The following is an 88538-nucleotide window of genomic DNA, read 5'->3' as shown; positions in this document are numbered from 1 at the left end:
AGCTCCGGAAACAAATCCCCGACGCCCATATCATCGAGCGTCTGAGCCGAGGGGGTCCTCCTCACATGTCATCTTTCCGCTAATCACTTCGGATTTCGTTAGTCGGTTTCGGCCGACCGTGGTCGATCAGCACTGTGACAGAAATAAACTTCTGTGGCAGAAGTAAAGTATCTGGCTTTCGCACGGTTGCCACGCAAGGAATTTCACAGTCCGCAACCATGACGTGACCGTGTCGTTATGACGAGAACTTTCGTGTCGCCTTTTGACTTGGCGTTTGACGCCGTCAAGGCCCGAGAACGAAACCACCTCCCGCTGAATGGGATTGAACCGGCACAATGCCGAACTCCAAAGAGAAGCCGCCGATGAGCGGTCTTTTGCTCGTTGAGCGTAGAAATGCAAGCATAAGGCCTTGACGAGGCGGCGAAGCCCGGGCAGCATGGCTTATGCGTGCAATTTTATTCATAAGGAGCGAAATGGCTGGCCCGAGGCGCAGGCGACTGGGTCCTGATCCGACTATGCCTGAAATTGCACGCATAGGCCGGGCGTTCGCCGATCGCCGGATCGCGTTACGTCTTACCCAGCAGACGCTGGCCGACCTCGCTGGCGTGTCCCGTTCGACCGTCCAAGCGTTAGAGCGGGGGCGCGGCTCGGTCAAATTTGCCTCAGTCATCGAAATTGCCGAAGCGTTGGGGATGCGTATCGAAATCGGTGTCGCGTCCTTATGAGCGCGTCAGGACAGCTTGACCTACGCCAGGTCGCCGAAGCCGACGTGTATCTCGGTGACGATCTCGTGGCCCACTTGGCGCGCGGGCAACGCGACACGATCAGCTTCGACTACGTTCCCGATACGCGCTCAGCCGATGCGAGCGTGCGTGACCGATCGGTGTCGTGGTCACTGCTTCGCACCGAGCGCTACCCCGTGGTCACTACGGGTGGCGCGGTTCCGGCGTTCTTCGCTGGCCTACTTCCCGAGGGTGTCCGGCTTGGTGTGGTGACCTCATCGACAAAGACCTCAGCCGACGATCACCTGACGCTGCTGTTGGCGATTGGCGCGGACACGGTCGGCAATGTCGGGGTGGTGCCGTCCGGCGCGGACCGTGTTACGCCGCTGCCGATGTTCGACCCAGAGCGCGACACCGACTTTAGGGCCGTGTTCAACAAACTCGTCGGCTCAGTTGATGCAGATCCCGTCGGATTGGCGGGAGTCCAGCCGAAGGTGAGTGCTGCGATGATTTCGGCGCCGACGCTGACTCGCTCCGGGCCGGCGATCCTCAAGCTCAATCCCGTGGAGTACCCGCTGTTGGTTGAGAATGAGCACTTCTTTATGTCGATGGCCGCTGCGTGTGGATTACGCGTCGCCGCAACGTCTTTGCTACACGATACCGCCGGTCGGAGCGCATTGCTGGTGAAACGATTCGACCGCGACGGCCTGATACGTATCGCGCAGGAAGACGCGTGCCAAGTCGCTGGTATCTACCCGGCTTCCAAATACCGCATCAAAGCCGAGACTGCCATCGGCACGCTTGCAGATGCCTGTGCCCGCGGCGGCGGATCTAGGGCGGCGGCCGCCCTGGAATTGCTCAAAACCGTTGTGTTCTCCTGGCTTATCGGCAACGGAGATTTGCACGGCAAGAATCTATCGATCTACAGTCCCGACGGCGTATGGCAGCCGACACCTGCTTACGACCTGCTGTGCACCCAGCCTTACATGCGGTGGCGTGATCCGATGGCGCTCACTCTGTATGGGCGTGCGAATCGGCTTACCCGTGCTCACTTCGTCGATGCCGGCGAACGGCTCGGCCTACGAACACGCGCTACGTCCCGCATGATCGATTCGATCGTCGACGCCGCGCAGGATTGGCCTGATCGGTGCGGCGACATCGGATTCGACGATCGGCAAACCGAGCTTCTCCAGAAGATACTGCGCAAGAGAATCGGCAGCCTTCAATAGCGGCGTAGCCGAGCTGCGCTTACGGCTGTGTTAGCGGCGGCCGATCGAGTTCGTCGAATCGTGCGAGTGCAGCATCGACGTCCTCCTCGTCGTACATCTCGCATCGGTTGATTAGGTCGCCATCGACGGTCAGAAGAATGGTTTCTCGCCACGTGGCGTCAAAGCCCTTTTGGGAGGTTCCACGCATTGTGTGCGTGGTAACCGCTCCAACATCGCTCAGCCGATGCACAGCCTCGATGTGGCCCTTGATATCCGACGCGACGTCAACGGTGGCACGCATGTACTCGACAAAGTCCCCGGGCGCAAAAGCGATCCCACGCCGGTGGTCGATGTTCACCCAATCCTTCGTCGTCGGGGGCATCTCGTGCTGGTTAAGCGCGGCGTAGCCACGGGCGATGGCCGACCACGTACGCGCGTAGACGGCCGCTTCGCCGGCGAGATACCGGGCCTCGAGCTCCTCGAAGGCGGCGTCGAGGTCGTCGATGTCGAACATGATGTGCGCCGCGAGCCGCCCCTCGGTGTCGATCTCGACGATGCTGAGCATTTCGACGCCGAAATCGCCTTGCCGCTTGTCGCGGTTCGGGGCACAGATACGGCTCAGGGCGAGGCGGTCCCCGCGGATTGCAATGGCGGTCGACGTTACGTCCACCACCGCATCGGCTAGAGCTTGAAGATTCGTCATCACGCCATCGCGTCCGTCCCAGACGCCGATGTTCACCACGCGACGGCGATCGTCGACAAAGCTGTTGTCGGCCAGTATCTCGGCCGCCGCTGGCCAATTGCGGGCCCGGCTGAGGGCAAAGAACCGATCATCTGCCCGGCTTGCCGCGTTTTCTAGACGTGTCACGTGCGCTTGCAGTTCCTCAAGACGGGCGAGGGCGGTGTCAAGCTCTGTCTCGTCGTAGACTTCGACGCGGCTCAATAGGTCGCCTTCGACTGTGACGAGGTTAATCGTCCGCCACTCGGCGTCAAAACCCTGTTGCGAGGTTCCGCGGGCAGCATGGGTGACGACGGCTCCGCGGTGGCTCAGCCGATGCACCGCCTCGATGTGGACGCGGATGTCCGGCATGACGTCCCAGATGGCGGGAAGATATGCGGCCAGATCTTCCGCCTCGGTCGTTATGGTCGTCCGATGGTCGACGAAAACCGAATCCGTTGTCATGCCGGGAAGTTCGCGCCGGTTCGACGCTGAATAGGACCGCGCGATGACCGACCACGTCTGCGCGTGGGCGGCAGCTTCGCCGGCGATGTACCGGGTTTCGAGTTCCTCGAACGCGGCATCGATGTCGTCGGGATCGTATGCGACCCGTGATTGGATCCGTTTGTCGGCGGTGGTCTCGACGACAATGAGCAGTTCGATACCAAATCCCCCAGCTTGGTGGTCTTCGGTCGAGATACACGTCCGGCAGAGGACAAGGTGTTCGCCTCGAGTCGCGATGACTGTCGCCGTACTTCTGGTGGCCCCAATCTCGGCGAAGGCTCGCATGTTCGCGATTTCGACATCCCGACCGCGCCGGATTTCGGCATTCACGACTCGTCGATGGTCATCGACGGTCGTATCGGCGGTCAGTAGCTCCGCCATGGCGGCCCAGTCGCGGGCGGCGAAATACCTCCGAAAACGCTCGTACGCTCGGCTTGCCGCGTTTTCTAGTTTTCGCGCCCGGGCTTGCAGTTGGTCAAATCGGACGAGTGCCGTGTCGAGCTCTGTCTCGTCGAATAGTTCGGAGCGGTTGATCTTGTCGCCTTCGAACGTTACCAGAACGGTCGTGCGCCACTCGGCGTCAAAACCTTGTTGTGAGGTCCCATTCACGATGTGACTGACGACGGCGCCAGAAATACTCAACCGGTGTACGGTTTCGACATAGATGCTGGATTGCGGCGAGAGCTCCCACGTCGCACGAAGGTATGCGTGGAGATCACCGTCCGCGATTGGCGCGAGTCGCCGATGATCGGTATTTATCCAGTCGAGCGTGGTCTGTGGGAGTTCGTGTCTGTTGAGCGCTTCATACGCGCGAGTGACGCGTGTCCACGTATCTGCGTACGCGCCAGCTTCGCCTGCGATGTACCGAGTTTCGAGTTCTTGGAAGGCAGCGTCGATGTCGTCGGGATCGAACACGACGATCACTGCGATCTTGTTGACGTCGTTGATCTCGACGACGCAAAGTACCTCCACGAGGGCCAGCTCGGGGCCCTGATCGCGGGTCGAGCAGGAAGCACGCGCGAGTATGAGTCGTCGTCCGCGGGTTGCAATCACGGTCGGCGTCACGTTCGTAAACCCGAGCTCGGCAGCCGCACGCATATTTGCCATCTGGCCATCGCGATCGCGTGGACCTTCTTCACCCACCACTCGACGACGATCGTCGATCGAAAAGTCCTCGGCCATGAGCTTCGCCATCGCATCCCAGTCGCGGGCAAAGTACGAATTGAGACGGTCGTACGCTTGACTGGCTGCGTTTTCCAGCCGCGGTGCCGGCCGGCTCAGCTGTTCGAACCTCGCAAGCGCCGCGTCGGTGTCTGCCTCGTCGAATACCTCAGTGCGATTGATCATGTCGCCTTCGACAATGAGAACCGCGATCCCGCGCCACTCAGCTTCGAAGCCCTCACTCGTAATCTCGTGTGCCGCGTAAGTGACGACCGCTCCGTGGCTATTCAGCCGATGCACAAGCTCGATATAAATAGTTCTGTCTTTGTCGGCGTCCAATCCGGCGCGGATGTAGGCGATCGCGTCGTCGGGCTGGAACGCGGTCTCTTTGCGGTGGTCGACGGTCACCCAGTCGGGAGTCGTCGCAGGGAGTTCGTGGCGGTTCAACGCAGCGTACGCCCCTGCAATCACCGACCATGTGTGTGCATAAGGTGTCGCCTCGCCGGCGAGGTAGCGGCCGTCGAGCTCTGCGATGGCGGCCTCAAGGTCCTCGACGTCGAATATGACGATCGCCGCGGTCCTCTCGTCGGAGTCGATCTCGGCAACATGAAGGGCCTCGGCTGCGACCTCTTCTGGTTGCTGACCGCGAACGGAGAAACGAGTGAGCGCGAGGCGCCCTCCGCGGATCGCGATGACGACCGAGGTCATCTCGGTGAATCCGACTTCGGCGGACGCCCACATGTCTTCGATCGTGGCATCTCGGCCATGCCGTATCCCCGCGTTCACGGTCCGCCGGCGATCGTCGACCAAAAGGTCTTCGGCGAACAAGTCCGCCATTGCGACCCAGTCGCGGGCAGCGAAGCACGCCGAAAAGCGTTCTGCCACTCGGCTGAACGCGCATTCGAGCCGGCGCGCCGGCCGACTGAACTGTTCGAACTTCGCGATCGCAATGTCGAGGTTGGCCTGGTCGAATAGCTCGCTGCGGCTGACTAGGTCCCCCTGGACCGTGAGAAGGAAGATATCCCGCCATTCAGCCTCGAAGCCCGCTTGTGAGATCCCATGCGCCGCATGGGTGACGACCGCCCCGAGGTTATTCAGCCGATGCACAGCCTCGATGTAGATTTTGGTGTCAGGCGAATCGTTCCATGCGGCTTGGATGTAGGCGATGAGGTCGCCAGGAGCGAATGCTGCTCCGCGACGGTGGTCGATGTTCACCCAGTCCGGCGTCTTCCTGGAGAGCTCGCGCCGGTTGAATCCGGCATATGCCTTCGCGATCACCGACCAGGTGTGCGCATGGGCGGCCGCTTCCCCGGCGAGGTAGCGGGCTTCGAGTTCCGCTACAGCGGCGTCGAAGTCGTCGAGGTCGAACACGACGATCGCCGCGATACGCCCGTCGGCTTTGATCTCGACGATGGAGAGCAACTCAGTGACAAACGCCTCGGGCCCTTGATTCAGGAACGACATGCGGGCACGCAGGAGGACGAGGCGCTCCCCGCGGGTTGCCATGACGGTCACCGTGAAGTTTGTGATCGTCAGGTCGGCGATCGCTCGCATGTCCGAGATTTGGGCATCTCGACCATGTCGGATTCCCGCGCCCACCACACCACGGCGGTCGTCACTGGAAAAATCGTCGGCCAGTATCTCCGACATGGCGTCCCAGTCGCCAGCTGCGTAGTGCGACAAAAATCGCTGGGTCACTTGGCTTGCCGCGTTCTCCAACTGCGGCGCCGGCCGACTGAGCTCTTCGAGCCTCGCAATCGCGGCGTCGACGTCTGCCTCGTCGAACAGCTCGCAGCGGTTGACCAAATTGCCTTCGAATGTGGTTAAGGCGACCTCCCGCCATTCGACATCGGATCCGTTTTGCAATGTGCCATGCGCCAAGTGGGTGACGACGGCTCCGAGGTCGGTCAGCCGATGCACGGCGAGGATGCGATTTTTGATGTCTCGGGCGAAATCCCAACCGGCACGAAGGTATGCGATCAGGCCACCCGGCGCGAACGCTGTCGCGTGCCGGTGGTCGATATTGACCCAGTCCTGGGTGTGCGCAGGGATCTCATACCGGTCGAGCGCGGCGTCGGCCGCTGTCAGCAGCGACCAAGTGCGCGGGTGGGCGGCCGCTTCACCGGCGAGATAGCGGGCGTCGAGTTCCTCAAAGGCAGCTTCGATGTTGTCGAGGTCGAATACGACGCGCGCTACGACCCGGCTTTCGGCATCGATCTCAACGATGCCGAGCACCTCGCTTTGGAACGCGTCGGGCCGTTGGTCGGGGCCCAAAAACCGGGTACGACCGAGGAAGAGACGCTCTCCCCGGATCGCGATGACGTCTGACGTCATGTTCCTAATCCCGACGTCAGCCCAGGCCCGCATATTTTCGATATCGACATCTCGGCCTAATTGGACGCCCGCGCCCACCACGCGACGACGATCGTCACTCGAAAAATCGTCAGCCGTCATCTCGGCCATCGCATCCCAATCACGCGCCGCGAAGCACGCGAGGAATCGATCGCTGGCTTTGCTTGCCGCGTTTTCCAGCTGTGGTGCCGGCCGACTGAGCTCATCGAACCGCGCGATCGCGGCGTCGAGGTCTGCCTCGTCGAAGAGCTCGCAGCGGTTGATGTTGTCGCCCTCAAACATCAGAAGAAAGACTTCGCGCCACTCAGCGTCAAAGCCTTCCTGCGAGCTGGCAGTCATGGCATTGGTTACGACCGCTCCCTGATCGCTCAGCCGATGCACAGCCTCGATGTAGATTCTGGATTCCGGCGCGACGTCCCAAGTGGCATGGATATATGGGATCATCTCGCCGGGCGCGAACGCTCTCCCTTGCCGGTGGTCGATGTTCACCCAGTCCGGCGTCGTCAACGGGAGTTCGCGTCGGCTGACCGCGTTGTAGCCCTTCGTAATTGCCGACCAGGTGTGTGCGTGGGCGGCCGCCTCACCGGCAAGGTAGCGAGCCTCGAGCTCTGCGATGGCGGAGTCAAAGTCGTCGAGATCGAACACTGCGAGGGCCGCGATCCGCTCGTCGGAGTTGATCTCGATGACGCGAAGTACTTCGTTGTAGAACGCCTCGGGCCGTTCATCACGACTCGATAAGCGGACACTAGCGAGGACGAGGCGCTCGCCACGGGTGGCAATGACTACTGGCGTGACATTCGTGGTCCCCACGTCGGCAACAGCCCGCAAGTTTGCGATCAAGGCATCCCGACCATGCCGGAGGCCGGCATTCACGACACGACGATGATCGTCGTCGGATACATCCGGGTCTATTGTGTCTGCTAGAGCTTCCCAGTCGCGGGCCGCGAAATACCGCCACAAGCGACCGTAGGCGCTGCTTGCCGCGTTTTGCAGCCGTCGCGTCTGCGGGTGCTGGTCCTCGGACCGGGCATGCAGTACGTCGAGTTCGGTGGTCGCAGCGTCGATGTCATCGACGTCGAACCACACCTGCAGCACTATCCGGCCATCTTCATCGATGCCATAAAGTAAGAGGAATTCGTCCTGCGGTGCTCCGGGGCTCACGTCGCCCGCCCCTATCACCAATCGAGAGAGCGCCAGACGCTCGCCTCGCACGGCAATTACGAGTTGGTTGACCCGCATGGGGACTTTCTCGAGAACTCGCCTGTTCACACGTGGAAACTCGCCAGCCGGGACGTCGATCTGTCCAAAACCGACTATCTTCCGGCGGCTTTCGATCAACCCATCTGGCGCGAACAGCTGCTCGAACTCGTCCCAAGCCTCACGGTTTATGGCGTCCGTTACCCGATCGCCCGCTCGCACACACGCGTTGTCGAGCTCGATAGGCAGCGGTTCGGGTTGCGCCGGGCGTCGCCCTTCGAGCCTGGCGTGCGCGGCCTCGAGTTCGGCCATTGCGGCGTCGATGTCTTCGACGTCGAACCACACGCTCAGCGCGATTCGACCCTCTTCATCGATGCCAGATACCGAGAGAAATTCGTCGTAAGGCGCCCCGGGGCTCACGTCGGTCGTGCCGATCACCACTCGAGCGAGCGCTAGGCGCTCGCCTCGCACCGCGATCACCACTTGGCTGGCCCGGACGCCGCCCATTTCGAGAACGCGCCGGTGTGGCCATTCGCCGGGCGGCAGGTCGTCTGACGTAAAGCCGACGATCTTCCGGCGACTCTCGTGGAAGGCGTCGGGTGAAAACAGCTGCTCGGCTTCGTCCCATGCCTGGTGATTAACAGCGGCAACGACGCGTTCGCCGGCTCGTACGCATGCGTTGTCCAGCTTGACGCTAGGCGCTTCAGGTGGAGCTGGTGCAACCGGCCGGACACGTTCGCCGAGAATGTGGCGCGCCTTCTCCACAAGTGCCGCAGCGTCTTTCCGCTCGTAAAGATCCGCCGCCCGCTCAGCCGCAGCGCGCGCCGCAGCATGGTCGCCTGCAGCACCCAAAACCACTGCCAGTGTCAGACATGCATCGCCGTGATCGACCAATGCGTCGGTGCGCTCCGCCAAGGCGACGGCGGCCTCGGCGACTCGTCGGGCCTCGTCGTGATCCTCGCGACGAGACAGCAGCCGCGCCCGAAGCGTCCGCCACGCGATTGACGCCTTCAGCGCGTGTCCCGCGAGCCGCTCACTCTCCGAACACAATTCGTCGGCCTCCACGTCTCGACCGAGAGCAAGGCAAGCCCGACCCAGCAACGCGGCCGTCTCCGCGGTGTCCGCGTCCAGGCCCATCCGACGAAAACCTTTGTACGCCTTGCGCAAATGCCCCTCGGCCGCAGCCGGATCGTCGACAACTAGCTCGACAATCCCGGCGAACTGCTCAACTTCCAGCAATGCATGGCGTAAACCAAGCTCAGTAACAGTGCGCCGCGCCGATTCGATCATCCGACGTGCCGCCGCAGCACGCCCGCGGAAGGCCTCCAACACCGCTTGGCACCGCGTCGACGTCGCCTCGACCGCAGGAGAGTCGGTCGTGATTCGCAGCAGCCGCACTACGTCCAGACATCGCCCGCCCGCGCGCGGAACCGGGTTGGGTCCCCACAGCGCCGCAAGCGGCGCATTCGCCAGAACGGCGTTCACCCGGCGATGTTCCTGCGCGCGCCGCGCCGCGGTCAGGGCGTCGTCCAGGGCGACTTCGCAGTCGCCGATCCGCCCGAGCCGGGCAAGGCACCCCGCCCGAACGGTGTGGGCCTTGGCTTCGCCTGCGGCATCGCCTAATTCGGCAAGCTTTTCGGCGGCGCCGGCCAATGCGACCTCGACCTCGTCCAATCGCTCGGGGTGGATCAGCATCGACAGCTGCCCGTCGAAGCACGTCGCCCACGCCGCCAGCCGGGCCGAACCATGCGTTGCCGCTTGTAGTTTCGACACTGCATCGGCCGCTGATACCACATCACCAGCTGCCAGCAGCGCTTCGCAACGCGCGACTAGCAACTCTGCGACCTGATCGTCGCGGTCAGGCAGCTCGTCGTCAATCTCCTCCAGCGCGTGCAAGGCCCGGTCGTAAAGGTCGGCCGCACCTTCATAGGCCAGCCGTGCCATCGCCTGATCGGCCGCCCGCCGAGAGTATTCGACGGCCTTGGCCGCGTTGCCCGCCCACGCACATTCGAAATAGTGATACGCCAGTTCGGCCAGCAGCTCGTCGTCTGCGCCGGGCTGGGTCTCCAACGCCGCGGCTATGCGTTGATGTAGTCGCATGCGCCGCACCGACGCCAGCTCGGCCAGCAGCGACTGTCGGACGATGGCGTGGTTGAACCGGTATCGGCCGCCGGGCTCTTCGATGACGATGCCCGCATGGCACGCCTCGTCGAAGGCGTCCACCAAGTCCTGCTCGACCACCCGCTCGACAAGATCGAGGGAGAACCTGCTCCCGACGACCGCCGCCGCCGCAAGCGCCTTGTTCGTCTCCGCCGGAAGCCGAGAAAGCCTACGGCTCACCGCTTCCCGCACACCTTGCGGCAACGTGCTCGGATCCCACACCCCGCCGCTTTCGTCCACATGCCGTAGCGCCTCGATGAGGAAGAACGGATTCCCACCGGTGACCGACGCCAACGCCCGGGCGAGCTTTTCGTCGTCGTAGCCCGCCTCGGCGACATACGTGGTCACGTCATCCTCGTCGAGGCCGCCGAGCGCAAGACGATTGGCGGTGCTGTCGCGGTGTAGGTCGGCAAGCATCGCCGCCAACGGATGCGAGCGGTCGAGGTCGGTGCTGCGGTACGTGCCGACGACCTGCACGCGCGCGTGCTCGCCAAAACGCAGCAGATGGCGCAACAACAGCAGTGTCGGCTTGGCCGCCCAGTGCAGGTCGTCGAGGATCAGCACGACGGGCGCGCTCGCCGAAGCGAGTTCCAACAGTGCGACGACGGCGTCGAACAGTGCGTAGCGTTCGGTGTCCGGGTCGGCGCGCGGCGGCGCCGTGAGATCGGGCAGCACATCGGTCAGCCCCGGAACCAGGGCAAGCAGTGCTTCGACGCCGCGCAGCCCCCGCAACCCACTGGCGCCGAGGCACGGCACGAGCGCGCGCAGGGCCTCGGCGAAGGGCTGATACGGCGCACCGAGATCCTCGTCGCAACGGCCGTACAGCACGACCGCGCCTTGCTGGTAGGCCTGCCGCGACCATTCGCCGGCCAACCGCGTCTTGCCTACACCCGGCTCGCCGGCGATCAGCACCGCATGCATGCCACCCCCGAGCACCGTTTGCCACGCGGACACGAGTCGTTCGAGCTCAGGGCCGCGCCCGACGAACGGCCCGGGCCCCGTCAATACCGTTGGGAGGCTGGGTCTCTCGAGAGGAACATCGCTTGTCTCCGCTGGCGCCTCGGCGGTTTCGAGCCGCAGCTCGAAAACATGCTCCGGGCGCGCCAGGTTTTTGAGCTGACGCACCCCAAGGTCGGCCAGCACGACATCGTCGGGCAGCGAGTCGATGACGAGCTCGGCGGTCGCACCCGAACACAGGATCTGCCCGCCCGTCGCCAGCGAGCGCAGGCGCGCGGCACGGTTGACCGCCCGACCGAAGTAGTCGCCGTCGCGTAGCTCGGCTTCGCCGGTGTGCAAGGCGACACGAATGCGCATCGGCTCGCGAAGTGCCCACGGCTCGTGAACGATTGCGTCCTGCAGCTCGATTGCCGCAGCGGCCGCCGCCGACGGCCGCTCGAAGACCGAGAACGTGGCATCGCCCTCTCCGCGCGTCTTGATCAGCCTTCCGCCGCGCGACGTGACGACCTGTTCGACGAGCTCGTCGTGGCGGGCGAGCGCCACCGCCATCGCATCGGCGTCGGTCTCCCAGGCGACGGTCGACCCTTCGATGTCGGTCAGCAGAAATGTCACGGCACGCGTCACCGACGAAACGTGCTGTGCCACAGGCATATCCAATGCGGCGTCCTGGGCGACGATCGCGGCCTCGAGCCGGCGAAGCTCCGGCCCGGGATCGACACCCAGCTCCTCGGCGAGCAGCGACCGTGCCCGCTGATACGCGCCCAGGGCTTCGCCCTGTCGGCCGGCGCGATAAAGCGCGAGCATCAGCTGGCCCCACCGCCGTTCGCGCAGTGGCGCTTCGGCGACCGCTGCCTCGAGCTCGCCCACGATCTCCGCCGCCCGGCCCGTCGCCAGCAGCGCATCGGCGCGATCCTCGACCAGCGCGGCATGGCCCTCGATCCAGCGTGTCTTCTCCGCTATTCCGCGGCGGCTATCGGGCAGTTCGGGGGTTCCGCGCCAGAGGGCCAGCGCCTCCTCGAAGGCGACCGCGGCTTGGGTGATGTCGCCTGCGGCCGCGGCGTCTCGGGCCATCTTGGCGACCCGCTTGTAGCGTGAGGCATCGGTCTCGGCCACATTGAGGATCCAGCCCATTCCTTGCGTCACAACGAAGCCATCGCCCAGCGTGCGACGCAGCGCAGAGATGTGGGTCTGGAGCGCCTTGGCGGCGGTGCGCGGGGGGTCGTCGCCCCATAGAAGTTCGACCAGCGTTTCGGTCGACACCACCGAACCGCCGTGCAGCCCGAGCATCGTGAGGATGGCGCGCGGTTTGGCGCCCGGGATCGTGACCGGGGCGCCGTCTCGCCGGACCTGGAGAGGCCCCAAAACCCCCAGCTCCACCGCATGAAGCGTACTCACTTAACGATCGTCGGTGAGGCGATTCAACACACGGTCAAGATCGAGTAAAGGTGTCCTGACCCGCTAACGCCGACGCCACGTCGCCGGCCGCTTTTCGAGGAACGCGCACATGCCCTCCTGAGCATCGTCGGCGCCGGCATTCATTGCCATGACGGCCTTCGTCAGGTCGTAGGCCCGGTGCTCGTCGAGCTCGATCTGTGCGTAGAACGTTTCCTTGCCGAGCCCCACGGTCAGCGGGCTGGAAGCCACGATGGCGTCGACGATGGCGCCCAGTTCTTCTTCGAGCGCTTCGGCCGGGACGACCCGGTTCACCAGGCCCCAATCGAGCGCGGTCTCAGCGGTAATCGGCTGCCCGGTAAGCAACATCTCCAGCGCACGTTTGCGGCCGATTGCCCGCGACAACGGCACCATCGGAGTCGAACAGAACAGACCGATCTTGACTCCCGGGGTGGCGAAACGGGCGCCGTGCGCAGCCAGCGCGAGGTCGCAGGCCGCGACCAGCTGACATCCCGCCGCGGTCGCCATTCCCTCCACCTTGGCGATCACCGGTTGGGGCAGACGGTGAATCGTTTCCATGAGCTCGGTGCAAACGTCAAACAGTCGTTGGTAGAACGGCACGTCCTGCCCGACCATCTCCGCCAAGTCATGGCCCGCGGAGAACGCCGGGCCGACCGCGTCGACCACGATCACCCGCACAGCCGGATCGACGCCGAGCCGGTGCAGGGTGGCCATCAGCTCTTCCATGAGCTCGAGGCTCAGCGCGTTGCGTTTCTCCGGCCGATTGAGGGTCAGGCGGGCCACCGGGCCGTCCACGCGCATCAGGACGGGCGCGTCCGCCGCGAGCCTGCTCATGCAGGCGAGCATACGACTAACGATGCAAGTCCCACTGCCCGAAATCGGCCGCGAGGACCTCGTCCACGTCCACGTGCGTACCGCCCACGAGCACGCCCGGGTTCGACGGGGTATTGACCACAACCTGATATAGCACCGCGGCAGGCTCGCGCTGACCGGCAGACCACCCGATCGTCTGCCACGCCCACCGGTGGCCTGCTGTGGTCGAGTGTCCTATTACGTTGTCTTTGATCGCCCATCCGCAGGCTCGCGAATGCCCGTAGATGCCTGTGCGCTCCACTCCCAGCACCGAGTTGATTCCTCGAAACCAGTTGACAGCAACGGAATTCCAGGTGGCAAGGTCGATATCCTCGTCGATGCTGAAGAAGATCGGCGCCGAATTCGGACCCCCGGCAGCAGCATGCAGTCGCATTGCTGTCTGAGCGTCGGCCACACCGCCGTCGTGCCCCCTGGTGAAGTCCGACGGGGTAGGCCAGCCGGGCTTGCCGTACTGATAGCAGCTGACGATTTGCAGACCCGCGGCGCGTAGCCCATCCGCGTACTCGCGGGTGACGGGCTTGAAATCGAAGTCTGCGCCCGGCCGCGATTCGGCCACATAGACCAATGCCCCGTCGAAGCCAGCCGCCTTGATCTGGTCCGGTGCGACGATGTGCTCCGAAAAATCGATCAGCCGCATGGTGGCGGCCGACGCCTTCGGAGCATTGACCGGCAGGCTCAATAGAACCGGTGCGGCGCAAGCGCATTTGAGGACGTCGCGCCTCGAAACAGACACGGCGCGATGGTAACAAAATCAGGTCCGCAACGTACTCAGTAATGCACCCAGCCCGTATTCGAAAACCGCGTCGTAGTCGGTCGGGGATTGCAGCGCTTCGACGAGCTCTCGATCGGGCCAGTCGTCAGACCACAGCGAGGGGTCCTCCTCCTCGTGCTTGGGACCGCGCACGGCCGAGAACTGCATCACCGCAGAGGAAATGACGTGCACCTGCACCGCTCTCAGAACCAGCGCTGCGTCCGTTCCTCTCACACCCAGCTCCGCCAACAGCCCAGCCAATGTCTTTTGAATCGGCAGGAACAGCTGCGGAGTCCGGTCTTGTTCATGGGCGATCCGCAGAAGGTGCTGTCGATCGATCAGCGCCCTTCGTTGCGAACGGGCAAGGGAAGCAATGCGATCGACGGGGGAGTCGCCCTCGATGGGCAGGTTCGCCATCTGGCTCAGCAAGCGGTCGACCAGGCTGTCGAAGAGTTTGTCGCGGCCCCCGACATGCCAGTAGATCGAGGTGACCGCAACTCCGAGTTGCTGCGCGAGACCGCGCATGCTGAATGCCTCCACGCCGTCCAGCTCGATCAGGCGGGCCGCGGTGTCGAGGATTACGTCAGCGGTGACTGCTCGGGGTGTCACGCGGGTTCGCCCCCGGTGATGCGGTCGGATTCCGGGAGGTCGAGATAGCGCTCGAGGTTGCGGTGCATGTTGATTACCCGACGTTCCTCGTTGGACAGCACCAAGTGCGTGAAGCCCGGCTGGTGCAGGCCGCGCTGAAGTCCGGCCAACACCGCGACGTCTTGGGTCATCACCAAACCCGGCTCGGCCTCGCCCGCCGCCATCCGAACGTCGACGGGCTTGCTTCGCGGAGCGCCGGGCGGCATCCGTGTCCACAGCATCATCACCATTGCGCCATGGGCGGGATCCGGTCCCGGCAGCGCCGTCATCACCGTCAGATGATCGGCGTTGGTCAGCAGCGTCATGTTCGGAAAGACGTTGTACTGGTGCAGCCGCATCACCTGATCGGTAGTGGCCCAACTCAGGTCGACGCCGCGCCCGGTAGCGAAAGTCCTTGTGCGCTCGGCGATCACGTCGGTCACCGACTGCCCGGGTTTGAGCTCGTCGCTCGGGAACGGAGTGCCTTCCGCAACACCCATCAACGCGCCCTGGGTGGTGACATACGCGTCCCACACATCCTCGTCGGTCAGCGATTGTTTGAGATGCGGGCTCGGTACACCGTAAAACTGCTCGGACTTGCCGGTGTGACCCCAAATCACCTGCGGCGCATGGACGTCGTCGACGCAGCGGTGCAGCTCGGGGTGCAAGGTCCGGATGTGGTAGGTCTCGCTGAAGCCGTCGGCGATCGTCTTCCAATTCGCGTCGACGTCGATGGTCATGGTGGCGTAGCAGCGGAAGTCGCCGAGCCCGCACCACGCGATGTCGCCCGGCACCGCCTCCAGGTAGTCGGTCAACGGCATCGCGTCGACGTCGAGGTTGACGAACACCAGTCGCTCCCACGTGTCGACGCGCGCCGCGATCAGTGGGAACTCCGACATCTGCAGTGCGCCGAACCCCTTGCGGTTCGGCACGCGCTTGAGCGTGCCACCCAGGTCCCATGTCCAGCCGTGGTAGCCGCAGCGCAGTTCCCGCAGGTCCGAACCAGCGCCGACGCACAGCGAGTTGCCGCGGTGGCGGCAGACGTTCTGGAATGCGCGAAGCTCCCCGTCGTCGCCGCGGACAACGAGCACGGAGTAAGGGCCGCAACGGTATTCGAAGTAGTCGCCGGGTTCGGCGACGTGGTCCACCGTGCAGGCGACCTGCCACACCTTCGGCCACATCCGCTCCGTCTCGAGCTGCGCGAAGGCCGGCGAGTAGTACCGCTCAGCCGGCACCCTGGTGGGCCGCCTCGGCGGCGGGCCAATCGCGTCCTCCCGCCGGGCACGGGTTGCTTGTGTCGTCATCGAAGCCCTCCCGCAGCGTCTGTAACGGTGTTACATTGCTCACTGTAGCGGCTGGCGGGGGCAGACAAGGGAGTAATCGTGTTCGACCTCAAGATCACTGGCGGCACCGTCGTGGACGGCACCGGGGCAGAGCGGTTCGACGCCGACGTGGCGGTCAAGGACGGCAAAATCGTCGAAGTTCGCCGCCGCGGGCCGGGCGACCCGCCGTTGCAGGGCGAGGCCGCCGAGACCATCGACGCCACCGGCAAGATCGTCGCGCCGGGGTTCGTCGACATCCACACCCACTACGACGGTCAGGTCAGCTGGGACGACCTTCTGGAACCCTCCAGCACGCACGGCGTGACCACCGTCGTCATGGGCAACTGCGGTGTCGGGTTCGCGCCGGTGCAGCCCGGGCGTGAGCAATGGCTCATCGAGCTGATGGAGGGCGTCGAAGACATTCCGGGAACCGCGCTGTCCGAAGGCATTACGTGGGGCTGGGAAAGCTACGCGGAATACCTCGACGTGATCGGCAAACGGGAGCTTGCCGTCGACGTCGGAAGCCAGATCGCGCACGGGACCGTCCGCGCGTATGTGATGGGGGAGCGCGGCGCCCGCAACGAACCCGCAACCCCGGAGGACATCGCGGCAATGAGCCGGCTCGTGCAGGAAGCGGTGGAGGCCGGCGCACTGGGATTCTCGTCGTCGCGCACGCTTGCCCATCGCGCGATGGACGGCGAACCCGTCCCCGGAACGTTCGCCGCCGAAGAGGAGCTGTTCGCCCTCGGCCGTGCGATGGCGGCCGGCGGCGGGGCGGTGTTCGAGCTCGCTCCCCAGGGCGCGGCGGGGGAGGACATTGTGGCGCCGAAGAAGGAAATGGAATGGATGCGACGCCTGGGCGCCGAGATCGACGTGGCGTTGAGTTTTGCGCTGATCCAAGTCGACGCCGACCCTAACCTGTGGCGCGAGCAGCTCGACATCTCGGCGGCCGCCCACGACGAGGGCAGTCGCCTGCATCCGCAGATCGCGGCGCGCCCGTTCGGGATGCTGCTCGGGTTTCCCGGTCACCACGCCTTCAGCCATCGCCCGACGTATCAGCGGTTGAAGGCCGAGTGCAGCCGTGAAGAGCTCGCCGCGCGGCTGGCCGAACCCGCGGTGCGCGCCGCCATCTTGAGCGAGGATGACATACCGCCCGACCCAAATGTGTTGTTCGACGCCATGTTTGCCTTCGCGCAGCACTCGGTCGACCGGCTCTATCCGCTCGGCGAGCCACCCGACTACGAGCCGACGCCCGACCGGACCGTCGCCGCGATCGCCCGGCACCGCGGTGAGGATCCGCTCGTCACGATGTACGACCTGATGCTGGAGGCCGACGCCGGCGCCATGCTGATGCTGCCACTGTTCAACTACGCCGACGGCAACCATGACGCGATCCGCGAGATGCTGACCCACCCCGCCGGTGTCCTGGGGTTGTCCGACGGGGGCGCGCACTGCAGCATGATCTGCGACGCGTCGTATCCCACCTTCCTGCTGACGCACTGGGCGCGCGATCGTCGACGCGGGGAGAAGCTGCCGCTGGAGTACGTCATTCGCAAGCAGTCTCACGACACGGCACAACTGTTCGGGCTCTCCGATCGCGGGGTGATCGAGATCGGAAAGAAGGCCGACCTCAACGTGATCGACATGGATGCGCTGACGCTGCATGCGCCGCGGATGGCCTATGACTTGCCGGCCGGCGGTCACCGGTTGATGCAGGGTGCGTCGGGCTACAGCGCCACGATTGTCAACGGGTTGGTGACGCGCCGCGACGGCGTCGACACCGGCGCGCGCCCCGGCCGGTTGGTGCGCGGGGCGCGTTGAGTCGCATGGCGATCGATCGGGCCGCGCTGGTTGCGGGCAGCATCCGATTCGCTTCCGGCGTGCATTTTCTCGTCGATCCGCTCAGGGCAAACCGGCTCTGGGGCGATCCGGAGGTACCGACGCCGACGGCGCAGTTGCTGTTGCGGTCGATGGGTTACCGCGACGCCTTGATCGGCGGGATGCTGGCGACGGCCGCGCTGCGCGGCAAGAACACCCGCGGCTGGTTCCTGGCGTCCAGCGGTGCCGACGCCGCCGACCTGCTCGGCGGGCTGAGTGTTCATCGCGAGATGAAGCACTCACAGCTCGTCGGTCTGGGCGGCGCGGTGATCGGCATCGCCGTCGGGCTCTGGGGCGCGACGCGGCGGACCGCAATGTCAGACGAGGCGCCACATTCGTCGTCGTAGGGGCGCATCTACTTCTTCCGCTAGCCGACGTCCTTCAAGACTTGCACTCGACTCAGATCGGAAGTCTCGCGGGCAATCTCGATCTCGTAGTGCTTTTGCAGGTTCAGCCAGAACGTGTCGGACTGGCCGAACAGTTTTCCGAGGCGGAGCGACGTGTCCGGGGTGATAGCTCGTTCGCCCTTGATGATTTGGTTGACGCGCCGCGGGGGCACGTCAAGAAGCTCTGCCAGTTTCCGCTGTGAGAGGCCCAGCTCGGCGAGATATTGATCGGCGAGGATATGCCCAGGGTGGATTGGTGGAATGTCTCTCAAGTTGTCCTCCTAGTGGTAGTCGGTGATCTCCACCTGTTCCGGTCCTGCCGGCGTCCAGATGAAGCAGATGCGGTATTGGTCATTTATCCGGATGCTGTGTTGGCCTTTGCGGTTGCCGGCGAGCAGTTCGAGGCGGTTTCCCGGTGGCACCCTGAGGTCGTTCAGGACGTTCGCCGCATTGACCATCAGCAGTTTCTCTAATGCTCGCTTGGCGAGGTCAGGACCGAACTTGGCGATCCGGCGTCCGTGGAACAGTCTCTCGGTGTCTTTGTCGCCGAACGACTGGATCACTGCATGATTGTAACCCGTAACGTTACAGGATACACAACGTTTATTTCTATTACCGCCACTTCCGCTTACCGGCGTTAGCCTGGCTCGTATGGCCAAGAGCCGCATCCAAATCGCCCGCGTCTACGACGACCCAGGGCCCGACGAGGGTCATCGCATCCTGGTGGACCGGGTATGGCCACGCGGATTCCGCAAGAACGACCCGCGGGTCGGCACCTGGTACAAGGACGTCGCACCTTCGAAGGAACTGCGCGAGTGGTACGGGCACAAGCCGGAGCGCTTCGACGAGTTCGCCAAGCGGTATGAGAAAGAATTGCAAGGCAACGACGCACTGGACGAACTCCGCAAGCTGGCCAAGCGTGAGCCCGTGACGCTGGTGACCGCGACCCGCGACGTCGAGGGCAGTCAAGCTGCGGTGTTGGCGAAGCTCCTCAAACGGCGGTGATTCAGTAGTCGTACTGGGCCAGATCGGCGTCGCCGTCGCGACCCGACCCATCGATCGACAACACCGCTGGCACCATCTCGCTGGTGACCATCCCGTGCTCGGCCGTCAGCTCGTCGACGATGTCGAAACTGCGCACGATCCACTCCGGCGTGTCGATGATGATCGTGACGACGGGCACTTGGCGCACCAACTGAAACAGCTTGTCGCCGTGTGGTTCATGGTCGCCGTGGAATCCCCAGATGCCGCGCAGCACGGTGGCGCCGCGGGCCGTCCCCGACTCGAGCAGCTGGCGGACCAGGGCACGGTGAATCGGCACACCGCCGTGCCCGGTGGCCTCGCTGGTGTGCACCATGATCTTTTGCCACAGCGGCCGGCCATGCTTGTCGGTCGCGGGCAGGCGATGCGGTCGAGTCAACAATTGCCCGTCGCGTTTGCACAGTCGCACCCGCTCGACCGTCAGCAATGGGTTGGGCATCGCGTCGCTGAGTTCGGCGACCGCCGCCGAAACTTGAGCCGCGGTCCCGATCGAGATGATCATCAGCGGAACGTTGACATTGCGGCTGAAAAACCGGGCCCGGTAACGCTTCCCGTGCGCGGTGCCGTCGGCGCCGAGAAACACTCCGGCCCCGGCAAATCCCTGGCGGTACAGCAGATCACACACCGCGCGGAACGCCGGCGCCCCGCCGATACGTTCCTGGCGGCCGACATAGACGGTGAGCTTGAGGGTGTCGTGTACGTCGGTGGTGAACTCGCCGCCGACCAGGCGCGCCCGCTCCAGGGTCATCAGACCGCGACCAGTCATCGCGACCACGTCGTCGACCAGACTGCTGATCTTGGACTCGACGTCGACGGCGGCGATGGCCACTGGCGGATCTTCGGACAGGCTCAGCGATTCGTCGGTGCGCAGCACATGGCGTATGCCGAAGCTGGCGATGCCGCGCAACATCACGCTGGTGGCAACTTCCCGGTTGCCGTACAGGTCGAGCATCGCGTCGGCCAGAAACCGTTGCCCCGCAGCGCCATTCACCGCGCGCTGGCGCTCACCGAAGTAGGTGGTCAGCTTCAAACACGGCTGGCTCATAACCGGCCCGCGATCAACTGGCCGAGCAGCGCCGCCGCCATGCCGAGCACCATGCTCACGACGATATTCGCGACGGCGAACCAAATCTGACGTTCCTCGCCAAGCCGCTGCGTTTCCAGCATCCAGGTGGAAAACGTGGTGTAGGAGCCGATGAACGCGGTATCTGCCAGCAGCGCGGCATGCCGGTTTAGCGCCAGACCGCCGACCAGGCCCAGCAGCGCCGCGCCGCTGATGTTGACCGTCAACGTCCCGAATGGAAACGACCGCGCCGCCCGGCGGCCCACCGCCCCGTCGACGACAAAACGCAGCACCGATCCGATGCCGCCGGCCAGCAGCACGCCGATCCAGATCAGCATCAGCGCACCCGCACTCGTCGCACCGCGGCGGTGGCTAGATACACCGCGAGCAACCCCGCCGCGATGCTGGCACCGATGTAGCCGAGGGCCAGGCCGTATCGGTGGTGTTCGATCATCTCCAGCGTTTCGACCTGCATGGTGGAAAACGTGGTCAGCCCGCCGCACAGCCCGGTGCCAAGCAGCGGACGGCGATAGCTCGACAGCGGCAGCCGCTCCAGCAACCGGGTGGTGAAGTAGCCCACCAAGAACGCGCCGACGATGTTGGCCGTGAACGTCGGCCACGGCCAGCGCGTCGGATCGGGCCCGGCCAGGCTGTTTAGTCCTACGCGGGCGGCGGCGCCCAATGCGCCGCCGATGAAGACGGCGGCCAACTCGCGGTAGTCGCGACCAGGCATCCCAGCAGCGTAGCGGCGATCGCAAGCGCGGCAGAGCCGGGCGCGGCGGGTCGCCGCCATCGACTCAGCGGCGATCGCAAGCGCGGCAGAGCCGGGCGCGGCGGGTCGCCGCACGACAGGCTATGCGGGCGGTCGGCAGAATTGGTGACATGGTGGCAAACCCGCGTGCCGGTCAGCCGGCCCAGCCCGAGGACCTCGTCGATCTGCCACACCTGGTGACCGCGTACTACACGATCGAACCGGACCCCGACGACGTCGCGCAGCAGGTGGCGTTCGGCACATCGGGCCACCGGGGCTCTGCGCTCGACGGGGCGTTCAACGAGCCGCATATCGTGGCGATCACCCAGGCCATCGTCGAGTACCGTGCCGCGGCGGGCACCACCGGCCCGTTGTTCATCGGCCGCGACACGCATGCGCTGTCCGAGCCGGCGTGGGTGTCGGCGGTCGAGGTGCTGGCCGCCAACGACGTGGTGGCCATGATCGACGCGGCCGACCGGTATACGCCGACACCGGCGATCAGTCACGCCATCCTCAACTACAACCGCGGCCGCGCCGACGGCCTGGCCGACGGGATCGTCGTCACACCGTCGCACAATCCACCACGCGACGGCGGTTTCAAGTACAACCCGCCGCACGGCGGCCCAGCCGACACCGACGTCACCACCGCGATTGCCAACCGCGCCAACGAGATTCTGCGCGACGGGTTGTCGGCGGTGAAAAGGATGCCTTTACGACGGGCGCTGCAGACCACGTTTCGCCACGACTATCTCGACGCCTACGTGGACGACCTGCGAAACGTGGTCGATATCAACGCGATTCGCGATGCCGGGGTACGGATCGGGGCGGATCCGCTCGGCGGCGCCAGCGTCGACTACTGGGGTGTGATCGCCGAGCGGCATAGCTTGGATCTGACCGTGGTCAACCCGCTGGTCGACGCGACGTGGCGGTTCATGACGCTCGACACCGACGGCAAGATCCGGATGGATTGCAGCTCGCCGGACGCGATGGCGTCGCTGATCGCTCACCGCGACCGCTACGACGTAGCCACCGGCAACGACGCCGACGCTGACCGGCACGGCATCGTGACCCCCGACCAGGGGCTGCTGAACCCCAACCACTACCTGGCAGTGGCCATCGACTATCTCTACACGCACCGGCCGGCCTGGCCCGCCAGCATCGCCGTCGGCAAGACCGTGGTCAGCTCGTCGATCATCGACCGGGTGGTCGACGGCATCGGCCGCGAGCTGGTCGAGGTGCCGGTCGGTTTCAAGTGGTTCGTCGACGGGCTGCTCGGCGGCAGCATCGGTTTCGGTGGCGAAGAGTCGGCCGGCGCGTCGTTTCTGCGCCGCGACGGCTCGGTGTGGACCACCGACAAGGACGGCATCATCCTCGCGTTGCTGGCCGCCGAAATCCTGGCGGTCACCGGGGCCACGCCGTCGCAGCGGTACCGGGAGTTGGCCGGCAAATACGGGGAGCCGGCGTATGCCCGCGTCGACGCACCCGCCGACCGTGACCAGAAGGCCCGGTTAGCCAAGCTAACGGCAGACCAGGTGGCCGCCACCGAGCTGGCCGGAGAACCGATCACGGCAAAGCTGACGACAGCACCCGGCAACGGCGCGCCGCTGGGCGGTTTGAAGGTGACAACCAAGAGCGCATGGTTTGCTGCGCGGCCGTCGGGCACCGAGGACGTCTACAAGATCTACGCCGAGTCGTTCCGCGGGCCAAAGCATTTGGCCGAAGTTCAGCGGGCCGCCCAGGAAGTGGTGGATAAAGTCATCGGGTGATCTTCGTCGCTCAGCGCCAGCGGACGCAGCTGCCGCGAGCGGCCTGGGCGCTGATCGCGGCGAACGCGGTCGCCGCGCTGGGCTACGGGGTGGTGTCGCCGGTGCTGCCCGCCTACGCGCGCACCTTCGGGGTCAGCATCGGCGCGGTGACGTTTGCGGTCACCGTGTTTTCGCTGACGCGGCTGTGCTTCGCGCCGCCCAGCGGGCTGCTGGTGCAAAAGCTGGGCGAGCATCGAGTGTACGTGGCCGGGCTCCTGATTGTGTCGGTGGCCACTGGCATGTGTGCGTTCGCCCAAAATTATTGGCAGCTGCTGCTATTGCGTGCGATCGGCGGCATCGGGTCGACGATGTTCTTCATTTGCGCGCTCGGGCTGATGATCCGGATCAGTCCGGAGGACGCGCGTGGCCGGGTCGCCGGCCTGTTCGCCACATCGTTTTTGATCGGCTCGGTTGGCGGGCCGGTGGTGGGCAGTCTGACTGCGGGTCTTGGCTTGGCGGCGCCGTTCCTCATCTATGGCGGGGCGGTGCTGATCACTGCGCTGGCGGTGGCCTACACCTTGCGGCAGTCGACGCTGGCCGCGCCGGTGGAGCAGAACCGCTCGACGGTGACCGTGCGCGCGGCGCTTCGGCACCGCGCGTACCGCGCGGCGCTGGCGTCCAACTTCGCGACCGGTTGGTCGGTATTCGGGCTGCGGATCGCGTTGGTACCGCTGTTCATTTCGGATGTGTTGGGCCGCGGCCCGCGGATGGCGGGTCTGGCGTTGGCGATCTTCGCCCTGGGCAATCTGGTCGTCGTGCTGCCCAGTGGGCATCTGTCCGACAGGATCGGCCGGCGTCATTTGCTGATCGGTGGACTCATCGCGTGCGGTGCGACGACCGTCTGGCTGGGTGCGACGACGTCGGTGCCGGTCTTCCTGGTGGTGGCAGGCCTGGCCGGCGCGGCCTCCGGCGTATTCGCGTCGCCGCAGCAGGCCGCGATCGCCGACATCCTGGGCAGCACGGCGCGCGCCGGCACCGCAGTGGCGACGTTTCAGATGATGGCCGACTTCGGCGCCATCGTCGGCTCGCTGGCGGTCGGCCAGATCGCCGAATACCTGAGCTTCGGATGGGGTTTTGCGATCAGCGGGATCATCCTGCTGGTCGCGGCGGTGGGCTGGATGCTTGCCCCGGAGACCCGGGCCATGGACCAGCTGGCGATGCCCGACGAGTGGGAAGCGGGCACCGCGGAGGATCTCGCCTGAAAACCGCGGTGCCGCACCATGGACTTTGTGATGAGTGACGGACGGCCGCACTCGGCGATCGTGGTGGGTGCCGGCATTGTGGGGTTGTCGACGGCGTGGTTTCTCCAAGAGCGCGGCGTGGACGTCACGGTGGTCGACCGCGTCGGTGTGGCCGCCGGCGCCTCGTGGGGCAACGCCGGCTATATCGCCCCCGCACTGACGATTCCGCTCAACGAGCCGCGAATTCTGCGCTACGGGCTGCGCTCGCTACCGAAACACGATGCACCCCTGCGTATTTCGTTGAGCGCCGACCCTTCGCTGTGGCGGTTTCTGATGCGCTTCGCGGCCAATTGCCGCAGCTCGTCCTGGGCACGAGCGGTGCGCGCGAACCTTTCGCTGAGCCAAGAATGCCTCGACGCCTACGACGTGTTGGTGTCCAACGGCGTCGACGCGCCGCTCAACGACGCGCCCGTCACCGCGCTGTTCCGAACTTCGCGTGACGCCGACGAGTTGCTCGACGAGCTGCAGCGCTTCCAGGATGCCGGCGGGCACAGCGCCACGATCACCGAGTTGACGGGCGCGGCAGTGCGCGAACAGGTTCCGCTGGCATCGGATGCGGCTTCAGTCGGCGTCCAGGTCAAGGGTCAGCGATACCTCGATCCGGGACGTTTCGTGCAGGCCCTGGGCCGCGCGGTCGTCGAACGCGGCGCGACACTGCTCCCCGAGGAAGTCACCGACGTGGCGGCCGACGGCGACAGTGTCACCTTGCCGACGGGCAGCGGTTCGCGGTTGACCGCCGGCGTGGCGGTGATCGCGACCGGCGCCTGGCTGTCGCGGCTCGTCGGTCGCTGGGTTCGGGTGCCCGTGCAGGCCGGGCGCGGCTACTCGTTCACCGTGCCGGTGGACCGACCGGTTCTCGGCCCGGTCCACCTCCCCGATGCGCGGGTGGCATGCACGCCGCTGAACGGCAAACTGCGCGTCACCGGGACCATGGAGTTGCGGGATCCGGACGCGCCGGTGTCCGCCGCGCGGGTCGACGCCATCGCCGAGGCGGCGCGGCCATACTTCGACGGGGTCCGCTGGGAGGAACGCAGCGAGGAATGGGTGGGGCCACGCCCGCTGACCCCCGACGGCCGTCCGCTGGTGGGGCAGGTGTCTGGCGGCGTCTTCGTCGCCGGAGGGCACGGCATGTGGGGCATGACACACGGGCCGGCCACCGGTCGACTGCTTGCCGAGCAGATCACCACCGGCAAGCAGCCCGTCGCGCTGCGCGAATTCGACCCGACACGCTAGAGCGCTGATCAGCGACTTTGAACGCAAGTTGCTGGTGGTGTAGCTTCGATGGGCACGACTTGGGGCTATGGCGCAGCTGGTAGCGCACCACACTGGCAGTGTGGGGGTCAGGGGTTCGAGTCCCCTTAGCTCCACTCTTGCTTCAATGGAGAAAGAGGCGGCGTTCGCATGCCGCCCGGTCAATTGGTCAGATCATGTCGAAACACCATGCCGCGGTTAATGTTTGGTCCGCCGACGGTGCCGTATCCCTTCGGGCGGGATGGATGCCAACGGATCGGTAATCCGTTGACCTCGGGTCCGGCGTCTACGCGGAATGGCGCAGCTCGTGCTCGACAGCGCGCCGAATCCACGACGAGACGGAGCGGTCGTCTGCCGCTGCCGCGGCACGCACCCGCTCCAGGAGCTCGGGTGGGAAGCGAACGGGCACGGTAGCGGTCAGCCGGCGGCGCCCCGGTCCCTGGGGTTCCTGGTTTTCGGGCCGGGCGTAGAACTCGTATTCCTCGTCGGGGGTCATAGGGTTGTTCATCTGTCTCTCCGGTATCGGTCAGCGAGGTGTTTGGAGGCTCGGTAGCAGCCAATCGGGCGACATCGTCGCGGGTTGCCGTCGCGGGCGGGAGCGAGAGGCACCATCAGGACAGTGCCGTCCACTTCGGCGACCATCAGCCAGTGGGCGGGTGGTCTGGCGGGGTAGAAAATCGGGTCAGAAGCCCAGACTTCGCGGATGTCCTCGATGCCCAGGCGTGGGTGCTTGAACAGGTGGGCGGCTTGAGCGTCGATCTCGAACGGATCCTCCTCGTCGAGCTGATCCAGGTCGAATAACTCGTCGGCCACATGCCTGATTGTATTACAAACGGATACAAATATCTGCTGGTTTGGCATTTTGCGTGGCTGTCACGGGTTCGGCGCCTCTTGTGTCGCTTCAATGCACTCAGCCGTGCCTTGAGGTAACAGTCGACTACCGGCATAGCCTGCACGCGGTTTGCGCTTACCTCCGCAATCGTGTCGGTCGCGTGTGCCACGATGCCGTCGTGGAGTACTTCGAGTTGCCGGACGGCCGAAAGGTGCGGATCACCGATCGGACTGCCGAGAACATCGACAATCATGACGATTGTCCCTTTTGTGAAGGGCGCACAGCTGCCCATCGTGGGGAACCGGACCGGAATCCTTATGTGTGCACCGCAGATCCAGGTTCGGATGACTGGTATCAATCCGATCATGCGCTGTGGGGGTACGGCTACAGCCTCGGGCGTCACGAGCCGGGTGGCTTGTTGTGGCACGAGCAGCGGAATTTCGGTATCGAGCCACGAGGTTGACGATATGACTGCGCCGTTTGCGCGACGGGAGAGACCGTCGCGCTAGTTTGCGTCCCATCCGGGTTGCGCAGGCTAGCGCGCCTGACCTCCCGGAGGACCTTGTGTCACGTACCGACGCCCATGCGCCATTCTGGGTGAAAATCGCCCGAGGTGATCTCGCCGCGAAGCCACGCCACACTGCCGGCCACGCCGCTTGCGATCTGCCCGATCGAGCTGACGCGTTTCGGATCACCCAATGTCGTTGGGAGTTTCACTTCACCGGCATCAATGTTTGCTCATGCTGGATGTGTCATGCCGGGCCTCAACATCGCGCCGAGCACCGCGCAGCACGCCACAGCGATCGCCGCGATCTGCGGGCGGCGCTGAAAGGGTGGCACGCCGGCGACGTTGACGCTTTCGATGCCGTGGCTCCGCCTGCGCATCGCCACTACTGGTAAAGCGATACCGCTGGCGCCCAACCATATTCGTCGAGCACAGCCGCCGACGCATCGAACTCGCCGGCGCGTAGATGCCGCAGTAGTGGAGTGCAGTGCCGTGGCGGCGGCCGTGGTGCGACGTACCATCCGCGTGTGGCCCGCACACCCGCCGAGGAGCAGCGCCTGCGTGACCTCAAGCTGTTGCGTCGCGTCCGGGACCGAATCGACCGCGAATACGGGCAGCCGCTGAACGTCGAGGCGCTCGCCCGTGGGGTGAACATGTCGGCTGGACACCTCAGCCGTCAGTTCAAGCTCGCCTACGGCGAGTCGCCCTATTCGTATTTGATGACCCGTCGCATCGAGCGGGCGATGGCGCTGTTGCGTCGCGGCGATCTGTCCGTCACCGAAGTATGTTTCGCCGTCGGCTGCTCGTCGCTGGGCACGTTCAGTACCCGCTTCACCGAGCTGGTTGGCATGCCGCCCAGCACTTATCGGCAACGCACAGCTGCGGTGAGCGAGGGGATGCCGTCGTGCATCGAGAAGCAGGTGACCAGACCGATCAGGAATCGAGAAGCCCCAATTACCGCGCTGCACCTAGCGTGAGCGCCATGGACATTACTATTCACTCGAGCTTCCTCCCGCACGACGACCCGGAAGAATCCCTGGCGTTCTATCGCGACGCCCTCGATTTCGAGGTCCGCCTCGACGTCGGCAGCGGCACGATGCGCTGGATCACGCTCGGCCCTCCGAACCAGCCCGACACGTCCATTGTCCTGTACCCGCCGGCAGCCACCCCGGGCCTCACCGACGAAGAGCGCCGGGTCATCGCCGAGATGATGGCCAAGGGCAACTACGGCATGCTGCTGTTGGCCGCCAAGGACCTCGATGGCGTCTTCGACCAGCTGCAGTCCGGCGACGTCGAGATCGTGCAGGAGCCGATCGAGCAGCCGTACGGGGTGCGCGACTTCGCCCTCCGCGATCCCGCGGGCAACATGATCCGCGTGCAACAGCTGCGCTGAGCACACTTGACCTGAACTAGGGTTGAGGTCCTACCGTCCACGCCATGAACACCTTCACCCCGGCCGCGGCGGGCTGGCCCGAGGAGCTGGCCCCGATCGGTGCCGTCCGCTTCGCCCGTCGCTCAACACACTTCGACGAAACCGTCCGGTTCTACCGCGACCTCGTCGGGTTGCCGCTGTGCGCGACCTTCAAGGACAGCTACGGCAGCACGGGCGCGGTGTTCGGACTGCCCGGGACCGCCGTCACCTTCGAAATCGTCGAAGCCACCGAGCCCCTCCCGGTCGACAGCCACGAGCAGCTGTGCCTGTACTTTCCCGACGCCGCCGCGCAACATCGCGCGACGGCCCGGCTGCGCGCGGCGGGGATGCAGCCCGTGGACTCGCACCCGTATTGGGCGGCGACGGGAGCGGTCATCTACCGCGATCCCGACGGCCGCGAAGTTGTGTTCGCGCCCTTCGTCTTTGGCGTCAACGAGCCCGCCGCGGGCAGTGCCTTCGGCGAACACTGGATGGCATCGTGAAGGTCGCGATCCTCGACGACTACCAGAACGTCGCGCTGAACATGGCCGACTGGTCGCATGTGGCCGCGCGTGCCGACATCACCGTCTTCACTGATCACGTTGCCGATCACGACGCCGTCGTCGAACGGTTGGCGCCGTTCGACGTGGTGTGCGTGATGCGGGAGCGAACACCCTTGCCGCGCAGCATCATCGAGCGCTTGCACCAGCTGAAGATGATCGCATCCACCGGCCCGTTCAACGCAGCCATCGACGTCGCGGCGGCCAGAGAACGCGGTATCCACGTCAGCACGACCGGCGGCTACATCGAGTCCACGGTCGAGTTGACGTGGGCGCTGATCCTGGCGGCCGCCCGCCGGATCCTCGACGAAACTCTCTCGGTGCGCGCCGGCGGCTGGCAGACGTCGGTCGGCCGTCAGCTGGGCGGGGCGGTGCTGGGTGTGCTCGGGCTGGGCCGGATCGGCCGTCGGGTGGCGCGAGTCGGGGCAGCCTTCGGCATGGACGTCATCGCGTGGAGCACCAACCTGACCCCTGAGGCCGCCGCGCAGGCCGGTGCCACCTACGTGGGCAAAGAGGAGTTGTTCGGCCGTGCCGACGTGCTGACCATCCACCTGGTGCTCGGCGAGCGCAGCCGCGGGCTGGTGGGCGCTGCCGAGTTGGGGCTGATGAAGCCGACGGCGTTGCTAGTCAACACCTCGCGCGGCCCGATCGTCGACGAGGCGGCGCTGATCGACGCGTTGCGCTCCCACCGGCTCGCGGGCGCCGGGCTCGACGTCTTCGACACCGAGCCGCTGCCGGCCGACCATCCGCTGCGATCCCTCGACAACGTCGTCGCCACCCCACACATCGGCTACGTCGCCGACCGCGTCTACCGCACTTTCTACGGCGAGGCCGCCGCGGAGATCGCCCGCTGGCTCGACGAGGTCGGCTGAACGCCGTCTCGACCACCACGACTCCAGACGGCCGACCACCAGCATCACGATCGCGGCCAGCGCCCAGCCCAGCAGGATGTCGATGACGTAGTGCTCGGCCGAGTACACCAGCGTGAAGGCCATCACCAGCACGTAGGTGACCAGCAGCGGACGCCATTGCGCCTTGACGCGCCGCCACAGGAACACCGCGACCATCGCCGACAGCCCGGCGTGCAGCGACGGGATGGCCGCCACCAGGTTCACGCTGGCCTGTCCGGAGTCCACCAACGCGCCCGCCGACTGCAGGTGCAGGGTGCCCCACCCGCGGGTGGAGATGCGCTCGACAAACGGATGAGCCCCGGGCTGGTGGGTGTGCATCGCGCCCAGCAGCCCGCCGTCGGGCACACCGGCGGGGCTGCGGAACATGCACGGCGGGTTGGACGGACCACCGGCGACGTCGTGCGCGGTGCAGCGGGCCGCGGCCCACGGCGGCGCCGAGGGCATCAGCACGTAGCCGATCAGCGACGCGAACGACAACGCGACGAACCGCCGGACGAACGCGGCCCAGTCGTCGCGGTTGCGCAGCCAGAGCACGCCGGCGACCACGTACGGCAGCACGAAGAACGACATGTAGACGCCGCTGATGACCACCTCCCACCAGGGCGGCTGCGGCATTTTGAGATGTTCCTGCAACCACAACGTCGGCTCGGTGCCGAAGAACAGCCAGCGGTCGGCCGCGGGCTGGAACTGCCACAGCGTCGGTGCGCCGACCAGGCCCGCCGCACCCCGGCTGAGGTCGTACAGCAACAGCACGAGCGCGAACGGCAGCCAGTCCCGGACGACGGCGAGCACCTGGCGAGGGCGGCCGATGCTTGCCGCGATCAGCCCGGTGGCGATGTAGAGCAGCAGCAGCTCGCGGTTGAAGGCCAGGCCGGCCGTCAGGGTCCGATACACCACGACGAGGGCCCACACCATGACGGCCGCGCGCCGGACCAGGATCAGCCGCCGCTCGCGGAGGGTGGCGGTGTCGCACTGCGCGACGTCCGACTGCGGTTCGCGGGTGAACACCTGGGCCTTTCGCTCGGGTCGTTACGGAAACCAGGGCAATCGTGTCTGCGTCCGGTCGTCCTTCTAAGGGCATTCTGCTAGGGATCGGCCACCAAGCCCGTCATTTGGGCCCGGCACAGTGTCGACCGGTCTCCGATCACACCGGTCCAGACTTTCTACCTGATGAGCCGAACCTGTGCGCCGGCTATGAAAACGTGCCCGGCTCAGCCGTTTTGGTCGTAGAGGGCGCGCACGGTGTCGATGGTGTCGGCCTCGGCGGGGCCCTTGTCGTCGCGGTAGCGCAGCACCCGGGCGAACCGCAGCGCAAGCCCACCGGGATAGCGTGACGAGCGCTGCAGCCCGTCGAACGCGATCTCGACCACCTGCTCGGGCCGCAATCGCACGACGTAACCATCGGTGCTGCCGACCGCCAGTTCCCGGAATCGCGCGGTCTGCCAGTCCAGCATGGCGTCGGTCATGCCCTTGAACGTTTTGCCCAGCATCACAAAGCCGCCGCTCACCGGATCGCGGGCGCCCAGGTGGATATTCGACAGCTTGCCGCTGCGCCGTCCCGATCCCCACTCGACGGCCAGCACCACCAGGTCGAGGGTGTGCACCGGTTTGACCTTGAGCCAGCCGGCGCCGCGGCGCCCCGCCTCGTACGGCGCCGTCGGCGACTTGGCCATCACCCCTTCATGCCCGGCAGCCAACGTCGCGTCCAGGAAGTCCGCCGCGGCCGCCGGGTCGTCCGTGATCAGCCGATCGACCCGGTTGTGCGCGGGCACGAGGTCGTCGAGCACCTCGATGCGCTCGGTGGTCGGCGCGTCGAGCAGGTCGACACCGTCGCGGTGCAAGACGTCGAAGTAGAACACCGACAACTCGTGCGCCGCGCGAGCCGCCGCGACGTCGACCGATCGCCCGAACCGCGACCCGGTGACCTGAAAGGGCTGCGGCCGGTTGTCGGGCCGCAGGGCGATGGCCTCCGCGTCGGCGATGAGGTCGGTGACCGGCAGCGCCAGCGTCGCCTCGACCACCTCGGGCAGCCGGGCGGTGACGTCGTCGAGGCTACGGGTGTAGATGGTGACCTGGTCGCCGGCCCGATGAATCTGCACCCGCGCACCATCCAGCTTTGCTTCGAAAACCGCTGTGCCGCCGAGTCTTTCGAGTGCATCGGCAACGCTGGCCGCAGTCTGCGCCAGCATCGGACCCACCGGCTGGCCCACCCGCAGCGTGAACGAATCCAGCGCCGCCTCGCCGCCGGTCAGTGCTGCGGCGGCCACGGCGGGCAGGTCTCCGCCGAGCATCGCCGCGCGCCGCACCGCGGCGCCCGGAAGTTGCGCGGCCTGGGCGACGGCGTCGGCCATCACGCCGGCCAGCGCGCCCTGGCGCAGCTCGCCCGTCAGCAACTTGTGAAGAAACGTCTGCTCGGTCTCGGTGGCGGCAGCGAACAGGTCCGCGACGACGGTAGCGCGGCGCGCCTGTGATCCCGTTCCCGAGATCGCACGTATCGCCGAGAAGGTGGCGTCGACGTCGGCGACGGTCAGGCTCGGGTGCTTGGCGGCAGCGGGCAGCGAACGCAAACTGGCCCAGCCGACACCGATTTGGCGTTGCGGCAGCTCACCCGAAAGCCATGAGACGACGATGCCGACCAGTTGGGGTTGGGACTTGAGCTGGGCCAGTAGCTCGGCGATCCGAGCGATCTTGGCCCGCCGCGCCGAAGCGCCGCCCACGTCGGCCGAGGTTGTCGCCACGTCGATCAGCAGCACAGCTCAGCTTGACATGCCTGGCCGACAAGTCCCTGGGCCCTCGCGATAGCGTGCTGTGGCAACGGGTCAAACAAGGAGGTTTGAATGGAGATCAACGGCAAGAAGGTCGTCGTCATCGGCGGCGCGTCGGGCATGGGGCGCGCGACCGCCGAACTGCTGGCCGAGCGCGGGGCAAGCGTCGCGGTACTCGACCGCGAGGGCTCCGACGGCAAGGACGTGGCCGCGGGCCTCAAAGGAGGCGGCACGTTCTACCCGGTCGACGTGACCGACTTCGCCGGCACCGAGGAGACGCTGCAGGCCGCGGTCGACGCTCTCGGCGGCCTGCACGTGGTGGTCACGACGGCCGGCGGCGGTATCGCCAAGCGGACGCTGTCCAAGTCCGGCCCGCACGACCTCGAATCCTTCCAATCGGTCATCGATCTCAATCTCATCGCCACGTTCAACATCAGCCGGCTGGCGGCCGCGCACATGGCCAAGAACGAACCCGAAGACGAAGAGCGCGGCGTCATCATCAACACCGCCTCGATCGCGGCGTTCGAAGGCCAGATCGGCCAAGTCGCCTACACCGCGGCCAAAGCGGGCATCGCCGGCATGTGCCTGACGATGGCGCGCGACCTCGGCTCGATGGGCATCCGCGTGCTCGCGATTGCGCCCAGCCTGTTCGCGACCGGGCTCACCAAAGGCATTCCCGACGACTACGCCATCGCGCTGACCAAGGACGCGGCTTTCCCGAAGAGGCTGGGCCGCCCGGAGGAATACGCCAAGCTGGTCGCGGCCATCGTGGACAACCCGATGCTCAACGGGCAGTGCCTGCGCCTGGACGCCGGGCAGCGGTTCGCGCCCAAGTAGAGGATTGGCCGCGAGACAGACGCCAGGGTCGTGCTCCTGCGCTGGCTCACAGCCCTGGCTTCTGTCTCGCGGCCCGGCCTGGATTAAGTACACTCTTTAGTCGGCGCACATCGACGAGGAGGCCCCCTGATGGGTATCGCATTGACCGACGACCATCGCGAACTCGCCGAGGTGGCCCGCGCATTCTTGACCTCGCAGAAGGCGCGCTGGGCGGCGCGCTCACTTCTTGATTCGCCCGACGAGTCACGCCCACCGTTCTGGCAGGATCTCGTCGAACTCGGCTGGCTCGGCCTACATATCGGCGAGGAGCATGGCGGCTCGGGATACGGCCTACCCGAACTCGTCGTGGTGATCGAAGAGCTCGGCCGCGCCGTGGCGCCGGGACCGTTCGTGCCGACGGTGATCACGTCGGCCGTCGTCGCCAAGGACGGCACCGACGCGCAGAAGCGGCGGCTGCTGCCCGGGCTGATCGACGGCACCGTCACGGCCGGTGTCGGCCTCGGCGGTGACGTGCGGGTCGACGGCGGAGTCGCCGACGGCGACGCCGGAATCGTGTTGGGCGCCGGGCTCGCCGAGCTGTTGCTGATCGCCGCGGGCGACGACGTACTGCTGCTGGACCGCGGCCGCGACGGCGTGACGGTCGAGGTGCCCGACAACCTCGACCCGACCCGGCGCTCGGGGCGGGTGACGCTGCGCAACGTCCGCGTCAGCGACGACGACATCCTGCCGGGCGCCCGGGAATCCGCGCTGGCCCGGGCCCGCACACTGTTGGCCGCCGAGGCGGTCGGCGGCGCGTCGGACTGCGTCGACGCCGCGGTCGACTATGCCAAAGTGCGCCAGCAATTCGGCCGCACCATCGCCACTTTCCAAGCGGTGAAACATCATTGCGCCAACATGCTGGTGGGCGCAGAGTCGGCGACCGCCGCGGTATGGGACGCCTCGCGGGCAGCGGGCGAAGACGAGGAGCAGTTCCGGCTGGCGGCGGCCGTCGCCGCCACGCTGGCGTTCCCGGCCTACGCGCGCAACGCCGAGCTGAACATCCAGGTGCACGGCGGCATCGGGTTCACCTGGGAGCACGACGCGCACCTGCATCTGCGCCGTGCGCTGGCCGCCCGGGCGCTGTTCGGCGGCGACGCGCCCGCCCAGGACGTCTTCGACCGCACCGCGGCCGGGGTCACCCGGGCCAACAGCCTTGACCTACCGCCGGAGGCCGAAGAACTGCGCGCCCGGGTGCGTGCCGATGTCGCCGAGATCGCCGCGCTGGACAAAAAGGGGCAACTGGACCGGCTGATCGCTACCGGGTACGTGATGCCGCACTGGCCCAAGCCGTGGGGTCTGGCCGCCGACGCCGTCGAGCAACTGGTGATCGAGCAGGAGTTCGCCGCGGCGGGCATCAAGCGACCGGACTACCAGATCACCGGATGGGTCATCCTGACGCTCATCCAGCACGGAACCCCTTCGCAGATCGAGAGATTCGTCGAGAAGGCACTGCGTCAAGAGGAGATCTGGTGCCAGCTCTTCTCCGAGCCCGATGCCGGATCGGACGCGGCGGGCATCAAGACCCGGGCTACTCGCGTCGACGGCGGCTGGAAGATCAACGGGCAGAAGGTGTGGACCAGCGGCGCCCACTATTGCCGTCGCGGCCTGGCGACGGTGCGCACTGACCGGGACGCGCCCAAGCATGCCGGCATCACCACGGTGATCGTCGACATGAAGGCGCCCGGCGTCGAGGTGCGGCCGCTGCGCCAGATCACCGGCGGCTCCGACTTCAACGAGGTGTTCTTCAACGACGTGTTCGTTCCCGACGAGGATGTCGTCGGCGAACCCAACACCGGATGGACGGTGGCCCGGGCGACGCTGGGCAACGAGCGGGTGAGCATCGGCGGCGGCACGTCGTACTACCAGGGCGTCGGCGCGCAACTCGTGGGGCTGGCCCAGCAGCGCGGAGATCGGTTGGCGGGCGCGACGGTTCGCGTCGGCGCCTTCCTCGCCGGCGAACACGCGCTGCGGCTGCTGAACCTGCGCCGCGCCGCGCGCAGCATCGAGGGAGCGGGCCCGGGGCCCGAAGGCAACATCACCAAACTCACGCTGGCCGAGCACATGGGCGAGGGGGCCGCGATCGGCGCGGCGCTGCTGGGACCCGAGATCGCGTTGGCCGACGGGCCGGCCGGACTGGTCAGCCGCATGCTGATGGGTGCGCGTGGGATGGCCATTGCCGGCGGCACCTCGGAGGTCACCCGCAACCAGATCGCCGAGCGGATTCTCGGCATGCCGCGCGACCCGCTGATCAAATAGGCGTTGGCACCGCGAGCAGACGCAGACTCGCATCAAAATGGCCCGGCGCGTGCGATTCTCTGTCTGCTCGCGCTTGGAACCGCACCTCGACCGGCATTCCGCAGTGCACCGAATCGGGTTCGCAGTCAACGATATTGGCGGCCACCCGAAGCCCTGCCGGCTCGTCCAGCTCGACGATCGCGATCACGTACGGGGTCGGCACATCGGGGTTGTACGGGTGGTAGTTGACCGTGTAGGTGAACACCGTGCCGCGTCCGGATACCGGCCGGGCGGCCAGCGGGCCGCCGCAATCGGGGCACGTGCCGGCCGGGGGGTGCACCCAGCGGGCGCATTCGTCGCAATGCTCGACGAGTAACCTCCGGTCCGACACCCGCAATACAGTACACTCTTTTGGTGCCAAGCCGACACTTCGAGAAGCACGCGATCCTGTCGGGAATCGGTATCTCCCGAATCGGCCGTCGCACCGGCATTCCCGGCCTGGCACTCACTTGCGAGGCGGTGCGCGCCGCCATCGCCGATGCCGGACTGCGCGCCGACGACATCGATGGCGTCGCCAGTCTGGGCGATACCCCGGTGCCCGAAGTCGCCGCCGCGCTCGGCATCGACGCAGTCGACTACAAATCCGGGTTCGGCGCCGCCGGCCTGCTGACACCGGTGATGTCGGCCTGTCAGGCGGTCGCGGACAAACAGGCCCGCCATGTGCTGGTCTATCGAACGGTCCAGATGATCGGTGGCTCAGTGCCGGCCAATGCGCAGGGCGAACAGCCGAGCATCGGCGGAATGGACGACGTCGTCGAACTCCTTGCCGCGCATGCCTATTCAGCTGCGAACTGGCTGGCGATGCACTGCCGCCGGCACATGCACCTCTACGGGACCACCAAGGAGCAGCTAGGCTGGCTGGCGATCAACAGCCGGCGCAACGCCGCGCTGAATCCGCTTGCGGTGTACCGCGAACCGCTCACCATGGCCGACTACCTGGCCGCGCGGCCGGTCTCCTCGCCGTTCGGGCTGCTGGATTGCGACGTCCCGGTCGACGGGTCGATCGCGGTGGTGGTTTCGGCCGCGGAATACGCCAGCGACTGCCCGCAGCCGCCGGTCGCTGTGGAGGCCATCGGCGGGTCCGACGGTGCCGGTGGCTGGTTCCACCGGCCCGACTACCCGAAGATGGCGGCTACCGACGCAGCGGCGCAGATGTGGTCGCGGACATACCTGGCGCCGGCCGATATCGAGATCGCCGAGTTGTACGACGGCTTCACGTTTCTCACGCTGGCGTGGCTGGAAGCATTGGGCATCTGCGGTGACGGAGAGGCCGGCCCGTTTGTCGAGGGCGCCGAGCGGATCGCCCTCGACGGCGTGCTGCCGCTGAACACCTACGGCGGCCAACTGTCGGCCGGACGCATGCACGGCTATTGGGTGCTGCACGAAGCCTGCCTGCAGCTGCGCGGTCAGGCGGGTGAGCGGCAGGTGCCGCGCCGCCCGCAGGTCGCGGTCGTCGCCGCGGGTGGCGGCCCGATCGCTGGCTGCATGCTGCTGACATGCTGAGAACCGTTGGGGTGCTGCGCAATTGAATGCGCAGCTGCGCCCCGACAAGCGGGCCGCCCAGATCGCCCGGCGCATCGAGGCGGACATCATTCGCCGCGGCTGGCCGATCGGCGAATCGCTGGGATCCGAGCAGGCACTTCAACAGCGCTACCAGGTCAGCCGGTCGGTACTGCGCGAAGCCGTGCGCCTGGTCGAACACCACCAGGTCGCGCGCATGCGCCGCGGACCCGGCGGGGGACTGCTGGTTTGCGAGCCGGACGCCGCCGCGGCAACCAAAGCTGTCGTCATCTACCTCGAGTACCAGGGCACCACGATCGACGTTCTGCTGCAGGCGCGTCTGCTGCTCGAACCGTTGGCGGCGGTGCTGGCTGCCGAGCGGATCGACGAGACCGGCATCGGACGGCTGCGCGCCGTGCTGACGACGCCGTCGCAGCGCGAATTCCACACGGCGCTGGCCGAGCAATCCAAAAACCCCGCGCTGCAACTGTTTATCGACATCCTGATGCGGCTGACCGCGCAATTCGCCCGCGGTTCGCGCGCGGACGCCCAGGCGCTGGACCGCACCCGCGCAGAGCACGCCGAGATCGTCGCTGCCGTCACCGCCGGCGACTCGGCGCGGGCCAAGACGCTCAGCGAGCGTCACATCGAGTCGGTGACGACGTGGCTGCGACAACACCACAAGCCCGGTCGGCCGCGCAGACCGAACCCCGATGCCACACCGGCCAAGCGCGCCGAGGTGTTGGCGGCCGAGATCCGCGACGACATCGCCGCCGGCGGCTGGCAGGTCGGCTCCATTCTCGGCAGCGAGGTGCAGCTACTGGAACGCTATCGAGTCAGCCGCTCGGTGCTGCGCGAAGCAGTGCGGCTGCTCGAATACCACGCGATCGCGCGAATGCGCCGCGGGCCCGGCGGCGGGCTGGTGGTGGGAAAACCACAGGCGCAGGCCAGCATTGACACCATCGCGTTGTACTTGCAATACCGCGAACCCAGCCGCGACGACCTGCGCCTGGTGCGCGATGCCATCGAAATCGACAACGTCGCAAAGGTTGTCAGCAGGCACGACGCCCCCGACGTGCGGAGCTTTCTCAACACGCATCGACAACTCATCGACGAAACCGGCGACGACCTCCGCAAGGCCGGCCTGGAAGAGTTCCTGTTTCACAGCGGGATGGCGCAGCTGGCCGGCAACGCCGTGCTGGACTTGTTCCTGCGGATCCTCGTCGAGCTGTTCCGCCGGCAGTGGTCCGCCAGCGAGCAGACGCCGCCGAGCCACAGTGATTTCGCCGACGTGCAGCATGCGCACCGGCGGATCATCGAGGCCATCGCCGACGGCGACGACAGCCTGGCCCGCCACCGACTCCGACGCCATTTGGATGCCGCGGCGTCGTGGTGGCTTTAGCGGTTTATCACGGCAGGGGAGCCGGGTAGTCTCAGCCCCGTTGGGGGTCCCGGCAACGCGATCGAGGTGGCAATTGTGCATCAGCCACGCGTCGACTCGGCGGGCTTCATGCACTCGGCGCTGTTCTACCGCGGCGAGCGCGAATACCTCGCTGGGGTAGTGCCGTTCATTCTCGACGGATTGCGCAACAGCGAGCCGGTATTGGTGGCCGCCCCCGCGGGGCACCTGGGCTTGCTTCGCGACGGATTGGGCGATGCCTGCGCGGACATGACGATGGCCGACATGGCCGACGTCGGGCGCAACCCCGCCCGCGCGATGGGCGCGATGAGCACCTTCGCCGAGAAGCACCGCGATCGGCGGGTGCGCATGGTCGGCGAGCCGGTGTGGCCCGGCCGCAGCGCCGACGAATACCCCGGCTGCGTCGAGAACGAGGCGTTGGCCAACACGCTTTTCGCCGACCGCGAGGTGACGGCGCTGTGCCCCTACGACGCCGCCGGGCTCGACCAGGATGTTCTCGCCGACGCGCGTCGCACCCACCCGCTGCTATGGCGGGACGGCACGGCAGACCACAACGCCGACTATGCGCCCGACGACGCCCTGGCCCGCCACAACCTGCCGCTGCCCAGCGACGCGATGGCCGTCACCTACACGGTGCGAGAGTTGGCAGATCTGAGCGCGGCGCGGTCGTTCGCCGCCCGCTACGCGCGGTGGCTGGGTCTGTCGCCCGAGGGCATCGCGAGCTTGCAGCTGATCGCCACCGAGCTGGCCACCAACAGCCTGCAGCACACCGGAGGCGTCTGCCGGCTGGCCTTCTGGCAGTACAACGGCCATATCGTCTGCGAGGCCAGCGACGCGGGTCGGCTCGACGATCCGCTGGCCGGACGCCGCGCGCCGACCGCCGACGCCCTCACCGGCCGTGGGTTGTTTCTGGTCAACACGGTCGCGGACCTGGTGCGCACCCACGCCACCGCCACCGCAACGACGATCCAGGCCTACCTTCGACTGGGCTGAGAAGAGAGGGGTCGGCCATGAGCATCGCGCTCTCGACCACCCTGCACACCTCATTCGACGACGCGGTCGCCCGTACCCGGGAAGCACTGGCGCAGAAGGGATTTGGCGTCCTCAGCGAAATCGACGTGAAGGCGACGCTGAAAGCCAAGCTCGGCGAGGACATGGAGGACTACCTGATCCTGGGCGCCTGCAACCCGCAGTTCGCCCATCAGGCCGTCAACGCCTTCCGGCAGATCGGGGTGCTGCTGCCGTGCAATGTGGTGGTGCGCCGCGATCCGGACGCGCCGGAGACGATCATCGTCGACGCGATGGACCCGCGGCTGATGGTGGACGTGACCAAGGAGCCCGGGCTCGACGACATCGCCGACGCGGTGGCCGGATTGCTGCGGGAGGCTCTCCAAGAGGTGTCCGGCCAGCCCGTGTAATGAACTTGCAGCGGTCCCGCGCCAGCGACTAGTCTCGGCGATCGTGCAGCATCTTCTCGTAGTAGCCAGTACCCGCAGCGGGGTCTGATCCAAGACCGACCCCCCGCTGTGGGTCGGAAGCTACTACCCGTCGGTCGCTCCCTTTGAGACCAGAGAAGACCGCACATGGCAATCCCCGAACCACGTACGACCTGCATCGACGTTGCGCCCGTCTCGCTGCCGGGCGGACTCCGGGAGGACGCCGAGACCATGTCGTGGAGCCGCTTCACCGCCACCTATGCACCCAGCACCGGCCCGGTGCGGCTGGGCCAGTGGGAATGTGCCGACGCCGAGCGGCCGGCCACCCGGCTGGGACCCCAGGCCCGCACCTTTCGGGCCACGCTCGGCTTCGGCGACTCCATCGAGACCGTGACGGCGACCGCGACGGGCCCGGTCGCCGCCTTGACCGAGATGCTCTACAAGCACGGCATTGCGGTGGAAATGCTGCGATTCCACCAACTGCGCTCCGACGACAACGTTGCCACGTTCATCCGGGGCAGCGACGGCACCCGGGCCGAGTGGGCGATGGGCTGGTCGGACGACGCGACGCAGTCCGCGTTGCGCGCGGTCATCGCCTGCGCCAACCGGCTGTATGGCTAGCCGTTAGAGCGGGCGCAGCACGATCGGCATGCCGTCCATCGGGATCGGCATGCCGCCGTAGTCCCAGCGTGGCTGGTAGCCGGGCCGCGGCAGCTCCAGCCGGTAACGGCGCAGCAGCCGGTGCACGACGGTCTTGACCTCGAGCCGGCCGAACACCATCCCGATGCACTTGTGCGCCCCACCGCCGAACGGCGCGAACGCGTAGCGGTGCTTCTTGTGCTCGCTGCGCGGTTCGGTGAACCGCTCCGGGTCGAACTTGCGCGGTTCGGTCCACAGCTCGGGCAGCCAGTGGTTCATCCCCGGCCAGGTCACCACATTGGTGCCGGCCGGCACGTAGTAGCCCAGCAGGTCGGTGTCCCGCAGGGTCTGGCGCATGTTGAACGGCAGCGGCGTCACCAGCCGCAGCGACTCGTCCATCACCAGATCCAACGTCTCCAGCTTCTCGAGCGCCTCGATGTCGAGCGGGCCGTCACCGAGGCGGTCCGATTCGTCGCGGCAGCGGTCCTGCCATTCGGGGTGGGCGGCGAGGTTGTAGGCCATCGTCGTGGTCGTCGACGTCGAGGTGTCGTGGGCGGCCATCATCAAAAAGATCATGTGGTTGACGATGTCCTCGTCGGTGAAGCTGTTGCCGTCCTCGTCCTCGGTGTGGCACAGCACCGTGAGCATGTCGTTGCCCTCGGCGTTGCGGCGCTCGGCGACCCGTTTGGTGAAGTAGTCCTCGAGCACCTTGCGGGCCCGAAGTCCTTGCCACCACTTGAACGGCGGGACGCTGGTGCGGATGATCGCGCCGCCGGCGCGGGTCGTCGTGGTGAACGCCTTGTTCACCTTGGTGACCAGCTCGTGGTCGGTGCCCGGTTCGTGGCCCATGAACACCATCGAGGCGATGTCGAGGGTGAGCTCCTTCATCGCCGGGTGGAACAGGAAGCGTGCGTCGTTGGTCGGCCAGTCGGCCACCACCGCCGTCGCCACCCGGTCGATGTGCTCGACGTAACCGGCCAGCCGGGGCCGGGTGAAGGCCTCCTGCATGATGCGTCGGTGGTAGAGATGCTCGTCGAAGTCGAGCATCATCAGGCCCCGGTTGAAGAACGGGCCGATCACCGGGTGCCAGCCCTTCTGCGAAAAGTCCTTGTTGCGGTTGGAGAAGATGGCCTGGGTGGCGTCGGGACCCAGCGCGACGATCGACGGCAGGATCGGCGAGTCGGCAAAGCAGACCGGCCCGCGGGTCTGGTAGAGGTGCAGCGGGAAATCGGGGCCTTCGCGGAACAACTCGATGATGTGGCCCAGGATCGGCAGCCCGGAATCGCCCATGACCGGCTTTAACCCACTGCCCGGCGGCGGCTCGGCGAGTTTCTTGGGCTTCCAGTCGACCTCCAGCAGCCGCTTCTCTATCATCCCCAGCCCGGGGATGGTGTTCACCGTGGGCGTCAGGCGACGCTTGGCCTGGTCGAGCAGGTAGTGCGGGGTGCTGATGGTCGCCATCGAGGCTCCTTACCGGTTGTGGCAGCCGTCACTGAACCCCATCCTGACGGCGAAACTTGACGGCTGTCAAGTTTCCACGGCGCTGGCCGACTGTGCGAATTCATCCGCCCGCGTCGGCGCGTCGCGTATGAAACCGCACAGTCGGCGCTGAGGGGTGGGCGCGCGAAGCTACAGCGGACGCAGCATGATCGGCATGCCGTCGACCGGCACCGGCATGCCGGCGTAATCCCACTTCGCCTCGTATTCGGGACGCGGCAGTTCCAGCCGGTAGCGGCGCAGCAGCCGGTGCAGGATCGTCTTGATCTCCAACTGCCCGAACACCATTCCGATGCACTTGTGCGCGCCGCCGCCGAATGGTGTGAACGCGTAGCGGTGCCGCTTGTGCTCGCAGCGCGGTTCGGTGAATCGCTCCGGGTCGAACTTCATCGGATCCGTCCAGAGCTCCGGCAGCCGATGGTTCATCCCGGGGTAGGCAATGACGTTGGTGCCTTTGGGCAGGTAGTAGCCGAGCAGGTCGGTGTAGCGCACGGTTTGGCGCATGGCCCACTGCACGGGCGTCACCAACCGAATCGACTCGTTCATCACCAAGTCGAGCGACTCCAGCTTCTCCAGCGATTCGATATCGAGCGGGCCGTCGCCGAGGCGGTCCGATTCGTCGCGGCAGCGCTGCTGCCATTCGGGGTGGGCGGCCAGGTGGTAGGCCATCGTGGTCGCGGTCGACGTCGAGGTGTCGTGGGCGGCCATCATCAAAAAGATCATGTGGTTGACGATGTCCTCGTCGGAAAAGCTGTTGCCGTCCTCGTCCTCGGTCTGGCACAGCACCGTCAGCAGGTCGTTGCCCTCTTTGCCGCGCCGTTCCTTGACGCGGGCGGCGAAGTAATCCTCCAGCAGTTGCCGGGCTTTGAGGCCACGCCACCAGGTGAACGGCGGCACGGGAGTGCGGATGATCGCGTTGCCGGCGCGGGTGGTGATCGTGAAGGCCTTGTTCACCTTGGTGACCAGCTCGCGGTCGGTGCCCGGTTCGTGGCCCATGAACACCATCGAGGCGATGTCGAGTGTGAGCTCTTTCATCGCGGGGTAAAGCAGGAAGCGCGCGTCGTTGGCCACCCAGTTGTTCGAAACAACCTGGGACACAACCTGATCCATCTGCTCGACATAGCCGACCAGGCGAGAGCGGACGAAGGCTTCCTGCAGGATCCTCCGGTGGAACATGTGCTCTTCGAAGTCGAGCAGCATCAGGCCGCGGTGAAAGAACGGCCCGATCACCGGAACCCAACCTTGTTGGGAATAGTCCTTGTTGCGGTTGGAGTAGATGATTTGGGCGGCGTCGGGGCCCAGCGCCGCGACCCCCGGCAGGACCGGCGAATCGCCGAATATCAGCGGCCCTCTGGTGTGGTACAGGAACATCAGATAGTCGGGCCCGCCGCGCAGCATCTCGATGATGTGGCCGAGGATCGGCAGCCCGGCGTCGCCCATCACGGGCTTGAGCCCGCTGCCCGGCGGCGGATCGGCGAGCGTTTTCGGCGGGAACTCGGTGTTGCGCAGTTTCCGCTCGACGGCGGCCATGCCGGGAAAATTGTTGAACGACGGCGTCAACCGGCGCTTGGCTTGGTCGAGCAGGTAGTGCGGGGTGCTGATGGTCGCCATCGACGCTCCTTTTGGAGATTGTGGCCGCCGTCACTAAAACCCCATCCTCAGGACGGGCTTGACGGCTGTCAAGTTTCGTTTTCTTCTGGTGTGGTGCAAGGTCGAACTGTGAGCACCCAGCCGACCGCCCGGCGACGCGCCGACCAGGCTCCAGCGCTGTCGGCCCCGACCAAGCGCGGAGACCGGCAGCGCCAGGCGATCGTGCAGGCGGTCCGCGAGCTGCTGGAAGAGAAGCCGTTCGCCGAGTTGTCGGTCAGCACCATCAGCGACCGCGCCGGGGTCGCGCGATCGGGCTTCTACTTCTACTTCGACTCGAAATACTCTGTGCTGGCCCAGATTCTGGCCGAGGCCACCCACGAGCTCGAAGAGCTCACGCACTACTTCGCCCCGCGCGGGCCCGACGAGTCGCCGGCCGCCTTCGCCAAGCGGATGGTCGGCAGCGCCGCCGCCGTGTACGCCCACAACGACCCGGTGATGTCGGCGTGCAACGTCGCGCGCAACACCGATGCGGAGATCCGCGAGCTTCTCGATCAGCAGGTCAATGGCGTGATCGAGCAGATCATCGGCGTCGTCGAGGACGAGCTGAAAGCCGGTACCGCGCACCCGATCAGCGACGACATCCCGGCGCTGGTCCGCACGCTGTCGGTCACCACCGCGCAGATGCTCTCCGGTGACAGCGCCTACCTGGGGCCCGACGGCGATGTGCAGCGCGGGATCCGCGTGCTCGAGCAGTTATGGCTGCATGCCTTGTGGGGCGGGTCGACGGGCCGCTGACGTTACCGGCGCTATCGTCTCCGCCATGGCGACGACCTATGCGGGCAAGAAATGCTTTCTCACCGGTGCGGCCAGCGGCATCGGCCGCGCGACGGCGTTACGGCTGGCCGCCCAGGGCGCCGAGCTGTATCTGACCGACCGCAACGCCGAGGGTCTGGCGGAAACCGTGGCCGACGCCCGCGCGCTGGGCGCCGACGTGCCCGAGCACCGGGCACTGGATATCGCCGACTACGAGCAGGTCGCCTCCTTCGCCGCCGATATCCATAGCCGCCACTCGAGCATGGACATCGTGATGAACATCGCCGGGGTGTCGGCGTGGGGAACCGTCGACCAGCTCAGCCACGAGCAGTGGAGCAAGATGGTCGCGATCAACCTGATGGGCCCGATCCACGTCATCGAGACGTTCATCCCACCGATGGTCGCGGCCGGCCGTGGTGGCCATTTGGTCAACGTGTCGTCGGCGGCCGGACTGGTCGCGCTGCCGTGGCATGCCGCTTACAGCGCAAGCAAATACGGGCTGCGCGGGGTGTCGGAGGTGCTTCGTTTCGATCTGGCCCGGCATCGCATCGGGGTGTCGGTGGTGGTGCCCGGCGCGGTCAACACCCCGTTGGTCAACACCGTCGAGATCGCCGGCGTCGATCGCGAGGACCCCAATGTGCAGCGGTGGATCAACCGCTTCAGCGGTCATGCCGTCACTCCGGAGAAGGCGGCCGAGAAGATCCTGGCCGGCGTCGCCAAGAACCGCTACCTGATCTACACCTCGGCGGACATCCGTGCACTCTATGCGTTCAAGCGGCTGGCGTGGTGGCCCTACAGCGTGGCGATGCGTCAGGTCAACGTGTTCTTCACGACGGCGCTGCGCCAAAAGGCGTTGTCACGCTAGCGGCATCTGCAGTTCCAGTCGCACGCCGAGCAGGCGAACCGGGCGGTCCAGCTCGAACAGGTTCAACACATACAGTGCGGCGGCGACGACGGTGTCGGCGTTGACCGTGGGGGCGTCCAGCTTGCGGATCTTGGTACGGGTGTAGAACGTCGCGGTGCGCACCGTGACGGCGACGCGGATGACGATCCGCGACTCGGCGACCACCTCGCTCAACGTCCGCCGCGCCAATTCGATTACCGCCGCGGCCATCTCGTCTCGGTCGGTCAGATCGCGCGGGAAGGTGACGACGTGGCTGCGCGAGCGTGGCACCCACGGCTCGGCGCTGACGACGTCGTCGCCGCCCCCGTTGGCCAGCAACAGCAGCCACAGTCCGGTCCGCGGGCCGAACGTGGAGGTGAGCAACTCGGCATCGGACTGCGCGAGCTGGCGGACCGTGGTGATGTCAAGGGTGGCAAGCTTTTTCGCGGTCTTCGGTCCGACTCCCCACAGCGCGTCGACCGGCCCATCGCCCATCACCGACATCCAGTTGGCGTCGGTGAGTTGGTAAATCCCGGCGGGTTTGGCGAAGCCGGTGGCCACCTTGGCGCGCTGTTTGTTGTTGCTGATCCCCACCGAGCAGGACAGCCCGGTTTCACTGGAGACGACGGCACGAATCTGTTCGGCCAGTGCCACCGGATCTTCGACGCTGGCGCCTATGAATGCCTCGTCCCAGCCCCACACCTCCACCGGGTGGCCGAGATCGCGCAGCAGCCCCATCACCTGCTCGGACGCGGCGTCGTAGGCGGCCGGATCCGACGGCAGGAACGTGGCATCGGGGCACTGGCGGGCGGCGGTGCGCAGCGGCATACCGGCGTGCACCCCGAACTGGCGCGCCTCGTACGAGGCACAGGTGACGACCTTGCGCGGTTCGGTCGGATCGCCGCTGCCGCCGACAATGACTGGCAACCCGGCCAATTCAGGGTGCCGACGCAGTTCCACCGACGCCAGGAACTGGTCGAGGTCGACGTGCAGGATCCAGGTCATACGCCGCAAAGCTTGCGCGCCAAGCTTTCCCACGCGTCGCCCAACGTGTCCAGGGTGTGGCCGCGGTGCAGTTGGTGCTCGACGTAGTCGGCATCGAGCAGGGCGAGCAGCGCGTCGGTTTGGACGTCGAGGTCTCCGGTTGTGCCAGCCGTTTCCAGCAGAATCCGCACATGGGTGTGCAGCACCGCGGCGGGAGCACTGTAGCGGGCCTCGTGGCTAGCCGCGGAGAGCAGTGCGTGGTGGGTGTGCACGAAGCAGAGTCGCTCGCGGCCGAAGGCCAGCAGCCGATCCAGCGGCGGCGCATCCGGGCCCAGTGGCGGCGGACCGAACAGGAACGCCTGCTGGCTAGCCCTCTCGTCCTCGTCGAGCAGCACCATCATCAGCCCGGCGCGGCTGCCGAACCGGCGGAAGACCGTGCCCTTGCCGACGCCGGCGGCGGCGGCGATGTCGTCCATCGTGACGGCGTCGGCGCCCCGCTCGGCGATCAGCCGCCGCGCCGCCTGCAGCAATAGTTCGCGGTTGCGCGCCGCGTCACCGCGTTCTTGCGGGGCGGAAACGGGCAGCTCACCCGAGCGATCGGCGACGCTCACCACTGCACTGTAACGCGGACGGAACAAACCGGACTACGGTCCGGTTTGGTCGTGCAAGGATGTAGACCAACAACGGAAGGGAATCCCGAAGTGCCGGACATCAAGATCATGGCTTTGGTGGGCAGCCTGCGTGCAGCCTCGGTCAATCGACAGATCGCCCAGTTGGCGGCGGACGTCGCCCCCGACAGCGTCGCGGTGACCGTCTTCGACGGACTGGGCGAGCTGCCGTTCTACAACGAGGACATCGACAACGAGGCCGACGTGCCGGCGGGGGTCACCGCATTGCGTGCCGCGGCGGCCGAGGCCGACGCCGCCCTGGTCGTCACCCCGGAATACAACGGCACCATCCCCGCGGTGATCAAGAACGCGATCGACTGGCTGTCCCGGCCCTTCGGCAACAGCGCGCTAAAAGGCAAGCCGCTGGCCGTCATCGGCGGGTCGCAGGGCCGCTATGGCGGGGTGTGGGCGCACGACGAGACCCGCAAGTCGTTCGGCATCGCCGGTCCTCGCGTGGTCGAGGCGATCAAGCTGTCGGTGCCGCTGAAGTCGCTGGACGGCAAGCATCCCAGCGAGCATGCCGAGCTCACCGCCAATGTGCGCGACGTGGTCGGCAAACTGGCCGCCGAAGTGAGCTGAATATTCGTTTGCTGAGCGACGCCCGGAAGGCCGCTTCCGGGCGTCGCCTGTCGGTGGCCGATGGTAGACGTGTCCGCATGCCCCGGGTAGGGCCGACGAGGCCGAATTGTGATCTACGACACGCCGATGAGGAGGTGGGACGCAGGCTTACGACCAGGGAATTTCACGAATGTTGTTCAGAAGATGTTGTATCCCTTCTTATTGTCACCCACTAGGTGTAGTGTTTCAGCACACCGACAGGCCCCGGGTTCACCCGGTCAGCCGGGCCGCCAGGGCAGGGATCAATGAGCCGGCCTACGCGGTCGGCGAACAGGGGAATTCCGGGGCGTGACGGTCTGCTGAACCAACAGCGCACATGCAGTACCGAGTAGTTGCCAGTCCCTTCCCAGCAGAGGAGCCGTACCGCCGATGAGCATCACCGTCTACACCAAGCCGGCATGTGTGCAGTGCAACGCCACCTACAAGGCGCTGGACAAAGAGGGCATCCCGTACGAGAAGGTCGACATCTCGATTGACAGCGAGGCGCGCGACTACGTCATGGCGCTGGGCTACCTGCAGGCTCCCGTCGTGGTGGCCGGCAACGAGCACTGGTCGGGCTTCCGGCCGGACCGGATCAAGGCGCTTGCCGGTGCCGCGCTGACCGCCTAGGAGATTGCCGTGCCGTCGTGCAGCCTGGTCTATTTCTCGTCGGTGTCGGAGAACACCCACCGCTTCGTGCAGAAGCTGGGCATTCCCGCCACGCGGATACCGCTGCACGGCCGCATCGAGGTGGACAGGCCGTACGTCCTGGTGCTGCCGACCTACGGCGGTGGCCGCGCCACCCCGGACATCAACGACGGCGGCTACGTCCCCAAGCAGGTGATCGCCTTTTTGAACAACGAGCACAACCGCTCGTTGATCCGTGGGGTCATCGCCGCGGGCAACAACAACTTCGGTGCCGAATTCGCCTATGCGGGCAATGTGGTGTCCCGCAAGTGTGGCGTTCCGTACCTGTACCGGTTCGAACTGATGGGAACCCCGGACGACGTAGAGGCCGTCCGTGCGGGTCTGGCTGACTTTTGGAAGGACGACACGTGCCCCCAACCGCCGCAACTGCAGAGCGTGTAACGCCCGCCGGGCACGCATTGCCGGGCGAGACGGATTATCACGCCCTGAACGCGATGCTGAATCTGTACGACGCCGACGGCAAGATCCAGTTCGACAAGGACCGCGAAGCCGCGCACCAGTACTTCCTGCAGCACGTCAACCAGAACACCGTCTTCTTCCACAACCAGGACGAGAAGCTCGACTACCTGATCCGCGAGAACTATTACGAGCGTGAGGTTCTCGACCAGTATTCGCGCAACTTCGTCAAGAGCCTGCTGGATCGGGCCTATGCCAAGAAGTTTCGGTTCCCGACGTTCCTCGGCGCCTTCAAGTACTACACCTCCTACACGCTCAAGACCTTCGACGGCAAGCGCTACCTGGAGCGCTTCGAGGACCGCGTCGTGATGGTGGCGCTGACTTTGGCGGCCGGGGACACGGGGCTGGCCGAGAAGCTGGTCGACGAGATCATCGACGGCCGGTTCCAGCCGGCCACCCCGACGTTCCTCAATTCCGGCAAAAAGCAACGCGGCGAGCCAGTTTCGTGTTTCCCAGCCGGAACGCCAGTGGATACACCTGAAGGTCCGAAGGCGATCGAGTCTTTGCAGCCGGGTGACCGGGTGCTCTCGCACGACGGGTCCTTCTCCGTTGTCGAGTCCGTTGTCGAGAATCCCAACGACCAACCTCTGGTGTCGATTTCGCACTTCGGGCACAAAGAGCCCATCCGGTGCACTCCAGAGCATCCGATCCTCGTGTGGACGACGCGGGAAGTCGAGACGCTCATCGAAGGCGACGGCGCCGATCCGTTCAACGGATTTGTTTGGCTCGCTGCCAAAGACGTTCAGGCTAGCGACTTCATCGTGACGGCGGCACCGCTCCAGCGACGCGAGCGGCGGATCTATGACCTGATGAAGTATGTCGGCTCGGGGGTGTACGAAGAGGTCGACGGTCTCATCCGCAAGGTCAACTCCGACTTGAAACACCGCAGCAAGCAGCGTCACCGCATGCGCTTTGTCTCTGTGAACCGCTATGTCGAGGAGTCGTACGACCTCGGCCTCATCCTTGGTTGGTACATCGCCGAAGGACACGTCTCCAAGCGGTCAGGCTCAGACGGCATGATCGCCAACGGCATTCACTTCACGCTCGGCGCACACGAACTCGAGTACCAACAGGAGTTGGGCGCGGCGTTCAAACGAGTATTCGCGGCCGACCTGGCTGTCCACCACAGCGTGTCGGACCAGTCGGTCCGCATGATCTGCAACAGCATGGTGGTCGCCTCGCTGTTCCTCTCCATGGTTGGGACGGCGTATCACACAAAGCGGTTGTCCCACGACGTCTTGACAGCCGACGAAGAGTTCCAGCGTGGACTCTTGGACGGGCTGTTCCGCGGCGACGGGTGCTGCACCACCGGCGGGATGATGCTCGACCTGGTGAACCCCGAACTGGTCGATCAGGTACAACTCCTCCTGCGCCGAGTCGGCATCGTGTCCACCGTCCGCCAGTACGTCAATCAAGCAGGCAATGTGACGGGGCAGGTATTCGTCCCCGGGCTGCCCGGCACGAATGAAGAGTTCATTTTCGATGTCGGCAAGAACCTGCACAACTACCTAGGTCGAAAAGGGTCGTCGCGCAAGACTTATCAGGTTGTGCATGGGCGGCACGTGTACGGAATCCGCGAACTGAAGCGTACGCACGAAGTTCCGGCGACGGTGTACAACCTTCACGTCGATGGCACGCACACCTACACGATTCGCGGCACGGTCGTGCACAACTGCTTCCTCCTTCGCATCGAAGACAACATGGAGTCCATCGGGCGCTCCATCAACTCCGCTCTGCAGCTGTCCAAGCGCGGCGGGGGAGTTGCGTTGCTGCTGAGCAACATTCGTGAACACGGCGCGCCGATCAAGAACATCGAGAACCAGAGCTCGGGCGTCATCCCGATCATGAAGCTGCTCGAGGACTCGTTCTCCTACGCCAACCAGCTCGGCGCGCGCCAAGGCGCCGGCGCGGTATACCTGCACGCGCATCACCCCGACATCTATCGCTTCCTGGACACCAAACGCGAAAACGCCGACGAGAAGATCCGGATCAAGACCCTGAGCCTCGGCGTGGTGATTCCCGACATCACCTTCGAGCTGGCCAAGAAGAACGAGGACATGTACCTGTTCTCGCCGTACGACGTCGAACGCGTCTACGGGCTGCCGTTCGCCGACATCTCGGTCACCGAGAAGTACTACGAAATGGTCGACGACTCGCGCATCCGCAAGACCAAAATCAAAGCGCGCGAATTCTTCCAGACGCTGGCTGAGCTGCAGTTCGAATCCGGCTACCCGTACATCATGTTCGAGGACACGGTGAACCGGGCTAATCCCATTGAAGGCAAGATCACCCACTCCAACCTGTGCTCGGAGATCCTGCAAGTGTCCACGCCGTCGCTGTTCAACGAGGATCTCTCGTACGCCAAAGTGGGCAAAGACATCTCGTGCAACCTGGGGTCGCTGAACATCGCCAAGACCATGGACTCGCCTGATTTCGCACAGACCATCGAGGTGGCGATCCGGGCGCTGACGGCGGTCAGCGACCAGACCCACATCTACTCGGTGCCCTCGATCGAGCAGGGCAACAACGAATCTCACGCGATCGGGCTCGGGCAGATGAACCTGCACGGGTATCTGGCCCGCGAACGGATCTTCTACGGCTCCGAAGAGGGCATCGACTTCACCAACATCTACTTCTACACAGTGCTCTACCATGCGCTGCGGGCGTCGAATCGCATTGCGATCGAGCGGGGTACGCACTTCAAGGGCTTCGAGCGGTCCAAGTACGCGTCGGGGGAGTTCTTCGACAAGTACACCGAGCAGGTCTGGGAGCCCAAGACCCCCAAGGTACGTCAGCTCTTCGCCGATGCCGGTATCCGCATCCCCGACCAGAACGACTGGCGGCGGCTCAAGGAATCGGTGCAGGCGCACGGCATCTACAACCAGAACCTGCAGGCGGTGCCGCCGACCGGGTCGATCTCCTACATCAACCACTCGACCAGTTCGATCCACCCGATCGTGTCGAAGATCGAAATCCGCAAGGAAGGCAAGATCGGCCGGGTTTACTACCCGGCGCCGTACATGACCAACGACAACCTGGAGTACTACCAGGACGCCTACGAAATCGGTTACGAGAAGATCATCGACACCTACGCCGCGGCCACCCAGCATGTGGACCAAGGGCTGAGCCTGACGCTGTTCTTCAAAGACACCGCGACCACCCGCGACGTCAACAAGGCGCAGATCTACGCCTGGCGCAAGGGGATCAAGACGCTTTACTACATCCGGCTGCGGCAAATGGCGCTGGAAGGCACCGAGGTCGAAGGCTGCGTGTCCTGCATGCTGTAGCCGGCCTTGCGCCGAGTGTGAATGGCGACGGTTCCGCGGCGTGTCGCGTCGTGGGTTTCACACTCGGCAAGCGGTCTTCCCAGGTCAGCGACCGCAACGCGGTAAAGTGCTTGACGTGGTGAGAATCCCTCGACCCCACCCGGGCCCCAGACCCGGGGGCAAGGTCGACGCGCGCAGCGAACGCTGGCGCGAACACCGCAAGAAGGTGCGCGACGAGATTGTCGAGGCGGCTTTCCGCGCCATCGACCGGCTGGGACCCGAATTGAGCGTGCGGGAGATCGCCGAAGAGGCCGGCACCGCCAAACCCAAGATCTACCGGCATTTCCACGACAAATCCGACCTTTTCCAGGCGATCGGCGAACGGCTGCGCGACATGTTGTGGGCGGCGGTCTTCCCGTCGGTCGACTTCGCCACCAACTCGGCTCGCGACATCATCCGGCGCAGTGTCGAGGAGTACGTCAACCTCGTCGAGCAACATCCCAACGTGCTGCGGTTTTTCATCCAGGGCCGCTTCCCCGAGCGCTCCGAGTCGACGATGCGGGCGCTCAACGAGGGCCGCGAGATCACCCTGGCGATGGCCGAGATGTTCAACAACGAGCTGCGCGAGATGCAGCTCGACCGTGCCGCGATCGAACTCGCCGCGTTCGCCGCGTTCGGGTCGGCCCAGTCGGCCACCGACTGGTGGCTCGGCCCCGAGCCCGACAGCCCGCGCCGCATGCCCCACGACAAGTTCGTCGAGCATCTGACGACCATCATGATGGGCGTGATCGGCGGCACCGCGGAGCTGCTCGGCATCGAGATGGATCCCGACTTGCCGATTCACAGCGCGGCGCCGCGCGAAGCCAGCTAACCCTCGCCGCGACGCACGTACAGCGCCAGCACCGCGCCGACAGCCGCTGCCACGGCGGCCACCACCATCGAGGCGTGCAGCCCAACCATGAACGCGCCGTGGCTACCCTGCGCTACCGCATGCGCCAGCGGGGCGGGCATGCCCGGGACTGTCGGCGTAACACCTTGGGCCACAAGCTCTTTCGCAGCCGTCAGTTTTGCGGCGATCGGCGCCGGCGTGCCGGCCGCGGTGAGCTGCTCGACGAGCACCGAACCGACCCGGCTCGACACCACCGAGCCCAGAATCGTGGTGCCCAACACTCCGCCCAGCTGCACGGCGGTGCTCTGCAGGCCGCCGGCCAGTCCGGCGTCGTCGACGCTGGCGTTTCCGACGATGGCGTCCGAGCTGGCGGTCAGTACCAGGCCGATCCCAGCACCCAGCAAGACGAATGCCGGCCACAGCGCGTCGTACCCGGAGTCGGCGCGCAGGAACGCCAGCGAGAACAGCCCTCCAGCGACGGCGCCCAGCCCGACGACCATGGCCGGGCGCGGCCCGAACTTCTCGGTCAGCCAGCCACTGAGCGGGGCCGTCACCATCAGCGTCAGGCTCAGCGGCAGCGTGCGCACACCGGTCTCGACGGGGGAGTAGCCCTGCACGTTCTGCAGGTACAGCGACAAGAAGAACACCGCGCCGAACAGCGCGAAGAAGTCGATGACGACCACCGCGGTGCCGATCGACAGCGACCGGTTGGCGAACAGCCGCATCGGCAGCAGCGGCTCGGCTGCGCGCAGTTCGATCAGCACGAACACCGCCAGCGCCGCCAGGCCCGCCAGCAGCACACCGAGCGTCCGGCCGGCCAGCCAGCCCCAGTTCTGGGCTTTGATCAACCCGAACACGATCAAGAACAGCCCGCCCGACAGCGTGGCGATCCCCGGGATGTCGAGATGGTGCTCGCCGGCGCTGCGCGTCTCGACGATCGCGCGCGCGCCGATCAACAAGGCGGCGGCCGCGATCGGCGCATTGATGTAAAACACCGATTCCCAGCTGACATGCTCGACCAGCAGGCCGCCGACGATGGGCCCGGCCGCGATCGACACACCCGACGCGGCGCCCCAGATCCCGACGGCGGCGTTGAGCTTTTCCGGCGGGAATGCGGCCCGGACGATGGCCAGGGTGCTCGGCATCAGCAGCGCCCCGAACACCCCCTGCAGGGTGCGCAGGGCGATGACGCCGCCGACCGTGCCGATCAGCCCGATGCCCACCGACGTCGCGGCAAACCCGACCACACCGATGAAAAACATCTGACGACGGCCGAATCGGTCGCCGAGCTTTCCGCCGAAGATCAGCAGCGAGGCCAGCGCCAGCATGTAGGCGTCGGTGATCCACTGCAGGTCCGACAGCGACGCGTGCAGGTCGGTGGCGATGCGCGGGTTGGCGATGGCCACCACGGAGGCGTCGAGACCGACCATGATGACGCCGAGCGAAACCGCGATCAACGTCCACCACGGGTTGCCGCGCATCCCGTCCCGGCTGGGAGCCCGGTGCCGGCCTGCGTGCGTCAGCTCCGGGGCAGTCAGTGTGACGGCCATGTGTGTGCTCCGTTTCGTATGTGGAGGGTAGTTACCGCTTACGGTTCTCGAAGATACGCATAAGCGGATGTCTTCCTCCAGTTCGGCGGGTATCGTCGACCTGTGATTTCAGGCGCAGCGCCGCGCGAAAAGGGAGCCAGGCCACTTCGCGCCGACGCCAAACTCAACCGCGACCGGATCCTGGCCGCCGCCGCCGAGTTGTTCGCCGAGCGCGGGCTCTCGGTGCCGCTGGAGGAGATCGCCGGCCGGGCCGGGGTAGGGGTGGCCACCCTGTATCGGCGCTTCCCGACCCGCCCTGACCTGGCGGCCGCCGCGTTCGAGCGCAACATCTCCCGCTACACCGAGGCGGTGGATCGCGCGCTGGCCAATCCGAGCGCCTGGGACGGCTTCCGCACGCTGGTCTTCGAGCTCTGCGAGATGCAGGCCGGCGATGCCGGTCTGCGCGACCTGTTGACCACGGCGTTTCCGGCCACCAGCGCCGTCGAGCAGCGCACCAACGAGACCGTGGACAAGCTCCGCGAGCTCATCCGCCGGGCGCAGGCCGAGGGAAAGCTGCGGCCCGACGCGGCGGCCGGCGACGTCGTCGTCATGCTGATGGCCAACGCCGGCGTGCTCAAGACAACCGCCACCACGGCGCCGGACGCGTGGCGCCGGTTCGCGGCGCTGATGGTCGACGCGTTCGGCGCCCGCCCCGAGGCGCCGCTGCCGCCCGCCCCGCCCGAGCAAGAGCTGCGCCGGTCGATCGCGTTGTTGACCGAGGGGCGCTGAAGTACCCGGTACCAGCGTTCCCAGGTAGGATCGCCGGGTGACCATTACTGAGTCGGCGCCGCAGGAGGCAGCACACAAACCGCCGGTGCACACCCGCGCGGTGATCATCGGGACCGGGTTCTCCGGCCTGGGCATGGCGATCGCCCTGCAGCGCCAGGGCGTGGACTTCGTGATCCTGGAGAAGGCCGACGACATCGGCGGCACCTGGCGGGATAACAGCTACCCGGGCTGCGCATGTGACATCCCGTCGCACCTGTACTCGTTCTCCTTCGAGCCCAAGCCGGACTGGAAACACCTGTTCTCCTACCAGCCCGAGATTTGGGACTACCTCAAGGGCGTCACCGACAAATACGGGCTGCGTCGCTACATCGAGTTCAATTCGCTTGTCGAGCGCGGACATTGGGACGACGAGGAGCACCGTTGGCATGTGTTCACCGACGACGGCCGGGAGTACGTCGCCCAGTTCCTGATCTCCGGCGCCGGCGCGCTGCACATCCCGTCGGTCCCCGACATCGAGGGCCGCGACGAATTCCGTGGCGCCGCTTTCCATTCCGCGCAGTGGGACCACGACGTCGATCTGACCGGCAAGCGGGTGGCGATAATCGGCACGGGGGCCAGCGCCATCCAGATCGTGCCCGAGATCGTCGGCCAGGTCGCCGAACTGCAGCTCTACCAACGCACTCCGCCGTGGGTGATCCCCCGCACCAACGAGGAATTGCCCGCCGGGTTGCGTCGCGCCCTGGCGAGCATCCCCGGTTTACGGCTGGCGCTGCGCACCGCGCTCTATTGGGGCCACGAGGCGGTGGCGGTTGGCATGACAAAGCGGCCCAACCTTCTCAAAGTCGGTGAGGCGCTGGGCAAGTGGAACATCCGCCGCGCGGTCAAGGACCGCGAACTGCGCCGCAAGCTAACCCCGAACTACCGGATCGGCTGCAAGCGAATCCTGAACTCCTCCACCTACTATCGGGCAGTCGCCGACCCGAAGACCGAGCTGGTCACTGACCACATCACCCGCATCACGCCCGACGGCATCGTCACTGCCGACGGCACGGAGCGTCGCGCGGACGTGATCGTGTTCGCCACCGGCTTCCATGTCACCGACTCCTACACCTACGTTCAGATCAAGGGCATGCACGGCGAGGACCTGGTCGACCGCTGGAACCGCGAAGGCCTTGGCGCACACCGCGGAATCACCGTCGCCGACGTGCCCAACCTGTTCTTCCTGCTGGGGCCCAACACCGGGCTGGGGCACAACTCGGTGGTGTTCATGATCGAATCCCAGATCCGCTACGTCGCCGAGGCGATCGCCGCGTGCGACCGGCTCGGCGCGCAGGCGCTGGCCCCCACCCGCGCGGCGCAGGACCGGTTCAACGAGGAGCTGCAGCGCAAGCTCGGGCGCTCGGTGTGGAACTCCGGCGGGTGCAGCAGCTGGTACCTCGACGAGCACGGCAACAACCGGGTGCTGTGGGGCGGCTACACCTGGCAGTACTGGATGGGCACCCGCTCGCTGCGCCCCGCCGAGTACCAGTTCTTCGGGGTGGGCGCATAGCGGAGTCCTGCGGTGAGGGCGTGGATTCGGCCATTTCCCCGCACTGGCCGCAGTTTCGATGCGCCTCGAAGAGACACGCCCAGGCACTAGGTGTTGTGTTGCGGCCGGTTGTCGGACCCCAGGGGTAGTGTTTGAAGTCTCAATACAGCCGACCATACGTCCTGGTGAAGTGGGGTTCTGGTGACCGAAAAACTGAAGCTGATCGACCGCGTTTCGGCGATCAACTGGAACCGTCTGCAAGACGAGAAGGACGCCGAGGTCTGGGACCGGCTCACCGGTAACTTCTGGCTGCCCGAGAAGGTGCCGGTGTCCAACGACATCCCGTCCTGGGGCACGCTGACCGATCACGAAAAGCAGCTGACCATGCGGGTTTTCACCGGGCTGACGCTGCTGGACACCATCCAGGGCACGGTCGGCGCCGTCAGCCTGATCCCCGACGCGCTGACCCCGCACGAGGAAGCCGTCTACACCAACATCGCGTTTATGGAGTCCGTGCACGCGCGCAGCTACTCCAACATCTTCTCCACGCTGTGCTCGACCGCCGAGATCGACGACGCCTTCCGCTGGTCGGAGGAAAACCCCAACCTGCAGCGCAAAGCCGAGATCGTGATGCAGTACTACCGCGGCGACGAGCCGCTCAAGCGCAAGGTGGCCTCCACGCTGCTGGAGAGCTTCCTGTTCTACTCCGGGTTCTACCTGCCCATGTACTGGTCGAGCCGGGCCAAGCTGACCAACACCGCCGACATGATCCGGCTGATCATCCGCGACGAGGCGGTGCACGGCTACTACATCGGCTACAAGTTCCAGCGCGGACTGGCGCTGGAAGACGCTGCCAAGCAAGCCGAATTGAAGGACTACACCTACGAGTTGCTCTTCGAGCTCTACGACAACGAGGTGGAGTACACCCAGGACCTCTACGACGAGGTCGGGCTGACCGAGGACGTCAAGAAGTTCTTGCGCTACAACGCCAACAAGGCACTGATGAACCTCGGGTATGAGGCTTTGTTCCCGCGCGACGAGACCGACGTCAACCCGGCGATCCTCTCGGCGCTGTCACCCAACGCCGACGAGAACCACGACTTTTTCTCCGGATCGGGATCGTCGTACGTGATCGGCAAGGCCGTTGTCACCGAGGACGAGGACTGGGACTTCTAAAGCTCAGATCCCTATCCAGACCCACTGCTGTCGACCCCCGTCCCAGACCGGGTGGACCGGCCATGGCGATGCGGCGGCGTTTCGGGGGGCGGCGGCACGTCAGGCGGGGCATACATCGGCGCATACGGTGGCGGTGGTGTGTACCAGGATGGCGGCGGCGGTGGCGTTTGCACTCGTTGGTTGCCACGATGTGCGACATGTTGGGGTCGCACTGCGCCGAGCTGACTCCCGGCGTCGCGACCATCGCAGCCGCAACCGCGGCGCCGGCCAGAACGAACCTCATCATCGCGGCCTCCCACCTTGGCGTAGTTAAGCGTATGCCTGTGAGCGGCTTATGAGTTCTGTGAGTTGTGCGGCGTCGAGTGGCGGTAACGACCGGCCGGCACAAGACTGGACGTCGTGGCCACCCCTTCATTCCTGAGTTCGGTTCTGCGCTGGCTACAGGCCGGCTATCCCGACGGCGTTCCCGGGCCCGACCGGGTACCGCTTCTGGCGTTGCTACGCAGCACGCCGCTGACCGAAGAGCAGCTGGCAGAGGTGGTGCACAACATTACCGCCAGCAAGTCAAACGGCTTGGCGGACAGCGAGATTGACCACGACGAGATCGCCGAGTTCATCTCCGACATGACCCATTACGACGCCGGCCCGGAAAACATCAGGCGGGTAGCCGCCACGCTGGCCGCCGCCGGATGGCCGCTGGCCGGGGTCAGCGCCGAGGAGGCCGACGCCTCACAAAGTTGAGGCGTCGATCACGAAGCGGTAGCGCACGTCGCTGGCCAGCACCCGCTCGTAGGCCTCGTTGACGTAGTCGGCCTCGATGACCTCGATTTCGGGTGTGACGCCGTGCTCGGCGCAGAAGTTCAGCATCTCCTGGGTTTCGGGGATGCCGCCGATCATCGACCCGGACAGGCTGCGCCGCATGCCGGCCAGCGGGAACGGCGGCACCGCCATGTCGTGTTCGGGCATGCCGAGCTCCACCAGCGTGCCGTCCACCTTGAGCAGGTTCAGGTAGTTGCCGAGATTCAGGTTGGCCGACACCGTGTTGAGGATCAGGTCGAAGCTGGTGCGCAGCTTCTTGAAGGTGTCCGGGTCGGCGGTGGCGTAGTACTCGCTTGCGCCCAGCCGCAGGCCGTCCTCCATCTTCTTCAGCGACTGCGACAGCACCGCGATCTCGGCGCCCATCGCCTTGCCCAGCTTGACGCCCATGTGGCCCAGGCCGCCCAGCCCGATCACCGCGACCCGCTTGCCGGGCCCGGCATTCCAGTGCCGCAGCGGCGAATACAGCGTGATGCCCGCGCACAGCAGCGGCGCGGCGGCGTCCAGCGGCAGCGAATCGGGGATACGCAGCACGTAGTTCTCGTCGACGACGATCGCCTGGCTGTAGCCACCGTAGGTCGGCTGGCCGTCGCGGCCGACCGCGTTATAGGTGCCGATCATGCCGCCGCCGGTGCAGTACTGCTGCAGGCCGGCCAGACAGTTGGGGCATTCGCGGCACGAGTCGACAAAACAGCCGACGCCCACGTGGTCGCCCACCTTGTACTTGGTCACCTCGGAACCCACGGCCGCTACCACGCCGGCGATCTCGTGGCCGGGAACCACCGGGTAGTTGGGCTGGCCCCACTCGGCCCTGACGGTGTGGATGTCGGAGTGGCAGATGCCGGCGAACTTGATGTCGATGGCCACGTCGTGCGGGCCGGGATCGCGGCGGTCGATCGTGGTCTTGGTCAGTGGTGCGGTCGCCGAGGTGGCGGCATACGCGGAAACAGTGCTCATCGGAAAAACCTCGTACCTGCGCGTGTCTGAGTAATCGGATTTTGGGGGATGCCCCAAATAATAGCCTAGGCAAACTATGTATTTCTTCCCGTTGAGGGCAACGTCACAAGCGCCGCGCTCAGTTGATCGGGGCGTTGATCCAGCGCAGGTCGTCGACGATGCCGCGGGCGGCGACCAGGCCCTGCCCGGTCTGCCATATCTCGTTGTTGACGATGAACACCCGGTTGTCGCGGTAGGCGGACAGCTTGCGCCACGGATCGCTGTCCAGCAGCGCGGGCGCGCGGTCCTTGGCGGCTCGCGACGCGAACGACACGTAGACGATGTCGGCGTCGGCCGCCGAGAAATCCGGGCCGCGGGCCAGGTCGGCGTCGCTGGCGCCGATCTCGATGTACGGCTTGTCGGTGAAGCGCTGCGACGGCGGGCGGTCGACGCCGACGGCGGCCAACACCGTGGCGGGGAAGTTCTCTGAGCCGTACACCCGCACGGTCTTCTCGGTGAACTGCACGATCGACGCCTGGTAGTGCGCGGCGTCGTGCGCGGCACCGGCCTCGCGGGCCTTGGCGATGAAGTCGTCGATCAGCGCGTCGGCGGCGCCGGCGCGCCCGCTGGCCGCCGCGACACCGCGCAGGTTGTCCTGCCACGCGGCACCCGGCGCCGCCGTGAACACGGTCGGGGCGATCTCCGCCAGCCGCGGGTACAGCTGCGGCGTCAACCCCGCAGAGCCCACGATCAGATCCGGTTTGGCGCCCGCAACGCCGGCCAGGTCCGGCGCGCTGCGGCTGCCCACCCCCGGCAGCCGGTTCACGATCGTGCCCAGGTAGGACGGCTGGCCCGACGAGCCGTCGGGCAGCGCGGCGGCCACGACGCGGGACTGCAGCCCCAGCGCGCACAGGGCGTCGAGCGCGTCGCCGGACAGCGCCACGATGCGCTGCGGGTCCGCGTGCACGTCGACCACGTCGGGTTGCACGCCCGCCGCGTTGTGGACCGGGCGCATTGGCGGTCCCGGAGCCGGCGCGGCCGGTTGCGGGGCGCAGGACTCGTCGGGCCGGCGCTGGTTGCCCACAACCCCGGCGCCCGCGATCTGGGTGGTGCTGGTGATCACCGACCGCGACGCCGGCTTGCCGCCGGGCGAGCCGGACGTGCAGGCCACGGCTGTAAATGTGATGGCCGCGGCGGCCAGCACGACGGCGGGTCGCAGGCGGCTGGAAAACACGCGTCCGACGGTAACACCGTCTCCGGGCGCACTACGGGGCTCATTACGACGGTTTGTAGGACCCGGGCCTGCGCGGCGCCCCTCAAAGGTTAGGATTCTCAGAAGTTCCCGGTTGCCCGACGTCTTGGAGGAGCTCTTGACAACCGAAGCGCCCCCACTGGGAGAACTCGAGGCCAGTCGCCCCTATCCGGCGCGCACCGGCCCCAAGGGCAACCTGATCTACAAGCTGGTGACCACGACCGATCACAAGCTGATCGGCATCATGTACGTCGTCACCTGCTTCGTCTTCTTCTTCATCGGCGGCCTGCTGGCGCTGCTGATGCGCACCGAGCTGGCCTCGCCGGGGCTGCAGTTCTTGTCCAACGAACAGTTCAACCAGCTGTTCACCATGCACGGCACGATCATGTTGCTGTTCTATGCCACCCCGATCGTGTTCGGCTTCGCCAACCTGGTGATGCCGCTGCAGATCGGCGCGCCTGACGTGGCCTTCCCGCGGCTGAATGCGTTCTCCTACTGGCTGTTCTTGTTCGGCTCGCTGATCGCGATGGCCGGGTTCATCACCCCGGGCGGCGCCGCGGACTTCGGGTGGACCGCCTACACACCGCTGACCGACGCCATTCACTCCCCGGGCGCCGGGCCGGACCTGTGGATCATGGGCTTGATCGTCGCCGGTCTGGGCACCATCTTGGGCGCGGTCAACATGATCACCACGGTGGTCTGCATGCGCGCGCCCGGTATGACGATGTTCCGGATGCCGATCTTCACCTGGAACATCCTGGTGACCTCGATCCTGGTGCTGCTGGCCTTCCCGCTGCTGACCGCGGCGTTGTTCGGGCTGGCCGCCGACCGGCACCTGGGCGCGCACGTCTACGACTCGGCCAACGGCGGAGTTCTGTTGTGGCAGCACCTGTTCTGGTTCTTCGGCCACCCGGAGGTCTACATCGTGGCGCTGCCGTTCTTCGGCATCGTCACCGAGATCTTCCCGGTGTTCTCCCGCAAACCGGTCTTCGGCTACACCACCCTGGTCTACGCGACGATGTCGATCGCGGTGCTCTCGGTTGCGGTGTGGGCGCACCACATGTTCGCGACGGGTGCTGTTCTGCTGCCGTTCTTCAGCTTCATGACGTATCTGATCGCGGTGCCGACCGGGATCAAGTTCTTCAACTGGATCGGCACGATGTGGAAGGGCCAGTTGACGTTCGAGACACCGATGCTGTTCTCGATCGGCTTTGCGCTGACCTTCCTGCTCGGTGGTCTGACCGGTGTGCTGCTGGCCAGCCCGCCGCTGGACTTCCATGTCACCGACAGCTATTTCGTGGTCGCACATTTCCACTACGTGCTGTTCGGCACCATCGTGTTCTCCACCTTCGCCGGGGTGTACTTCTGGTTCCCGAAGATGACCGGACGGCTGCTCGACGAGCGGCTGGGCAAGCTGCATTTCTGGTTGACGTTCATCGGGTTTCACACCACGTTTTTGATCCAGCACTGGCTGGGCGACGCCGGTATGCCGCGCCGCTACGCCGACTACCTGCCCACCGACGGCTTCCAGATGTACAACATCGTCTCCACGATCGGGGCGTTCATCCTTGGCGCGTCGATGATTCCGTTCGTCTGGAACGTCTTCAAGAGCTGGCGCTACGGCGAGGTCGTCACCGTCGACGACCCGTGGGGCTACGGCAACTCGCTGGAGTGGGCCACCAGCTGCCCGCCACCGCGGCACAACTTCACCGAGCTGCCCCGAATCCGTTCGGAGCGGCCGGCTTTCGAGTTGCACTACCCGCACATGGTGGAACGCATGCGCGCCGAAGCACACGTGGGCCGCGGCCCGCATCCCTCCGGCGGCGACGTCACCGAAGCCGACGACGTCGAAGTCCGCAGCTGACCGTCGTCTCGAGGTGACCGTGCCGAAGGTGTCGGTGCTGATCACCGTCACCGGTGTCGACCAACCGGGTGTGACGTCGGCGCTCTTCCAAGTGCTCTCGTCGCACAAGGTCGAGCTGCTCAACGTCGAACAGGTGGTGATCCGCGGCCGGCTGACGCTGGGCGTGCTGGTGTCCACCACGCCGGAGGTGGCCGAGGGCGACGCGCTGCGCACAGACGTCGCGGCGGCGATCCACGCCAAGGGCCTGGACGCCACGATCGAGCGCAGCGACGACCTGCCGATCATCCGGGAGCCCTCGACGCACACCATTGTCGTGCTGGGCCGCCCGATCACCGCCGAGGCGTTCGGCGCGGTGGCCCAGGAGGTGGCCGGGCTGGGGGTCAACATCGACGTCATCCGCGGCATCTCCGACTATCCGGTCACGGGATTGGAGATGCGCGTGTCGGTGCCGCCGGGCGTCGGCGGGCAGCTGCAGGCCGCGCTGACAAGGGTGGCCGCCGATGCCGGCGTCGACGTGGCGGTCGAGGACTACAGCCTGTCGCGGCGGGCCAAGCGGCTCATCGTGTTCGACGTCGACTCGACGCTGATCCAGGGCGAGGTCATCGAGATGCTGGCCGCCCGGGCGGGCGCGCAGGACGCCGTCGCGGCGATCACCGACGCCGCCATGCGCGGAGAGCTGGACTTCGCCGCTTCGCTGCACCAGCGGGTGGCAACCCTGGCGGGGCTGCCCGTCGAGGTGGTCGAGGAGGTGGCGTCGCAGCTGGAGCTGACCCCGGGCGCGCGCACCACGCTGCGCACGTTGCGGCGGTTGGGATTTCACGTCGGCGTGGTCTCGGGCGGCTTCCGGCAGGTGATCGAGCCGCTGGCCGACGAGCTGATGCTCGACTTCGTCGCGGCCAACAAGCTGGAGATCGTCGACGGCAAGCTGACCGGCCGGGTGGTCGGCCCGGTCATCGACCGCGCCGGCAAGGCCAAGGCGCTGCGAGACTTCGCCGCCCAGGCCGGGGTGCCGATGGAGCAGACCGTTGCGGTCGGCGACGGCGCCAACGACATCGACATGCTGGCCGCGGCCGGGCTGGGGGTGGCGTTCAACGCCAAACCGGCGCTGCGCGAGGTGGCCGACGCGTCGCTGAGCTATCCCTACCTGGACACCGTGCTGTTCATCCTCGGGGTGACCCGCGGCGAGATCGAGGCCGCGGACGCCCTCGACGGCGTGCGCCGCAGGGTCGAGATTCCGCCCGAGTAGGGTGCCAGGGTGCCCGAAACCGCAAGTGAGGCAGCCGACCCCGACCTGCTGATCGACTTTCACGACATTTCGCTGCGCCGCGACGGGCGGGTGTTGGTCGGGCCGGTCGACTGGTCGGTCGAGCTCGACGAACGCTGGGTGATCCTGGGACCCAACGGGGCCGGCAAGACGTCGCTGCTGCGTATCGCCGCCGCCGCCGAACACCCGTCGTCGGGGGTGGCCTATGTGCTCGGTGAGCGGCTGGGCCGGGTCGACATGTCCGAGCTGCGCGCCCGGGTGGGCCTGAGCTCCTCGGTGCTCGCGCAGCGGGTGCCCGGCCACGAAGTGGTGCGCGACCTGGTGGTCTCCGCGGGCTACGCGGTGCTGGGCCGCTGGAAGGAGCGCTACGAGGACGTCGACTACCACCGGGCGATCGACATGCTGGAGAGCCTGGGCGCCGAGCACCTGGCCGACCGCACCTACGAGACCCTCTCGGAGGGGGAGCGCAAGCGGGTGCTGATCGCCCGCGCGCTGATGACCGACCCCGAGCTGCTGCTGCTCGACGAACCGGCCGCCGGCCTGGATCTCGGCGGCCGTGAGGAACTGGTGGCCCGGCTGACCGACCTGGCCGCCGACCCGGACGCGCCGGCTCTGGTGCTGGTCACCCACCACGTCGAGGAAATCCCGCCCGGCTTTTCGCACTGCATGCTGCTGTCGGAGGGCCAGGTCGTCGCATCGGGCCTGCTGCCCGACGTGCTGACCGCCGAGAACCTGTCCCGCGCGTTCGGGCAGTCGATCGCCGTCGACGTCATCGACGGACGGTACTTCGCCCGTCGTACCCGCACCCGCGCAGCGCACCGGAGGCGCGCATGACCACGCCCTTACCCGCACGGCCGGCCGCGACCGTGATGCTGGTCCGCGACACCGCAGACGGGATCGCCGTCTTCCTGATGCGCCGGCACTCGAAAATGCACTTCGCGGCGGGCGTGATGGTGTTTCCGGGCGGCGGCGTCGACGACCGCGACCGCAACGCCGAGATCGCCTGGGCCGGGCCGGCGCCGTCGTGGTGGGCGCAGCGGTTCGGCATAGACGCCGACCTGGCCGAGGCGCTGGTGTGCGCGGCCGCCCGCGAGACCTTCGAGGAATCCGGCGTGCTGTTCGCCGGGCCGGCCGACGACCCGCGCGGCATCGTCGGCGACGCCTCGGTCTACCGGGAGTCGAGGCTGGCGCTGGCCGCGGGCGAGCTGTCGTTCGCCGACTTCCTGCGGACCGAGAACCTGGTGCTGCGCGCCGACCTGCTGCGGCCGTGGGCCAACTGGGTCACCCCCGAAGCCGAACGCACGCGGCGCTACGACACCTACTTCTTCGTCGGCGCGTTACCCGAGGGCCAGCGTGCCGACGGCGAGAACACCGAATCCGACCACGCCGGCTGGAGCACTCCCGAGGCCGCGATCGAGGACTTCTCGGCCGGCCGCACCTTCCTGCTGCCGCCGACCTGGACGCAGCTGGACTCGCTGGCCGGTCACACCGTCGCCGACGTGCTGGCGGTCGAGCGCAAGATCGTGGCAGTCCAACCGGACTTGGCGATCAAGGGCGACAACTGGGAGTTCGAGTTCTTCGATTCCGATCGCTACAACCAGGCGCGGGGCCGCCGGTGGCCGTGACCGAGTTCGTCAGCGTCCACACCGACGCGAACCGCCCCGGCGTGGCCACCCTGTTGCTGTCGCGGCCGCCCACCAACGCGATGACCCGCCAGGTGTATCGCGAAATCGCAAGGGCCGCTGCGGAATTGGGCGGGCGCGACGACGTCGCCGCGGTGATTCTGTTCGGCGGGCACGAGATCTTCTCGGCCGGCGACGACATGCCGGCGCTGCGCACGCTGAGCACAGCGGAGGTCGAGACGTGGGCGCGGGTGCGCAGGGAGGCCGTCGACGCCGTCGCGGCGATCCCCAAACCGACCGTCGCCGCCGTCACCGGATACGCGCTGGGCGCCGGCCTGACGCTGGCGCTGGCCGCCGACTGGCGAGTCAGCGGCGACAACGTGCGGTTGGGCGCGACGGAGATCCTGGCCGGCCTGATTCCCGACGGCGACGGGCTTGCGCGGTTGACCCGCGCGGTCGGCGGCAGCCGGGCCAAGGAACTGGTGTACAGCGGGCGTTTCTTCGACGCCGAAGAGGCGCTGGCGCTGGGCCTGATCGACGACATGGTCGCCCCGGACCATGTGTACGACGCCGCCGCGACGTGGGCCGCCCGGTTTGTCGACGGCCCGCCGTACGCGCTGGCCGCGGCCAAGGCCGGCATCGACGACGTCTACGAGCTGGGCCCGGCCGAGCGGCTGGCCGCCGAGCGCCGCCGCTATCTGGACGTGTTCGCCCGTGCCGTTAAGCTGGGCCACCATGACCAGTACTGATCCGGCGCCGCAGCCACACGCCACCGCCGAGCAGGTGGAAGCGGCGCGGCACGACAGCAAGCTGGCCCAGGTGCTCTACCACGACTGGGAAGCCGAGAACTACGACGAGAAGTGGTCGATCTCCTACGACCAGCGCTGCGTCGACTACGCGCGCGCCTGCTTCGACGGCGTTGTTCCCGACGACGAGATCCACCGGCTGCCGTACGACCGCGCCCTCGAATTAGGCTGCGGCACAGGGTTTTTCCTGCTGAACCTGATCCAGTCCGGCGTGGCGCGGCGCGGGTCGGTCACCGACTTGTCGCCGGGCATGGTCAAGGTCGCCACCCGCAACGGGCAGTCGCTGGGCTTAGAGATCGACGGCCGGGTCGCCGACGCCGAACGCATCCCGTATGACGACGACACCTTCGACCTGGTGGTCGGACACGCGGTGCTGCACCACATTCCCGACGTCGAGCTCTCGCTGCGCGAGGTGCTGCGGGTACTTCGGCCGGGCGGGCGGTTCGTGTTCGCCGGCGAGCCGACCACCGTCGGCGACGGCTACGCCCGCGCGCTGTCGACGCTGACGTGGCGCGTGACCACCAACGTCACCAAGCTGCCGGGCCTGGGGGCCTGGCGGCGTCCGCAGGCCGAGCTCGACGAGTCCTCGCGCGCCGCAGCGCTGGAGGCCGTCGTCGACCTGCACACGTTCGCCCCTGGTGACCTCGAGCGGATGGCCGCGGCCGCCGGCGCCGCCGAGGTGCAGACCGCGACCGTGGAGTTCACCGCGGCCATGGTGGGCTGGCCGCTGCGCACGTTCGAGTACGCCGTGCCCTCCGAGCGGCTGGGCTGGGGCTGGGCGAAGTTCGCGTTCACCAGCTGGAAGACGCTGACCTGGCTGGACGAGAACCTGTGGCGGCGGGTGGTGCCGAAGGGCTGGTTCTACAACGTGATGATCACCGGGGTCAAGCCGTCCTGAACTTCGGGCGCGACGACGTTGCCTACCTGATATCGGATGCGGGCGCGGCGGCGCTGGCCGTCGTGGCCGGCTTCGAGTTGACCGACCTGGTGATGGACATCGCCGCGATCCGGGCCCGGTTCGGCGATCGCACACCCGCGCTGGTCGAAACGGTGTTGCTGCGACGACGCGCCGCCGCCAAGCTGCCGGGCACCGGCGAATGGCTGTTCACCGACGAGGCGCTGCAGCAGGCCAGCGCCGCGCCCGTCGCGGCGCACCACGCGCAGCGGTTGGCCGGCGTGGTGGTGCACGACGTCACCTGCTCGATCGGCGCCGAGCTCGCGGCGCTGCGCGACCACGCCACGCGCGCGGTCGGCAGCGACATCGACCCGGTGCGGCTGGCGATGGCGCGGCACAACGTCCCGGAGGTCGCGCTGTGCCGTGCCGACGCGCTGCACCCGGTGACCCGCGACGCCGTCGTCGTCGCCGACCCTGCGCGGCGCGTCGGTGGGCGGCGCCGGTTCAACCCGCGCGATTACCAGCCGGCGCTGGATGCGTTGCTTGACGTCTACCGCGGCCGTCCGCTGGTTGTAAAGTGCGCTCCCGGAATCGATTTCGACGCGGTGCGGCGTCTCGGCTTCGACGGCGAGATCGAGGTGACCTCCTACCGCGGTTCGGTTCGGGAAGCCTGCCTGTGGTCGGAGGCGTTGGCCGAGCCGGGGGTGCGGCGCCGGGCCACGGTTTTGGACCGCGGCGAACAGGTCACCGACGCCGAGCCCGACGACTGCCCGGTGCGACCCGCCGGGCGCTGGATCGTCGACCCCGACGGCGCGGTGGTGCGGGCCGGTCTGGTGCGCCACTACGGCGCACGCCACGGGCTGTGGCAGCTCGATCCCGACATTGCCTACCTCTCCGGCGACCGGTTGCCGGCCGGGGTGCGTGGCTTCGAGGTCGTCGAGCAGCTGCCGTTCGACGAGCGACGGCTGCGTCAGGCGCTGGCCGCCTTGGATTGCGGCGCCCTCGAGATTCTGGTCCGCGGTGTCGACGTGGACCCCGACGCGCTGCGACGACGGTTGCGGCTGCGCGGCCGACAGGCTTTGTCGGCGGTTGTCACCCGCATCGGCTCCGGCAGAGCGGTGTTCGTTTGTCGTCCGTCGCGATGAGCGCCCAGGTAGGCTGGCCGGGACGGCGGCTGCGCCGTCTTTTGAGTTTGCGAGGACACATCGACGATGCGCACTGTGATCGCGGCCGCGCTGCTGGCGGCCGGAGCCCTGGTGGGCTGGCCGGGCGGGCCGCCGGCGGTCGCCGACCCGTCCTGCGCAAGCCTGGGCGGCAGCCTCGACGGGCAGACGTGTCACGTGCACACCTCGAACGCCACCTACACGCTCGACATGAAGTTTCCGGTCGACTATCCCGACCAGCAGGCCCTGACCGACTACCTCACCCAGAACCGGGACGGGTTCATCAACGTCGCGCAGACTTCGGGACCCCGCGACCAGCCCTACCAGATGGAAGTGACGTCGGAGCAGTACCGCTCGGGCAAACCGCCTAAGGGCACCCAGAGCGTGGTGCTGAAGGTGTTCGAAGACTTGGGCGGGCCGCGGCCGTCGACCTTCTACAAGGGGTTCAACTACGACCTCGACAAACGCCAGCCGGTCACCTTCGACACCCTGTTCGCGCCGGGCAGCAAGCCGCTGGACGCCATCTATCCGATCGTGCAGCGGGAGCTGAGCCGGCAGACGGGGCTGGGCGCTGCGATCCCGCCCGGCACCGGCCTGGACTCGTCGCATTACCAGAACTTTGCTATTACCGACGACTCGCTGATCTTCTACTTCGCGCCGGGGGAGTTGCTGCCGCCGTTCGCGGGCGCCGCCCAGGCCCAGGTGCCGCGCAACGCCATCCCGCCGTTGGCGGTCTCTTAGGCCGGGGAGAAGCTGTAGACCTGGCCGTCGCTGGTGGCGGCGACCACCCGGCGATCGTGGCCGACCGCCACCCCGACCGGGTAGCCGGTGGCCTCCGGCAACGGATAGCTGTTGACGGTGTGGCCGTCGCGTGGATCGAAGACCAGCAGCGACATCCCGCGATCGGCTTTTGCCACCGTGTAGCCGACACCGCTGCCGGCCAGGCTCGACGTGGACAGCGGAGTGACGTCGTCGCGGCGCCACACCTGGTCGGCGTGGTCGGCGGCGTCCTTGAAGGCGACCAGCTGTGTGTCCGGGCCGCCGCCCGACACGATCAGCCCGCCCGGCGTGAGAGCGGGCGGCGTCTGCGCCAGAAACTTCAGTGGCGCCGACCATTTCGGCTTTCCGTCGGCGACGTGCAGCGCCCACAGCCGTTGGTCGCGGCCGTTGACGTAGACGGTCGAGCCGTCGGCGGACAGCACCGGGCTGGCCAGCACACCGGCCGCCACGGCGTCACTGGTCCACTCTCGGGTGAGCAGCGGGTTTTGCCCCGGGTGATACTTCAGGCCGACCAGCACCGCCGCGGTGGCGCCGGGCTCCCACAGGCTCAGCACCACCGACCCGGTCGCGGCCGCAAAAGCCGGCGCCGCGGCCACCGGACAGCCGGATCGGGCCGGCGCGCAGTCGGCAAGCCCGCGGGTGGGATCGGTCGGGTCGACGCCTTCCACCAGATCCAGTGGGCTGCCGTCAACAGTGCCGCGGTGCGCGTCGAACACCAGCACCTGGCCTAAGTGGGTGACGACCAGCAGCTGGCCGTCTTTGAGAATCCTTGGGGTGGAAGGCATTCCGATCACCGGCGCCCGCCAGCGCGTCCACTGGGTGGGCGGAAAGGACATCATCGCTCCGGGCTGGCCGACGTAGACGTTGTCGAAGCCGTCGAACAGCGGGCCGGCAAAGCCGCCGCCCTGGACCAGCCGAACGCACCAGCGCTGCCGGCCGTTGTCGGCGTTCTCCCATTCCATCAGTGAACAGCCGGCCGGGGTTTGCGCGTTGAGCACCATCCAGCCCCGGCCGCTCAAGGCGGGCGACGCGGCCAGGCTGCCCTTCACGGACCGCGTCCAGCCCAGCTTCAGCGTCGTCGCACCGGTCGTCGGGGTGTAGCTGGTGTTGGACGCGTCGCCGTATTGCGCGGGCCATCCGGGCGCGGGCGCGGCGTCGACCCAGGAGTCGGTGTTTCGGCAGCCGGAGAGTGTCAACAGCACCACTGCGGCCATGACGTTCACGGTCTGCACACGCGACGGAAAGCGGGTGCGCCAGAACACGGTGCTGAGAGTAACGGGTATGGGCTCGGCTTTGTCGTAACGCCCTGCTCGTCCTGGAACGTCGCTGGACTAAGCTCTGCGGCCATGACGACCATGTGGGGGGCGCCCCTGCATCGCCGGTGGCGGGGATCGCGGCTGCGCGACCCGCGCCAGGCCAAATTCTTGACGCTGGCATCGCTGCGGTGGGTGTTGGCCAACCGGGCCTACACGCCGTGGTACCTGATCCGCTATTGGCGGTTACTGAGGTTCAAGCTCGCCAACCCGCACATCATCACCCGCGGCATGGTCTTCCTCGGAAAGGGCGTGGAGATCCACTGCACGCCGGAACTGGCCCAGCTCGAGATCGGCCGCTGGGTGCACATCGGCGACAAGAACACCATCCGCGCCCACGAGGGCTCGCTGCGATTCGGCGACAAAGTGGTGCTCGGCCGGGACAACGTCGTCAACACCTACCTCGACATCGAGATCGGCGATTCGGTGCTGATGGCCGACTGGTGCTACATCTGTGACTTCGACCACCGGATGGACGACATCACGATGCCGATCAAAGACCAGGGCATCGTCAAGGGCCCGGTTCGCATCGGACCGGACACCTGGATTGCCGCCAAGGTGACGGTGTTGCGCAACACCACCATCGGCCGTGGCTGCGTCCTCGGATCGCATGCGGTGGTCAAGGGCAACATCCCGGACTACTCGATCGCGGTCGGCGCACCGGCCAAGGTGGTCAAAAACCGCCAGCTGGCGTGGGAGACGTCGGCGGCACAACGGGCCGAGCTGGCGGCGGCGCTGGCCGACATCGAACGCAAAAAGGCCAGCCGCTGACTTCGGCTACGTTGGAGCCGTGTATTTGCTGCTGATGGGGAGCCCCCTGGTGCGCGGCGGGATCGACGAGGTGCACATCGGGTTAGAGGTCAAAGCCGCACCGGATGCCTAGCTTGTTGTGGTTTCGCCGCGATCTTCGGCTGAACGATCTGCCGTCATTGGCCGCCGCGGCGTCCGACGGCGACGAGGTGCTCGCCTGCTTCGTGTTGGATCCGCGGCTGGAATCCTCGTCAGGCCAGCGTCGGCTGCAGTTCCTCGGCGACTCGTTGCGCCAGCTGCGCGACGACCTCGATGGTCGATTGTTGGTGATCCGCGGGCTGCCGGAAGAGCGAATCCCGCTGATCGCCAAGGAGGTTGATGCCTCTGCGGTGCATGTCTCGGAGGACTTCGCGCCGTACGGGCGGCGCCGCGACGAGCGGGTGCGCTCGGCGCTGGGAGAGGTGCCGCTGGTGACGACGGGATCGCCGTATCTGGTTTCGCCGGGACGGGTCGTGAAGGACGACGGCGCACCGTACAAGGTGTTCACCCCGTTCTTCCGCCAGTGGCACGACGTCGGCTGGCGGGCACCGGCGCGAACCGGGCGCGGCTCGGCACGCTGGCTCGATCCGGCCGGCATTTCGAAGAAGCACGCGGCGATCCCCGATCCCGGTGCCGCGCTTGATGTCTCGGGTGGCGAGGCGGCCGCGTTACAGCAGTGGCACGGCTTCGTCGAGGACGGCCTCGACCGGTATGCCGAGGACCGGAACCGGCCAGACCGCGACGGCACCAGCCGCATGTCGGCGCACTTGAAGTTCGGCACGATTCATCCCAGGACTATGGTGGCCGACTTGGACCTACGTCGCGGCGGTCCGCGTGCTTACCTGCGCGAGTTGGCTTTTCGTGACTTCTATGCGGCGGTCTTGCACCATTGGCCGCACAGCGCGTGGTGGAACTGGAACCGCGATTTCGACGCCATCGAAACCGACAGCGGACAGGACGCCGAGCGGTTGTTCGAGGCGTGGAAAGCCGGCGAGACCGGGTTTCCGATAGTCGATGCGGGCATGCGCCAGCTGCGCCGGACCGGATACTTGCACAACCGGGTCCGGATGATCGTCGCGTCGTTTCTGGTCAAGGATCTGCACCTGCCCTGGCAATGGGGTGCGCGGTGGTTCTTGGACCAGTTGGTCGACGGCGACATGGCCAACAATCAGCACGGGTGGCAGTGGTCGGCCGGATGCGGCACTGACGCGGCGCCCTACTTTCGGGTGTTCAATCCGACGACGCAGGGTCAGAAGTTCGATCCGGCAGGCGATTACATTCGGCGCTGGATTCCCGAGCTGGCTGACGTCGATGATGTCCACTTGAAGAGCGGCCCGCGTCCGAGCGGCTACCCAGCCCCGATTGTCGACCATGCTGCGGAGCGCGTGGAGGCGCTTCGGCGCTATCAGCGCATCGGCGGAAAGTAGGCCACCAGATCCGGATACCGATCATCGCGAACAGCGCCGGAATGACCAGGGTGCGAACGACGAAGGTATCCAGCAAGATCCCGAGCCCGACGATGATGCCCAATTGGGTCAACACGATCAGCGGCAGCACGCCGAGCACACAGAACACCGCCGCCAGCACGATTCCGGCGCTGGTGATGACGCCACCGGTGGCCGAGACGGCACGCACCATGCCGTCGCGTGCGCCGTGCTCGGGAGTCTCCTCGCGGGCGCGGGTCACCAGGAAGATGGTGTAGTCGACCCCGAGCGCGACCAGGAACAGGAACGCGAACAGTGGTGTGCTGTTGTCCAGCGCGGGAAACCCGAAGAGGTGAATGCTGGCCCAGCCGCCCAGACCCAGCGCGGCCAGCGCGCTGAGCACCGTGGCCGCGACGAGCACCGGCGGGGCAAGCACCGCCCGCAGCAGTACGTACAGCACGACCAGGACCACCAGCAGTATCGCCGGGATCACCACGCGCCGGTCGCGCGTCGCGGCCGCGCGAACATCCGAGGCTTGCGCGTCCGCGCCCCCGACCAGGGCGGACGGGTCTGCTGATCGCACCGAATTGCGCAGCGCGGCAATGGTATTGAATGCATCGTTGCTCGACGGAGCCGCGTCGAGCACCACGGACCACTTGGTCAGTCCGGTCGGCGACTGGCCCGCAGGCATCGCCGAGACGACGCGGGGCACCGCCACGATGGCCTGCTGAACCTGTGCTGCCCGTGCGGTGGGTGCGATCACGACGGTGGGATCGGATGCGCCGCCGGGGAAATGTGCGGCCAATGTTCGGAATCCGGAGACCGAGTCGGCTTGCACGCGGAACTGCTCGGTCTGTGACAGCCCGATGTGGGTTCCGAGCAGCCCGGCGCTCGAGGCGGCCAGTACGGTGACCGCGACAGCGCAGACGGCGGCGGGCTGGCGGCCCAATGCTTCAGCTACGCGCTGCCAGCCGCCGGTCGCCGTTGTTTGCGCGTCGCCGGCGCGCGGAATGAAGGGCCAAAACACTCGCCGGCCGCAGAGCGCCAGCAGTGGCGGCAAGACGAACAGCAGCAGAATGGCCGCAACGACCAGCCCGCAGGCCGCGCACACGCCGAGACTGCGGGTGCTCGGCGTTACGGCCAGGACCAGCGTCAGCAGGGCCAATACCACCGTCGCGTTGCTGGCCAGAATCGCCGGGCCGGCAGCGCGCACCGCTCGCCGCAACGCCGTGCGCTGATCGGTGTCGTTTCGCAGTTCTTCGCGATAGCGCGAAATGAGCAGGAGCGCATAGTTCGTGCCAGCGCCGAATACCAGCACGCTGGTGATGCCGGCGGTGGCGCCGTCGAAGGTAAGCCCTGTTGCCCCGGCCACGATCGTTCCCAACACCGATGCCACTCGGTCGGCCAACGCGATCACGGCCAGGGGAACCAGCCATAGCACCGGGGAGCGATACGTAATCACCAGCAGCAGCGCGACGACCAGAGCGGTGACCACGAGCAGTGTGATGTTCGCGCCCGAAAATGCATTGGCGATATCGGCGCCGAACGCCGGCCCGCCGGTCAGGTGTGCGCTCAGCGTTGCGGGCAATCCGTCGCTAGCGGCCGCCCGCAGCCCTTTGACCGCATCGTTGAGCTCGAAGCCGGACAGCTTGGCGCTCACCGAGGCGGTCGTGATCGCGGCTTTTCCGTCGCGCGACACCACTACCGGGGTCGAGGCCGCGGGCAACGCCTGCGGACTGCGGTGCATGCGGTCGCGGGCCCGCTCGCTGGCGTCCACGTCAGCTGACGTCAGTGTTGATCCGTCGGTGCGAGTAATCACCAGAATCGCTGTGGCCGCGTCGCCACCGGCAAATTGGGCCAGCGCCGCCGTGGCTCTGGCCGATTCCGACGAGCTGGGCACGGAGACCGGCGACTGGTTGGCGGCGCTGTTGTTGCCGGTGATTGCCATCAATGCGCCGCAGACCGTCAAGACGGCTAGAGCGATTAACCATGAACGACGGTGCGTCACCAGAGCGGACTGGCGGTCCCACAGCACGCTGAGAGCCTCTCATCCAACTAAATCGTTAAGCAACTGAACAATCTATCCGAGTTGTGGGTACTCTCTGGTTCCAGGCGGATATATGACAATCGACCAAGGAGACGGTATGCGCGCCTCTACCCTGGCCGCCACGGCTGCAGGTGTAGCCGCCGCAGCGGTGATCGGCGGTCTGGCCAGCGGGCCAGCTGTTCGCTCCCCGTGGTACGCACGGCTACGCACACCGTCGTATCAGCCTCCGCGGCAGGCGTTTCCAGTAGTATGGCCGGCCCTGTATGCCGACACCGCGCTGGTGTCAGCCTCGACGATCGACGAGCTGGGGCCCGACGCACGCGCCTACCAGATCGCCCTTGCAGGCAACCTCGTCCTCAACGGCAGCTGGTCGTGGATTTTCTTCAATCGGCACCGTCTGGGAGCAGCGGCACTCGTCGCCGGGGCGTTGACCGCCAGCAGCGCGGACTTGACGCGACGGGCGGTGGCGGTGCGCGGCGTCAAAGCTTGGCCGTTGGGGGTTTACCCGTTGTGGTGTGCATTCGCGACGGTGCTGTCGACGCACATTTGGCTGCTCAACCGACAGCAGGGAATTTCATCTTTATGACGGACGGCGGCATCACGGACCGCAAGCGTCGTCACATCGATGTGTGTCGTGACGGCGATGTCGGCTACCCGAGCATGACCACCGGCCTGGAGCGCTATCGCTTGCCGTACAACGCGCTGACGCAAACCAGCCTTGCCGATATCGACCTGTCCACCGCGTTTTTGGGCGTGCCGCTGCGCGCGCCGGTGCTGATCGGCGCGATGACGGGAGGCGCGCAGCTGTCGGGCACGATCAACCGGAATCTGGCGGAGGCGGCACAACGGTTGGGCATCGGGATGATGCTCGGATCGCAGCGGATCATGCTCGACAGTGAGCAGGCCGCAGACAGCTTCACCGTTCGCGATGTGGCGCCCGACATATTGCTCTTCGGCAACATCGGATTGGCGCAATTGACGAAGGACGCGGTGCCCGACATCGCCAAGGCGCTTGACCGCGTCAGCGCGGATGCGCTTGCGGTACACACCAATCCGTTGCAGGAGGCGATGCAGCATCGTGGCGACACCGACTTCTCCGGCTCACTGAGCCGCCTGTGCGATGTCGCCTCCGAGTTAAGGTATCCATTGCTGCTCAAAGAGGTGGGGCATGGCCTCGGCGCCGCGGCCGTCGCCGAGTTGACCCGGCTGTGCACCGAGCCGCCGATCGCCGCGATCGACGTCGCAGGGGCCGGGGGGACGTCATGGTCTGCGGTGGAGCAGTTGGTTCGTTACGGGGAGTTGCGCTATCCCGATCTGGCCGACTGGGGTATTCCGACGGCACAAGCTATCGCCGAGGTCCGCGACGTGTGGCCCACAATGCCATTGGTGGCGTCCGGCGGCATCCGGACCGGTATGGACGCGGCCAAGGCGATCGCCTTGGGTGCCGACGTGGTGGCGATTGCGCGCCCATTGCTCGAAGCGGCGATCGGATCCGCTGATGCGGTCGAGGATTGGCTGCAGCGCTTCATCGACGAGTTCAAGATCTGCTTGCACGGCTGCGGTGTTCGCGATCTCGCGGGTCTACGGGCTGTGCGGTTGATACCCGCCGGATGACCCGATGGCAGTGATTCTCGCCTACGGCTCGCCGGCACTCGGACACCTGCTGCCGATCACCGCGCTGTTGGCCGAGCTGGCCGATCGCGGTCATCAGGTTCACCTGCGCACGATGGCGTCGGGCGTCACCCGCGCGAGAATGCCCGGGCTGCACGTCCAGCCAGTCGACCCGCGTATCGAAGCCGTCGACGGCCGGGATTGGCTGGCGCGGAACGCCCTCGGCGTGCTGGAAAGATCCATCGACGTGTTGTGTCGACGGGCCGTACTCGAAGTCGACGATCTGCGGCAAGCGATCGCTGGTGTGCGGCCCGACGCCGTGATCGTCGATGCCAACTGCTGGGGCGCCATGGCCGTCGCTGAGGCGGCAGACGTGCCGTGGCTGATATTTTCACCGTTCACCCCATACTTGGGGTCGCGTGGTGTGCCACCGTTCGGCCCCGGTTTGCGACCGTTGCCCGGCGTGGTGGGGACGGTTCGCGACGCAGTCATGCGCCCCGTGGTGGCCGCGCTGTTCGACAACCGAGTTTTGCCGCCAATCAACGCTATTCGCTTCCAGTGTGGTGTGCCGACAGTCGACTCGGTCGACGAGTTGATGCGCCGAGCACCGCTCCTTTTGGCGGTCGGTGGTGAGCCGTTCGAATACCGCCACCCGGATTGGGGTGACTCCGTGCACCTGATCGGGGCCTGCGCGACAGAACTCGCGCCGCCAGAACCGCCGAGCTGGATGACCGCCGTCGATCGGCCCCTCGTGTTGGTCAGCACCTCCTCGATCAAGCAGGCCGATAGCGTGCTTGGCCGGGTCGCGCTTCAGGCGCTCGCTGATGAGCCGGTGCACGTCGTTGCCACATTTCCGGCAGGTGTTCCGAACGGACTACCCCATACGTCGAATGCGACGGTGTGCCAGTTCACGCCGCACACTGCCGTGCTCGAGCGCGCGTGCTGTGCGATCACCCACGGCGGAATGGGCAGCACCGTCAAAGCGCTCGACCGCGGTGTGCCTGTCTGTGTGGTGCCCTTCGCCCGGGATCAGGCCGAGGTCGCGCGTCGGGTGCAGATGGCGCGATGCGGTACCCGGTTACCTCTGAGGAGGCTCAGTCCCCGGCGGCTAAGGGCCAAAGTGCGCGAGGCGATGACGATGGTCGACGGCGCAGGCCGGGTGGCCGCCGGGTTCGCGGCGACCGGCGGTGTCGCGCGTGGAGCGGACCTCATCGAGCAGCGGATGCTCGGCCAGAACGTTTCGAAGATTGCGCAGCCCGGTGCGTCGCCGCCTTACGACGTCGATTCGTAGTAGCTCTACCGCTTTTCGCGATAGCTGCCTTCTCCAGGGAACACAATTCCTCTTCGAAGAGTGACATGGACGCGATCATCGCGGTGAAGACCCGGTGTGCGGCAGCCAAATCCTTGTCTGGGAGGTCGGCGATCGCCGATCGCAGGTGCGTGCCCAAGGGACTGAAGAAGGTATGGGCCAACGCCAGGCCGCTGTCCTCGTAGCGCAGCAACGCTTTGCGACGATCGGCCGGGTCAGGTTCGCGGCGGATGTGGCCGGCGTCGATCATCCGGTCCACCAGATAGGTGATGGCCGCCGCCGAAACGCCCATCCGCTGTCGCAGTTGGGCGAGCGTCAGCGGCGCTCCCGCGGTTTCGGCGACCATGATGTGGAGCAAGGCGTGAAAATCGTTGTCGCTCACCTGGTGGCTACGCGCGAAGTGGCGACCAATACGGTCGGCCTGAGCTGTGATCGCCCGCATGTCAGCCGACATGAGCTTTTCCAGCTCTTCCCGGGACTGTGCCTTACCAGCGCCACGCTTGGCCACGTGTCTGCGTTCCTCTTCCGCGATGTGTCGACCAGCGTATCGGCACCCCATGTACGGCGACCGGAGACCCGCCGGGTCCACATTGAAAGCCGGGCCTGGACGCCGCCAAGGTTACGTGGCGCATATCTGTGTGCCCCGCACCGCGGCTAACCGTCAGGTCCTGGTGGGGTCACGAGCCCGACTCATCAGCGACTGGCGCCACCGGCATTCCGGACCGCGAGGCGGCGGTCGCGATATCGCGGGCGATGCCGCCGAATATGGCATCGTGTAGCGGCCGCAAGCTATTCCAGAACAGCTGCCCGCCCAGCCCGTAGGGCTGAAACAGTACGCGTTGGCGATAGGCAACGCGATCGCCCGGCTGCACGGACATTTCCAGCCAAAGGCGGCCCGGCAGCGGAAGATCGGCGCGTAGTCTCAGCAGATGCGGCGCGTCGATGTGCTCGACTCGCCACCAGTCGAGAGCTTCGCCGTGGTGGAGACCGTGGGTATCGCGTGCAGCCCGACGGATCCCCGCCTTGCTTGCCAGCTGGGCGATCCACCCGCGTAACGACCACGCCAAAGGTGAAGCCGACCAGCCGTGGTCGGCGCCCACGGATTCGATGACCTGCCACAGCGTTGCGGCATCAGCCGATGTTCTTAGTTCCCGCTTGCCCTCGTACAGCGAGCCGCCGGCCCAGTCCGGATCGGTGGGGAGTGGACGCGATGGCGCATCGTCGCCGTCGGACCGGGCCCATCGAGTGCGTAACTCCTCGTTGCGTAGATGTGTGAGGGCCAGTTCCACGGCGTCTTCGTAATGCGTCAATCCGCCTGGTGGGTCACCGATATAGCGGGCGATGTCGTGTTCGGCGCACGTCACGTCGTTTTTCAGCGATTCCATCAGCGACACTGCGAGCCGGCGCGGAAGCGGTGTGACCAGATGGACCCACTGCGCGGACAACCAGGGGCTCAGTACAGGTACCGGCAGCGCTATCCGCCGCTGCAGACCCGCGACCGCGGCGAATTTGCGGATCATGCCGGTGTATGTGAACACGTCGGGCCCACCGATGTCGAACGCGCGGTTCACCTCCGGGGGCAGGCTCGCGGCATGGGCCAGGTAGTACAGCACGTCGCGAATTGCGATGGGCTGCACGCGGGTTCGCAGCCAGCGAGGAGTGATCATCAACGGCAGACGTTCGGTCAGGTAGCGCAGCATTTCGAAACTGGCCGAGCCGGCGCCGATGATCGCGGCCGCCCGCAGCTCCACGGTCGGTACGCCGGACTCGCTTAACAACCGGCCCACGTGTGCCCGTGAGCTCAGATGGTCGGACAGTTCCTGCTGCTCGGCGGTGATGCCGCCGACATAGACGATTCGGGACAACCTGGCGGCCGCGGCGGCGTCGGCGACGATGCGGGCAGCCTGGGCGTCGAAATCGACGAAGTCAGGCCGCATCAGGGAATGGACAAGGTAATAGAGAACGTGTTGTCCGTCTAGTGCCTGCTGCACCGCGTCGGCGTCCGATACATCACCCTGGACGACATCGACCTGCTCGCGCCAGCCAACGTCGTTGAGCTTGGCGGGATTACGGGCCAGTACCCGCACGTCGTGACCTTCCGAGAGCAGCTCGAAAATCAACCGGGTGCCAAGGTATCCGGTCGCGCCGAGGACCACGCAGCGCATCTGGCTACTCCTCAGTCCGGCCGGCATGAGCCGCAGTATGCGCAGGATGCCCGTGGCTGCGGCGACGCTGCTTCCGCTTGCGGCCCCGTTTCGCTATCAACACCACCCATGAGATGCCGGCCACCGCGAAAGCGACTGTTTGCGCGACGTCCGTGGTCCCGACCGGGTAGAAGACACCTTCCACGTAGCGGTCGACGAACCCGGACGCCGGGAGCGGACCAAGGCCGGCTCGGCCGCGCGCCCGTTGCTCCAGCCACGTCAGCGGGCACGGAAATCCAAAGGCGACCACGCCAACCCCCCACAAAACGGCCGGCACGTGCAGTACGACGGTGCGCGGCCAGCGCAATGCCAAAAAGCCGCCGCTGGGAAGGTAGATCAGGTAAGCGAAGTGCGTGGCAACTATCGCCGCCACGCCGCTCAGATGGGCCGTTTTCCCTAGCTTTGCCATTGGCGTGACCGCACGTGGTAAAGCCGCTCGGCGTAAGCGATATCGTCGCGCCACAACTGTGTTCCGGCGTATCGCATCAACGTGGTCAGCAGCGGCGCGGCGCGGCGAGCGGCTCGAAACCCCGTCCTGTCGGAGTGCGCGACGACGGCTTCGGTCACCGCGCACCGGGGCCGTCCGTCGCCGCCCAAACCGATTGGCGTCGCGTGGGTTTCGACGACGCTGCCGATGCCTTCGCCGTCCACGATGCGCATCACGATGGTACGCGCCTCGGGACTGGTGAACTCGGCGACCACGGGCACGCCGAGTGGGCCGACGCGAAAGGTCACCGCCACCAAAAACCGGTCCACCTCCGGCGTCGGCGTGGTCAGCACCTCCAGGCGAGTGAATGAACGCGGGTGAAGCCAGGTGCCGTGCCAAGGGTCCAGTCGGTTGGCGATGACGTCGCACGGTTCGCAGACACCGACCACTCGGGTGACCGCGTGCATCGTGTCACTGATCGGGCGCGCCGCGATCACCGGCGCCTCCAGCGGTAGTTCACCGCCGGCAGCGTCCAGCCGAACCCAGGCCAGCACGCCGTCGTCGTGGCACGGCAGCGGCGTCCAGCCGAACTCGCACGCATCCTCGCTGTCGAGCGATAGGCCGTGCCAGCGGCAGATCAACGTCCCGCGCCGCACGGCTGCGGTGGCCAGGTCCGCGCCGAGATGCGGGCAACTGCGTGGGCCGACCTGCAACCGGCGGTTCTGGTCTCGCCACGCCACGATGTCGGCGCCGGCGACGGTCGCGCCCAGCGGACGGTCGATGCGTACGTCGCTGCTGGCGGCGAAGACGTACCAGTTGCCGGTGGTACGCCGCTGGGCTCGGTCGAGTGCGGCGTCGATGATCGCCGGCGCTGCATCGCGGTACGTGGGTCGCTGCGTCGCCCACGGCGTGGGTGGCAGGGCCTGAAGCGGCCAGTCCTTGGGCCAGTGCTGCCGCCATCGGTCGCCAAAACTCATCTCAGCCTCTGCATTTCGCGTCGGGCCAGCCACCGCAGCGCAGCCCAGCGGCCGCTGGTGGGCACGGTATCCACTGCGTGACCGGCCAGCCCCCACTGGGACAACAGTCTGTTGGCCGCCCACCAGCCGGTTGTGGCTGCGCGTTCCATCAACGCGACGGGCAGGTCGATGCGGATTCCGTCGCCGGCCAACACCAGCCCCGGCTGCGGAGTGAGCACGCCCGGCCGATGAGCGTGGGAGCCCGGCGCGAACAGCGGACAATCGTTGCGCTGCAACACCCTTTCGAAAACGATGTGCGCCTCCGCGGTCTCGGGGTACAGCTTGTGCAGTTGCCGAGTCGCTGCCCTACACGGCGACTTGGAACCCAGGGCATAGCAATGCAATTCGACAACAGAGCCGTGGTGTGCGCGTGCCCATTGGCCGGCTTCGCGCTCGTAGCGTTCCAGTATGCTGATATTGTCCAGCGGCTTGTGGCCGGCGGTTCCCAGAAATGCCGGCCGTTGCGCCGCGACGGGACGGTCCAGCCAGAGCCGCTGCACCGCAAACGGTGGCGCGGTGCGCAGCCGCCGTATCCGGGCCCGCCACAAGTCGTTGCCGAGCCCAGCGGATGCGGCGACGATTCGCTGCAGGCCCGCGATGTCGGTCGCCAACACCACCGCATCGGCATCAAGACGCTCACCGGAATCGATGTGCATCCGAAACGTTCTGGCACCGGCGTCGACGCGCGTGGCCTCCGTGCCCAGCCTGAACCGCACGTCGTGTTGCTCCAAGTACTGCCGCATCGGCTGCCACATAGCGGTGTCATAGTTCGCGTTGGGCACGTCGAAGATGAGTCCCTCGTTGCTGCCGAGGAAGTAGATGTGAAACATCGTTGCCAATTCGGCGGCCGACAAATGCGCGGGCTCGGCGAAGAAGCTGCGCGAGAACACCTCGAAGGCCAGATGCCGTGCGGCGTCGGGAAAGTTGATGCTTTTCAGGAAGGTTTCGGCGTCGACGTGGTCGAGCAGCTCATAGATCTGTGGCACCGAGACGGCCGCCAGCGGTGCGGCCGCACGCGCCTCGATCCGCGCGAGGTCGCGAAGCCGAAACGTCGGGCTGCGCAGCGCGAATACCAGGGCGTTCCAGGGTGGGGTGCGCGGCAACCCGCGGAAGCTGTCCCGTCGGCCGGCGGCGTCGACGAGCGGATAGTCATCGACGGGTGTGAGCATGCGCAGCGCGGGATCGGTGCGGCGCAACAGCGCGCGCAAGTTGTAATACTGACGGAAGAACGCGTGAAATCCGCGGTTCATCGGGAATTCGGCGCCGTCTCGGTGCTCCGTCCAGCCGCCAGCCCGGCCGCCGAGGTAGGTCTCGCGTTCGATCACCTCGACGGCGACGCCGCGTTCGGCCAGCCCCGTCGCGGCGGCTAGCCCGGCGATGCCGCCGCCGACCACGACCACCCGCGGTCGCCACGAGAGCGCGCCTGTGTTCGGCAATCCGCTTGCTGCCGGGTGAGTTCGGCGACGCCGATCGGTCATTGCGGCGCCTTACCGGTGCGCATGTCGGCGTTCCCACAGCAGTAGCACCGCGGTGACCATCGTGAAACCGAACAGGAAATCTTCCACCGGAATGTCGAACGGGAACCGCAGACCGATGGTCTGGTGCCGGTCGTAGCTGACGACCGGGGCGCTGAGTTTGGTCAGCCAACCGTCGACCGGGATCTGAAAGCCGAGCACAATCACCATCGACAGCCAATAGGACAGGCGGCGAAAGAGGCCGGTGCGCAACAGCATCAACTCGAGCGCACAGACCACGGCCACGGCCGCTACGGCCGGTGCGGTGTAACCCAGTCCCGTCACTGTCGCTTTACCCGATCGATGATCGTGCTCACCGCGTTGTAGGTGAGTAGTGCGCACAGCGGAATCACGAGGAAGAACAACACTTCTTCGATCGGCACGCGAATCGGGATCGTCCACCCGGTGATGTAGGCAGGGTTGTATGTCCATATCCGTGCGGCAACCGCGAGCTCATCCCACAACAGGAAGACAGCCGCAACCGGCAATATTGCGACGAGAACCCGCTTGGGCCGCTGATAGACGCCGCGACCGAAGATCTCCAGCGGCGCGGTGATCGTCAGGCATGCGGCCAGGACCAACAGGTATTGCCAGTGATCGCTCATGCGGCATCGGATTTCGGGTGGTCGGTACCGGCGCGGGCGCGCCAGGCGCGGATCAGTCCGGTGCCGGCGGCCTGCAGCCGGCGGGTGGTGCCCACTGTGGCGCGGCGACCGAACACCGCGAAGTCGCTGTCCTCGATGCGGTTCAGGATTTCCGAGTACAGCGTCAATGCGGTTGCCACACAAGGGCGTGAGCGCGGTGCCAGCATGGTGATCCCGTCGGCGGCGAGCCGATAGAACTGCCAGGTGACGTCGTGTTGGTCTGCCAGCGCGCTACGCACCCGCCTATCGGTGCGTCGGTTGTGGTGGCACCACATCAGCAGCTCACGGTCTACCCCGTAAGCGGCGAGTTCGTCGGCGGGCAGATAGACCCGGTTGCGCATCAAATCTTCGTCGATGTCACGCAGGAAGTTGGTCAACTGGAAAGCCCGCCCGAGTGCCGCTGCGTAGGGAGCCGCATCTTCCACCGGCCCGACCGTGCCCAGTATCGGAAGAAGTTGTAGCCCAATGGCTTCTGCGGAGCCGCGCATGTAGATGTTGAGCGCGTTGCGGTCCGCATAGTCGGTGACGGTCAGGTCCATGCGCATCGACGCCAGGAAGTCGGTGAACAGATCGGGGTCGATGTCGTAGCGGTGGACGGTGTCGCTGACCGCCGCGAGCACGGGGTCGTCGTGGTCGCCGCCGGCGAAGAACCGCGCGGATAGCCGGGCGAGCTGTTCGGCTCGAGTGTCGGTGCCTTGGGCAGGATCGACGACATCGAGGATGTCGTCGGCGTAGCGGGCGAAGCCGTAGAGGGCGTGCACCGGCGGCCGCTGATCCGGCGCCAGCAGCCGGGTGGCCAAGAAGAAGGTGCGGCCGTGCTTGGCGTTGATTTCGCGGCAGCGGCGATAAGCATCGCGCAGCCGCGGATCGCCGATGCCCGCGGCGTTCAACTCGGTGCGAATCATGCCTTCTGCGCTTTCAGGTCGAGGTGTGTCGTGGGTCGGGCGACGAGCCCGGTGATGCGGTCTGCGGCCAGTCGCCCGGAGATCAGCGCGGTCGGCACTCCCACCCCGGGGACGGTCGACGACCCGGCCAGCACGGCGTTGTCGATACCGCGCACGGTGTTGGCCGGACGAAACGGCCCGGTCTGACCGAAGGTGTGCGCCAGCGCGAAAGGCGTGCCGGCTACCATGCCCTGACGGGCCCAGTCGGCGGGTGTCACGACCTCGAGCACTTCGGCGTCGTCAGCCAAATCCGCCGCCAGTCGTCGTCGCACGGTTTCGACGATGTCGTCGGCATACCGGCGGCCCCCGTCGGACCAGTCGACGATGCCGTTGCCCAGGTTGGGCGCGGGGGCGAGCAGGTACAGCAGGTCGCGCCCCGCCGGTGCGAGGCTGGAATCGCTTGCCGTGGGCCGAGTGACGAGCAACGAGGGGTCGGACATGAGTCGCCCGTGGTCGATGATGTCGGTGAAGGTCTGGTGCCACGCGGCGCCGAAGAGGATGGTGTGGTGTCGCGTCGGCGGACTTATCTGACGACAGCCCACGTGCACCACCACCGCCGACGGCGAGGGCCGCAGGGCCCGCAATCGGCGTGGAGTGCGGCCCAGCAGCGCGTAGGTGTGCGGCAGTTCGGTGGTCAGGACCACGGCGTCGCAAGGAATGCGCTCACCCTGCTCGGTGTGGACGGCGGTGATCCGGCCTGTGGCGTTGTCCAGTTTCGTGACCGTGGAGCCGTAGCAGAACCGCACGCCGGCGTCGGCCGCGGCGGCGGCCATCGCGTCGGGCAGCGCGCGCATGCCGCCGTGCGGAAAGTACACGCCGGCAATGGTGTCCATGTACGCGATCACGGCGTATGCCGCGAGCGCGTTATGGGGCGCGACACCGGCATACAGCGACTGGAAGGTGAACACCCGGCGCAGCCGGTCGTTGGTGATGTGGCGCTTGACCATGCTGTCCCAGTTGCGGAAGCCGCCGATCGCCGCGAGCCGCGCCAGCGCGGGCGTCAGCAGCGACAGGGGCGACTCGAAGTTGGCAGCGATGAATCCGTCGAACTCGATGCGATAAAGGTGGGTCAGCCAGGCACGCAGTCGCCGGTAGCCGGCGGCCTGCTCTTGGCCTGCGAATTCGGTGATGGCAGCCGTCATCCGCTCCTGGTCGCTGTGAACGTCCAGGCAGCTGCCGTCGGCGAACGCGGCGCGGTAAGCCGGTTCGACCGGCAGCAAGTCCAGACGACTGGAGCGCGTCTCACCGACTGCGGCGAACACGTCGTCGATGATGTCGGGCATCGTCAAAACTGTTGGGCCGGTGTCGATCCGGTAGCCGTCCAGGTCCAGTCGGCCCGCACGCCCGCCCGGCCATGGGCGGCGTTCGACCACCGTGACCCGTCGCCCGCGGCCGGCCAGATGCAGCGCCGCGGACAGACCCGCCAAGCCGGCACCGACCACGACGACGTGGTCGCTGGCTCCCCGGATGGCCCTGCTCACTGGGCCCGCTGGGTGCAGTAGTCGGCCATCTTGACCAGCGCTGCGCTAACGGACTCGTCGATCGCCATGTCAGCCAATGCATTTCGGGCGAGCACGAGCCGCTCGCCGATCATGTCTTCGATCCGCTGCACCGCGCCCGTTGCGGCGATCAACGCCCGGCAACGATCCAGTGCGGCGTCGTCGAGGTCGTCCCCGTTCATCAGGTCCTGGAGCTCTCGGCGCGTCGGGCTGTCGGCCATTTGGTGCGCAGTGACGATGACGCTGGTCGCCTTGCATTCGAGCAGATCTGCACCGCTGGGTTTGCCGGTGACCGCGGGCGCACCGAAGATGCCCAGGATGTCGTCGCGAAGCTGAAAGGCTTCCCCGACTGCGGCACCGTATCGCCCGAGCTGTGACAACGTGCGGTCGCTGCAACCGGCCATCGCGGCGCCGATCTCCAACGGCCGACGCACGGTGTAGTTGCCCGACTTGCGCCGCGCCACCTCGAGTACCGCCTCCAACGTTGGCAGATCACGGATATCGGCTGCCAGATCGGCGAATTGACCCAGCGCCAACTCGACACGCATGGCGTCGTAGCGCGGCCACGCCTGCTGCAGATGGCGTGGCTTGAGACCGCTTTCCCGCAGCATCTGCTCGGCCCAGATCAGGCACAGGTCACCGATCAGGACGGCGGCCGATTCGCCGAACCGGCGCGACGATCCGGACAGCCGACGTTCGCGATGCAGGCGGGCCAGTTGGATGTGCACCGCCGGACGACCTCGGCGCGAGTCCGAATCGTCCATGACGTCGTCTTGCAGCAGCGCAAACGCGTGCAGCAGCTCCAGGCTCGCGGCGGCGCACAACGCCGCATCGCTGGGCTCCGCGCCGCAGAGCCAGCCCAGATACATGAACGTCGACCGCAGGCATTTACCCCCGGAGACGAACTCCACCAAGACATCACCGGCGCCGTCCAGACCGGCCCGATCCAGCTCGGCGCCGGCGACGAATCCTCGGACATTCGACAGCACGGTGCGGCGCACCTCCGAGCGCCACGCGTCGAACTGATCGATGTCGATGCGCCAGTCCGCCGGCGAGGACGGCGCGGGCACAACCGACAACGCACGCGATCTGACCACCGGCTCATACCCCTCTTGCTGCGCGGATCCCATGCTGCGTCGCAGCACCCAGCGTGTTATTGACCTTCATTCATTTTCTTAAACATTAAGCTAGCGAAGGTATCGGATATGCGCCAGGTCCAACTAGGAGACTGCTGATTTAGTGGCGCGGGTTTCGGCGTGGCTGAGTGGGTTTGGTGCGGGTTGCCGCGAGGATCGGTGCGTGGCGTTGGGATGTGAGGTTCGGCAGGGCCGATTCGATGATGTGATGCTGCTGGTGGGTGATCAGCTGCCGGTGGGCAGTATCTATCGGCTGTTGGCTGAGCACGGTGGCGCGTTGTTTGGTGATGAGTATTTCGCCGATCTGTTCAAGGCCTCGACGCGGGGTCGCCCGACGGTGCCGGCGCGGGTGGTGGCCACGGTGATGCTGCTGCAGGCCTATGAGGGGCTCTCTGATCGAGAGGCCTGTGACCGGTTGGCATTTGATCTGCGCTGGAAGGCTGCCGCCGGGTTGACGGTGGGGGCGGCGGCGTTTCATCCGACGGTGTTGGTCGGGATGCGTAACCGGCTGCGGGCTTCGGATCGGCCGCGGCGGTTGTTCGACGATGTCAACACCATTGCGCGGGCGGCGGGGTTGTTGCGGGGACGGCGGCGGGTGCTCGATTCCACTCCGTTGTTTGATGCGGTGGCTACCCAGGACACGGTGATTCAGCTGCGGGCGGTGATCCGCAAAGTCCTGTCCGCGGCTGATCGGGCCGACCCGGTGCTGGCGGGCACGGTGCGCACGGCGCTGCAGCGTGACGATGACTACGCCACGCTGGGCAAGCCGCCGTGTGATTGGGACGACCCGGCTGCGCGGGAGGCGCTGGTGGATGCGCTGGTCCGCGATGCTTTAGCCGTGCTGGCCGTATTGGACGGCCACGAATTGGGCGGGCCGTTGGCTGAGGCCGCCGAGCTGCTGGGGTTGGTGGCCGGTCAAGATGTCGAGGCCGGCGAGGATGGGGTGTTTCGTATCGCCCGGCGGGTGGCCCGCGATCGGCTGATCTCCACCGTCGATGTCGCGGCCCGCCACGGGCACAAGTCACGGGCCCGCACCTTCGACGGCTACAAGAGTCACCTCAGTGTGGATCCTGACGAGGAGCTGATCACCAATGTGGCCGTCACCGCGGCCAACACCGCCGACCGCGAGGTCATCGACGAGCTGCTGGCCGAACCCGCCACGGGCGCACCTGCTGATACCGAATCGGTGACCGGTGAGCCTTACGCCGACACCGCCGAGGATGACGGTTGCGGCTCGCAGAATGGTTCGGGGTCGAAAGGGTTTGAGGTGTATGGGGATTCGGCGTACGCCGGCGGGGCCACCTTGGATGAGCAGACCCGGCGGGGTCATGACATGCGTGCCAAGGTGCCTCCGGTTCG

Annotated in this window: 77 protein-coding genes, 1 tRNA gene and 2 pseudogenes; 46 read left to right on the top strand and 34 right to left on the bottom strand. The window is 66.5% G+C overall.

From position 1 onward, the window contains the following. The first annotated feature begins 515 nt into the window (after positions 1-515). Both AWC14_RS24730 and AWC14_RS24725 read left to right on the top strand, forming a co-directional pair. Positions 516-725: a helix-turn-helix transcriptional regulator gene (locus AWC14_RS24730; protein WP_045383504.1), complete on the top strand. Its 210-nt coding sequence runs from the start codon at positions 516-518 to the stop codon at positions 723-725. Then, positions 722-1951, top strand: a complete 1230-nt coding sequence (locus AWC14_RS24725; RefSeq protein ID WP_045383501.1) for a type II toxin-antitoxin system HipA family toxin — start codon at positions 722-724, stop codon at positions 1949-1951. Before AWC14_RS24730 ends, AWC14_RS24725 begins: the two co-directional genes overlap by 4 nt. A gap of 19 nt (positions 1952-1970) precedes the next feature. Here the strand turns inward: AWC14_RS24725 and AWC14_RS24720 are convergent, their stop codons facing one another. The 5 genes from AWC14_RS24720 to AWC14_RS24700 all read right to left on the bottom strand — a co-directional run bounded on the left by AWC14_RS24720 (position 1971) and on the right by AWC14_RS24700 (position 15947). Continuing rightward, positions 1971-12356, bottom strand: coding sequence for a BTAD domain-containing putative transcriptional regulator (locus tag AWC14_RS24720; RefSeq protein WP_052425672.1), 10386 nt, complete (start codon positions 12354-12356; stop codon positions 1971-1973). A gap of 81 nt (positions 12357-12437) precedes the next feature. Continuing rightward, the gene (locus tag AWC14_RS24715) at positions 12438-13226 is read right to left on the bottom strand and encodes an enoyl-CoA hydratase (RefSeq protein ID WP_045383530.1); all 789 of its coding nucleotides are present in this window, start codon (positions 13224-13226) and stop codon (positions 12438-12440) included. A gap of 16 nt (positions 13227-13242) precedes the next feature. Next, positions 13243-13902: a DUF1906 domain-containing protein gene (locus AWC14_RS24710; protein WP_142281831.1), complete on the bottom strand. Its 660-nt coding sequence runs from the start codon at positions 13900-13902 to the stop codon at positions 13243-13245. Positions 13903-14016: 114 nt separating this feature from the next. Then, positions 14017-14625 (bottom strand): TetR/AcrR family transcriptional regulator, encoded by a 609-nt coding sequence (locus tag AWC14_RS24705; RefSeq protein WP_045383496.1) that lies wholly within the window; start codon positions 14623-14625, stop codon positions 14017-14019. After that, on the bottom strand, positions 14622-15947 hold the full coding sequence (locus tag AWC14_RS24700) for an aromatic ring-hydroxylating oxygenase subunit alpha (protein WP_045383493.1): 1326 nt from the start codon (positions 15945-15947) through the stop codon (positions 14622-14624). The genes AWC14_RS24705 and AWC14_RS24700 overlap by 4 nt, the downstream gene beginning before the upstream one ends. A gap of 78 nt (positions 15948-16025) precedes the next feature. Between AWC14_RS24700 and AWC14_RS24695 the strand changes: the two genes are divergently transcribed. Then, the gene (locus tag AWC14_RS24695) at positions 16026-17786 is read left to right on the top strand and encodes an N-acyl-D-amino-acid deacylase family protein (protein ID WP_045383490.1); all 1761 of its coding nucleotides are present in this window, start codon (positions 16026-16028) and stop codon (positions 17784-17786) included. A 5-nt stretch (positions 17787-17791) separates the two neighbouring features. Then, positions 17792-18190 carry a DUF4267 domain-containing protein gene (locus AWC14_RS24690; RefSeq protein WP_045383488.1) on the top strand — a complete coding sequence of 133 codons (399 nt, stop codon included), beginning with the start codon at positions 17792-17794 and terminating at the stop codon, positions 18188-18190. Positions 18191-18210: 20 nt separating this feature from the next. Here the strand turns inward: AWC14_RS24690 and AWC14_RS24685 are convergent, their stop codons facing one another. Together AWC14_RS24685 and AWC14_RS24680 are read right to left on the bottom strand one after the other, a co-directional pair. Continuing rightward, positions 18211-18501, bottom strand: a complete 291-nt coding sequence (locus tag AWC14_RS24685; protein ID WP_045383485.1) for a HigA family addiction module antitoxin — start codon at positions 18499-18501, stop codon at positions 18211-18213. A gap of 9 nt (positions 18502-18510) precedes the next feature. Further along, the gene (locus AWC14_RS24680) at positions 18511-18792 is read right to left on the bottom strand and encodes a type II toxin-antitoxin system RelE/ParE family toxin (RefSeq protein ID WP_045383484.1); all 282 of its coding nucleotides are present in this window, start codon (positions 18790-18792) and stop codon (positions 18511-18513) included. An 88-nt stretch (positions 18793-18880) separates the two neighbouring features. On the opposite strand from AWC14_RS24680, the gene AWC14_RS24675 reads away from it, so the two are divergent. Then, positions 18881-19234 (top strand): DUF488 domain-containing protein, encoded by a 354-nt coding sequence (locus AWC14_RS24675; RefSeq protein WP_045383481.1) that lies wholly within the window; start codon positions 18881-18883, stop codon positions 19232-19234. A gap of 1 nt (position 19235) precedes the next feature. Here the strand turns inward: AWC14_RS24675 and AWC14_RS24670 are convergent, their stop codons facing one another. Genes AWC14_RS24670 through crcB (AWC14_RS24660) form a run of 3 tightly spaced genes read right to left on the bottom strand, consistent with a single transcriptional unit; the run spans position 19236 to position 21066 of the window. Beyond that, positions 19236-20315 carry a DUF190 domain-containing protein gene (locus AWC14_RS24670; RefSeq protein WP_045383479.1) on the bottom strand — a complete coding sequence of 360 codons (1080 nt, stop codon included), beginning with the start codon at positions 20313-20315 and terminating at the stop codon, positions 19236-19238. Then, positions 20312-20671, bottom strand: coding sequence for a fluoride efflux transporter CrcB (gene crcB / locus AWC14_RS24665; protein WP_045383476.1), 360 nt, complete (start codon positions 20669-20671; stop codon positions 20312-20314). Before crcB (AWC14_RS24665) ends, AWC14_RS24670 begins: the two co-directional genes overlap by 4 nt. After that, a complete protein-coding gene (gene crcB, locus AWC14_RS24660) occupies positions 20671-21066 on the bottom strand; it encodes a fluoride efflux transporter CrcB (RefSeq protein WP_045383474.1) in 396 nt (131 codons plus the stop codon). Before crcB (AWC14_RS24660) ends, crcB (AWC14_RS24665) begins: the two co-directional genes overlap by 1 nt. Before the next feature lie 149 nt (positions 21067-21215). Here crcB (AWC14_RS24660) and pgm point away from each other — a divergent pair, with 149 nt between their 5' ends. The 4 genes from pgm to AWC14_RS24640 all read left to right on the top strand — a co-directional run bounded on the left by pgm (position 21216) and on the right by AWC14_RS24640 (position 25497). Beyond that, the gene (gene pgm / locus AWC14_RS24655) at positions 21216-22850 is read left to right on the top strand and encodes a phosphoglucomutase (alpha-D-glucose-1,6-bisphosphate-dependent) (protein ID WP_045383527.1); all 1635 of its coding nucleotides are present in this window, start codon (positions 21216-21218) and stop codon (positions 22848-22850) included. Further along, positions 22850-24091, top strand: a complete 1242-nt coding sequence (locus AWC14_RS24650) for an MFS transporter (RefSeq protein ID WP_428839006.1) — start codon at positions 22850-22852, stop codon at positions 24089-24091. Before pgm ends, AWC14_RS24650 begins: the two co-directional genes overlap by 1 nt. A gap of 30 nt (positions 24092-24121) precedes the next feature. Continuing rightward, positions 24122-25363, top strand: a complete 1242-nt coding sequence (locus tag AWC14_RS24645) for an NAD(P)/FAD-dependent oxidoreductase (RefSeq protein WP_142281827.1) — start codon at positions 24122-24124, stop codon at positions 25361-25363. Positions 25364-25424: 61 nt separating this feature from the next. After that, positions 25425-25497 (top strand) — tRNA-Ala (locus AWC14_RS24640). 170 nt (positions 25498-25667) lie between these two features. Here AWC14_RS24640 and AWC14_RS24635 read toward each other — a convergent pair. Both AWC14_RS24635 and AWC14_RS24630 read right to left on the bottom strand, forming a co-directional pair. Beyond that, a complete protein-coding gene (locus AWC14_RS24635; RefSeq protein WP_045383468.1) occupies positions 25668-25889 on the bottom strand; it encodes a YlcI/YnfO family protein in 222 nt (73 codons plus the stop codon). Beyond that, complete coding sequence (locus tag AWC14_RS24630) at positions 25886-26194, bottom strand: hypothetical protein (protein WP_235216015.1); 309 nt, start codon at positions 26192-26194, stop codon at positions 25886-25888. Before AWC14_RS24630 ends, AWC14_RS24635 begins: the two co-directional genes overlap by 4 nt. A gap of 197 nt (positions 26195-26391) precedes the next feature. Here AWC14_RS24630 and AWC14_RS24625 point away from each other — a divergent pair, with 197 nt between their 5' ends. The 5 genes from AWC14_RS24625 to AWC14_RS29835 all read left to right on the top strand — a co-directional run bounded on the left by AWC14_RS24625 (position 26392) and on the right by AWC14_RS29835 (position 29561). Then, positions 26392-26676 carry a hypothetical protein gene (locus AWC14_RS24625; RefSeq protein WP_235216014.1) on the top strand — a complete coding sequence of 95 codons (285 nt, stop codon included), beginning with the start codon at positions 26392-26394 and terminating at the stop codon, positions 26674-26676. Positions 26677-27245: 569 nt separating this feature from the next. Further along, positions 27246-27695, top strand: a complete 450-nt coding sequence (locus tag AWC14_RS24620; RefSeq protein WP_045383464.1) for a helix-turn-helix transcriptional regulator — start codon at positions 27246-27248, stop codon at positions 27693-27695. A gap of 5 nt (positions 27696-27700) precedes the next feature. Then, positions 27701-28111 carry a VOC family protein gene (locus tag AWC14_RS24615; RefSeq protein ID WP_045383461.1) on the top strand — a complete coding sequence of 137 codons (411 nt, stop codon included), beginning with the start codon at positions 27701-27703 and terminating at the stop codon, positions 28109-28111. A gap of 44 nt (positions 28112-28155) precedes the next feature. Beyond that, positions 28156-28632 carry a VOC family protein gene (locus AWC14_RS24610; RefSeq protein ID WP_045383460.1) on the top strand — a complete coding sequence of 159 codons (477 nt, stop codon included), beginning with the start codon at positions 28156-28158 and terminating at the stop codon, positions 28630-28632. Further along, complete coding sequence (locus tag AWC14_RS29835; protein WP_142281830.1) at positions 28626-29561, top strand: D-2-hydroxyacid dehydrogenase family protein; 936 nt, start codon at positions 28626-28628, stop codon at positions 29559-29561. Before AWC14_RS24610 ends, AWC14_RS29835 begins: the two co-directional genes overlap by 7 nt. On the opposite strand, the pseudogene AWC14_RS24600 reads toward AWC14_RS29835, so the two are convergent. Next, a pseudogene (locus tag AWC14_RS24600) lies at positions 29562-30542 on the bottom strand (phosphatase PAP2 family protein); the annotation flags it as partial. It lies immediately after the preceding gene. Positions 30543-30811: 269 nt separating this feature from the next. Continuing rightward, positions 30812-32353 (bottom strand): ATP-dependent DNA ligase, encoded by a 1542-nt coding sequence (locus tag AWC14_RS24595; RefSeq protein WP_045383456.1) that lies wholly within the window; start codon positions 32351-32353, stop codon positions 30812-30814. Positions 32354-32437: 84 nt separating this feature from the next. Between AWC14_RS24595 and AWC14_RS24590 the strand changes: the two genes are divergently transcribed. Continuing rightward, positions 32438-33202: an SDR family NAD(P)-dependent oxidoreductase gene (locus tag AWC14_RS24590; RefSeq protein ID WP_045383455.1), complete on the top strand. Its 765-nt coding sequence runs from the start codon at positions 32438-32440 to the stop codon at positions 33200-33202. A gap of 129 nt (positions 33203-33331) precedes the next feature. Next, positions 33332-35497 carry an acyl-CoA dehydrogenase family protein gene (locus tag AWC14_RS24585; RefSeq protein ID WP_045383453.1) on the top strand — a complete coding sequence of 722 codons (2166 nt, stop codon included), beginning with the start codon at positions 33332-33334 and terminating at the stop codon, positions 35495-35497. Here the strand turns inward: AWC14_RS24585 and AWC14_RS24580 are convergent. Further along, complete coding sequence (locus AWC14_RS24580; RefSeq protein WP_045383451.1) at positions 35490-35867, bottom strand: Zn-ribbon domain-containing OB-fold protein; 378 nt, start codon at positions 35865-35867, stop codon at positions 35490-35492. The two genes, AWC14_RS24585 and AWC14_RS24580, sit on opposite strands and share 8 nt — an antisense overlap. Before the next feature lie 23 nt (positions 35868-35890). Here AWC14_RS24580 and AWC14_RS24575 point away from each other — a divergent pair, with 23 nt between their 5' ends. From AWC14_RS24575 to AWC14_RS24555, 5 genes are all read left to right on the top strand, one after another. Beyond that, the gene (locus AWC14_RS24575) at positions 35891-37039 is read left to right on the top strand and encodes a thiolase family protein (protein WP_045383450.1); all 1149 of its coding nucleotides are present in this window, start codon (positions 35891-35893) and stop codon (positions 37037-37039) included. 22 nt (positions 37040-37061) lie between these two features. Further along, complete coding sequence (locus AWC14_RS24570; RefSeq protein WP_045383448.1) at positions 37062-38438, top strand: FadR/GntR family transcriptional regulator; 1377 nt, start codon at positions 37062-37064, stop codon at positions 38436-38438. 108 nt (positions 38439-38546) lie between these two features. Further along, positions 38547-39449: a sensor histidine kinase gene (locus tag AWC14_RS24565; protein WP_045383521.1), complete on the top strand. Its 903-nt coding sequence runs from the start codon at positions 38547-38549 to the stop codon at positions 39447-39449. A 17-nt stretch (positions 39450-39466) separates the two neighbouring features. Beyond that, entirely contained in the window at positions 39467-39874 is a 408-nt protein-coding gene (locus tag AWC14_RS24560) for a DUF302 domain-containing protein (protein ID WP_045383445.1), read from the top strand. Positions 39875-40039: 165 nt separating this feature from the next. Then, positions 40040-40513 carry a 2-isopropylmalate synthase gene (locus AWC14_RS24555; protein WP_045383442.1) on the top strand — a complete coding sequence of 158 codons (474 nt, stop codon included), beginning with the start codon at positions 40040-40042 and terminating at the stop codon, positions 40511-40513. A 3-nt stretch (positions 40514-40516) separates the two neighbouring features. Here AWC14_RS24555 and AWC14_RS24550 read toward each other — a convergent pair whose 3' ends face one another. Both AWC14_RS24550 and AWC14_RS24545 read right to left on the bottom strand, forming a co-directional pair. After that, positions 40517-41992 (bottom strand): cytochrome P450, encoded by a 1476-nt coding sequence (locus tag AWC14_RS24550; RefSeq protein ID WP_045383439.1) that lies wholly within the window; start codon positions 41990-41992, stop codon positions 40517-40519. 168 nt (positions 41993-42160) lie between these two features. Further along, complete coding sequence (locus AWC14_RS24545; RefSeq protein WP_045383436.1) at positions 42161-43639, bottom strand: cytochrome P450; 1479 nt, start codon at positions 43637-43639, stop codon at positions 42161-42163. Between the two features lie 156 nt (positions 43640-43795). Between AWC14_RS24545 and AWC14_RS24540 the strand changes: the two genes are divergently transcribed. Further along, complete coding sequence (locus tag AWC14_RS24540; protein WP_045383519.1) at positions 43796-44413, top strand: TetR/AcrR family transcriptional regulator; 618 nt, start codon at positions 43796-43798, stop codon at positions 44411-44413. A gap of 25 nt (positions 44414-44438) precedes the next feature. Then, the gene (locus AWC14_RS24535) at positions 44439-45296 is read left to right on the top strand and encodes an SDR family oxidoreductase (RefSeq protein ID WP_045383433.1); all 858 of its coding nucleotides are present in this window, start codon (positions 44439-44441) and stop codon (positions 45294-45296) included. On the opposite strand, the gene AWC14_RS24530 is transcribed toward AWC14_RS24535, so the two are convergent. Both AWC14_RS24530 and AWC14_RS24525 read right to left on the bottom strand, forming a co-directional pair. After that, positions 45288-46319, bottom strand: a complete 1032-nt coding sequence (locus AWC14_RS24530) for a DNA polymerase IV (protein WP_045383430.1) — start codon at positions 46317-46319, stop codon at positions 45288-45290. The two genes, AWC14_RS24535 and AWC14_RS24530, sit on opposite strands and share 9 nt — an antisense overlap. After that, the gene (locus AWC14_RS24525) at positions 46316-46909 is read right to left on the bottom strand and encodes a TetR/AcrR family transcriptional regulator (RefSeq protein WP_045383427.1); all 594 of its coding nucleotides are present in this window, start codon (positions 46907-46909) and stop codon (positions 46316-46318) included. Before AWC14_RS24525 ends, AWC14_RS24530 begins: the two co-directional genes overlap by 4 nt. Positions 46910-47017: 108 nt before the next feature. Between AWC14_RS24525 and AWC14_RS24520 the strand changes: the two genes are divergently transcribed. The 5 genes from AWC14_RS24520 (at position 47018) to AWC14_RS24500 (ending at position 52864) form a co-directional block, all read left to right on the top strand. Beyond that, on the top strand, positions 47018-47545 hold the full coding sequence (locus AWC14_RS24520; RefSeq protein ID WP_045383517.1) for an NAD(P)H-dependent oxidoreductase: 528 nt from the start codon (positions 47018-47020) through the stop codon (positions 47543-47545). 408 nt (positions 47546-47953) lie between these two features. Continuing rightward, on the top strand, positions 47954-48193 hold the full coding sequence (locus AWC14_RS24515) for a redoxin NrdH (protein WP_045383424.1): 240 nt from the start codon (positions 47954-47956) through the stop codon (positions 48191-48193). Positions 48194-48202: 9 nt separating this feature from the next. Then, positions 48203-48652 (top strand): class Ib ribonucleoside-diphosphate reductase assembly flavoprotein NrdI, encoded by a 450-nt coding sequence (gene nrdI, locus AWC14_RS24510; RefSeq protein WP_045383421.1) that lies wholly within the window; start codon positions 48203-48205, stop codon positions 48650-48652. After that, positions 48619-52014 (top strand): class 1b ribonucleoside-diphosphate reductase subunit alpha, encoded by a 3396-nt coding sequence (nrdE, locus tag AWC14_RS24505; RefSeq protein ID WP_081968288.1) that lies wholly within the window; start codon positions 48619-48621, stop codon positions 52012-52014. The genes nrdI and nrdE overlap by 34 nt, the downstream gene beginning before the upstream one ends. A gap of 115 nt (positions 52015-52129) precedes the next feature. Beyond that, positions 52130-52864: a TetR/AcrR family transcriptional regulator gene (locus tag AWC14_RS24500; protein ID WP_045383515.1), complete on the top strand. Its 735-nt coding sequence runs from the start codon at positions 52130-52132 to the stop codon at positions 52862-52864. Here AWC14_RS24500 and AWC14_RS24495 read toward each other — a convergent pair. Next, positions 52861-54432, bottom strand: a complete 1572-nt coding sequence (locus AWC14_RS24495; protein ID WP_052425670.1) for an MFS transporter — start codon at positions 54430-54432, stop codon at positions 52861-52863. The genes AWC14_RS24500 and AWC14_RS24495 overlap by 4 nt on opposite strands. Positions 54433-54534: 102 nt before the next feature. Here AWC14_RS24495 and AWC14_RS24490 point away from each other — a divergent pair, with 102 nt between their 5' ends. From AWC14_RS24490 to AWC14_RS24470, 4 genes are all read left to right on the top strand, one after another. After that, on the top strand, positions 54535-55200 hold the full coding sequence (locus tag AWC14_RS24490; protein ID WP_045383415.1) for a TetR/AcrR family transcriptional regulator: 666 nt from the start codon (positions 54535-54537) through the stop codon (positions 55198-55200). A gap of 37 nt (positions 55201-55237) precedes the next feature. Further along, positions 55238-56749 carry a flavin-containing monooxygenase gene (locus tag AWC14_RS24485; protein WP_045383412.1) on the top strand — a complete coding sequence of 504 codons (1512 nt, stop codon included), beginning with the start codon at positions 55238-55240 and terminating at the stop codon, positions 56747-56749. A 180-nt stretch (positions 56750-56929) separates the two neighbouring features. Then, positions 56930-57904: a class 1b ribonucleoside-diphosphate reductase subunit beta gene (gene nrdF, locus AWC14_RS24480; protein WP_099539517.1), complete on the top strand. Its 975-nt coding sequence runs from the start codon at positions 56930-56932 to the stop codon at positions 57902-57904. 399 nt (positions 57905-58303) lie between these two features. Next, a complete protein-coding gene (locus AWC14_RS24470) occupies positions 58304-58645 on the top strand; it encodes a DUF3349 domain-containing protein (protein ID WP_081968286.1) in 342 nt (113 codons plus the stop codon). On the opposite strand, the gene AWC14_RS24465 is transcribed toward AWC14_RS24470, so the two are convergent. Both AWC14_RS24465 and AWC14_RS24460 read right to left on the bottom strand, forming a co-directional pair. Further along, complete coding sequence (locus AWC14_RS24465) at positions 58634-59677, bottom strand: NAD(P)-dependent alcohol dehydrogenase (protein ID WP_045383406.1); 1044 nt, start codon at positions 59675-59677, stop codon at positions 58634-58636. The genes AWC14_RS24470 and AWC14_RS24465 overlap by 12 nt on opposite strands. 118 nt (positions 59678-59795) lie before the next feature. Next, complete coding sequence (locus tag AWC14_RS24460; protein WP_081968292.1) at positions 59796-60875, bottom strand: iron-siderophore ABC transporter substrate-binding protein; 1080 nt, start codon at positions 60873-60875, stop codon at positions 59796-59798. A gap of 151 nt (positions 60876-61026) precedes the next feature. On the opposite strand from AWC14_RS24460, the gene ctaD reads away from it, so the two are divergent. From ctaD to AWC14_RS24420, 8 genes are all read left to right on the top strand, one after another. Further along, complete coding sequence (ctaD, locus tag AWC14_RS24455) at positions 61027-62772, top strand: aa3-type cytochrome oxidase subunit I (RefSeq protein ID WP_045383512.1); 1746 nt, start codon at positions 61027-61029, stop codon at positions 62770-62772. 19 nt (positions 62773-62791) lie between these two features. After that, positions 62792-64018, top strand: coding sequence for a phosphoserine phosphatase SerB (gene serB, locus AWC14_RS24450; RefSeq protein WP_162267193.1), 1227 nt, complete (start codon positions 62792-62794; stop codon positions 64016-64018). Between the two features lie 9 nt (positions 64019-64027). Next, positions 64028-64870: an ABC transporter ATP-binding protein gene (locus AWC14_RS24445; protein ID WP_045383396.1), complete on the top strand. Its 843-nt coding sequence runs from the start codon at positions 64028-64030 to the stop codon at positions 64868-64870. Then, on the top strand, positions 64867-65661 hold the full coding sequence (locus tag AWC14_RS24440) for an NUDIX hydrolase (RefSeq protein WP_045383393.1): 795 nt from the start codon (positions 64867-64869) through the stop codon (positions 65659-65661). Before AWC14_RS24445 ends, AWC14_RS24440 begins: the two co-directional genes overlap by 4 nt. Further along, on the top strand, positions 65658-66407 hold the full coding sequence (locus tag AWC14_RS24435; RefSeq protein ID WP_045383511.1) for an enoyl-CoA hydratase: 750 nt from the start codon (positions 65658-65660) through the stop codon (positions 66405-66407). The genes AWC14_RS24440 and AWC14_RS24435 overlap by 4 nt, the downstream gene beginning before the upstream one ends. Next, positions 66394-67362, top strand: coding sequence for a class I SAM-dependent methyltransferase (locus AWC14_RS24430; protein WP_045383390.1), 969 nt, complete (start codon positions 66394-66396; stop codon positions 67360-67362). Before AWC14_RS24435 ends, AWC14_RS24430 begins: the two co-directional genes overlap by 14 nt. Continuing rightward, the gene (locus tag AWC14_RS24425) at positions 67320-68504 is read left to right on the top strand and encodes a THUMP-like domain-containing protein (protein WP_142281829.1); all 1185 of its coding nucleotides are present in this window, start codon (positions 67320-67322) and stop codon (positions 68502-68504) included. The genes AWC14_RS24430 and AWC14_RS24425 overlap by 43 nt, the downstream gene beginning before the upstream one ends. A gap of 66 nt (positions 68505-68570) precedes the next feature. Further along, entirely contained in the window at positions 68571-69263 is a 693-nt protein-coding gene (locus AWC14_RS24420; RefSeq protein WP_045383388.1) for an esterase, read from the top strand. Here AWC14_RS24420 and AWC14_RS24415 read toward each other — a convergent pair. Continuing rightward, positions 69260-70516: an outer membrane protein assembly factor BamB gene (locus AWC14_RS24415; protein WP_045383509.1), complete on the bottom strand. Its 1257-nt coding sequence runs from the start codon at positions 70514-70516 to the stop codon at positions 69260-69262. The two genes, AWC14_RS24420 and AWC14_RS24415, sit on opposite strands and share 4 nt — an antisense overlap. Before the next feature lie 132 nt (positions 70517-70648). On the opposite strand from AWC14_RS24415, the gene AWC14_RS24410 reads away from it, so the two are divergent. Together AWC14_RS24410 and AWC14_RS29830 are read left to right on the top strand one after the other, a co-directional pair. Further along, complete coding sequence (locus AWC14_RS24410) at positions 70649-71386, top strand: acyltransferase (protein ID WP_045383385.1); 738 nt, start codon at positions 70649-70651, stop codon at positions 71384-71386. 104 nt (positions 71387-71490) lie between these two features. Further along, a complete protein-coding gene (locus tag AWC14_RS29830) occupies positions 71491-72831 on the top strand; it encodes a cryptochrome/photolyase family protein (protein WP_081968285.1) in 1341 nt (446 codons plus the stop codon). Here AWC14_RS29830 and AWC14_RS24400 read toward each other — a convergent pair. Next, positions 72827-74863 (bottom strand): annotated as a pseudogene (locus AWC14_RS24400) (MMPL family transporter); the annotation flags it as partial. The gene AWC14_RS29830 and the pseudogene AWC14_RS24400 sit on opposite strands and share 5 nt — an antisense overlap. 109 nt (positions 74864-74972) lie before the next feature. Between AWC14_RS24400 and AWC14_RS24395 the strand changes: the two are divergent. The 3 genes from AWC14_RS24395 to AWC14_RS24385 are packed head-to-tail and all read left to right on the top strand — an operon-like array spanning position 74973 to position 77777. Continuing rightward, entirely contained in the window at positions 74973-75461 is a 489-nt protein-coding gene (locus tag AWC14_RS24395; RefSeq protein WP_045383379.1) for a TspO/MBR family protein, read from the top strand. Continuing rightward, complete coding sequence (fni, locus tag AWC14_RS24390; protein ID WP_045383376.1) at positions 75458-76489, top strand: type 2 isopentenyl-diphosphate Delta-isomerase; 1032 nt, start codon at positions 75458-75460, stop codon at positions 76487-76489. The genes AWC14_RS24395 and fni overlap by 4 nt, the downstream gene beginning before the upstream one ends. 4 nt (positions 76490-76493) lie before the next feature. Next, positions 76494-77777: a glycosyltransferase gene (locus tag AWC14_RS24385; RefSeq protein WP_045383374.1), complete on the top strand. Its 1284-nt coding sequence runs from the start codon at positions 76494-76496 to the stop codon at positions 77775-77777. Here AWC14_RS24385 and AWC14_RS24380 read toward each other — a convergent pair. The 10 genes from AWC14_RS24380 to AWC14_RS24335 all read right to left on the bottom strand — a co-directional run bounded on the left by AWC14_RS24380 (position 77695) and on the right by AWC14_RS24335 (position 87173). Then, on the bottom strand, positions 77695-78303 hold the full coding sequence (locus AWC14_RS24380) for a MarR family winged helix-turn-helix transcriptional regulator (protein ID WP_045383372.1): 609 nt from the start codon (positions 78301-78303) through the stop codon (positions 77695-77697). The genes AWC14_RS24385 and AWC14_RS24380 overlap by 83 nt on opposite strands. Positions 78304-78472: 169 nt before the next feature. Beyond that, positions 78473-79960 (bottom strand): DUF2867 domain-containing protein, encoded by a 1488-nt coding sequence (locus AWC14_RS24375; RefSeq protein WP_045383369.1) that lies wholly within the window; start codon positions 79958-79960, stop codon positions 78473-78475. Between the two features lie 4 nt (positions 79961-79964). Further along, positions 79965-80408 carry a DUF2784 domain-containing protein gene (locus tag AWC14_RS24370; RefSeq protein WP_045383366.1) on the bottom strand — a complete coding sequence of 148 codons (444 nt, stop codon included), beginning with the start codon at positions 80406-80408 and terminating at the stop codon, positions 79965-79967. Next, positions 80396-81403: a DUF5914 domain-containing protein gene (locus AWC14_RS24365; RefSeq protein ID WP_045383363.1), complete on the bottom strand. Its 1008-nt coding sequence runs from the start codon at positions 81401-81403 to the stop codon at positions 80396-80398. Before AWC14_RS24365 ends, AWC14_RS24370 begins: the two co-directional genes overlap by 13 nt. Further along, positions 81400-82920 carry an FAD-dependent oxidoreductase gene (locus AWC14_RS24360; protein ID WP_045383361.1) on the bottom strand — a complete coding sequence of 507 codons (1521 nt, stop codon included), beginning with the start codon at positions 82918-82920 and terminating at the stop codon, positions 81400-81402. The genes AWC14_RS24365 and AWC14_RS24360 overlap by 4 nt, the downstream gene beginning before the upstream one ends. Before the next feature lie 9 nt (positions 82921-82929). Beyond that, a complete protein-coding gene (locus AWC14_RS24355) occupies positions 82930-83241 on the bottom strand; it encodes a lycopene cyclase domain-containing protein (protein WP_045383358.1) in 312 nt (103 codons plus the stop codon). Next, complete coding sequence (locus tag AWC14_RS24350) at positions 83238-83561, bottom strand: lycopene cyclase domain-containing protein (protein WP_045383355.1); 324 nt, start codon at positions 83559-83561, stop codon at positions 83238-83240. Before AWC14_RS24350 ends, AWC14_RS24355 begins: the two co-directional genes overlap by 4 nt. Then, positions 83558-84505, bottom strand: a complete 948-nt coding sequence (locus tag AWC14_RS24345) for a phytoene/squalene synthase family protein (RefSeq protein ID WP_045383353.1) — start codon at positions 84503-84505, stop codon at positions 83558-83560. Before AWC14_RS24345 ends, AWC14_RS24350 begins: the two co-directional genes overlap by 4 nt. Further along, the gene (crtI, locus tag AWC14_RS24340) at positions 84502-86025 is read right to left on the bottom strand and encodes a phytoene desaturase family protein (RefSeq protein ID WP_085241481.1); all 1524 of its coding nucleotides are present in this window, start codon (positions 86023-86025) and stop codon (positions 84502-84504) included. The genes AWC14_RS24345 and crtI overlap by 4 nt, the downstream gene beginning before the upstream one ends. Then, complete coding sequence (locus AWC14_RS24335) at positions 86022-87173, bottom strand: polyprenyl synthetase family protein (RefSeq protein ID WP_081968284.1); 1152 nt, start codon at positions 87171-87173, stop codon at positions 86022-86024. The genes crtI and AWC14_RS24335 overlap by 4 nt, the downstream gene beginning before the upstream one ends. Before the next feature lie 169 nt (positions 87174-87342). Between AWC14_RS24335 and AWC14_RS24330 the strand changes: the two genes are divergently transcribed. Beyond that, positions 87343-88538, top strand: a 1196-nt coding sequence (locus AWC14_RS24330) for a transposase (protein WP_085241479.1), incomplete at its 3' end; no start/stop codon positions are given.

This window comes from Mycobacterium kyorinense, from assembly GCF_002101735.1.
GTDB lineage: Bacteria > Actinomycetota > Actinomycetes > Mycobacteriales > Mycobacteriaceae > Mycobacterium > Mycobacterium kyorinense.
Note: the sequence above shows the minus strand (reverse complement) of the source record. Positions and strands in the feature narration are given on the sequence as shown.

What these genes read in the sequence shown, in the direction of transcription:
- AWC14_RS24410 (WP_045383385.1), top strand. Translation starts at nt 70,649, where the DNA reads ATGACGACCATGTGGGGGGCGCCCCTGCATCGCCGGTGGCGGGGATCG.
- AWC14_RS24345 (WP_045383353.1), bottom strand. Translation starts at nt 84,505, where the DNA reads ATGATTCGCACCGAGTTGAACGCCGCGGGCATCGGCGATCCGCGGCTG.
- AWC14_RS24360 (WP_045383361.1), bottom strand. Translation starts at nt 82,920, where the DNA reads ATGACCGATCGGCGTCGCCGAACTCACCCGGCAGCAAGCGGATTGCCG.
- pgm (WP_045383527.1), top strand. Translation starts at nt 21,216, where the DNA reads ATGGTGGCAAACCCGCGTGCCGGTCAGCCGGCCCAGCCCGAGGACCTC.
- AWC14_RS24590 (WP_045383455.1), top strand. Translation starts at nt 32,438, where the DNA reads ATGGAGATCAACGGCAAGAAGGTCGTCGTCATCGGCGGCGCGTCGGGC.
- AWC14_RS24585 (WP_045383453.1), top strand. Translation starts at nt 33,332, where the DNA reads ATGGGTATCGCATTGACCGACGACCATCGCGAACTCGCCGAGGTGGCC.
- AWC14_RS24700 (WP_045383493.1), bottom strand. Translation starts at nt 15,947, where the DNA reads ATGACGACACAAGCAACCCGTGCCCGGCGGGAGGACGCGATTGGCCCG.
- AWC14_RS24515 (WP_045383424.1), top strand. Translation starts at nt 47,954, where the DNA reads ATGAGCATCACCGTCTACACCAAGCCGGCATGTGTGCAGTGCAACGCC.
- AWC14_RS24370 (WP_045383366.1), bottom strand. Translation starts at nt 80,408, where the DNA reads ATGGCAAAGCTAGGGAAAACGGCCCATCTGAGCGGCGTGGCGGCGATA.
- AWC14_RS24420 (WP_045383388.1), top strand. Translation starts at nt 68,571, where the DNA reads ATGCGCACTGTGATCGCGGCCGCGCTGCTGGCGGCCGGAGCCCTGGTG.
- AWC14_RS24375 (WP_045383369.1), bottom strand. Translation starts at nt 79,960, where the DNA reads ATGCGCTGCGTGGTCCTCGGCGCGACCGGATACCTTGGCACCCGGTTG.
- AWC14_RS24520 (WP_045383517.1), top strand. Translation starts at nt 47,018, where the DNA reads ATGGCTTTGGTGGGCAGCCTGCGTGCAGCCTCGGTCAATCGACAGATC.
- AWC14_RS24725 (WP_045383501.1), top strand. Translation starts at nt 722, where the DNA reads ATGAGCGCGTCAGGACAGCTTGACCTACGCCAGGTCGCCGAAGCCGAC.
- AWC14_RS24535 (WP_045383433.1), top strand. Translation starts at nt 44,439, where the DNA reads ATGGCGACGACCTATGCGGGCAAGAAATGCTTTCTCACCGGTGCGGCC.
- AWC14_RS24440 (WP_045383393.1), top strand. Translation starts at nt 64,867, where the DNA reads ATGACCACGCCCTTACCCGCACGGCCGGCCGCGACCGTGATGCTGGTC.
- fni (WP_045383376.1), top strand. Translation starts at nt 75,458, where the DNA reads ATGACGGACGGCGGCATCACGGACCGCAAGCGTCGTCACATCGATGTG.
- AWC14_RS24495 (WP_052425670.1), bottom strand. Translation starts at nt 54,432, where the DNA reads ATGGCCGTCACACTGACTGCCCCGGAGCTGACGCACGCAGGCCGGCAC.
- AWC14_RS24335 (WP_081968284.1), bottom strand. Translation starts at nt 87,173, where the DNA reads ATGGGATCCGCGCAGCAAGAGGGGTATGAGCCGGTGGTCAGATCGCGT.
- AWC14_RS24710 (WP_142281831.1), bottom strand. Translation starts at nt 13,902, where the DNA reads ATGCGGCTGATCGATTTTTCGGAGCACATCGTCGCACCGGACCAGATC.
- AWC14_RS24350 (WP_045383355.1), bottom strand. Translation starts at nt 83,561, where the DNA reads ATGAGCGATCACTGGCAATACCTGTTGGTCCTGGCCGCATGCCTGACG.
- AWC14_RS24415 (WP_045383509.1), bottom strand. Translation starts at nt 70,516, where the DNA reads ATGGCCGCAGTGGTGCTGTTGACACTCTCCGGCTGCCGAAACACCGAC.
- AWC14_RS24645 (WP_142281827.1), top strand. Translation starts at nt 24,122, where the DNA reads ATGAGTGACGGACGGCCGCACTCGGCGATCGTGGTGGGTGCCGGCATT.
- AWC14_RS24615 (WP_045383461.1), top strand. Translation starts at nt 27,701, where the DNA reads ATGGACATTACTATTCACTCGAGCTTCCTCCCGCACGACGACCCGGAA.
- AWC14_RS24465 (WP_045383406.1), bottom strand. Translation starts at nt 59,677, where the DNA reads ATGAGCACTGTTTCCGCGTATGCCGCCACCTCGGCGACCGCACCACTG.
- AWC14_RS24690 (WP_045383488.1), top strand. Translation starts at nt 17,792, where the DNA reads ATGGCGATCGATCGGGCCGCGCTGGTTGCGGGCAGCATCCGATTCGCT.
- AWC14_RS24715 (WP_045383530.1), bottom strand. Translation starts at nt 13,226, where the DNA reads ATGAGCAGGCTCGCGGCGGACGCGCCCGTCCTGATGCGCGTGGACGGC.
- AWC14_RS24530 (WP_045383430.1), bottom strand. Translation starts at nt 46,319, where the DNA reads ATGACCTGGATCCTGCACGTCGACCTCGACCAGTTCCTGGCGTCGGTG.
- AWC14_RS24670 (WP_045383479.1), bottom strand. Translation starts at nt 20,315, where the DNA reads ATGAGCCAGCCGTGTTTGAAGCTGACCACCTACTTCGGTGAGCGCCAG.
- AWC14_RS24565 (WP_045383521.1), top strand. Translation starts at nt 38,547, where the DNA reads ATGCACTCGGCGCTGTTCTACCGCGGCGAGCGCGAATACCTCGCTGGG.
- AWC14_RS24635 (WP_045383468.1), bottom strand. Translation starts at nt 25,889, where the DNA reads ATGAACAACCCTATGACCCCCGACGAGGAATACGAGTTCTACGCCCGG.
- AWC14_RS24365 (WP_045383363.1), bottom strand. Translation starts at nt 81,403, where the DNA reads ATGAGTTTTGGCGACCGATGGCGGCAGCACTGGCCCAAGGACTGGCCG.
- AWC14_RS24730 (WP_045383504.1), top strand. Translation starts at nt 516, where the DNA reads ATGCCTGAAATTGCACGCATAGGCCGGGCGTTCGCCGATCGCCGGATC.
- AWC14_RS24610 (WP_045383460.1), top strand. Translation starts at nt 28,156, where the DNA reads ATGAACACCTTCACCCCGGCCGCGGCGGGCTGGCCCGAGGAGCTGGCC.
- AWC14_RS24560 (WP_045383445.1), top strand. Translation starts at nt 39,467, where the DNA reads ATGAGCATCGCGCTCTCGACCACCCTGCACACCTCATTCGACGACGCG.
- AWC14_RS24545 (WP_045383436.1), bottom strand. Translation starts at nt 43,639, where the DNA reads ATGGCGACCATCAGCACCCCGCACTACCTGCTCGACCAAGCCAAGCGC.
- AWC14_RS24555 (WP_045383442.1), top strand. Translation starts at nt 40,040, where the DNA reads ATGGCAATCCCCGAACCACGTACGACCTGCATCGACGTTGCGCCCGTC.
- crcB (WP_045383476.1), bottom strand. Translation starts at nt 20,671, where the DNA reads ATGCTGATCTGGATCGGCGTGCTGCTGGCCGGCGGCATCGGATCGGTG.
- AWC14_RS29830 (WP_081968285.1), top strand. Translation starts at nt 71,491, where the DNA reads ATGCCTAGCTTGTTGTGGTTTCGCCGCGATCTTCGGCTGAACGATCTG.
- AWC14_RS24675 (WP_045383481.1), top strand. Translation starts at nt 18,881, where the DNA reads ATGGCCAAGAGCCGCATCCAAATCGCCCGCGTCTACGACGACCCAGGG.
- AWC14_RS24550 (WP_045383439.1), bottom strand. Translation starts at nt 41,992, where the DNA reads ATGGCGACCATCAGCACCCCGCACTACCTGCTCGACCAGGCCAAGCGT.
- AWC14_RS24430 (WP_045383390.1), top strand. Translation starts at nt 66,394, where the DNA reads ATGACCAGTACTGATCCGGCGCCGCAGCCACACGCCACCGCCGAGCAG.
- AWC14_RS24395 (WP_045383379.1), top strand. Translation starts at nt 74,973, where the DNA reads ATGCGCGCCTCTACCCTGGCCGCCACGGCTGCAGGTGTAGCCGCCGCA.
- crcB (WP_045383474.1), bottom strand. Translation starts at nt 21,066, where the DNA reads ATGCCTGGTCGCGACTACCGCGAGTTGGCCGCCGTCTTCATCGGCGGC.
- AWC14_RS24385 (WP_045383374.1), top strand. Translation starts at nt 76,494, where the DNA reads ATGGCAGTGATTCTCGCCTACGGCTCGCCGGCACTCGGACACCTGCTG.